General features: G+C 70.2%; 99 protein-coding genes, 1 pseudogene and 1 riboswitch (1 of these 101 running past the window's edge). Of the genes and pseudogenes, 48 read left to right on the top strand and 52 right to left on the bottom strand.

The window, feature by feature from the left end; translation table 11 throughout:
- Positions 1–209: pseudogene (locus E9232_RS32200) on the bottom strand (NAD(P) transhydrogenase subunit alpha part 2); the annotation flags it as partial.
- 14 nt (positions 210–223) lie between these two features.
- The gene (locus E9232_RS32195; protein ID WP_309801317.1) at positions 224–1,390 is read right to left on the bottom strand and encodes a Re/Si-specific NAD(P)(+) transhydrogenase subunit alpha; all 1,167 of its coding nucleotides are present in this window, start codon (positions 1,388–1,390) and stop codon (positions 224–226) included.
- A 218-nt stretch (positions 1,391–1,608) separates the two neighbouring features.
- Here E9232_RS32195 and E9232_RS32190 point away from each other — a divergent pair, with 218 nt between their 5' ends.
- From E9232_RS32190 to E9232_RS32170, 5 genes are all read left to right on the top strand, one after another.
- Positions 1,609–2,055, top strand: coding sequence for a hypothetical protein (locus E9232_RS32190; RefSeq protein WP_309801316.1), 447 nt, complete (start codon positions 1,609–1,611; stop codon positions 2,053–2,055).
- Positions 2,056–2,281: 226 nt separating this feature from the next.
- Positions 2,282–2,749, top strand: a complete 468-nt coding sequence (locus tag E9232_RS32185) for a hypothetical protein (RefSeq protein ID WP_309801314.1) — start codon at positions 2,282–2,284, stop codon at positions 2,747–2,749.
- A 98-nt stretch (positions 2,750–2,847) separates the two neighbouring features.
- Positions 2,848–4,914, top strand: coding sequence for a DUF4139 domain-containing protein (locus E9232_RS32180; RefSeq protein WP_309801313.1), 2,067 nt, complete (start codon positions 2,848–2,850; stop codon positions 4,912–4,914).
- 140 nt (positions 4,915–5,054) lie between these two features.
- Positions 5,055–5,297, top strand: a complete 243-nt coding sequence (locus E9232_RS32175; protein ID WP_309801310.1) for a hypothetical protein — start codon at positions 5,055–5,057, stop codon at positions 5,295–5,297.
- A 12-nt stretch (positions 5,298–5,309) separates the two neighbouring features.
- Positions 5,310–6,038: a helix-turn-helix transcriptional regulator gene (locus E9232_RS32170; RefSeq protein ID WP_309801308.1), complete on the top strand. Its 729-nt coding sequence runs from the start codon at positions 5,310–5,312 to the stop codon at positions 6,036–6,038.
- A gap of 128 nt (positions 6,039–6,166) precedes the next feature.
- On the opposite strand, the gene E9232_RS32165 is transcribed toward E9232_RS32170, so the two are convergent.
- Together E9232_RS32165 and E9232_RS32160 are read right to left on the bottom strand one after the other, a co-directional pair.
- The gene (locus E9232_RS32165; protein WP_309801306.1) at positions 6,167–7,150 is read right to left on the bottom strand and encodes an agmatinase family protein; all 984 of its coding nucleotides are present in this window, start codon (positions 7,148–7,150) and stop codon (positions 6,167–6,169) included.
- A gap of 29 nt (positions 7,151–7,179) precedes the next feature.
- Positions 7,180–8,292, bottom strand: coding sequence for a branched-chain amino acid ABC transporter substrate-binding protein (locus E9232_RS32160; protein WP_309801305.1), 1,113 nt, complete (start codon positions 8,290–8,292; stop codon positions 7,180–7,182).
- 143 nt (positions 8,293–8,435) lie between these two features.
- Between E9232_RS32160 and E9232_RS32155 the strand changes: the two genes are divergently transcribed.
- A complete protein-coding gene (locus E9232_RS32155) occupies positions 8,436–9,347 on the top strand; it encodes a LysR substrate-binding domain-containing protein (protein WP_309801304.1) in 912 nt (303 codons plus the stop codon).
- A 15-nt stretch (positions 9,348–9,362) separates the two neighbouring features.
- On the opposite strand, the gene chrA (E9232_RS32150) is transcribed toward E9232_RS32155, so the two are convergent.
- Positions 9,363–10,565: a chromate efflux transporter gene (chrA, locus tag E9232_RS32150; RefSeq protein ID WP_309801303.1), complete on the bottom strand. Its 1,203-nt coding sequence runs from the start codon at positions 10,563–10,565 to the stop codon at positions 9,363–9,365.
- Between the two features lie 212 nt (positions 10,566–10,777).
- On the opposite strand from chrA (E9232_RS32150), the gene E9232_RS32145 reads away from it, so the two are divergent.
- Positions 10,778–11,353 (top strand): manganese efflux pump MntP, encoded by a 576-nt coding sequence (locus E9232_RS32145; protein WP_374710688.1) that lies wholly within the window; start codon positions 10,778–10,780, stop codon positions 11,351–11,353.
- Positions 11,354–11,388: 35 nt separating this feature from the next.
- On the opposite strand, the gene mddA is transcribed toward E9232_RS32145, so the two are convergent.
- The gene (gene mddA / locus E9232_RS32140; protein WP_309801302.1) at positions 11,389–12,147 is read right to left on the bottom strand and encodes a methanethiol S-methyltransferase; all 759 of its coding nucleotides are present in this window, start codon (positions 12,145–12,147) and stop codon (positions 11,389–11,391) included.
- Between the two features lie 220 nt (positions 12,148–12,367).
- On the opposite strand from mddA, the gene E9232_RS32135 reads away from it, so the two are divergent.
- Positions 12,368–13,021, top strand: a complete 654-nt coding sequence (locus E9232_RS32135; protein WP_309801300.1) for a TetR/AcrR family transcriptional regulator — start codon at positions 12,368–12,370, stop codon at positions 13,019–13,021.
- 99 nt (positions 13,022–13,120) lie between these two features.
- Here E9232_RS32135 and E9232_RS32130 read toward each other — a convergent pair whose 3' ends face one another.
- Positions 13,121–13,867 (bottom strand): helix-turn-helix transcriptional regulator, encoded by a 747-nt coding sequence (locus E9232_RS32130; protein ID WP_309801298.1) that lies wholly within the window; start codon positions 13,865–13,867, stop codon positions 13,121–13,123.
- 105 nt (positions 13,868–13,972) lie between these two features.
- Positions 13,973–17,467, bottom strand: a complete 3,495-nt coding sequence (locus E9232_RS32125) for an indolepyruvate ferredoxin oxidoreductase family protein (protein WP_309801297.1) — start codon at positions 17,465–17,467, stop codon at positions 13,973–13,975.
- Between the two features lie 281 nt (positions 17,468–17,748).
- Between E9232_RS32125 and E9232_RS32120 the strand changes: the two genes are divergently transcribed.
- Together E9232_RS32120 and E9232_RS32115 are read left to right on the top strand one after the other, a co-directional pair.
- Positions 17,749–19,101, top strand: a complete 1,353-nt coding sequence (locus E9232_RS32120) for an ABC1 kinase family protein (RefSeq protein ID WP_309801295.1) — start codon at positions 17,749–17,751, stop codon at positions 19,099–19,101.
- 5 nt (positions 19,102–19,106) lie between these two features.
- A complete protein-coding gene (locus E9232_RS32115) occupies positions 19,107–19,424 on the top strand; it encodes a hypothetical protein (protein WP_309801292.1) in 318 nt (105 codons plus the stop codon).
- Positions 19,425–19,604: 180 nt separating this feature from the next.
- Here E9232_RS32115 and E9232_RS32110 read toward each other — a convergent pair whose 3' ends face one another.
- A complete protein-coding gene (locus E9232_RS32110) occupies positions 19,605–21,341 on the bottom strand; it encodes an aromatic amino acid ammonia-lyase (RefSeq protein WP_309801290.1) in 1,737 nt (578 codons plus the stop codon).
- Positions 21,342–21,643: 302 nt separating this feature from the next.
- Here E9232_RS32110 and E9232_RS32105 point away from each other — a divergent pair, with 302 nt between their 5' ends.
- Both E9232_RS32105 and E9232_RS32100 read left to right on the top strand, forming a co-directional pair.
- Positions 21,644–22,471 (top strand): universal stress protein, encoded by an 828-nt coding sequence (locus tag E9232_RS32105; protein WP_309801288.1) that lies wholly within the window; start codon positions 21,644–21,646, stop codon positions 22,469–22,471.
- A 513-nt stretch (positions 22,472–22,984) separates the two neighbouring features.
- Complete coding sequence (locus E9232_RS32100) at positions 22,985–24,496, top strand: aminoacyl--tRNA ligase-related protein (protein ID WP_309801285.1); 1,512 nt, start codon at positions 22,985–22,987, stop codon at positions 24,494–24,496.
- On the opposite strand, the gene E9232_RS32095 is transcribed toward E9232_RS32100, so the two are convergent.
- Positions 24,490–25,455 carry an arginase family protein gene (locus E9232_RS32095; RefSeq protein ID WP_309801283.1) on the bottom strand — a complete coding sequence of 322 codons (966 nt, stop codon included), beginning with the start codon at positions 25,453–25,455 and terminating at the stop codon, positions 24,490–24,492. The genes E9232_RS32100 and E9232_RS32095 overlap by 7 nt on opposite strands.
- A gap of 199 nt (positions 25,456–25,654) precedes the next feature.
- Here E9232_RS32095 and E9232_RS32090 point away from each other — a divergent pair, with 199 nt between their 5' ends.
- Positions 25,655–26,650, top strand: a complete 996-nt coding sequence (locus E9232_RS32090) for an aldo/keto reductase (RefSeq protein ID WP_309801282.1) — start codon at positions 25,655–25,657, stop codon at positions 26,648–26,650.
- 2 nt (positions 26,651–26,652) lie between these two features.
- On the opposite strand, the gene E9232_RS32085 is transcribed toward E9232_RS32090, so the two are convergent.
- The 3 genes from E9232_RS32085 to E9232_RS32075 form a co-directional block, all read right to left on the bottom strand.
- On the bottom strand, positions 26,653–27,921 hold the full coding sequence (locus tag E9232_RS32085) for an NAD(P)/FAD-dependent oxidoreductase (RefSeq protein WP_309801280.1): 1,269 nt from the start codon (positions 27,919–27,921) through the stop codon (positions 26,653–26,655).
- A gap of 92 nt (positions 27,922–28,013) precedes the next feature.
- A complete protein-coding gene (locus E9232_RS32080) occupies positions 28,014–28,646 on the bottom strand; it encodes a LysE family translocator (protein WP_309801278.1) in 633 nt (210 codons plus the stop codon).
- A gap of 129 nt (positions 28,647–28,775) precedes the next feature.
- The gene (locus E9232_RS32075) at positions 28,776–29,396 is read right to left on the bottom strand and encodes an FMN-binding negative transcriptional regulator (protein WP_309801277.1); all 621 of its coding nucleotides are present in this window, start codon (positions 29,394–29,396) and stop codon (positions 28,776–28,778) included.
- Between the two features lie 337 nt (positions 29,397–29,733).
- Between E9232_RS32075 and purB the strand changes: the two genes are divergently transcribed.
- Together purB and E9232_RS32065 are read left to right on the top strand one after the other, a co-directional pair.
- Positions 29,734–31,032, top strand: coding sequence for an adenylosuccinate lyase (gene purB, locus E9232_RS32070; protein ID WP_309801275.1), 1,299 nt, complete (start codon positions 29,734–29,736; stop codon positions 31,030–31,032).
- Positions 31,033–31,059: 27 nt separating this feature from the next.
- The gene (locus E9232_RS32065; RefSeq protein ID WP_309801273.1) at positions 31,060–32,211 is read left to right on the top strand and encodes a trans-sulfuration enzyme family protein; all 1,152 of its coding nucleotides are present in this window, start codon (positions 31,060–31,062) and stop codon (positions 32,209–32,211) included.
- Positions 32,212–32,221: 10 nt separating this feature from the next.
- Here the strand turns inward: E9232_RS32065 and E9232_RS32060 are convergent, their stop codons facing one another.
- Entirely contained in the window at positions 32,222–32,749 is a 528-nt protein-coding gene (locus E9232_RS32060) for a DUF6428 family protein (RefSeq protein ID WP_309801271.1), read from the bottom strand.
- A gap of 47 nt (positions 32,750–32,796) precedes the next feature.
- Between E9232_RS32060 and E9232_RS32055 the strand changes: the two genes are divergently transcribed.
- The 8 genes from E9232_RS32055 to E9232_RS32020 all read left to right on the top strand — a co-directional run bounded on the left by E9232_RS32055 (position 32,797) and on the right by E9232_RS32020 (position 40,593).
- A complete protein-coding gene (locus E9232_RS32055) occupies positions 32,797–33,156 on the top strand; it encodes an ArsR/SmtB family transcription factor (protein ID WP_309801269.1) in 360 nt (119 codons plus the stop codon).
- On the top strand, positions 33,149–33,607 hold the full coding sequence (arsC, locus tag E9232_RS32050; RefSeq protein WP_441722907.1) for an arsenate reductase (glutaredoxin): 459 nt from the start codon (positions 33,149–33,151) through the stop codon (positions 33,605–33,607). The genes E9232_RS32055 and arsC overlap by 8 nt, the downstream gene beginning before the upstream one ends.
- An 8-nt stretch (positions 33,608–33,615) precedes the next feature.
- Positions 33,616–34,716: an ACR3 family arsenite efflux transporter gene (gene arsB / locus E9232_RS32045; RefSeq protein ID WP_309801267.1), complete on the top strand. Its 1,101-nt coding sequence runs from the start codon at positions 33,616–33,618 to the stop codon at positions 34,714–34,716.
- Entirely contained in the window at positions 34,713–35,945 is a 1,233-nt protein-coding gene (arsK, locus tag E9232_RS32040) for an arsenite efflux MFS transporter ArsK (RefSeq protein WP_309801265.1), read from the top strand. Before arsB ends, arsK begins: the two co-directional genes overlap by 4 nt.
- A gap of 313 nt (positions 35,946–36,258) precedes the next feature.
- Entirely contained in the window at positions 36,259–37,320 is a 1,062-nt protein-coding gene (locus E9232_RS32035) for a LacI family DNA-binding transcriptional regulator (RefSeq protein WP_309801264.1), read from the top strand.
- A gap of 80 nt (positions 37,321–37,400) precedes the next feature.
- Complete coding sequence (locus tag E9232_RS32030) at positions 37,401–38,786, top strand: ABC transporter substrate-binding protein (RefSeq protein WP_309801262.1); 1,386 nt, start codon at positions 37,401–37,403, stop codon at positions 38,784–38,786.
- 95 nt (positions 38,787–38,881) lie between these two features.
- The gene (locus E9232_RS32025) at positions 38,882–39,760 is read left to right on the top strand and encodes a carbohydrate ABC transporter permease (protein WP_309801259.1); all 879 of its coding nucleotides are present in this window, start codon (positions 38,882–38,884) and stop codon (positions 39,758–39,760) included.
- Positions 39,757–40,593 carry a carbohydrate ABC transporter permease gene (locus tag E9232_RS32020; protein ID WP_309801257.1) on the top strand — a complete coding sequence of 279 codons (837 nt, stop codon included), beginning with the start codon at positions 39,757–39,759 and terminating at the stop codon, positions 40,591–40,593. Before E9232_RS32025 ends, E9232_RS32020 begins: the two co-directional genes overlap by 4 nt.
- 75 nt (positions 40,594–40,668) lie before the next feature.
- Here E9232_RS32020 and E9232_RS32015 read toward each other — a convergent pair whose 3' ends face one another.
- Positions 40,669–41,367: a carbonic anhydrase gene (locus E9232_RS32015; protein ID WP_309801255.1), complete on the bottom strand. Its 699-nt coding sequence runs from the start codon at positions 41,365–41,367 to the stop codon at positions 40,669–40,671.
- Positions 41,368–41,603: 236 nt separating this feature from the next.
- Complete coding sequence (locus tag E9232_RS32010; protein ID WP_309801253.1) at positions 41,604–41,933, bottom strand: DUF1476 domain-containing protein; 330 nt, start codon at positions 41,931–41,933, stop codon at positions 41,604–41,606.
- Positions 41,934–42,149: 216 nt separating this feature from the next.
- On the opposite strand from E9232_RS32010, the gene purC reads away from it, so the two are divergent.
- Together purC and purS are read left to right on the top strand one after the other, a co-directional pair.
- Positions 42,150–42,917 carry a phosphoribosylaminoimidazolesuccinocarboxamide synthase gene (purC, locus tag E9232_RS32005; RefSeq protein WP_309801251.1) on the top strand — a complete coding sequence of 256 codons (768 nt, stop codon included), beginning with the start codon at positions 42,150–42,152 and terminating at the stop codon, positions 42,915–42,917.
- 14 nt (positions 42,918–42,931) lie between these two features.
- On the top strand, positions 42,932–43,174 hold the full coding sequence (gene purS / locus E9232_RS32000) for a phosphoribosylformylglycinamidine synthase subunit PurS (RefSeq protein WP_309801249.1): 243 nt from the start codon (positions 42,932–42,934) through the stop codon (positions 43,172–43,174).
- A 126-nt stretch (positions 43,175–43,300) separates the two neighbouring features.
- On the opposite strand, the gene E9232_RS31995 is transcribed toward purS, so the two are convergent.
- On the bottom strand, positions 43,301–44,011 hold the full coding sequence (locus tag E9232_RS31995; protein ID WP_309801247.1) for a tellurite resistance TerB family protein: 711 nt from the start codon (positions 44,009–44,011) through the stop codon (positions 43,301–43,303).
- Between the two features lie 75 nt (positions 44,012–44,086).
- Positions 44,087–45,019 (bottom strand): transcriptional regulator GcvA, encoded by a 933-nt coding sequence (gene gcvA / locus E9232_RS31990; RefSeq protein WP_309801245.1) that lies wholly within the window; start codon positions 45,017–45,019, stop codon positions 44,087–44,089.
- A gap of 131 nt (positions 45,020–45,150) precedes the next feature.
- Here gcvA (E9232_RS31990) and E9232_RS31985 point away from each other — a divergent pair, with 131 nt between their 5' ends.
- Positions 45,151–45,372, top strand: a complete 222-nt coding sequence (locus tag E9232_RS31985; protein ID WP_309801243.1) for a DUF1127 domain-containing protein — start codon at positions 45,151–45,153, stop codon at positions 45,370–45,372.
- 11 nt (positions 45,373–45,383) lie between these two features.
- Here E9232_RS31985 and E9232_RS31980 read toward each other — a convergent pair whose 3' ends face one another.
- The 3 genes from E9232_RS31980 to gcvA (E9232_RS31970) all read right to left on the bottom strand — a co-directional run bounded on the left by E9232_RS31980 (position 45,384) and on the right by gcvA (E9232_RS31970) (position 48,156).
- Positions 45,384–46,658, bottom strand: coding sequence for an RNA polymerase sigma factor (locus E9232_RS31980; RefSeq protein ID WP_309801242.1), 1,275 nt, complete (start codon positions 46,656–46,658; stop codon positions 45,384–45,386).
- Between the two features lie 31 nt (positions 46,659–46,689).
- Entirely contained in the window at positions 46,690–47,052 is a 363-nt protein-coding gene (locus E9232_RS31975; RefSeq protein WP_309801240.1) for a YciI family protein, read from the bottom strand.
- A gap of 168 nt (positions 47,053–47,220) precedes the next feature.
- On the bottom strand, positions 47,221–48,156 hold the full coding sequence (gene gcvA / locus E9232_RS31970) for a transcriptional regulator GcvA (RefSeq protein ID WP_309801238.1): 936 nt from the start codon (positions 48,154–48,156) through the stop codon (positions 47,221–47,223).
- A gap of 142 nt (positions 48,157–48,298) precedes the next feature.
- On the opposite strand from gcvA (E9232_RS31970), the gene E9232_RS31965 reads away from it, so the two are divergent.
- The 6 genes from E9232_RS31965 to grxD all read left to right on the top strand — a co-directional run bounded on the left by E9232_RS31965 (position 48,299) and on the right by grxD (position 52,455).
- Complete coding sequence (locus tag E9232_RS31965; protein ID WP_309801236.1) at positions 48,299–48,517, top strand: hypothetical protein; 219 nt, start codon at positions 48,299–48,301, stop codon at positions 48,515–48,517.
- Between the two features lie 164 nt (positions 48,518–48,681).
- A complete protein-coding gene (locus tag E9232_RS31960) occupies positions 48,682–48,897 on the top strand; it encodes a DUF1127 domain-containing protein (protein ID WP_309801234.1) in 216 nt (71 codons plus the stop codon).
- A gap of 55 nt (positions 48,898–48,952) precedes the next feature.
- Positions 48,953–49,633, top strand: a complete 681-nt coding sequence (purQ, locus tag E9232_RS31955; protein ID WP_309801232.1) for a phosphoribosylformylglycinamidine synthase subunit PurQ — start codon at positions 48,953–48,955, stop codon at positions 49,631–49,633.
- The gene (gene purL / locus E9232_RS31950) at positions 49,630–51,852 is read left to right on the top strand and encodes a phosphoribosylformylglycinamidine synthase subunit PurL (protein ID WP_309801229.1); all 2,223 of its coding nucleotides are present in this window, start codon (positions 49,630–49,632) and stop codon (positions 51,850–51,852) included. Before purQ ends, purL begins: the two co-directional genes overlap by 4 nt.
- A gap of 1 nt (position 51,853) precedes the next feature.
- Complete coding sequence (locus tag E9232_RS31945; protein ID WP_309801227.1) at positions 51,854–52,090, top strand: BolA family protein; 237 nt, start codon at positions 51,854–51,856, stop codon at positions 52,088–52,090.
- A 26-nt stretch (positions 52,091–52,116) separates the two neighbouring features.
- Positions 52,117–52,455, top strand: a complete 339-nt coding sequence (gene grxD / locus E9232_RS31940; protein ID WP_309801226.1) for a Grx4 family monothiol glutaredoxin — start codon at positions 52,117–52,119, stop codon at positions 52,453–52,455.
- Positions 52,456–52,527: 72 nt separating this feature from the next.
- On the opposite strand, the gene E9232_RS31935 is transcribed toward grxD, so the two are convergent.
- The 3 genes from E9232_RS31935 to E9232_RS31925 all read right to left on the bottom strand — a co-directional run bounded on the left by E9232_RS31935 (position 52,528) and on the right by E9232_RS31925 (position 57,263).
- Positions 52,528–55,803, bottom strand: coding sequence for a calcium-binding protein (locus tag E9232_RS31935; protein ID WP_309801224.1), 3,276 nt, complete (start codon positions 55,801–55,803; stop codon positions 52,528–52,530).
- Positions 55,804–55,867: 64 nt separating this feature from the next.
- On the bottom strand, positions 55,868–56,041 hold the full coding sequence (locus E9232_RS31930; RefSeq protein WP_309801220.1) for a hypothetical protein: 174 nt from the start codon (positions 56,039–56,041) through the stop codon (positions 55,868–55,870).
- Between the two features lie 49 nt (positions 56,042–56,090).
- On the bottom strand, positions 56,091–57,263 hold the full coding sequence (locus E9232_RS31925) for a calcium-binding protein (RefSeq protein ID WP_309801217.1): 1,173 nt from the start codon (positions 57,261–57,263) through the stop codon (positions 56,091–56,093).
- A 242-nt stretch (positions 57,264–57,505) separates the two neighbouring features.
- Between E9232_RS31925 and E9232_RS31920 the strand changes: the two genes are divergently transcribed.
- The 3 genes from E9232_RS31920 (at position 57,506) to E9232_RS31910 (ending at position 61,915) form a co-directional block, all read left to right on the top strand.
- The gene (locus tag E9232_RS31920) at positions 57,506–58,666 is read left to right on the top strand and encodes a helix-turn-helix transcriptional regulator (RefSeq protein ID WP_309801215.1); all 1,161 of its coding nucleotides are present in this window, start codon (positions 57,506–57,508) and stop codon (positions 58,664–58,666) included.
- Between the two features lie 165 nt (positions 58,667–58,831).
- Positions 58,832–60,115 (top strand): CynX/NimT family MFS transporter, encoded by a 1,284-nt coding sequence (locus E9232_RS31915; protein WP_309801214.1) that lies wholly within the window; start codon positions 58,832–58,834, stop codon positions 60,113–60,115.
- Between the two features lie 144 nt (positions 60,116–60,259).
- On the top strand, positions 60,260–61,915 hold the full coding sequence (locus E9232_RS31910; RefSeq protein ID WP_309801212.1) for an L-lactate permease: 1,656 nt from the start codon (positions 60,260–60,262) through the stop codon (positions 61,913–61,915).
- A 72-nt stretch (positions 61,916–61,987) separates the two neighbouring features.
- Here E9232_RS31910 and rpsD read toward each other — a convergent pair whose 3' ends face one another.
- The 4 genes from rpsD to E9232_RS31890 form a co-directional block, all read right to left on the bottom strand.
- Positions 61,988–62,602 (bottom strand): 30S ribosomal protein S4, encoded by a 615-nt coding sequence (rpsD, locus tag E9232_RS31905; RefSeq protein WP_309801210.1) that lies wholly within the window; start codon positions 62,600–62,602, stop codon positions 61,988–61,990.
- 157 nt (positions 62,603–62,759) lie between these two features.
- Complete coding sequence (locus E9232_RS31900) at positions 62,760–63,524, bottom strand: ABC transporter ATP-binding protein (RefSeq protein WP_309801209.1); 765 nt, start codon at positions 63,522–63,524, stop codon at positions 62,760–62,762.
- Positions 63,521–64,561, bottom strand: coding sequence for a FecCD family ABC transporter permease (locus E9232_RS31895; protein WP_445351996.1), 1,041 nt, complete (start codon positions 64,559–64,561; stop codon positions 63,521–63,523). Before E9232_RS31895 ends, E9232_RS31900 begins: the two co-directional genes overlap by 4 nt.
- A gap of 7 nt (positions 64,562–64,568) precedes the next feature.
- Positions 64,569–65,612: an ABC transporter substrate-binding protein gene (locus tag E9232_RS31890; protein WP_309801207.1), complete on the bottom strand. Its 1,044-nt coding sequence runs from the start codon at positions 65,610–65,612 to the stop codon at positions 64,569–64,571.
- A 33-nt stretch (positions 65,613–65,645) separates the two neighbouring features.
- Positions 65,646–65,878, bottom strand: a riboswitch (cobalamin riboswitch).
- 168 nt (positions 65,879–66,046) lie between these two features.
- On the opposite strand from E9232_RS31890, the gene E9232_RS31885 reads away from it, so the two are divergent.
- Genes E9232_RS31885 through E9232_RS31875 form a run of 3 tightly spaced genes read left to right on the top strand, consistent with a single transcriptional unit; the run spans position 66,047 to position 67,583 of the window.
- Positions 66,047–66,670, top strand: coding sequence for a PadR family transcriptional regulator (locus E9232_RS31885; protein WP_309801205.1), 624 nt, complete (start codon positions 66,047–66,049; stop codon positions 66,668–66,670).
- Between the two features lie 10 nt (positions 66,671–66,680).
- Positions 66,681–67,163: a Fur family transcriptional regulator gene (locus tag E9232_RS31880; RefSeq protein ID WP_309801201.1), complete on the top strand. Its 483-nt coding sequence runs from the start codon at positions 66,681–66,683 to the stop codon at positions 67,161–67,163.
- 48 nt (positions 67,164–67,211) lie between these two features.
- Positions 67,212–67,583 (top strand): hypothetical protein, encoded by a 372-nt coding sequence (locus tag E9232_RS31875; RefSeq protein WP_309801199.1) that lies wholly within the window; start codon positions 67,212–67,214, stop codon positions 67,581–67,583.
- A gap of 8 nt (positions 67,584–67,591) precedes the next feature.
- Here the strand turns inward: E9232_RS31875 and chrA (E9232_RS31870) are convergent, their stop codons facing one another.
- From chrA (E9232_RS31870) to recA, 8 genes are all read right to left on the bottom strand, one after another.
- Positions 67,592–68,989, bottom strand: a complete 1,398-nt coding sequence (gene chrA / locus E9232_RS31870) for a chromate efflux transporter (protein ID WP_309801197.1) — start codon at positions 68,987–68,989, stop codon at positions 67,592–67,594.
- Positions 68,990–68,998: 9 nt separating this feature from the next.
- Complete coding sequence (locus tag E9232_RS31865) at positions 68,999–69,871, bottom strand: chromate resistance protein ChrB domain-containing protein (protein ID WP_309801195.1); 873 nt, start codon at positions 69,869–69,871, stop codon at positions 68,999–69,001.
- A gap of 76 nt (positions 69,872–69,947) precedes the next feature.
- Positions 69,948–70,724 (bottom strand): RNA methyltransferase, encoded by a 777-nt coding sequence (locus tag E9232_RS31860; protein WP_309801194.1) that lies wholly within the window; start codon positions 70,722–70,724, stop codon positions 69,948–69,950.
- Complete coding sequence (gene cimA / locus E9232_RS31855) at positions 70,724–72,316, bottom strand: citramalate synthase (RefSeq protein ID WP_309801193.1); 1,593 nt, start codon at positions 72,314–72,316, stop codon at positions 70,724–70,726. The genes E9232_RS31860 and cimA overlap by 1 nt, the downstream gene beginning before the upstream one ends.
- 4 nt (positions 72,317–72,320) lie before the next feature.
- Positions 72,321–73,706, bottom strand: coding sequence for a cysteine--tRNA ligase (cysS, locus tag E9232_RS31850; protein WP_309801192.1), 1,386 nt, complete (start codon positions 73,704–73,706; stop codon positions 72,321–72,323).
- Between the two features lie 109 nt (positions 73,707–73,815).
- On the bottom strand, positions 73,816–74,649 hold the full coding sequence (locus tag E9232_RS31845; protein ID WP_309801190.1) for an NYN domain-containing protein: 834 nt from the start codon (positions 74,647–74,649) through the stop codon (positions 73,816–73,818).
- Positions 74,650–74,719: 70 nt separating this feature from the next.
- A complete protein-coding gene (gltX, locus tag E9232_RS31840) occupies positions 74,720–76,099 on the bottom strand; it encodes a glutamate--tRNA ligase (protein WP_309801187.1) in 1,380 nt (459 codons plus the stop codon).
- A gap of 83 nt (positions 76,100–76,182) precedes the next feature.
- Positions 76,183–77,259 (bottom strand): recombinase RecA, encoded by a 1,077-nt coding sequence (gene recA, locus E9232_RS31835; RefSeq protein WP_441722951.1) that lies wholly within the window; start codon positions 77,257–77,259, stop codon positions 76,183–76,185.
- 168 nt (positions 77,260–77,427) lie between these two features.
- Between recA and E9232_RS31830 the strand changes: the two genes are divergently transcribed.
- A complete protein-coding gene (locus E9232_RS31830; protein ID WP_309801184.1) occupies positions 77,428–78,288 on the top strand; it encodes an AraC family transcriptional regulator in 861 nt (286 codons plus the stop codon).
- A 55-nt stretch (positions 78,289–78,343) separates the two neighbouring features.
- Here E9232_RS31830 and E9232_RS31825 read toward each other — a convergent pair whose 3' ends face one another.
- The 4 genes from E9232_RS31825 to E9232_RS31810 all read right to left on the bottom strand — a co-directional run bounded on the left by E9232_RS31825 (position 78,344) and on the right by E9232_RS31810 (position 82,231).
- Positions 78,344–79,003, bottom strand: a complete 660-nt coding sequence (locus tag E9232_RS31825) for a hypothetical protein (protein WP_309801182.1) — start codon at positions 79,001–79,003, stop codon at positions 78,344–78,346.
- 214 nt (positions 79,004–79,217) lie between these two features.
- Positions 79,218–79,637, bottom strand: coding sequence for an RNA polymerase-binding protein DksA (dksA, locus tag E9232_RS31820; protein WP_309801322.1), 420 nt, complete (start codon positions 79,635–79,637; stop codon positions 79,218–79,220).
- A 597-nt stretch (positions 79,638–80,234) separates the two neighbouring features.
- A complete protein-coding gene (locus E9232_RS31815; RefSeq protein ID WP_309801180.1) occupies positions 80,235–81,317 on the bottom strand; it encodes an aldo/keto reductase in 1,083 nt (360 codons plus the stop codon).
- 77 nt (positions 81,318–81,394) lie between these two features.
- Positions 81,395–82,231, bottom strand: coding sequence for an SDR family NAD(P)-dependent oxidoreductase (locus E9232_RS31810; protein ID WP_309801177.1), 837 nt, complete (start codon positions 82,229–82,231; stop codon positions 81,395–81,397).
- 154 nt (positions 82,232–82,385) lie between these two features.
- Here E9232_RS31810 and E9232_RS31805 point away from each other — a divergent pair, with 154 nt between their 5' ends.
- Positions 82,386–83,285 carry an AraC family transcriptional regulator gene (locus E9232_RS31805; protein ID WP_309801174.1) on the top strand — a complete coding sequence of 300 codons (900 nt, stop codon included), beginning with the start codon at positions 82,386–82,388 and terminating at the stop codon, positions 83,283–83,285.
- A gap of 24 nt (positions 83,286–83,309) precedes the next feature.
- Here E9232_RS31805 and E9232_RS31800 read toward each other — a convergent pair whose 3' ends face one another.
- The 5 genes from E9232_RS31800 to E9232_RS31780 form a co-directional block, all read right to left on the bottom strand.
- On the bottom strand, positions 83,310–84,755 hold the full coding sequence (locus E9232_RS31800) for a CehA/McbA family metallohydrolase (RefSeq protein ID WP_309801172.1): 1,446 nt from the start codon (positions 84,753–84,755) through the stop codon (positions 83,310–83,312).
- Positions 84,752–85,864, bottom strand: coding sequence for an ABC transporter ATP-binding protein (locus tag E9232_RS31795; RefSeq protein ID WP_309801171.1), 1,113 nt, complete (start codon positions 85,862–85,864; stop codon positions 84,752–84,754). The genes E9232_RS31800 and E9232_RS31795 overlap by 4 nt, the downstream gene beginning before the upstream one ends.
- 16 nt (positions 85,865–85,880) lie before the next feature.
- Positions 85,881–86,705 (bottom strand): carbohydrate ABC transporter permease, encoded by an 825-nt coding sequence (locus E9232_RS31790; RefSeq protein WP_309801169.1) that lies wholly within the window; start codon positions 86,703–86,705, stop codon positions 85,881–85,883.
- Between the two features lies 1 nt (position 86,706).
- Positions 86,707–87,621, bottom strand: a complete 915-nt coding sequence (locus E9232_RS31785) for a carbohydrate ABC transporter permease (protein ID WP_309801167.1) — start codon at positions 87,619–87,621, stop codon at positions 86,707–86,709.
- A 139-nt stretch (positions 87,622–87,760) separates the two neighbouring features.
- A complete protein-coding gene (locus E9232_RS31780; protein ID WP_309801166.1) occupies positions 87,761–89,119 on the bottom strand; it encodes an extracellular solute-binding protein in 1,359 nt (452 codons plus the stop codon).
- A 274-nt stretch (positions 89,120–89,393) separates the two neighbouring features.
- Here E9232_RS31780 and E9232_RS31775 point away from each other — a divergent pair, with 274 nt between their 5' ends.
- Complete coding sequence (locus E9232_RS31775; protein ID WP_309801164.1) at positions 89,394–90,443, top strand: LacI family DNA-binding transcriptional regulator; 1,050 nt, start codon at positions 89,394–89,396, stop codon at positions 90,441–90,443.
- A 26-nt stretch (positions 90,444–90,469) separates the two neighbouring features.
- Positions 90,470–92,425 carry a DUF5054 domain-containing protein gene (locus E9232_RS31770; RefSeq protein ID WP_309801162.1) on the top strand — a complete coding sequence of 652 codons (1,956 nt, stop codon included), beginning with the start codon at positions 90,470–90,472 and terminating at the stop codon, positions 92,423–92,425.
- A 1-nt stretch (position 92,426) separates the two neighbouring features.
- Here the strand turns inward: E9232_RS31770 and E9232_RS31765 are convergent, their stop codons facing one another.
- Positions 92,427–93,884 (bottom strand): MFS transporter, encoded by a 1,458-nt coding sequence (locus E9232_RS31765; protein WP_309801159.1) that lies wholly within the window; start codon positions 93,882–93,884, stop codon positions 92,427–92,429.
- A 138-nt stretch (positions 93,885–94,022) separates the two neighbouring features.
- On the opposite strand from E9232_RS31765, the gene E9232_RS31760 reads away from it, so the two are divergent.
- The 3 genes from E9232_RS31760 to E9232_RS31750 all read left to right on the top strand — a co-directional run bounded on the left by E9232_RS31760 (position 94,023) and on the right by E9232_RS31750 (position 97,774).
- A complete protein-coding gene (locus E9232_RS31760) occupies positions 94,023–94,985 on the top strand; it encodes a LysR family transcriptional regulator (protein ID WP_309801157.1) in 963 nt (320 codons plus the stop codon).
- On the top strand, positions 94,982–96,001 hold the full coding sequence (locus E9232_RS31755) for a DUF4424 domain-containing protein (protein WP_309801154.1): 1,020 nt from the start codon (positions 94,982–94,984) through the stop codon (positions 95,999–96,001). Before E9232_RS31760 ends, E9232_RS31755 begins: the two co-directional genes overlap by 4 nt.
- A gap of 63 nt (positions 96,002–96,064) precedes the next feature.
- Positions 96,065–97,774, top strand: a complete 1,710-nt coding sequence (locus E9232_RS31750; protein WP_309801150.1) for a DUF1176 domain-containing protein — start codon at positions 96,065–96,067, stop codon at positions 97,772–97,774.
- Positions 97,775–97,796: 22 nt separating this feature from the next.
- Here the strand turns inward: E9232_RS31750 and E9232_RS31745 are convergent, their stop codons facing one another.
- From E9232_RS31745 to E9232_RS31730, 4 genes are read right to left on the bottom strand one after another with little or no spacing between them, the layout of a single operon-like run.
- A complete protein-coding gene (locus E9232_RS31745) occupies positions 97,797–98,225 on the bottom strand; it encodes a periplasmic heavy metal sensor (RefSeq protein ID WP_309801148.1) in 429 nt (142 codons plus the stop codon).
- On the bottom strand, positions 98,222–98,635 hold the full coding sequence (locus tag E9232_RS31740; protein ID WP_309801145.1) for a hypothetical protein: 414 nt from the start codon (positions 98,633–98,635) through the stop codon (positions 98,222–98,224). The genes E9232_RS31745 and E9232_RS31740 overlap by 4 nt, the downstream gene beginning before the upstream one ends.
- Before the next feature lies 1 nt (position 98,636).
- Positions 98,637–99,197, bottom strand: coding sequence for an RNA polymerase sigma factor (locus E9232_RS31735; protein WP_309801143.1), 561 nt, complete (start codon positions 99,195–99,197; stop codon positions 98,637–98,639).
- 3 nt (positions 99,198–99,200) lie between these two features.
- Positions 99,201–99,614, bottom strand: a complete 414-nt coding sequence (locus E9232_RS31730; RefSeq protein WP_309801142.1) for an EF-hand domain-containing protein — start codon at positions 99,612–99,614, stop codon at positions 99,201–99,203.
- A gap of 226 nt (positions 99,615–99,840) precedes the next feature.
- Here E9232_RS31730 and ygfZ point away from each other — a divergent pair, with 226 nt between their 5' ends.
- Together ygfZ and E9232_RS31720 are read left to right on the top strand one after the other, a co-directional pair.
- The gene (gene ygfZ / locus E9232_RS31725; protein WP_309801139.1) at positions 99,841–100,722 is read left to right on the top strand and encodes a CAF17-like 4Fe-4S cluster assembly/insertion protein YgfZ; all 882 of its coding nucleotides are present in this window, start codon (positions 99,841–99,843) and stop codon (positions 100,720–100,722) included.
- Positions 100,723–100,810: 88 nt separating this feature from the next.
- Complete coding sequence (locus tag E9232_RS31720; RefSeq protein WP_309801137.1) at positions 100,811–101,641, top strand: c-type cytochrome; 831 nt, start codon at positions 100,811–100,813, stop codon at positions 101,639–101,641.
- Between the two features lie 3 nt (positions 101,642–101,644).
- Here E9232_RS31720 and E9232_RS31715 read toward each other — a convergent pair whose 3' ends face one another.
- Entirely contained in the window at positions 101,645–101,839 is a 195-nt protein-coding gene (locus E9232_RS31715; RefSeq protein ID WP_309801135.1) for a hypothetical protein, read from the bottom strand.
- Positions 101,836–101,967: a hypothetical protein gene (locus E9232_RS31710; protein ID WP_309801134.1), complete on the bottom strand. Its 132-nt coding sequence runs from the start codon at positions 101,965–101,967 to the stop codon at positions 101,836–101,838. Before E9232_RS31710 ends, E9232_RS31715 begins: the two co-directional genes overlap by 4 nt.
- 357 nt (positions 101,968–102,324) lie before the next feature.
- Here E9232_RS31710 and E9232_RS31705 point away from each other — a divergent pair, with 357 nt between their 5' ends.
- Positions 102,325–103,067 carry the 5' portion of a dipeptidase gene (locus E9232_RS31705; RefSeq protein WP_309801131.1) on the top strand. Its footprint extends 643 nt past the window's final position, so the window shows 743 of its 1,386 coding nt (coding positions 1–743); the start codon lies at positions 102,325–102,327; its stop codon lies off the right edge, out of view.

The following is a 103,067-nucleotide window of genomic DNA, read 5'->3' as shown; positions in this document are numbered from 1 at the left end:
GCCGGCGTCACCCGCCACACCACGTAGTAGCCGACGAAGCACGCCAGCGCGAACACCGTCAGACCGGTCAGGAAGAACCCTTGGCCCTCCGCCGGAACGCTGGCCGCCGCCGCATGCGCCTGTGCCGCCAGGGCCTGCGCCTGGTCCGACAGCGCCCGTGCCGCCGTCGCCAAGCCTTCCGCGCCTTGCGCGATCCCGTCCGCCGCCATGATCCCGCTCTCCCTTACGCCGCCTGCTCGGCGCTGCCGCCGAAGCCCGGATGCACCACCCGGCCCCCCGAGGTCAGCCGCGTCGCCGTCACGATCGCATCCGTCCCGTCCACCTTCAGCCCCTTGCTCTCCTTGTCGACCAAGGGCGTCAGGAACGCCACCAGGTTGCGGGCGTACAGCGCCGACGCATCCGTCGCGATCCGCCCCGGCACGTTCCGGTGCCCGACGATGGTCACGCCCTGGTCCTCGACGACCTCGCCCGGCCGGGTCAGGGCGCAGTTGCCGCCCCGCTCCGCCGCCAGGTCCACGATCACCGAGCCCGGCTTCATCGACCGCACCATCGCCTCGTCCACCAGGACCGGCGCCTTGCGCCCCGGGATCAGCGCGGTGCAGATCACGATGTCCTGCTTCTTCACCGTCTCCGCGATCAGCGCCGCCTGCTTCGCCCGGTATTCCGCCGACATCTCCTTGGCGTAGCCGCCCGCCGTCTCGGCCGCCTTGAACTCCTCGTCCTCCACCGCCACGAAGCTGGCGCCGAGCGACTGCACCTGTTCCTTCGCCGCCGGACGCACATCGGTCGCCGACACCACCGCCCCCAGCCGACGCGCCGTCGCGATCGCCTGCAGGCCGGCCACGCCCGCGCCCATCACCAGCACCCGCGCCGGCGGCACCGTGCCCGCCGCCGTCATCATCATCGGGAACGCACGCCCGAACACCGACGCCGCCTCCAGCACCGCCCGATACCCCGCCAGGTTCGCCTGGCTCGACAGCACGTCCATCGACTGCGCCCGCGTGATCCGCGGCACCAGCTCCAAGGCAAAGCTCTCGATCCCGCCCGCGGCATAGGCCGCCAGGCTCTCGGCGTCGTCATAGGGCTCCAGGATGCCGATCAGCGTCGCGCCCCGCGGGATCAGCGACAGCTCGTCCAGCTCGCCCTCCCCCGCCCGCAACGGACGCCGCACCTTCAGCACCACATCCGCGCCCGCCAGCGCCGCCGCCGCGTCCGGCACCACCTCGGCCCCCGCCGACCGGTACGCCTCGTCCGTCACCGCACTGCCCAGCCCCGCGCCCGACTCCACCACCACCGTAGCGCCCAGGCCCACCAGCTTCTTCACGCTGTCCGCCGTCGCCGCCACACGGCGCTCCCCATCCCGCCGCTCCCGCAACACACCTATCCGCATGGATCGTTCTCCCTTCGCGTTCCCGGCGATGGATCCGCAAGTTTTTCCCCGCGGCGACGCAACGAGCGACCATGCAACAGGCCGTGCCCACTGGCAACGATCCTTCCACCTGAAACAGAGGAACCGAAAGCGGGGATTGCCCATTGGGTCATCACACGCCGTCTCGCTTTGAGTGATCGGGGTTGGACGTCGCGCAGAAACGGTCTGGAGGACTCTCCGTGTCGACCTTCTTGCGTACCCTCGCCCTCACCGCCATCGCCGTCGGCGCCATCGCCTGCGTGCCCCAGGATGGCGGCTACAACGGCAACTCCGGTTACGGCAATGGCGGTGGCTATCAAACCAGCCAGCGCGATCGCAACGCCAATTCCTGCCGCCGCGCCAACAACGGCGAATGCGACGAAGGCCGCTATGGCGGCTCGAACCGATGCGACGACGGCACTGACACCAATGACTGCCAGCGCTATGCCGGTCGCAATCAGGATCAAGACCGCGGCAACAGCTGCCGCCGGGCCTTCAACGGGGTCTGCGACGAAGGCCAGTACGGCGGCACCAACAAATGCGACGACGGCACCGACACCGCCGATTGTCGCGGTGGACAGCAGGGTGGCTACAGCCGCCGCAACAACAATGATGACCAGCCGTTCGGCGGCCTGTTCGGCAATTAGCCGGATCCTGTCTCCACCCGCCGCCGGCCACGCCGGCCGCAGAGTTGGTCCAGCGACGGCAGGGGGCGGTATCGGCGAGCCGCCGGCCGCCGCCTCCGCGAGAGGTGCTGTCCGCGATCCTTCCATCTGAAACAACGGAACCCGGACGGGGGGTTGTGCCTTGAGTCCGCACCGCCGCCCTGCAAAGGATCGCGGCCGGACAGAAACGCCTTCGAGGAACCACCCCTTGTCCACCTTCCTGCGCACCCTCGTCCTCACCGCCGCCGCAGTCGGCGCCATCGCCTGCGTGCCGCAGGACGGGTATTACGGCAATGGCGGCGGCTACGCCGACAGCGGCTATTACGATGGCAGCAACTATCGCGACGGCGGCTACACCCGGATCGACGACCGCTATCGCGGCGACCGCAACGACCGCAGCAACAGCTGCCGCCGCGCCTATAACGGGGTCTGCGACGAGGGCCGCTACGGCGGCACCAACAAATGCGACGACGGCACCGACACCGCCGATTGCCGCGGCTATTCCAGCCGGGACCGCGACCACGGCCCGAACAGCTGCCGCCGCGCCTATAACGGCGTCTGCGACGAAGGCCGCTACGGCGGCACCAACCGCTGCACCGACGGCACCGACACGGCCGATTGCAGCCGCGGCGGGGGCCGGCGCAACAACAACAACAATGGCTGGCCGTTCGACTGAACCGGCACCTTTCCGCCACGCTTGGCGACAGATGGCCGCGGCTTCGCCACGATCGCCCCCCATGGTCGGGCCACGTGACCGACCATGAGGGGACTTGCATGACACCGATCCGCCTTGCCCTGCCTGCGGCTGCCGCGGCCGTGGCGATGCTGGCCGTTCCCGCCTTCGCCGCCGATTCGCTGGCGCTGAAGCGCGTGCTGCTGTCGACCGGCGGCGTCGGCTATTTCGAATACGAGGCCAAGGTCAGCGGCAACGAGACGCTGGACCTCGCCGTGCCGCTCGACCAGGTCGACGACGTGATGAAAAGCATCGTCGTCTATGACGACAAGGGCGGGGTCGGCGAGATCAGCCTGCCCGGGCGCGAGCCGCTGGCCGCCGCCTTCCGCGAGATGCCGTTCGGCCCCGAGGCGCTGTCCTCACCGGCCGACCTGCTGAACGCGCTGCGCGGCGCCGAGGTCAAGGTCGAGGGTGCCCGCGCCGTCGACGGCCGCATCCTGTCGGTGGTGGAGGAGAAGTCGGCGACCAAGGACGGCGCCGAGATCACCCGCCACCGGGTCAGCCTGATGACCGCGGGCGGCGTGCGCCAGTTCATCCTGGAGGAGGCCGACGGGCTGCAATTCGCCGACCCGGCGCTGCAGGCCAAGCTGGATGCCGCCCTGGCCGCCCTGGCCCGGGATTCGGCCAAGGACCGGCGCACCTTCGCCATCCGCTCGACCGGCAGCGGCGACCGCACGCTGCGCGTCGGCTATGTCGTCGGCGCGCCCTTGTGGAAGACCAGCTACCGCCTGACCCTGGCCGCCGACCCGAAGGCGGACAAGGCCGCCCTGCAGGGCTGGGCGGTGCTGGAGAACATGAGCGGCACCGATTGGGAGGGCGTCGACCTGACCGTGGTGTCCGGCAACCCCGTCACCTTCCGCCAGGCGCTGTACCAGAGCTACTACGTCTCCCGCCCCGACGTGCCGGTCGAGGTGCTGGGCCGGGTGCTGCCGCCAGTCGACGAGCGGGCCCGCGACCTCGACAGCAAATCCCTCGGCAACGGCGCCGCTGAGATCGCGCCCGCGCCGCCGCCCGCGCCGATGATGATGATGCAGCGGGCGACGGCCACGCCGGTCGGTGGTGCGGATGGATATGCGGACCAGGTCGTGGACGCGCCCCGGCAATACGCCCAGCTGACCGCGGCCGAGTCGGGCGAGAGCGCGACCCAGGTCACCTTCCACCTGCCCGAGCCGGTGACCGTTGCCGCCGGCCATTCGCTGCTGGTGCCGATCGTCAACCGCGAGATCCCGGCCAACCGGGTCGACCTGTACCTGCCGGACACCGAGCCGAAGCATCCGCTGGCTTCGGTCGACCTCAAGAACGACGGCGAGACCGGCCTGCCCCCGGGCGTGCTGACGCTGTACGAACGCGGCGCGCAGGGCGTGGTCACCTATGTCGGCGACGCCCGGCTGGGCGCGCTGCCGACCGGCGAGAACCGGCTGGTCAGCTTCGCCGTCGACCAGAAGGTGATGGTCGATCGCGAGGACAAGCGCGACGACACGCTGGCCCGGGCCCGCATCGTCGACGGCGTGCTGGAGATCACCACCACCCAGCGCAGCACCACCACCTACGCCGTCACCGGCGCCGCCGGCGAGGACCGCACGGTGCTGCTGGAGACGCCGCGCTTCGAGGGCTGGACCCTGACCGAGCCGGACAAGGGCAAGGTCGAGATCGTCGGCGGCCAGTACCGCATCCGCCGCACCGTGGCGGCCGGCAAGACCGAGACGGTGACGGTGACGCAGGAACAGCCCTCGGCCCAGACCATCGACCTGAGCGCCGATGCCGACGACCAGATCGGCTATTGGGCCTCGGCCACCACGGTTCCGGACAAGGTGCGCAAGGCGCTGTCGGGCCTGGCCGGGCAGCTGGCCACCATCCACGACCACGAGGCCGAGGCGGAGCGGCTGGAGCAGCGCCAGTCCGAGATCGGCGAGGAGCAGGCGCGGCTGCGCGACAACCTCGGCGCCGTGCCGAAGGACAGCGACCTGTTCCAGCGCTACATCGGCAAGCTGAACGACAGCGAGAGCGAGCTGGAGAAGACCGGCGCCGACCTGGCCAAGGCACGCAAGGCGATCGACGACTCCCGGGCCACCTTCCGCCAGGCGGTGCGCAAGCTCAGCGTGTCGTGATCCAGGTCTGATGCAGGATGGGGCGTCGCCGCCCCATCCCTTTTTTGGTGAATCCCTCCTGACACCATGTTGTCAGGAGGGGTAGCGTATTGTTCTGCCATCGACGCTGCGCAGCGTGGGTCGGCAGAGGAGTGGAAGCGATGGCATTCGTGACCGAATTGGTGTTCTTTCGCGCCCGGCCCGGCATGGCGGTCGAGACCGTGAGCGCGGATGCCGCGCCGGACTCCTGCGTCAGCATCGCGGGTGGGTTCGGCGACATCATCCGCTGGCGCGACCGGGCCGGCGCCCGGATCGCCGCCGGGGCGGCCAACGTGTGGCCCTGCGACCGCCAAGCGGTGATCGAAGACCCGCCGGCCTGCCCCCCGCTCTGCCGCTCCGCCTGACCGTCCCCGCCGATGCGCCGCGCCGACCGCCTGATCCAGATCCTGCTGCTGATGCGGGGCCGCGCCCTGGTCACGGCGCTGCAGCTGGCCGAGGCGCTGGAGGTGTCGGAGCGCACGATCTACCGCGACATGGCCGACCTCTTGGCCAGCGGCACGCCGATCGACGGCGAGGCCGGCGTCGGCTACCGGCTGCGCCGTGGCTTCACTCCGCCGGCGGTGCAGTTCACCGCCGAGGAGCTGCTGGCGCTGAGCCTGGGCGCCCGCATGGTCGGGGCCTGGACCGACCCGGCCCTGGCCCGCGCCGCCGCCTCGGCCGCCCGCAAGATCTCCGGCGTGCTGCCGGAGGCCAGCGCCGCCTCGCTCGACGAGGCGCCGATGCACGCGCCCAGCCAGCGGCCCTATCCGGTGGAGCTGCTGGAGCCGTTCCGCACCGCGATCGCCGAGCGCTGGAAGATGCGGCTGCACTACAGCGCGCCCGACGCGACCAGCGAGCGGATCATCCATCCGCTGGGCCTGTTCTTCTGGGGCAATCGCTGGACCGCCACCGGCTGGTGTGAGCTGCGCCAGGACTTCCGCAGCTTCCGCCTCGACCGGATCGAGACGATGGAGCAGCTGGAGGAGCGGTTCCAGCCGGTCTCCGGCCGCACCCTGGCCGACTATCTCAGCCGGGTGCGCGACGAGCGGATGCACCAGGAAACCACGGCGGAACCGAAGCTGCGGAGCCCCCGTTCCGGTGCTTAGAGGCCGCCGGCGACGGCGGCCGCCGAACCACCGGAGATGGCCCCGTGAGATACATCCTGCTCTGGCTGCTCGGGATCCCGATCCCCCTGCTCATCGTCATCTGGCTGCTGTTTCACTGAACCAGAGCGTCAGCCGGGCCGGCCGGCCAGCCCGAACAGGACGTTGAGCACCAGGGCGGCGCCGGTGCGGCCGGTGATGTCGTCATGGTCGAAGGGCGGCGCGATCTCGACCAGGTCGAAGCCGACCGTCTTCGGATGGCTGCCGATCCGGCGCAGCGCATCCTGCACGTCGCGCGCGTCCAGCCCGCCGGGGTTGGGCGCCGCGGTGCCGGGCGCCTGGCTCTGGTCGATGCAGTCGATGTCGACCGAGACGTAGAGCGCGTCGACCCCATCGGTCGCCAGGGCCAGCGCCTGCTCCACCACCTCGGCCATGCCGCGGCGCCGGACCTCGAGCGCCGGGATCACCGTCACCCCCTGCTCCGCCGCATAGCCGGCGAGCTGGGGCGAGTTGGCGAATTCCGCCATGCCGATCTGCACCAGGTTGCGCCCGGACAGGGCGCCGTCCAGCAGTTCCAGCGACTTGCGGAACGGCACGCCGCTGGATTCGGCGCCGAGATGCGCCTTGCGCAGATCGTGATGGGCGTCGAAATGGATCACGCCCAGCCGCTTGCCGGCCCCCAGCCCCTGCACCACGCCGCGGATGATCGGGAAGGAGATCGAATGGTCGCCGCCGATCGACACCGGCACGATGCCGCGGCCGACCAGCGCCGCGATCGCCGTGGTGATCCGGTCGTGGCTGCCCGGCAGGTCGGTGACGACGGTGGCGACGTCGCCGACATCGGCGGCGCGGAACCCGGTCATCGCCCGGCCGTCGCCGCTGCTGTAGGTGGTGTAGTACATCATCGACCGGCGCACGGCGTCCGGCCCGTGGCGCGAGCCGGTGCGGACCACCGAGGCGCCGTCGAACGGGATGCCCAGCAGCGCCGCCTGCAGCCCGTCCCAGCGCCCGTCCCACTCCAGCCAGCTGCCGGCGCGGTGCTCGGCCGGGTCGCCCTTCATGGTGTTGACCACGAGGCCGGGCGGCATCAGGCCGGGATCGATCGGTGCGGACATGGACAAGCTCCGGTTTCGGGAAGGGCCGGTCAGTTCAGCTCGGCATAGGTGCCGTCGCGCCACGCGTACATGACGTAGGACGGGTCGATGACGTCGCCCTTGACGTCGAAGCGGATGGTGCCGATCACGGTGTCGAACGGCCTGCCGCTGCGCAGCCCCTTGACGATCGCGGCCGGGTCGGCGCCGCCCGCGGCCTCCGCCGCCTGGGCCAGCACCTGGAAGGCGGCATAGCTGTAGAGGGCGAAACCATCCGGGCTCTTGCCCCGTGCCTTCAGCGCCTCGACGACAGCCTTGCCGGCGGGGTTGCTGCGCGGGTCGGGCGGATGGGTCATCAGCGTGCCGGCGGCGGCATCGCCGGCGATCGCCCAGAAGTCGTCGGCCAGGATGCCGTCGCTGGCGACAAAGACGGCAGTCAGCCCCTGCTCGCGCGCCTGCCGGATCAGCAGCCCGGCCTCGGTCTGGTAGCCGCCGTAATACACCGCCTCGACGCCCGCGTTCTTCAGCTTGCTGACGACGGCGGAAAAGTCGCGCTCGCCCTGGTTGATGCTCTCCGACACCACGGCCTGCAGCCCGGCGGCGGCCATCGCCTTCTGCGTCTCCTCGGCCACGCCGGTGCCGAAGGCGGAGCGGTCATGGACGATCGCGACTTTCTTGAAATGCGCCGCGAGGTAGCGGCCGGAGACCGCGCCCTGGGCGTCGTCGCGGCCGCAGACCCGGAAGATTTCCTGCCAGCCCTTGGCCGCCGCGTCGTCGGTCAGCGCTGGGTTGGTCGAGGCCGGGGTGATCATCGGGATGCCGCTGTCGTGATAGACCGCGGCGGCCGGGATCGAGGATGACGAGCAGAAATGCCCGACCACCGCCGCCACGTCGCGGCCGGCAAGGTCGTTGGCGACGCTGACCGCCTGGCGCGGATCGCACTGGTCGTCGCCGAGTTCGAGCGTGACATGGCGGCCGAGGATGCCGCCCTTGGCGTTGAGGTCCGCCACCGCCAGCTCGGCGCCGCTGGCCATCTGTTCGCCGAACGAGGCCTCAGGCCCGGTGAAGGGCCCCGCCGCGCCCAGCCGCAGCTCCGCCGCCGACAGGCTGGCCCCGGTCGACAGGGTGGCCGCCAGGACGATCCCGGCGGCTGCCATCTTTCGCATCGCGCATCCCATGATTTCGCCCCGCTGCTGATCCGGCCGTCTTGCTGCGTCCGGTGATTGCGGCAACGGTATCGTGACCGGGACTTGACATGAAATGATCAAATATCAGGAAATGGATGAACTGATGTCATGAAGGGCGCGCCATGCAGCGGCTTCCCCTCGGCCCGCTGCGGACCTTCGACCTGGCCGCGCGGCATGAGAGCTTCGCCCGGGCGGCGCAGGCCCTGCATCTGACCGACAGCGCGGTCAGCCACCAGATGCGCAGGCTTGAGGCGGCGGTCGGCTTCGCGCTGTTCGAACGCCGCGGCCGGCGCGTCGTCCTGACCAATGCCGGGCGGGAATTCCACCGCACGGTGCATGACAGCCTGGAGACCATGGCGGCCGCGGCGGCGGAGCTGGCGTCCCGCGCCGGCGAGGCGGCCGGCCCGCTGGCGATCGGCGCGCCGCCGATGTTCGCCAGCAAATGGCTGGCGCCGCGCCTGGCGGAGTTCGCGCGCAGCCATCCGGCGATCGAATGCACCGTCCGGGTCGTCGACAACGACGCCGTCGCAGCGGCGGAGGCCGATATCGGCATCGCCTTCGGCAGCGGCCCCTGGCCGGGGCGATGGTCACGGGTCCTGGCCGAGGTCGCGCTGTCGCCGGCCTGCAGCCCACGGCTGTTCGGCGACCGCGGCGGCGTCATCCCCGACCCGGCGGCGCTGGGCGAGGTGCCGCTGCTGCACCAGGACGACGGCACCGAATGGCGGCGCTGGTTCGCCGCCGCCGGAGTGAAGCCGCCCGCGGCCGGCCGGCAGATGCACTTCTCCGATATCAGCGTCGCCATCGACGTGGCGCTGCATGGCGGCGGCATGGTGCTGGCCAGCGACGTGCTGTCGTCCCAGCATGTCCGCGACGGCACCCTGGTCCGCCCCTTCCCGACCCGGATCGCGGCCGACGGGCAATGGTGCGTGCTGTGCGACCCGCGCCGGATCGACCTGCCGGCGATCCGGGTGTTCCTGGCCTGGCTGACCGCCCAGTTCGAGGCCCCCGAGCCGCGGCCCCGGCCGCGCGGCTGAGCCGGTCGGCCGACCTCAGAACCGCGCCAGCCCCTCCGCCGCCACGGCGCCCAGCAGCACCACCAGCCAGGGCGGCACCGCCCACAGCGCCAGGGCCAGGAAGGCGACCAGCGCCAGGGCGAAATCCGCCGGCGCCAGGACCGCGCTGGTCCACACCGGGGTGTAGAGCGCGGCGAGCAGCAGGCCGACCACCGCGGCATTGACGCCACGCAGCGCCGATTGCACCGCGCCGCGCCGGCGCAGCCCTTCCCAGAACGGCAGGACGCCGACCACCAGCAGGAAGGACGGCAGGAAGATCGCGCCCAGGCACAGCAGCCCGCCGCGCCACCCGCCCGGCCCGATCCCGGCCGCGGCGCCGAGATAGGCGGCGAAGGTGAACAGCGGTCCCGGCACCGCCTGGGCCGCGCCGTAGCCGGCTAGGAAGCGATCCGGCGCCACCCAGCCGGGCGGCACCAGCTCGGCCTGCAGCAGCGGCAGCACGACATGGCCGCCGCCGAACACCAGCGACCCGGTGCGGTAGAAGCTGTCGAACAACAGCAGCGACGGGCTGCCGGTCGCGGCGGCGAGCAGCGGCAGGCCGGCCAGCAGCAGGACGAACAGCACCAGGCAGGCGACCGCGACGGGCCGCCCGACGTCGCCGGCCAGCGGCACCCCGGCCGTGCCGGTCGCGCCGGCCGGCAGCAGCCACCAGCCGACCAGCCCGCCGACCAGGATGGCGCCGACCTGGCCGAAGGCGGTCGGCACCAGCAGCGCCAGCAGCGCCGCCCCGACCGCGACGCTGGCCCGCCCGCGGTCCGGGCACAGGCTTCGCGCCATGCCCCAGACCGCCTGGGCGACGACGGCGACCGCGACCACCTTCAGCCCGTGCAGCCAGGCGCCGCCCACGCCCACCCAACCCGTGCCATAGGCGAACAGGATCATGGCCGCGGCCGATGGCAGGGTGAAGCCGAGCCAGGCGCACAGCGCACCGGCCAGCCCCGCGCGGTGCAGGCCGATGGCCATGCCGGCCTGGCTGGAAGCCGGGCCGGGCAGGAACTGGCAGAGGGCGACGAGATCGGCATAGGCCGCCTCGTCCAGCCAGCGCCGCCGCACCACGACGGCGTCGCGGAAGTAGCCGAGATGGGCGATCGGGCCGCCGAAGGAGGTCAGGCCGAGCCGGAGAAAGACCAGCAGGACTTCGAGCGGCGATCCGCGCGGTCGGGTGACGGCGTCGGCCATGGGGACCTTTCCTTCCGGCTGGATCCGCCTTCTGCCATGGCCCCACGGCATCCGCAAGCGCGGCGCAGACGCACCACCGAGGCACAGGATTCAGCCTCGGCTGCACTCTGCAGCACGATCGAAATATCCGTTACGAACCAAAGACTTGCGCCGTTGACCCATCGACTCCGGGGCCCTATGCAGAGCCCCTTGCCCGCTTCTGGAACACCGCCGTGCCCCTTGCCACCACCCTCGGCCTCGCCGTCAGCCTGTCGATGGACGCCTTCGCCGCCGCGATCGGCAAGGGCGCCGCGGCACGCAGCATCCCGGTCCGCGCCCAGGCCGCCGAGGCCGTGCGGGTCGGCGCCGTGCTGGGCGGGTTCGAACTGGTCATGCCGCTGCTGGGCTGGGCGCTGGGCATCGCCTTCGCTGAGGCGGTGGCGGCGGTCGACCATTGGGTCGCCTTCGTCCTGCTCGGCCTGGTCGGCGGCCGCATGGCCTGGCATGGGCTGCGGCCGGGGACGGGCCCGGCGCCGGACCGGCGGTCGAGCCTGGCGGCGCTGGCCGTCGCCGGCATCGCCACCAGCATCGACGCGACCGCGGTCGGGGTCAGCCTGGCCTTTGTCCGGATCGACATCTGGACCGCCAGCCTGACCATCGGCGCCGTCACCTTCGTGATGTGCCTGCTGGGCTTCGGGCTGGGCCGCGGCGCCGGCGCCCGGCTGGGACGGCTGGCCGAGATCCTGGGCGGCTGCGGCCTGGTCCTGGTCGGCGCCCGGATCCTGGTCGAGCACCTCGGCGGGGCCTGAAACGACGATGACGCCGTCATGGCCGGCTGTCCCAGTCAGAGGGGAGTGCGGTCGCGCGCGCCGGCCTTGCGGCCCGGCCACGGCAGCAGCATGCCGACCTGCTGGCGATAGCGGCGGTACTGGTCGCCGAACAGCCCGATCAGGTCGCGCTCTTCCAGCTGGATCGCGATCAGGATGTAGCCCGTGGTCGCCACCGAGAACAGCAGGTGGCCGACCGTCATCGCCGGCGTGGCCCAGAAGGCGAGCAGGAAGCCGAGATAGAGCGGGTGGCGGACATGCCGGTAGAGGAACGGCGTGTGGAACCGCGGGGCCGGCAGGTCCCGGCCCAGCAGGCGCGCGAACACCTGGGTCAGCCCGAACAGCTCGAAATGGCTGATCAGGAAGGTGCTGAGCACCAGCAGGGCCCAGCCGAGCCAGAAGATGCCGTGAAGCACCGCCACGGCGATCGGATCCTGCACCGTCCAGACCGGATCGGGCAGCGGCCGCCACTGCCAGTACAGCAGCAGCAGGACGAGGCTGGCGAGGAGCACGTAGGTGCTGCGCTCGATCGACTTGGGCACGAACCGCGTCCACCAGAGCTTGAAGCCCTGCCGCGCCATGACGCTGTGCTGCACGGCGAACAGCCCGAGCAGCAGGGTGTCCACCACCAGGCTCTCGAGCAGTGGCCCCCCTGCCCCGGTGTCGATCGACTTCGGCACCACCTGGTTGCCGACGAACCCGATCGCGTAGAGCAGGGTGCCGAGAAAGATCGCGTAGGCGACGATGCCGTAGAGAAGCGCGGCTATGCCGGCCATGGCTGTCCTCCTGTGGTTGAAATGTCCCATGGCCCGACCGGGCCCTGGGCTCGATAATTCGGTCGACCGACCGAAATTCGCACAAAACGTCTCGGTTGAAGCGAGGCATCAGTTTGATCGATCGACCGACCGACTTTAGGATGCGGGTTCATCGTTTCGGCCAGGGAGAGCAGATCATGGGCCATCCGACGCGTCCCCTTGCCGGCTCCGGCCGCCCCGCATGACGCGTGGATCCGGTGATGACGCCGTGGCCTCGAAGCCGGGAAAGCGCGACACGCGCCAGGAGCTGCTGGCGGCGGCGGAGACCTGCCTGCGCCGCGACGGCCATGCCGCCCTGTCGACCCGGACCGTGGCCGAGACCGCGGGCGTGCCGCTCAGCCAGATCCACTATCATTTCAAATCCAAGCAAGGCCTGGTGCTGGCGCTGCTCGACCACCTGAACGAGCGCCTGCTGGAGCGCCAGTCGGCGACGTTCGCCGAGCCGATGCCCCTGTGGCGCCGGTGGGAGCGGGCCTGCGACTTTCTCGATGAGGATCTGTCGTCCGGTTATGTGCGCATCCTGCAGGACATGATGGCGGCCGGCTGGTCGGACCCGGAGATTGCCGAAGCCGTGCGCCGCAGCCTGCGCGGCTGGTACGCCCTCCTGAATGCGCTGGCCAGGGAGGCTGGCGAAAGCCTCGGCGGCCTCGGGCCGTTTTCGCCGGCCGAGGTCGCCTGCCTCGTCGGCGCGGCCTTTCTCGGCAGCGAGGCGAAGCTGCTGCTGGGCTTCGAGAGCGAGGCCATGCCCATCCGGCAGGCCTTGCGCCGCTTCGGCGGATTGCTCCGGCAGATCGAGGAAACGCCGCGCCCGCAGGCGGCGGCCCCAGCCCGTTGATGACATGCGTCCAGGATCTCAGGCCGGCCGCGACCCGGGCAACCCCTCAAAACAGGGGACCTTGACAGGTTTCCTGGAGCGTGAACCTCGCAGGCGCCGTCAGGTGTCGAGCAGGCCGAGGACCATGGCGGTGGCGACCGCCTCGGTGCGGCTGGACGCCCGCAGCTTGCGCATCGCCGATTCGACATATTCGTTGATGGTGTAGGTCGACAGGTCGAGCTCGCGAGCGATGCCCTTGCTCGACACGCCGCGGGCCACTCGGGCCAGACATTCGCGCTCGCGCCGGGTCAGCGGCGACGGCCCCCGCGCCAACCGCACGGCGGTGCGCCTCGCCGCCGCGCCGGCAATGCGCCGCTCGATGCCCATGGCCCGGCGCAGATGCGGCGCGATCGCGCGCAGGGCCCGGACCTGCGCCTCGTCCCAGGCGGGCCGGGACCGCGGCCGCCACATCGACAGCGTGTCGGTGCGGTCGCTGCCGGCGGGATCCATCCAGAAGAGGCCGGCATGCATGTCCCGGGGCGCCAGCATGTCGCTGTAGAACTCGGACCGCATGTAGGCCGCTTCCGGCACCAGCATGAAATTGGTGAAGATCGAACCATCAGGCGCCGGCATCATCGGGCGGATCGGATCGCGCTGCTGGTAATGCGCGCGATACTGCGGGATGCAGGCCTCGTCGATGCCGATGATGACCAGGTCGTGCATCGGCACGAAGGATCGGGCCAGCAACCCGGTGCGGGCGTCGAACAGCCCCAGCAGCCGGTCGAGCACCCGGGTCCAATCCTCGTCGCCGATGGCGGCGTCGTAGGTCTGGCCGATCAGGCCGGCGAGCTGGTGGTCATCGGGCATGGGAATGGTCCGGTCACACGAGCCGGCGGAGTCTCCGGCCCACCAGCAGCATAGTCGGATTCATGTCCTTTCCTTGGCGGGCACGGACAGCCGGTCCGCCCCGGCCTACTCCGCCGCCAGCTTCGGCGCCGCCGGGGTGCGCAGCGAGGCCAGCAGTTCCGCCTCGCGCGCCTTGGCCTTGGCAAGGGCCTCGTCCTTGATGTGGCCATAGCCGCGGATCTGCTCCGGCACCCGGGCGAGGGCGACGCAGACCGCATGGGTGTCCGGGCCGAGCCGGGCCAGCAGCTCCTCGACCACCGCCTCGTAATCGGCGATCAGCTGCCGCTCGCCCTTGCGCTCGGCGGTGCGGCCGAACGGGTCGAGGGCGGTGCCGCGCAGCCGCTTCATCCGCGCCAGCAGCCTGAAGGCCTTCAGCATCCAGGGGCCGAAGGTGCGCTTCTTGAGGTGCCCGGTCTCCGGGTCCTTCTCGGAGAAGGACGGCGGCGCCAGGTGGAACTGCAGCTTGTAGTCGCCCTCGAACTGGGCCTCGAGCTGCTTCAGGAAGGTGCCGTCGGTGTAGAGCCGGGCGACCTCGTACTCGTCCTTGTAGGCCAGCAGCTTGTAGTAGTTGCGCGCCACCGCGTCGGTCAGATCCTCGCGGCCGAACTTGGCCTCGGCCGCCCGCACCTTGCCGACCAGCGTGGTGAAGCGTGCGGCATAGGCGGCGTCCTGGTAGGCGGTCAGCTGCTCGACCCGGCGGGCCAGCACCTCGTCCAGCGTCCGCGACAGCTTGCGCACCGCGTCCGGCGCCGGCGCCACCAGGCGCTCGACCCGGGCAAGGTCGTGGGCGGCGCGGCGGCCCCACAGGAACGCGGCCTTGTTCATCGGAACGGCGGTGCCGTTCAGCTCGATCGCCTTCTCCAGCGCCTCGTGCGACACCGGCACCAGCCCCTTCTGCCAGGCGTAGCCGAGCATGAACAGGTTGGTGGCGATGCTGTCGCCGAGCAGCGCCGTGGCGATCCGGGTGGCGTCGACGGTGTCGAGCAGAGCGGGGTCGCCGCCGTTCTTGGCCACGGTGTCGAGCATCGCCTTGCCGGGGATGACGAAGTCCGGGTTCTGGGTGAAGGCGCCGGTGATGGCCTCGTTGCTGTTCACCACCTGGCGGGTCAGGCCGGGATGGATCTTCGACTGCGCCTCGCCCGAGGCCGCGACCACCAGGTCGCAGCCCAGCATCAGCCGGGCGCCGCCGGCGGCGATGCGCACGGCGTGGATGTCCTCCGGCGTCCGGGCGACGCGGACATGGCTGACCACCGCCCCGCCCTTCTGGGCCAGGCCGGCCTGGTCGAGCACCGAGACGCCCTTGCCTTCGAGATGCGCGGCCATGCCGAGCAGCGCGCCGATGGTGATGACGCCGGTGCCGCCGATGCCGGTGATCATGATGCCGTAGGGCTGGTCGAGCGACGGCAGGTCAGGCTCCGGCAGCACCGGGAACAGGTCGGCCGCGCCCTGGGCGGCCGGCTTCGGCTTGCGCGGGCTTCCGCCCAGCACCGAGACGAAGGATGGGCAGAAGCCGTTGACGCAGGAGAAGTCCTTGTTGCAGCTGGACTGGTCGATCGCGCGCTTGCGGCCGAATTCGGTCTCGACCGGCACCACCGACAGGCAGTTCGACACCTTCGAGCAGTCGCCGCAGCCCTCGCACACCGCCTCGTTGATGAAGACCCGCCGGGCCGGGTCCTCCATCAGGCCGCGCTTGCGGCGACGGCGCTTCTCGGCGGCGCAGGTCTGGTCGTAGATCATCACCGAGACGCCGGGCGTGTCGCGCAGCCGCTGCTGGACGTGGTCCAGCTCGTCGCGATGCTCGACCGGCACGCCGTGGGGCAGCAGCTTGCTCGGCATCCCGGCCCCGCCGTAGATCTCGGGCCGGTCGGTGACCACCACCATGGTCTTGACGCCCTCGGCCGCCAGCTGGGCCGCGATCATCGGCACGCTGATGGTGCCGTCGACCGGCTGGCCGCCGGTCATGGCCACGGCGTCGTTGAACAGGATCTTGTAAGTGACGTTGACCCCGGCCGCGAGTGCGGCGCGGATCGCCAGGCTGCCGGAGTGGAAATAGGTGCCGTCGCCGAGATTGACGAAGACGTGCTTGGTCTCGGTGAAGCGCGCCTGGCCGATCCAGGCAGCGCCCTCGCCGCCCATCTGGCTGAAGGTCTCGGCCTTCCGGTCCGGCATCCAGGTCGCCATGTAGTGACAGCCGATGCCGGCCAGCGCCCGGCTGCCCTCGGGCACCCGGGTCGAGGTGTTGTGCGGGCAGCCGGAGCAGAAATACGGCACCCGGTCGACCGCGGCCTTGACGATCTTCTTCTGGCCCTCGCGCTCCTCGAGATAGCGCACCCGCTCGGCCAGGCCGGTGTGGTTGAGGTACTTCAAGAGCCGCTTGCCGATGACCACGGCGATCTGGGCCGGGGTCAGCTCGCCGGTCGAGGGCAGGATCCAGTCGCGGCCCTCGTCGAACTTGCCGACGATCACCGGCCGCTTGTCCGCCCGCCAGTTGTACAGCTGTTCCTTCAGCTGGTTCTCGATCAGCGCCCGCTTCTCCTCGACCACGATCAGCTCGTCGAGGCCTTCGGCGAAGGCGCGCACGCCGCTGGGCTCCAGCGGCCAGGGCATGCCGACCTTGTAGATGCAGATGCCGAGCTCCGCCGCCAGCGCCCGGTCGATGCCGAGGTCGTCCAGCGCCTGGCGCACATCGAGATAGGATTTGCCGGTGGTGACGATGCCGAAGCGGTGGCGGCCGCTGTCATAGACCAGGTGGTCGAGCTTGTTGGCGCGGGCGAAGGCGAGTGCTGCGTACAGCTTGTCGCGCATCAGCCGCTCCTCCTGCACCATCGGAGGGTCGGGCCAGCGGATGTTCAGCCCGCCCGCAGGCATGGCGAAATCTTCGGGCAGCACGATGCCGACGCGGTTCGGATCGACATGGACCGAGGCCGAGCTGTCGACGTTCTCGGCGATGGTTTTGAAGCCGACCCACAGGCCGGAATAGCGGCTCATCGCCCAGCCGTAGAGGCCGTAGTCCAGGATCTCCTGGACGTTCGATGGGTTCAGCACCGGCATCATATGGGCGATGAAGGCGTGCTCGGACTGGTGCGGCACGGTGGAGGACTTGCAGGCATGGTCGTCGCCGGCCAGGGCCAGGACGCCGCCGTATTTCGAGGTGCCGGCGAAGTTGGCGTGCTTCAGCACGTCGCCGGTGCGGTCGACCCCGGGGCCCTTGCCGTACCAGATGCCGAACACGCCGTCATGCTTGGCGCCGGGCCACAGCCCGACCTGCTGGCTGCCCCAGACCGCAGTGGCGCCGAGGTCCTCGTTGACCCCGGGCTGGAATTCGATGTGCTGCTTCTGCAGGAACTTGCGCGCCGACCACAGCGCCTGGTCGTAGCCGCCGAGCGGCGAACCGCGGTAGCCGGAGATGAAGCAGGCGGTGTCCAGCCCCGCCGCAGCATCGCGCTGACGCTGCATCAGGGGCAGGCGGACCAGCGCCTGGATGCCGGTGAGATAGATGCGGCCGGAGTCGAGGGCGTACTTGTCCTCGAGGCTCACGGGTGCAAGGGCCACTGCCGTCATCGACGCCTCCCGAAGGCGGCCGGTTTCAGTCCGGCTGCTGCAAAAAGGTAATCTTCTTTCGCGTTCTGGACAATCGGCCGGGAGGCCGCGGCGACAGAAAGCAACGGCAAACCGGACAGCCTTACTGTCCTTGATGGAAGATTACGGGCTTTCCGGAAATCGGGATGGAAACGAACCCGCCGGTCACCGCGCGAGGGCCGCGACATCGCCCGGGGGTGACGGATGGCAGGGCAAGCCCTAGATAGGTCGGGCGCCCCCGCTCGCGACATCCGGTTTGGATCATGGCTGACGAAGAAAACAGTTTCGGTGGACGGCTGCGCCGCTACGCCCGGGTCTCGGGCGCGATGGGCGGCCTCGCGGCCCGGGTGGCGGGGGAGCGCTATCTCGGCCTGAAGGTCGACCGCGACGCCCATGCCAGCGAGTTGCGAGTCGCGCTGGGCGGGCTGAAGGGCCCGCTGATGAAGGTGGCGCAGATGCTGGCCACCATCCCCGAGGCGGTGCCGAAGGAATATGCGCAGGAGCTGCAGCAGCTGCAGGCTGATGCCCCGTCGATGGGCTGGCCCTTCGTCAAGCGGCGGATGGCGAGCGAGCTGGGGCTGGACTGGCAGGGCCGGTTCAAGAGCTTCGAGCACGAGGCGGCGGCCGCGGCGTCGCTGGGCCAGGTGCACAAGGCGGTGGGCCATGACGGAAGGCGGCTGGCCTGCAAGCTGCAGTACCCCGACATGCAGTCGGCGGTCGAGGCCGACCTCAAGCAGCTGAAGCTGATCCTCGGCATCTTCGAACGTTACGACAAGACGGTGTCGACCAAGCAGATCCACGCCGAGATCTCGGAGCGGCTGCGCGAGGAGCTGGACTATTCGCTCGAGGCCAAGCATTCCAGGCTCTACGCCGACATGCTGGCGAACGAGCCCAACGTCCATGTGCCCGAGGTGGTGCCGGAGCTGTCGACCAAGCGGCTGCTGACCACCACCTGGCAGGACGGCAAGAAGATCCTGACCTTCGTCCAAGGCAGCGAGGAGCAGCGGGCCCAGCTGGCGTTGAACATGTTCCGCGCCTGGTACGTGCCGCTGTATTTCTACGGCGTGATCCATGGCGACCCGCATCTCGGCAACTACTCGGTGCGGGACGACGATTCGATCAACCTGATGGATTTCGGCTGCATCAGGGTGTTCCCGCCCAGCTTCGTCGGCGGCGTGATCGAACTGTACCGGGCCCTGGAGACCAATGACCGCGATCGCGCGGTGGCGGCCTACAAGACCTGGGGCTTCAAGAACATGACCAACGAGCTGGCCGACGTGCTGAACGTCTGGGCCGGCTTCCTGTACGGCCCGATCCTGGAGAACAAGGTGCGGCTGATCGGCGAGGCCAAGAACGGCGTCTATGGCCGCGAGACCGCCGAGCAGGTGCACAAGGAGCTGCGCCGCGTCGGCGGGATCGAGGTGCCGCGCGAATTCGTGTTCATGGACCGCGCCGCGCTGGGCCTGGGCTCGGTGTTCATCCACCTCAAGGCCAAGGTGAACTGGCACACCCTGTTCAACGACCTGATCGCCGATTTCGACCTGGCGTCGCTGACCAGGCGGCAGAGCGACATCCTGAAGAAGCACGATATCCCGCTACCGGTGGCCGGCGCCTGACGCCCATGGCTCCAAGCGATCCGGACGAGTGGGCCGCCCTGCGGCGGGAATGGGCCGAGGGCGGTCGCGTCGTGCTCCAGGACGATGCGAATGGCAGCGACCACAGCATCGTCCATCACTGGATCATGCGGCTGATCGATGGCGAGATCGTCGATGACGACCGGGACGGCATCCTGTCGCTGGTCTATCACAGCCTGAACTTCGACATCCCCTTCGCCGCCACCAAGGGCGTGCGGGACGAGTTGCTGCAGGTGGTCCGGATGAAGATCAAGGACCCCGCCTGGCGGCGATTCCCCCAGGAGCCCGGGGCAAAGGAAGGCTGAGTCCCGGCGGATAGGGGGCGTTGCTCACCCGTCTGCGAGAATTCCCCACATCGTCATTGCGAGCGCAGCGAAGCAATCCATCGGGCCGCTCGTGCTGACCCGTGGATTGCTTCGTCGGCTTCGCCTCCTCGCAATGACGGATGAGAGGCGGGCGCCTTCTCAGGCCGTCCGCACCCCGCCTCAGTTTACCGACGGCCCTGCCTTGGGGGTCGGCTGGCCCTGCGGTGGCGTCGGCCCGCCCGGGTAGAATTTCGCGGCGGGATTGGCCTGCATGAAGTCATAGACCACCGCGCCGAGCGGGCGCTTCTGCCGCTCGGATGGCGCCTGCTGCCACGGCACGACCTCGCGCAGCGCCGCCAGCGCCGCGGTCGGCACCGCTCCGAAGTTGCGCCCGGGGGCCTGGACCTTGCGCACATCCGTCCAGAAGCTCCCCGTCAGCAGGTCCTGGGCCAGGAGCTGGAAGGACAGGTCGACGGCGTCGCGGGCCCGCTGGGTCTTGAGGCGGGTTTCCGCCTGCAGGTCCTCGACCGTGGCGACGATGGCCTGTCCGGCCGGCGTGACCGGCGTGCCCATGCCCGACAGCTCCAGCCAGAGATCGGTCGGCAGGTAACCGTCCAGCCTAGGCGCGTTCCTGCGCATGTCGGCGCTGAGGATGTCGGCCGGCTTGACCACCGTGAAGAAGGGGTTGCGGAAGCGCTCGATGCGCTGGGCGACCGCCACGTCCATATTGGTCAGGGCGATGGTGAAGGCTTCGACCTGATTGGCGAGGGGATAGGGATCCCAATTGGCGTTGGAGAAGATGTAGCCCGACTGGCCGTGGCTGAGCGGGCCGCCCTTGACGTAGTACTTCATGAATTGCGGCGTGCTCAGCTCCCATGAGCTTTCCGGCGTCAGGCCGGGCAGCACGGCCGGGTTGTGATCGGACGCGTTGATCGACAGCAGCGTGGAATCGCGCAGCTCGGCCCAGGCCTGCCAGGCCGAGCCCTGACGCTGGCTGGAGGCGCGCATGCTTTCGGGATCCTGGATGATGCGGGCCGGGTCCTCGTCGAAGAGATAGCTGCCCCGGATCATGTCCATGACCCGCGCAGCGTCCCAGGTCAGCCAGGGATAGGGACGCATCGCCTGAACCTGCGAGGAGATCGGCGTGACGCTGGAATTCATGCCGAGCAGGTCGATGGCATGGGCGAGGTCCGTCCATTCCAGCAGCCTGCGCGCATCGGCCACCAGCAGCACGGCCTGGGCCTGGGCATAGGCGTTGGTGCTGATCAGGGCGGCTTCATCGGCGGCGAAGGGCTCCAGCGGCCTCAGGCCGGCCTTGGCAAGAGCGTCGGCCGCCGGCATGCGCACGCCGCGGTAATAGGCATCGCCTTCGCCGACCATGGCCCCCGCGATGTTGCCCATGGTGGGCAGGTCGCCCTCGCCCAGCGTGCCGCGCGACTGCACAACCGGGGTGACGCGCGCATTGAGCATGTCGACCAGGATGTGGGTCAGCTGCGGGCTGGCCGCCTCATAGGACATGGTATTGGCACGGATCGCCATGATGGCGCGGATCAGCGCCTCCTCCTGCAGCTCCGGGCCGAAGCCGCTGGCGACCCCGTTCCTGAAACGCGCCAACTGCTGCTCCTTCAGCAGCTTGGTGTTCTCGGGCGTGGTCGGGTCGCCCGAAAAGATCACCGTTTCGCGCTGGTCGCCGGCCCCCCGGTTGAACCAGTAGATCGTCACGTTCTCGGCCGCGCCCTGCAGCAGCAGCCCGTAGGCATCGGCCGAGCGTTGCAGGGCTTCATCGCTGAGCTTCACCTTCGCACCGTCGCGGGCGATGGCGATCACCTGCTCGATCGTGAGGTCATTGCCTGTCAGCGTGATCGTCGTGTCCGCGGCGGTTTCGACGATCGCCTGATAGGTCCCCGGCGCTTCCAAGGCGCGGAGGGATCGGGGCGCCATCGAGACGGCGAGCAACGTCAACGCAAGCAACAGAAATTTCGTGCAGACGGAGGCAAACCGGTCCGTCATGAGCTTCTCCCGCTGTCGGCTGAAATCTATGGGAACGATTTCACTATATAGAAAAAAAGTTTCCTGAAAAGGCGTCCGAGACCGACTCTTGCCGGCACAGCCGCAGCCCGACGAAGCCGCACGGCAGCCATGCCGGGCACTGAAACGGTGGATCGGGGGTTTCTTCAGGTGAACAATGGGTCCCAGACCGTTGAGCCCCAGGAGGTTCCATGTCCATCCAGCACCTGCTCGTCCCCCTCAGCGGCCATGCCGGCGACCGTGCCGCCCTCGATGCCGCCCTGGGCCTCGCCAAGCGCTTCGACGCGTCGGTCGAGGTGCTGGCGCTGCGCCCCGATCCGCAGCGCGTCCTGGCCTACACCGGGGCCGAGATGGCAGTGGCGACCAGCATGCTGCTGGAAGGGGCGGAGAAGGCGTCGAACGAGGTGGCCGCCCGCAACCGCGCCGTGTACGAGGCCGCCATCGCGGCGGCCGGGTCCGGCCCCGAGGTCGAGTTCCGCGAGGAGACCGGCAGCGAGACCGCCGTGGTCGGCCGCCGCGGCTCGGTCTCGGACCTGATCGTGACCCCAGGCCCGAGCCTGGACCCGACCGCCACCCGGGCGGTGCTGGAGGCCGCTTTGTTCGAGACCGGCCGGGCCGTGCTGATCGTGCCGGGCCCGGCGCCCGCCGACTTCGCCGACCGCATCCTGGTGGCCTGGGACGGCGGCAAGGAATCGGCCCGCAGCGTGGCCGCCGCCCTGCCCTTCCTGGAGGCGGCGACGGCGGTCAGCGTCTACACCCGCGACGAGGGCGAAGACCGCTGCACCGCGGCCGACCTGGTCAAGTATCTGAGCCGCCACGGCGCGCCGTCGAACCGGGTGACCGACGACGACCCCAAGCAGTCGGTCGACGCCGCCATCCCGGCCGCCGCCCAGCGCGCCAATGCCGGGCTGATCGTGATGGGCGGCTACAGCCACAGCCGCTTCCGCGAGATGATCCTGGGCGGGGTGACCGAACACATGCTGTTCCACGCCCCCTGCCCGGTGCTGATGGCTCACTGAGCGGTCCTTCCCCAGCGCCTTCCTCCTTCGTCATTGCGAGAGGCGAAGCCGACGAAGCAATCCATGGCGCCGCCTGGCATGGATTGCTTCGCTGCGCTCGCAATGACGGGGAGGTGGGAGAGGCCAGTCTCCCTTTCCTCCTTGGGCCCCGCTTCCCTTGGCCGTGGCGGGACAAAGCCCCTTTCCACTCGCAGGCTCCTTCGTTTAGTCTCGCACCGCCGTCAGCCATGACGGCATCGACGAACGAGGATTCCCGGTGACCATCGCTGGCACCCAGCAGCACGACACCCCCACCGCCTTCGGCGGCGGCCGGGTCGTGCCTGCCCTCGTTCCCTCCATCGGGCGACCGTTCCCGACGCGCTGACCGCGTCCGGACCGTCCAGCTAGGCTTTCGTCTTCAGTCTCGCACGCTCCCGGGCCCGGTCCGCGCCGCGGTCCCGTGCGTCGTTGCGTCCGGACCGTCCGTCCTCGCGCCTTCCCGCCAAGGCCCCCTCCCTCGACAGGACATCTCCGATGACGAAAACGATGAAGACCGCCGTCACCCCCACACGCGCCGAGGACTATGCCGGCTGGTACCAGGCCGTGGTGCGGGCCGCCGATCTGGCCGAGCCCGCGCCCGTGCGCGGCTGCATGACGATCAAGCCCTGGGGCTACGGCATCTGGGAGCGGATCCAGGCGATCCTCGACCGCCGCTTCAAGGAAACCGGGCACCGCAACTGCTACTTCCCCCTGTTCATCCCGCTGCAGTACATGCAGCGCGAGGCCGAGCATGTCGAAGGCTTCGCCGCCGAGGTGGCGCTGGTCACGCATCACCGCCTGGCCAATGTCGACGGCCGGCTGCAGGTCGACGCCCCCCTCGACGAACCCCTGGTGGTCCGCCCCACCTCGGAGACCATCGTCGGCGAGGCGTTCTCGCGCTGGATCCAGTCCCACCGCGATCTGCCCGTGCTGATCAACCAATGGGCCAATGTGGTGCGCTGGGAGAAGCGGCCCCGCATCTTCCTGAGAACCTCGGAGTTTCTGTGGCAGGAGGGTCATACCGCCCATGCCACCGAAGCCGAGGCGCTGGAGGAGACCGAGCGCATGCTGGGCATCTACCGCGAGGTGGCGGAACAGGCGCTGGCCCTGCCCGTGATCGCCGGGCGCAAGACCCGGCGGGAGAAGTTCCCCGGCGCCGTCACCACCCTGTGCATCGAGGCGATGATGCAGGACGGCCGCGCGCTGCAATCCGGCACCTCCCATTTCCTCGGCCAGAACTTCGCCCGCGCCGCCGGCATCCGGTTCACCGATGTCGACGGTACGGTGAAATTGCCCCACACCACCTCCTGGGGCGCATCGACCCGGCTGATCGGCGCGCTGATCATGACCCACAGCGACGATGACGGGCTGCGGCTGCCCCCCGCCGTGGCACCCGACCAGGTGGCGATCCTGCCGGTGCTGCGCGGCACACCCGAGGATGCCGCCGTCCTGGCCCGCTGCGACGAGATCGCCGCGCGACTGCGACGCGAGTCCTGGAGCGGCGAGCCCATCCGGGTAACGATCGACCGGCGCCCCGGCAGCGGCTCCGCCAAGCGCTGGGACTGGGTGCGCAAGGGCGTGCCCGTGATCGTCGAACTCGGCGCCCGCGATCTGGCTGGCGGCACGGTCATCACTTGGCGCCGCGACCGGTTGCAGGACCGCAAGACGGAGGTCGGGCTGGGGGCATTCATCGCCGCCCTGCCCGGCCTGCTGTCCGAAATCCAGGCCACGCTGGCCGCCGAGGCCCGGACCTGGCGCGACGCCCGGCTGCGCGACGCCGCGACCCTGGACGAGGCCCGCGCCCTGCTCGGCGATGGCGGCGCCGATGGCTACCGCAGCGGCGCCGGCTTCGTGCGGCTGCCCTGGAGCGGATCGGAGGACGAGGAGGCCGCGCTGGCCGATATCGGGGTGACGGTACGCTGCCTGGTCCCGGCCGATCGCCCCGCCCCCTGCGCCGCCACCGGGGTGCAGACCACCGACCGCGCGATCCTGGCCCGCGCCTACTGACCGTCCCGACGGGCTGACGCCAGCGGCGCCAGCCCGTCCGCCAGCATTCCGACCAGGCCCCGGGCGTAAGCGCCGTCCGGGTCCAGGTCGGGGTCGTAGATGGTGACGTTGAGGCCGAGGCAGCGCGGCGAGGCCAGGAAGCCGCGCAGCAGCGTCGCCAGGCCGGCGTAGTCGAGACCCGGGCTGCCGGGCGAATCCACCGCCGGCATCACCGCCTGGTCGAGGATGTCGACGTCGAGATGGACCCAGAACGGGATCTCCGGCGTCCGGTCCAGCACCGCGAAGCTGCGCCGCAGCCCCTCCGCCAGGCCCATCTCCAGCAGCTCGAACATGTCGATCCGGGTGATGGCGGTGTCGGCGATGTCCTCCCAGCCCCAGTCCGGCTCGCGCCCTTCGCGCTCGCCGATCTGGATCGCCCGCCCCGCCGGCACCAGCGGATCGGGCGCGCCGGGCCAGCGCAGCATCAGCGGGTCGCCCAGGCCGATCGCCAGCGCCAGATCCATGCCGGCGGCGGAATGCAGGGCGAAGTCCGGCTCGTAATTGCCGGGATGGCGGAAGTCGCTGTGGCCGTCGAGATGCACCAGCGCCAGATCGCTGTGCCGCCGGGCCCCCGCCAGGGCGCCGATCAGGATCGAGCAGTCGCCGCCGACCACCACTGGGAACAGCCGGTCGCGCAGCGCCGCATCGACCGCATCGGCGAGCTGCTGGTTGAAGCGGCGGATCGCCGGGCCGTTGCGCAGCACGGTGCCGGGCTGCGGATCGGTGCTGTAGTCCGGCCGCCCCAGGTCGACCACCCGGCTCGGCCGCAGCCGGGTTTCCAGCCCGGCCTCGGTCAGCGCCTGCGGCGCCCGCCAGGTGCCGGGCTCATGCCCCTGATGCAGCGGCCGCAGGCCCAGATTCGACGGCGCCCGGATCAGCGCGGTGCCGGCGATGCCGCCGGCGAACACCGGGTCCCCCATGGCCATCTCCTCCCCTTTGCAGTCCGGCCCAGTATGCGCGAAACTGCGAGGCCGCCAAGGCCACCGTCCGGGCGCGGAAACCGACACCGGTCCGGCCAGCTGTGAAGGAACTTCCAAGGTGATGGGCCGGCGCGCCGCCTACTGCGCCGCCGCGACCTCGCCATATCCGCGGTCTCCGCACGACATCGAGGACATCGCCATGCGTCTCCCCTTCCACCACGCACAGGGCTTCGGCGGCGCGCCGCTGGGCAACATGTTCCGCGCCATCCCCGAGGCCGAGGCGGTCGCCGCGGTCCAGGACGCGTGGGACGCCGGCATCCGCTACTTCGACACCGCCCCGTTCTACGGCGCCGGCCTGTCCGAGATCCGCATGGGCGCGGCACTGAAGGACAAGCCGCGCGGCGACTACGTGCTCAGCACCAAGGTCGGCCGCCTGATCCTCGACGAGATCGAGACCGGCACCCGCGACCAGGGTGAGAAGGGCGGGCTGTTCGAGGCCGGCCTGCCGAACAAATGGGTCTACGACTATTCCGCCGACGGCACGCTGCGGTCGATCGAGGACAGCCTGAAGCGCATGGGCACCGACCGCATCGACCTGGTCTGGATCCATGACGTGGCCGAGGATTTCCACGGCGCGCAGTGGCGCGAGGTGCTGGACCAGGCGCTGGACGGTGCCGGCAAGGCACTGACCCGGCTGCGCGAGGAGGGCGTGATCAAGGGCTGGGGCCTCGGCGTCAACAAGGTCGAGCCCTGCGAGGTCGCGCTGGACCGCGCCGACCCCGACGGCTTCCTGCTGGCGGGGCGCTACACCCTGCTGGACCACCGCACGGCGCTGGCCGGGCTGATGCCGAAGGCCGAGAAGCGCGGCGCCGGCATCGTGGTCGGCGGGCCGTACAATTCCGGCATCCTGGCCGGCGGCGCGCATTACGAGTACCAGGCGGCGACGCCGGAGATGCAGGCCCGGGTCGACGGGCTGAAGGCGGTGGCGGCCGAGTTCGGCATCGACCTGCGCGCCGCGGCGCTGCAGTTCCCGCTGGCGCATCCCGCCGTCGCCGCGATCATCCCCGGCGCCAGCCGGCCGGGCCGCAGCGCCGAGAATCTGGCGCTGGCGGCGGCGCCGATCCCCGCCGCCTTCTGGCAGGCGCTGCGCGACCGCGGCCTGATCGCGCCGGACGCGCCGACGCCGCGGGGCTGAGGCTATTCCTCCTTGTGGCGCCCGGTGATCAGCCGGGCGCTGCGCTGGCCGGTGGTGTAGATCCACAGCCAGCTCAGCGCCACGGTCAGGCGGTTGCGCAGGCCGATCAGGAAGTAGATGTGGGCAAAGCCCCAGATCCACCACGCCAGCCAGCCGCGCAGCTTGATCCAGCCGAAATCGATCACCGCGGCGCGCTTGCCGATGGTGGCCAGGCTGCCGGCATGCTTGTAGCGGAACGGCCGCGCCTCCGCCTTGCCCTCCAGCCGGGCCCGAATGGTGTCGGCGACGTGCTGGCCCTGCTGCTTGGCGGCCGGGGCGATGCCGGGCAGCGGCTTGCCGTCCCAGGCGTCGAGCCGGGCGGTGTCGCCGACCACGAAGATCTCGGGGTGGCCCGGCACGGTCAGGTCGGGCGCCACCATGACCCGGCCGGCGCGGTCCGCCTCCGCCCCCAGCCAGGCGGCGGCGGGCGAGGCCTGGACGCCGGCGGCCCAGATCACGGTCTTGGCCGGGATCCGGTCGGTGCCCAGCATCACGCCGTCGGCGTCGCAGGCGGTGACGGCGTGGTCGGTGCGGATCTCCGCCCCCAGCCGCTCCAGCGCCTGCCGGGCGTAGTTCGAGAGGTCCTCGGGGAAGGCGGACAGCACGCGCGGCCCGGCCTCGACCAGCAGGATGCGGGCTTCTTTCGGGTTCAGGGCGCGGAAATCCTGGGCCATGGTGTGGTGCGCCAGCTCGGCGATCGTGCCCGCCAGCTCCACCCCGGTCGGCCCGGCGCCGACGATGACGAAGGTCAGCAGCGCCTGTCGCACCGCCGGGTCGGGCTCGACCTCCGCCCGTTCGAAGGACATCAGCACCCGCCGCCGGATGTCGGTGGCGTCGTCGATGTCCTTCAGCCCGGGGGCGAAGGGCTCCCAGTCGTCATGGCCGAAATAGGCGTGCCGGGCGCCGGTGGCGACCAGCAGCGTGTCGTAGGGCACTGGCGGCTCGCCCTTCAACTGCACCGCCTTGCCGGCGACGTCGACCCCGGTGACCTCACCCAGGATGGTCCGCACCTCCGGCCGCCCCGCCACCAGGTGGCGGATCGGCCAGGCGATCTCGGACGGCGACAGCGACGCGGTGGCAACCTGGTACAGCAGCGGCTGGAACAGGTGGTGGTTGCGCCGGTCGATCAGGGTGATGTCGACCGGTGCGCCCTTGAGGCGCAGCACCGCCTGCAGCCCGCCGAAGCCGGCGCCGATGACGACCACGCGATGACGCGCTTCGGGTTCGGTCATGATGATCCCTCGCCGGTTGCATGGCTTTACCGTGTGGTATCGCGGTGCAGCATGCAAGGGCGGCAGCGTCGCGCCCCGGCCGGCGTCCGCCGCTAGCGACGGTCGGCGATGGCGAGGCGGCAGGCGAGGCCGAAGAACACCGTCGCCAGTAGAACTTGCGGCAGGCGCTGCCAGCGGCCGCCGCGGGCCAGGCGGCGGCCCAGCCGGCTGGCCGTCAGGATCACCACCCCGTTGACCCCCAGCCCGATCAGGTTCAGCACCGTCGCCAGCACCAGGATCTGCACCGTCACCGGCCCGGCATCGGGCTGGATGAACTGCGGGAACAGCGCCAGCACGAACAGCGCCATCTTCGGGTTCAGCAGGTTGGTGATCAGCCCCTGGCGGAAGATCCGGCCGACCGGGTGGCGGGTGAGCGTCGCGGTCGGCGCCAGCAGCGTGCCCTCGCTGCGCAGCGTCTTCCAGGCGAGGTACAGCAGATAGGCGGCGCCGGCCCAGCGGACGATGTCGTAGGCGACCGGGACGACCAGGAACAGCTGCGACAGACCCAGCGCCGCGGCCAGGGCGTGGCAGTAGGTGCCGGCCTGGATGCCGGCGAGCGAGGCGAAGCCGGCGGCACGGCCCTGGCTGACGCTGCGCGAGGCGATCAGCAGCATGTCGGGACCCGGCGTCGCGGTCAAAGCGAGGCAGGCGGCGGCGAACAGGGTCAGGGTGGCGAAGTCCGGCATGAGGCGATCTCCATGGTCAGGCCGGACCTGGACCCTATCGATCGCCCGGGCGGGCCGCCACGCCGGCGCGCGCAAGGTCGCCCTGCGCCGGCCCGGGGTGGTGCCGGCCGGCCGGATGCGGGATCGTGGCTACCCTTGCGGCACCAGCGCCGCGACCTCGTCCCGCCCCTCGCCGCCCAGCCCCTCGGCCACGCCGGCGCGGTCGGCCGCCGGGCGGTTCTGGCTCATCTTCCACTTGCCCTCGAGGCGCGCGATCGGCAAAGCGAAGCCGACGATGCCCCTGAGCTGGCCGCGCACGAAATCCGCCGGCGCGTCGGCCACGGCCCAGGGTGCCGCCCGTCCGCCCTCGTGCCGCTGCGTCAGCCGCGTCACCAGCTCCAGCAGCCGGTCGGCATCGTCGAACATCTCCAGCGGGCCGCTGGCATGGATGGCGACGTAGTTCCAGGTCGGCACCACCTTGCCGGTCTGGCGCTTGGTCTCGTACCAGGACGGTGTGATGTAGGCGTCCTGGCCTTGGAAGATCGCCAGCGCCTGAGTGCCGGCGACGCCGCCGGCGGCATGCGGGTTGGCCTTGGCGAGATGGCCGTAGAGCGTGCCGTTGAGCCCGGCCCCGGCATCCAGCAGCATCGGGACATGGCTGGCGACGAGACCGTCGGCCCCGAGGCTGACCAGCGTGGCCAGGCCGGCCTCGCGGATGGCGGCGTGCAGGGTCTCGATCCGGTCTTCCCGGAAGGCGGGCGGAACATACATGGCGGTGTCCGGGGCAGCGAAGTGGATGCTGGTACAGATGGCGGCCAATCGGACCGGCCGCCAGGGCCAATCCGTGCGGATCGGCCGATCCAATTCCCGCGGCGGCGCACCGGCGGCATGCAGTTTCGGCAAGGCCCTGCGCTTCCGCCATGCCGCAGCATGCTGCTATACCGGCCCAGAACATCAGGACGGGTTTCCCTCAACCTGTCATGCCCGGGCTCGACCCGGGCATCCAGAGGCTGTCGACATCTTCTGGATTGCCGGGTCAAGCCCGGCAATGACATGGAAAGGGAGGCCGGTCCCGACCGCCCTCCTCTGCCCTGTACGGACCCACGCCATGATCCCGCGCTACAGCCGCCCCGAGATGACCCGGATCTGGGAGCCCGAGAACCGCTACCGGATCTGGCTGGACATCGAGGTCGCGGCGCTGGAGGCGATGTCCCAGCTGGGCATCGTGCCCGAGAGCGCGGTCAAGGCAGTGCGCGAGCGCGGCAATTTCGACGTCGCCCGGATCGACGAGATCGAGCGCGAGACCCGGCACGACGTCATCGCCTTCCTGACCAACCTGGCCGAGTATGTCGGGCCCGAGGCGCGCTTCGTGCACCAGGGCATGACCTCGTCGGACGTGCTGGACACCACGTTGTCGATCCAGCTGTCCCAGGCGATCGACCTGCTGCTGGCCGATGTCGACGGCCTGCTGGCCGCGCTGCAGCGCCGGGCGGAGGAGCACAGGCACACCCTGACCGTCGGCCGCAGCCACGGCATCCATGCCGAGCCGACCACCTTCGGCTTGAAGCTGGCCGGCCACTGGGCCGCCTTCCGCCGCAACCGCGACCGGCTGGTGGCGGCGCGGCGCGAGATCGCGACCTGCGCCATTTCCGGCCCGGTCGGCACCTTCGCCTCGGTCGACCCCTTCGTCGAACGCTATGTCGCCGACAAGCTGGGGCTGCAGGTCGAGCCGGTGTCAACCCAGGTGATCCCGCGCGACCGCCACGCCATGGTGTTCGCCACCTTCGGCGTCGTCGCCTCCTCGATCGAGCACCTGGCCATCGAGATCCGGCACTTGCAGCGGACGGAAGTGCGCGAGGCGGAGGAGTTCTTCCATCCCGGCCAGAAGGGCTCGTCGGCGATGCCGCACAAGCGCAACCCGGTCTTGACCGAGAACCTGACCGGCATCGCCCGGCTGGTGCGCGGCGCCGTGGTGCCGGCGCTGGAGAATGTCGCGCTGTGGCATGAGCGCGACATCAGCCATTCCTCGGTCGAGCGGGTGCAGGGGCCGGACGCCACCATCGCGCTGGACTTCGCCCTGTCGCGCCTGACCGGCGTGGTCGACAAGCTGCTGGTCTACCCCGAGCGGATGCAGGCCAACCTCGACTCGCTCGGCGGCCTGGTGTTCTCGCAGCGCGTGCTGCTGGCCCTGACCCAGGCGGGTGTCAGCCGCGAGGACGCCTACGCCATGGTCCAGCGCAACGCCATGAAGGTGTGGCACGAGGGCGGCAGCTTCCTGGACCGGCTGGCGGCCGACCCGGAGGTGGCCAAGGCGATCCCGCGCGAGCAGCTGGCGCACGCCTTCACCTATGATTTCTACACCAAGCACGTCGACGACATCTTCACCCGCGTCTTCGCCGCGGCCTGACACCACCAGCCCGGGGGGCGCGCGACCATGGACAAGAGCAAGCTCTCACAGGCCAGCATCGCGGCCCAGGCGCTGGGCTGGGTCGACCCGATCACCAAGGCGGTGACCCCGGCGATCCACCCCTCCTCCACCTATATCCGCGACCCGGACAACCAGTACACCTCCGGCCGGATCTACGCCCGGGACAACAACCCGAGCTTCGACCAGGTCGAGGCGGTGCTGGCGGCGCTGGAGGGCGCGGCCGGCGCAGCGGTCTTCGCCTCCGGCATGGCGGCGGCGACGGCGGTGTTCCTGTCGCTGTCCCCGGGCGACCATGTGGTGGCGCCGACGGTGATGTACTGGTCGCTGCGCAACTGGCTGCTGACCGAGGCGACCCGCTGGGGCCTGAAGGTCGAGCTGGTCGAGACCAGCGACATCGCCGCCGTCCGCGCCGCGCTGCGGCCGGGCGAGACCAAACTGGTGTGGCTGGAAACCCCGTCCAACCCGATGTGGACCGTGACCGACATCGCCGCGGTGGCCGAGGCCGCGCATGCCGCCGGCGCCCGGGTGGCGGTCGATTCCACCGTGGCGACGCCGGTGCTGACCCGGCCGCTGGCGCTGGGCGCCGACCTGGTGATGCATTCCGCGACCAAGTACCTGAACGGCCATTCCGACGTGATCGCCGGCGCCCTGGCCACCGCCCGCGACGACGAGCAGTGGCAGCGGATCAAGCGCATCCGGGCCCAGCTCGGCGGCATCCTGGGGCCGTTCGAATCCTGGCTGCTGCTGCGCGGCATGCGCACCCTGGTGCCGCGGGTGCGCCAGGCCTCGGCCAGCGCCATGGCCATCGCCGAGCACTTCCACGGCCATCCGCTGGTCTCCGCCGTGCTGTATCCCGGCCTGCCCTCGGCCGACGGCCATGCCATCGCCGCGCGCCAGATGCAGGGCGGCTTCGGCGGCATGCTGTCGATCCGGGTCAAGGCCGGCGCCGCCGCGGCGATCGGCACGGCCGCCCGGGTCGAACTGTGGAAGCGCGCCACGTCGCTGGGCGGGGTCGAAAGCCTGATCGAGCACCGCTCCAGCATCGAGGGCCCGACCAGCCCGGTGCCGGACGACCTGCTGCGCCTGTCCGCCGGCATCGAGGACCCGTCCGAGCTGATCGCCGATTTGGAGCAGGCGCTGAAGGCAGCGACCGCGTAAGGCTTCAACCTCAGGATCCGGCCGTCGATCCGCAGCATGAGGCCGATGCGGCCGCTTGGGTTGCGCGATGCCGGGGCTTGCAGATCGCGGCACGGGCCACGAGACGGAGCACGACGCTCTCGTCGTCGGCCAGCAGCGCTTCCGCATCGAACACCTGCATCGGGGCTTCCGGCGGGCCGACCTCGAAGGTCAGCCGGGCATCGGGATCGAGCGCGATCCGGCGCGCGACCTGGTCCAGGATCGCCCGGAACTTGGCGACCGGCATGAAGGCCCGCCCGTCGTCCGACGCCCGGTCCTCCACCTGCAGGATCGTTTCGCGCCATTGGTCGGGGTTGCCGCCGCAATCGAGCGTGACGAAGGATCCCGCCTTGACCTCGGTCACGTGGTAGCCCGGCCGGATCCGCCGTCCGCCATATTCGATCACGAGGGCCTTGCCGGCGTGCGGCGCGAGGGCGTCGAGAACCGCACCGAGAGAGCCGTCGCCGTGGAAATCGGCGCCGTGAAAATCGGTGGCCGAGAGGCTTGCCTGCTCGCTCATTGTCGCCTACCTTTCATCTCAACATCTCTTGAGAGATTGAGACAAAGATGGATGAACCGCAAGCCCTCGATGCTTTCGCGGCCCTCTCGCAGGAGACCCGGCTGCGGATCATCCGCCTTCTGGTGACGGCCGGACCGGCCGGGCTGCCGGCCGGTGCGATCGGCGAGGAGATGGGCGCGACCTCGTCGCGGATGTCGTTCCACCTGAGCCATCTGGAGCAGGCGGGGCTGGTCCAGTCCCGCCGCGAGGGCCGCTCGATCGTCTACACCGCCGCCTATCCGGCCCTGTCCGGCCTGATCCAGTTCCTGATGCGCGACTGCTGCCAGGGGCGCCCGGAGGTGTGCACCCCCGCCGTGGCCGCGATGTCCGCCTGCTGCGCCCCCGGGGAGGAACCCGCCCATGCCTGATCGTACCCACCAGCCCGGGCCCGCCATGGACATCGTCATCTACCACAACCCGGATTGCGGCACCTCGCGCAACACCCTCGCGCTGATCCGCAATGCCGGGATCGAGCCGCATGTCGTGGAGTATCTGAAGACGCCGCCGTCGCGGCCGCTGCTGCGCCAGTTGATCGAACGGATGGGGGTCTCCGTCCGTGACGTCCTGCGCGAAAAGGGCACCCCCTATGCCGAGTTGGGCCTCGCCGATCCCAACCTGACGGACGACCAGATCCTCGACGCCATGATGGCGCATCCGATCCTGATCAACCGGCCGATCGTGGTCAGCCCCAAGGGCGTGAGGCTCTGCCGGCCATCCGAAGCGGTGATCGACCTGCTGCCGCCGCAGCAGGGGGAATTCGTCAAGGAAGACGGCGAACGCGTGGTGGACGGGCACGGCCGCCGGGTCGCGACGACATAGGCGGATCCATGTCCATCTTCGAACGCTATCTCACCCTCTGGGTCGCCCTGTGCATCGTCGCCGGCATCGCCCTCGGCCATGCCGTGCCGGGGGCCTTCCAGGCGGTCGGCGCCGCGGAGGTCGCCAGGGTCAACCTGCCGGTCGCCGTGCTGATCTGGCTGATGGTCATCCCCATGCTGCTGAAGATCGATTTCGCCGCGCTCGGCGAGGTCGGTCGGCACTGGCGCGGCATCGGCGTGACCCTGTTCATCAACTGGGCGGTGAAGCCGTTCTCGATGGCGGCGCTCGGCTGGCTCTTCGTCGGCTGGCTATTCCGGTCCTGGCTGCCGGCCGACCAGATCGACAGCTACATCGCCGGCCTGATCATCCTGGCGGCCGCGCCCTGCACGGCCATGGTCTTCGTCTGGTCCAACCTGACCAGGGGCGAGCCGCATTTCACGCTGAGCCAGGTGGCGCTCAACGACGCGATCATGGTGGTGGCCTTCGCCCCGATCGTCGGCCTGCTGCTCGGCCTGTCCGCGATCACCGTGCCGTGGGACACGCTCGTGCTGTCGGTCGTGCTCTACATCGTCATTCCGGTGATGCTGGCGCAGGGCCTGCGCCGCTGGGTGCTGGCCACGGGAGGAGAGTCGGCGCTGGGGCGGTTGCTGCAGGTCCTGGGGCCGGTCTCGCTGGTGGCGCTGCTCGCGACTCTGGTGCTGCTGTTCGGCTTCCAGGGCGAGCAGATCATCGCGCAGCCGCTGGTCATCGTGCTGCTGGCCGTGCCGATCCTGATCCAGGTCTACTTCAACGCCGGGCTGGCCTACCTGCTGAACCGCGTCGCCGGGGAGCAGCATTGCGTCGCCGGCCCTTCGGCCCTGATCGGCGCGTCCAATTTCTTCGAACTGGCCGTCGCCGCCGCCATCAGCCTGTTCGGCTTCCACTCCGGCGCCGCGCTCGCCACCGTGGTCGGCGTGCTGATCGAGGTCCCGGTGATGCTGTCCGTCGTCTCGATCGTGAACCGGTCCAAGGGCTGGTACGAGCGAGGCAATGCCGCGAGCCGGATGCCCGTGCCGACGAACCCAGACCCGTCATGCGACCCGCATCCGGCTCAAGGCGATCCGAGGTGAAGCCCTGGCTGGTGGTCTCGGCGCTCGGGCTGACGCAGATCATCGGCTACGGCACGCTCTACTACAGCTTCAGCATCCTGGCGCCGGCGATGTCCAGGGACTTCGCCTGGTCGGCCGAATGGACCTTCGGCGCACTTTCCGCCGCGCTGCTGATCGGCGGCCTTGCCGCGCCGTGGGTCGGCCGCCGGATCGACCGGCACGGCGCCGGGCGCGTGATGAGCGTCGGGTCGGTCCTCGCCGCGGCCGCGCTGGTCGCCTGCGCGCTGGCGCCGGGCCGGATCGCGTTCGTCTTCGGCCTGATCGCCATCGAGGTCGCGTCGACCTTCGTCCAGTACAGCGCAGCCTTCGCGCTGCTGGTCCAGCTCCGGCCGCAGGCCGCGCAGCGCAGCATCACCCATCTGACGCTGATCGCCGGCTTCGCCTCGACCCTGTTCTGGCCGATCACCGCCGCCCTTCACGCCCATCTGACGTGGCAGCAGGTCTATCTGGTCTTCGCGGTCCTGAACCTGGCCATCTGCCTGCCGGCCCATGCCTGGCTTTCACGCGCCATGCGACGGCCGCGAGGGCCCGGACCGGCCACGGCGGTCGCGACGCCCGCTACCCCGGTCGAAGGCCGCCTTCATCCGAGCAGACGGCCGATCGCCTTCGCGCTGATGGTGACCGGCTTTGCGCTCGAGAGCTTCGTCAACGCCGCGATCCTGGTCCATATGCTGCCGCTCCTGGCTGCCTTGGGCCTGGGTGCGGCCAGCGTCCTGGTCGGGACGCTGTTCGGCCCGGCGCAGGTGCTGAGCCGCTTGACCAACATGGTCTTCGGCGGCGGGCTGCCCCAGGTCACGCTCGCGGTGATCTCGGCCACGCTGATGCCGGCCGCGGCCCTGCTTCTGCTCGGCACCGCCCCCTGGCTCATCGGCGCCCTGGCCTTCGCCGTCGTGTTCGGCCTCGGCTCCGGCCTGAACAGCATCGTCCAGGGCACGCTGCCGCTGGAGCTGTTCGGCAGCGACGGGTATGGCGAACGCCTCGGCCGGGTGACCTCCGTACGGCTTGTCGTTTCCTCGGCCGCCCCGTTCGCGTTCGCCTTCCTGATGCACACCGTCGGGACCGGCTGGGCGCTCCTCGTCACAGCCATCTTCGGCAGCGTTGCCGTGCTGGCCTTCCTGGGGATTGTCCAGCTGTCGCATCGACGGGGCCATGGCGACCCCGAGCCCCTGGCCATGGGCGCGCAGGACTGACGGACGCATCGCCCCTCGCCACCTCGTCCTCGATGCATGGATGTTGCCTCTTCGGGGCTGTTCATGTTACCGGTCACATAAATAAGAAGGACAAATCGTCTCGGCCATGGGGAGAGCCGCCGTCTTGCTTGCCATCGACCGCATCCGCCCGACCGCACGCCGCGCCCAGGCCTGACCGATGCCGCGCCGCATGGCCCGACACGGGGATCCGCGACCCCAACCCAACATTCGCCGCGCCGCTGCAAGACTTTGCCGCCGGACGCCATGCCGCGCGCGTCGCCGGATCGCCGGCGCGCCGAGCGAGAACCGCATCATGCCCAAACGTTCCCTGCGCCCGACCATGCGCGATGTCGCGCGCCTCGCCGGGGTCTCGCCGATGACCGTGTCGCGGGTCCAGGCCGGCAGCGCGCTGGTGGCGCCGGAGACGCGGGACCGCATCAACGCCGCGATCGCCGCGCTGGGCTATGTCGAGGACAAGGTCGCCGCCAGCCTGTCGTCGCGCCGCACCGGCTTCATCGCCACCATCGTGCCGACCCTGACCAATTCGACCTTCGCCGACACCGCGCACGGCCTGACCGAGGCACTGCGCCGGAGCGGCTACCAGCTGCTGATCGGCTACACCCGCTACCGCATGAGCGACGAAGAATCCCTGATCCGGACGATGCTGGAGCGCCGGCCCGAGGCGATCGTGCTGGCGGGGATGAGCCACACCGAGGCGGCCGGCACGATGCTGCGCGGCGCCGGCATCCCCGTGGTCGAGATCTGGGATTGCGGCGAGGCCGACCCGATCGGCTATGCCGTCGGCTTCTCGAACATCGAAAGCGGACGGGCCGCGGCGCGGCACCTGATCGCGCTGGGCCACCGCCGCATCGGCGCGATCGGCCCGACCATCGGCGACGACGCCCATGATTTCCGCGGCGAGGCCCGGCTGACCGGCTTCACCGAAGTGCTGCGCGAGGCCGGGCTGTCGACCGACCGCATCGTCCAACGCGGCGACGTGCCCCTGTCCTTCGCCGGCGGCGCTGCGGCCATGGCCCATCTGCTCGACACCGCCGGGCCGCTCGACGCCGTGTTCGCGATCTCCGACCTCGCCGCCTTCGGCGCGCTGATGGAATGCCAGCGGCGCGGCATCGCGGTGCCCGGCTCCCTGTCGGTCCTGGGCTTCGGCGATTTCGAGATCGGCGACCAATGCGTGCCGGCGCTGTCGACCATCGGCATCGACGCCGAGGACATCGGCCGCCGCGTTGGCGAGCTGCTGCTGCGGCTGCTGCCCGGCGACGCCGGCGACCATGGCCCGACGCCGACCGCGGTCACCGATGTCGGCTTCAAGATCGTGGAGCGGGGCTCGACCGCGCCAAGGCCCGTTTCGACCTAGCGCCCGGGCCACCGGGCGCCACCAGCAAGACGGCACAAGCCGCCCCGTCATCCGCAACATCAGCTCTGGGAGAGAAGCCCATGCCCAAAATCGGTCTCCGCCCCCTCGCGGCGGGATGCGCCCTGGCCCTCGGCCTTGCGCTCACCATGCCCGCCCAGGCAGAGGAAACGCTCACCGTCTGGGTCACCAAGGGGTTCTACAAGGGCGAGGACGACGCCCTGCTGGCCCTGGTCGACCGGTTCCAGCAGGCGACCGGGGTCAAGGTCGAGCTGTCGCTGTATTCGACCGAGGACTGCATCGTGAAGTCGGTCGCCGCGGTCGAGGCCGGCACGCCGCCCGATGTCGGCTACTGCACCACCTATGACTTCCGCACCACCGGCCAATGGGCCTTCGAGGGCCGGCTGGAGGATGTGTCCGACGTCATCGCGCCGATCAAGGACGGGTTCCAGCCCGACGCGCTGGCCACCACCTTCCTGATGAACGGCAAGACCGGGCAGAAGGCCTACTACGCCTTCCCGATCGAACGCCAGACCATGCACATCTTCTACTGGAAGGACATGCTGCAGGACGCCGGCTTCACCGAGGCCGACATTCCGACCACCTGGGACGCCTATTGGGACTTCTGGTGCGACAAGGTCCAGGGCGGGCTGCGCGCCAAGGGCAAGCGGATCTACGGCATCGGCAACCCGATGAGCGTCGCCGCCTCGGACACCTTCTTCAGCTTCCTGACCTTCGCCAACGCCTACAACGTCAAGATCGTCGACGACAGCGGCAAGATCGTGCTCGACCAGCCGGAGAACCGGGCGGCGATGATCGCGGCGCTGAAGAGCTACACCTCGATCTTCACCCGCGGCTGCACCCCGCCATCGTCGATCAACTGGCTCGACACCGACAACAACGTCAACTTCCACAACCGCAACACGGTGCTGACCCACAACGCCACGATCTCGATCGCCGGCAAGCACCTGGACGATTCGACCAACCCGACGCTGACCGAGGAGCAGCGGGCCCAAGCCAAGAAGAACTACGAGGAGAACATCCGCACCGCCTACTTCCCGAAGAAGCCGGACGGCAGCACCCTGCCGAACCTGGCGGCGACCAAGACCGCGGTGATCTTCGCCGACGCCAAGAACAAGCCTCGGGCCAAGGAGTTCATGACCTTCATGCTGAAGGACGAGAACCTGACCCCGTTCGTCGAGGGCTCGCTCGGGCGCTGGTATCCGGCGACCAAATCCGGCGCCGCCCGGCCGTTCTGGACCGACGGCAAGGACCCGCACCGCGCCGTGGTGTCGAAGCAGTTCACCGACGGCACCATCCCCTTCCCCTTCGTCTACAACTACCACTTCACCACGGTGAATGCGGAGAACGTCTGGGCCAAGGCGATGAGCCGGGTGGTCCAGGACAAGGTCTCGCCCGACCAGGCGGTCGATGAGATGATCGCCCGGATCAAGGAGATCGCCGGCTGAGCCCATTCTAGAACAGGCTCATTGAGAAAGCCGCGGCCCGCCCCGACCGGAACGGGCGGGCCGCATCGACTTTCCTTTCGACGGGACCACTGCCGATGACAGCGACCACGATCGACGCGATCCCGACCGCCCGCAGCAGCCACCGGCGGACCTGGGCGGCCTGGGGCATGATCCTGCTGGCCCCCTATGTCGCCGTGCTGCTGGTGCTGGTGGCCTATCCGGTCGGCTACGGCCTGTATCTCGGCGCCAACCCGGCCAGCTACCGGCGGCTGTTCGCCGACCCGATCTTCCTGACCGCCGTGGTCAACACGCTCCTGTTCCTGATGATCGCGGTCAATGTGAAGATGGTGATCGCGCTCGGCCTGTCCGGCTTCTTCGCCGTGCCGCGCCGCTGGATCCGGCTGCTGCTGGTGCTGTTCATCCTGCCCTGGGCGGTGCCGTCGATCCCGACCATCCTGTCGTTCCGGGTCATGCTCAACCCCGAGAACGGCATGATCAACCAGCAGCTGTTCCGGCTGTTCGGCATCTTCGAAGGCCCGCCCTGGCTGACCGACCCCTGGCTGGCCTTCTTCTGCGCCATCGTCGTCCACATCTGGAAGTCGCTGCCGTTCTGGACCCTGATCCTGCTGACCGGCCGGCTGGCGATCGCCCGCGACCTGTACGAGGCTGCGGCGGTCGACGGCGCCTCGCGCTGGCAGCGCTTCCGCTTCGTCACCTGGCCGTCGGTGGCCGCGCTCTACGTCACCTCGACCTTCCTGTCGATGATCTGGACCCTGGGCGACTTCAACAGCGTCTACCTCCTGACCGGCGGCGGCCCGGCCGACAGCACCCAGGTGCTGGCCACGCTGGGCATCCGCTACCTCCGCAACAACAGCCTCGACCTCGGCGTCGCCTCGATCATCGTCGCCATGCCGCTGGTCCTGCCGATGGTGTTCGTCATGGTCAAGCGGCTGTCGAAGGGAACCGAGTCATGAAGCGCTGGTTCGGCGAGGCGGTGCTGGTCCTGATCGCCATCCCGGTGGTGCTGTGGACCGTGGTGCCGCTGTACCATCTGTTCGTGCTGGCGATCTCGCCGCCGGATTCGGTGCTGGCCGGCGACCTGTGGCCGGCCCAGCCGACCCTGTCCAACTTCGTCACCGTGTTCCGGCAGCAGCACTACTACCTCAGCAACTTCTGGCTGCAGCTCGGCAACAGCTTCGTGATCGCGGTGACGACCGGGGTGCTGACCTTGTTCGTCGCCACCTGCGCCGCCTTCGCCATCAGCCGGCTGCGGGCGCCGGGCGGGCGCACGGTGATGAACCTGGCGCTGTCGACCTATCTGATCCCGGCCGCCTTCCTGGCCGTGCCGATGTACAAGACGATGGGGTCCTACGGCCTGCTGAACACCCAGCTGGCGCTGATCCTGGCGATGGTCGCCCTGTCCTCGCCCTACGCCATCTGGGTGCTGAAGCAGGCCTCGGACAAGCTGCCGCGCGAGCTGGACGAGGCCGCGGTGATGGACGGCGCCACGCCGATGCAGATCTTCCGCATGGTCTACCTGCCACTGATGCGCCCGTCGCTGGTGGCGATCGGCATCTACGCCCTGCTCTTGGCCTGGAACGAGTACCTCTACGCCTTCCTGCTGCTGTCGAGCGAGAAGGCGGCGCCGCTGTCGGTCGGGCTCGGCCTGTTCCTGTCGGCCGATGATTCGCCGTGGAACCTGCTGATGGCGACCGGGCTGATCTACGCGATCCCGCCGGCCGTGATCTACTACCTGTTCCGCAACACCATGACGAGCGGCCTGACGGCGGGGGCGGTGAAGGGCTGAGCCCCTCCCCGCTGCCGGGCGTAGGTTGGGTTCGCAAGGGCGAACCCAACCCACGAAACCCCGCCCGTTCAGCGCTCAGACCAGCGCCACCTGGCCGGTCGCTAGATCGTAGATCCCGCCGACGACCTTCACCTTGCCCTCCTTGACCAGCCCGGCGACGACCGGATCGCGGGTGACCAGGAGCCTGACGTTGCGGCGAACGTTCTCGGTGATGGCGTCGGCGAGGAGATCCGCCCCGCCCTTCGCCTTCGCCGCCTCCACCGCCGGCTTGATCGAATTGACCAGCCCCGGCAGATGACCCGGCAGCTTGACGCCGTCCTTCAGCACCTTGATCGCCGCGTCGACCGCACCGCAATTGGAGTGCCCCAGCACCATGATCAGGGGCGCGCCCAGGAACTGCGCCCCGTATTCGAGGCTGGCGAGCCCGTCGTCGTTCAGGAAATTGCCGGCGACCCGGACCACGAACAGATCACCAGGCCCCTGGTCGAAGGCCAGTTCCGGCGAGACCCGGGAATCGGAACAGCTGAGGATGGACGCGAGGGGATACTGGGCCTGCGTCCGCGCGGCTCGGCCGGCCGAGAAATCCTTCTGCTCCGGCGTGTTGGCGACGTAGCGGGCGTTGCCGTCCATCAGCTTCGTCAGCGCCTCGTCCCCGGAGATGGCGTTCGGCGGCGCGGCGGTGGGCGCGGCGGCCGCCCGGGCCCCGGATCTCGACAAGGCCGCCGCGGCGGACAGCAGCATCGCCGCGCCCGCCAGGACGCCACGGCGTGACATCGCCGGCACCGATGGCTCCGCTCCGGCGGAGCAACACTGATCGCACATGAAATTTCCCTTCAGAAATTGTCGAACTCAAAAAAGCAGGCTGACTCCGCTGGGATTCGGCCTGGAGGACAGTTTTCTGATATGTCGCAGAAATTAAAAGCCGAGATTTTGCATGGATATTTCGCTCTCCCGCACAACGCAGAAGGGCGGCCGAAGCCGCCCTTTCCGCTCGCCGGAGGACCGGCCGCTTACTTCGGCGTCGCCTCGGTCATGATCTGCTGCCGCGCCACGGCCAGCAGCGCATCCATCTTCTTGCGCAGCCGGTGGTCCGACAGGTCGACGTCGTGGATCTTGAGGTCGGCATAGACCTTGTCGTGCACGTCCTCGTCGGTCTGCTTCTCGAAGTCGGACATGATGACCTCCTTCGCATAGGCATCGACGGCATCGCCGGTCAGGCCCAACAGCTCGGCCGCCCACAGGCCGAGCAGCTTGTTGCGCCGGTTCTGGATCCGGAACAGAAGCTCCTGGTCGTGCTGGAACTCCGCCTCGAAAGCCTGCCCCCGCGATTCGATCGTCATCCTGTCGCTTCCTTCCACCTGCCCGCCGCCGCGGGCGCAATTCGCATCATGCCGAGGATATAGCGTCTCTCGCCGCTGCGGTCACGCCCCGAGGCAACTGGGAGCGTGCAATTGTTTAGTGGATGTGCGCTTGCTATAAGCTGCCGGACGCGGACGTCCCTCCCGGGACGTCCCGATCCTTTTTTGTTGGCTTCACCGTTCAATGGACGTTTCGATATGAGCCGCCGCAGGCGCATCTACGAAGGCAAGGCCAAGGTCCTGTACGAAGGGCCGGAGCCGGGCACCATCGTCCAGTACTTCAAGGACGATGCGACGGCGCAGAACGGGCAGAAGAAGGCGGTGATCCAGGGCAAGGGGGTGCTGAACAACCGCATCTCCGAATACCTCATGACCCGGCTGTCCGAGATCGGCGTTCCCACGCATTTCATGCGCCGGCTGAACATGCGCGAGCAGCTGATCCACGAGGTCGAGATCATCCCGCTCGAGGTCGTGGTGCGCAACATCGCCGCCGGATCGTTCTCGAAGCGCTTCAACGTGCCCGAGGGCACGCCGCTGCCGCGCTCGATCATCGAGTACTACCTGAAGTCGGACGAGCTCAACGACCCGATGGTGTCGGAAGAGCACATCACCGCCTTCGGCTGGGCCAACGCCCAGGACCTCGACGACATGGTCTCGCTGTCGCTGCGGGTGAACGACTACCTCACCGGCCTGTTCCTCGGCATCGGCCTCAAGCTCGTCGACTTCAAGCTCGAATTCGGCCGCCTCTACGACGAGAACGACGAGATGCGGATCGTGCTGGCCGACGAGATCAGCCCGGACAACTGCCGCCTGTGGGACGTGCAGACCAACGAGAAATTCGATAAGGATCGCTTCCGCCAGGATCTGGGCGGCGTCATCGAGGCCTACCAGGAGGTGGCCCGGCGCCTCGGCATCCTGCCGGAAGGAAGCGTCGTCGACATCCGCGAGACCCAGGCCCCCACTTGAAGACTGGCACCGACATGAAAGCCCGCATCCACGTCATGCTGAAGCCCGGCGTCCTGGACACCCAGGGCAAGGCGATCGGCCATTCCCTGCAGGGCCTCGGCTTCGGCGAGGTCGGCGAAGTCCGCCAGGGCAAGGTGATCGAGGTCGAGATCGCCGCCGCCGACGCCGCCCAGGCGCGGGCCCGGCTGGACGAGATGTGCAAGAAGCTGCTCGCCAACCCGGTGACCGAGAGCTACGCGATCGAACTGGTCGCCTGAGGCGGCTGCCTCTCCTGTCATGCCACGGCCTGACCGTGGCATCCAGGGGCGGCCAGAGCGGCTCTCGACGGCCCTGGATTGCCCGGCCAAGCCGGGCAATGACACCAAGTGGGTATGGCAGTGTCCTTACCCCACCGTCGACGCCTGCGCCTCGAGATGGGCCGCCAGCCCGTCCGGCAGTTTGAGCCGGGCTGCGAGGTCGTCGAGATAGGCCTTTTCGCGCGGATCGTCCGGGTCGACCGCCAGGCGCGACGCCAGCCAGATTTCCGCCGCCTGCTCCGGCGTCGCCGCCAGGGCCGCGATCGCCGCGACATCGAGCGGCTTGGCCAGTTCGTCCATCACGAACGCCTTCTGCTCGGTGTCGAGGCCGAGCTGGCCGATCCGGTCGAACAGCGCCCGCTGCTCGGTCGCGTCGATATGGCCGTCGGCCTTGGCCGCGGCGATCATCGCCCGCACCACGGCGATGCGCGCGTCGCCGCCGCCCGCCGCGCTCTGCGTCTCCAGGTCGAACGGGCTGCTCGGCGGCGGCAGCGCCAAAGGCTGCTGCACCGGCGCCTGGGCCGGCGCCGGTGCCCGCTTGGCCTGCCAGTCCTGCCACGCCTTGAAGGCCAGGCCGCCGAGCACCGCCGCGCCGCCATAGCCCAGCGCCGAGCCGCCGAACTTCCGCACCTTCTTCGAACCGAGCAGCAGGCCGATCACGCCGCCGCCGAGCGCGCCGGTCGCCAGCGTGCCGAGATTGTCCGTCCAGCCGGAGCCTTTACCACCAGCAGCGGGGCCACCGGATTTGTTCGCGCCGCCGCCCAGGAAATCCTCGAACAGCTTCTTCGGATCGATCACGCGCCTCTCCTCCCGATGGTTGCGTTGGGAGGCAAATGGCCCGGCCGGTACCTGTCGACAAGTCGCGGACAGGCCTCAATCGTCCGGGCGCGACGCCATGACCGGCTCCCGCGGCGCCAGCGCGGTTTCCGCCGCGGCGGCCAGGATCCAGTCCCGGAACGCCCGCACCATCGGCCGGCGCAGCGCCCGAGCGGGGGCCACGAAGTGGTAGCCGGCGTCGCTGGCGAGCGAGAGGTCGAACGGCCGGACCAGGCGGCCGGCGGCCAGGTCGTCGGCCGCCAGGGAGTTCACCACCAGGGCGACGCCCTGGCCGCCGATCGCGGCCTGGATCGCCATGGAGGAATCGCTCATGCGCGGCCCGCGCACCCAGTCGACATCGGCCATCCCGACGGCGCGCAGCCAGTCGCGCCAGGGCGCCAGGGACTGGTCGTGCAGCAGCGTGTGCCGGCGCAGGTCGTCGAGCGTGCGCAAGCCGGGCGAGCCGTCGCGCAGCGCCGGGCTGCAGACCGGAAAGCTGTCATCCGCGAACAGCCGGTCGACCACCAGCCCATCCCAGCCGCCCCGTCCCCACCGAATGGCGCAATCCGCCTCGCCGCCATCGAGATCGACCTGGGCCAGCGACGCGGTGACGTTGACGTCGACATCGGGATGGGCGGCGATGAACCCCGACAGGCGGGCCCCCAGCCATTTCGCGACGAAGGAGGTGGTGGTGCTGACGGTCAGGATGCCGGTCGAGCGGCCCGGCGCGATCTGGGCCGTGGCGTCGGCGATGCCGGCCAGCGCGGCGCTGACCAGCGGCAGGTAGGCGCGCCCCGCCTCGGTCAGGTCCAGGCTGTTCTCGCGGCGGTCGAACAGCCGGACGTCCAGCCAGCCCTCCAGCCGGCGCACCTGCTGGCTGACCGCGGCCTGGGTCACCGACAGCTCGGCCGCCGCCCGGGTGAAGCTGCGGTGCCGGGCCGCCGCCTCGAAAGCCCGCACGCCGTTCAGCGGCGGCAGACGCCACGCCATCCCCGACTCCCTACAGACCAAGTTTTTATTGGGCTAGGCCCAGACTATCCCGTTTGCCGCCGCGGCCGCCAGCACCGATCTTAGGGGCAAGGGTCGACCCTGATCCTTCACCCCGATCAGGACTTCAGGACATGACAAGCTTCTGCATGGACGACCGCCGCCGCACGCCGGCGGCGCGGCCGAACCTCGCTTTCGCCCTGCTCCGCCGCCTCACCGCCCTGCCCGCCCTGTGGCGCGCCCGGATCGTGGCGCGCAGCCGGATGCAGCGCCTGAACGATGCCGCGCTGAGCGACCTCGGCCTGCGCCGCGACCAGGTCGAGACCCTGCAGCGCAAGCCGTTCTGGCGCGAATGACCGGCGTGGGACTAGGGCGGCGGCGCCGCGTCGGCCGCCTCGGTGGCGCGTCGTTTCAGGAAGTCCTGCTCGCGCCGGTTTCCGGCCAGCGCCGCAGCGGCCTCGAAGGCGGCCTGCGCCTCGGCATGGCGGCCGAGCTTGTGCAGCAGGTCGCCGCGGACGCCCTGCAGCAGGTGGTAGGCCTTGAGCGCGGGCTCGCCCATCAGGCGGTCGACGATGGCCAGCCCTGCCCCCGGCCCCTCGGCCATGCCGACGGCCACCGCGCGGTTGAGCTCGACCACCGGCGAGGGCACCAGCGCCGCCATCTCGGCATAGAGCCCGGCAATGCGCGGCCAGTCGGTCTCGTCGGCCGTCCGCGCCCGGGCATGGCAGGCGATGATGGCGGCCTGCAGGGCATAGAAGCCGCCGGCCCCGCCCAGGTCGCGCGCCCGCCCCAGCGCCCGCAGGCCCCGCCGGATCTGCAGCTGGTCCCACAGCGCGCGGTTCTGGTCGAGCATCAGGATCGGGTCGCCCGCCGCATCGGTGCGCGCCGCGGTGCGCGAGGCGTTCAGCTCCATCAGCGCCAGCAGCCCTAAGGCCTCGGGCTCCTGCGGCGCGACGGCGGTCAGCACCCGGCCCATGCGCAGCGCCTCGTGGCACAGCTGGGGGCGCATCCAGTCCGCGCCGCGCGCCGCGGTGTAGCCCTCGTTGAAGATGAGGTAGACGACCTCCAGCACCGAGGACAGCCGCTGGGACAATTCCTCGCCGCGCGGCGTCTCATAGGCCAGCCCGGACTCCGACAGCGTCCGCTTGGCGCGCACGATGCGCTGGGCGATCGTCGCCTCCGGCAGCAGGAAGGCCCGGGCGATCTCGTCGGTAGTCAGGCCGCAGATCATCCGCAGCGCCAGCGCCGCCCGGGCCTCGCGCGACAGCAGCGGATGGCAGGCGGTGAAGACCAGACGCAGCATCTCGTCGCCGATGTCGTCGTCCAGGGCGGAGTCGAGATCGGGCATCGCCTGCTGCTCCTCCTCCAAATCCCGGGTGATGACATCGTGCTTGCGCGCCAGCATCTGGCGGCGGCGCAGATGGTCCAGCGCCCGGCGCTTGGCGGCCGCCATCAGCCAGGCGCCGGGCCGCTCCGGCACGCCGGTCTCGGGCCACCGCTCCAGCGCCGCCACCAGGGCGTCCTGGGTCGACTCCTCGGCCAGCGGCACGTCGCGCAGCATCCGCGCCAGGCTGGTGATCAGCCGGGGCTGCTCGATCCGCCACACGGCCAGGATCGCGCGATGGGTGTCGGCGGCCGTCATGGCCGCCGACACCGTCTGCCGGACCGTCGCGTCAAGCGCAGTCGGCCGCCTCGGCCAGGACGCGGATCTCGCAGGTCCCTTCCCAGCCCGGCATGAAGTCCTTGTGCAGCTGCAGGAACTCCACCGCCGAGGCCACCGCCTCCTCCTTGGTCCTGAACTCGAAGATGACGTAGCCGCCGATGACCTCCTTGGCCTCCACGAACGGGCCGTCGAGGACGCTGAGCTGCCCGCCCGTGAGACTGACCCGCGCGCCGGTCTCGATCGGCATCAGCTGGCCGCCATCGAGCATGCGGCCGGTCTGGAGCTCGCGGTTGGCGAGGGTGTTCATGGCCTCGATCAGCTCCGGCGTCGGCGGCTCGGTGCTGGCGGTGGTGATGATCGACATGAAGCGCATCTGGATCTCCTCCTGGGGCGAGCCGCGGACGCCATCGCCGCTGCACCGTCTCGCTATTCAAGTCGACGAACCAGCCTCACCTGGATCGACAGGCCTTGCGAAAAAAAATCGCGCCCAGGAGAAAAAAGACGATGCCCAGGGATCGAAGCCCGATCGACGCTCCGGTCCCTACGCCGCCGGCAGCTCCATCGGCTGCTGTGGCTGCGCCTCGGCCTCGGCGGCCGCGGCGAACAGCCAGTCGCGGAACGCCCGCACCAGCGGCCGGTTCAGCGCGGCCGGCGGCGCCACGAAATAGTAGGCGTAGTCGCTCTTCAGATGGTCCCGCGGCAGCGACAGCTCGAACGGCCGCACCAGCCGGCCGGCGCGCAGGTCGTCCATCACCAGCACCCGCTGCGCCAGCGCCACCCCGTGCCCTTCGATCGCCATCTGGATCAGCAGCGCCGAATCTTGCGTCCGGGGCCCGCGGACCCAGCCGAGATCCTCCATCCCCGCCGCCCGCAGCCACTGCTTCCACTGCACCAGCGTCTCGTCGTGCAGCAGGCGGAAGCGGCGCAAATCGTCCAGCGCCGACAGGCCGGCCGCCGCCAGGTCCGGGCTGCACACCGGGAAGGTGTCCTCGGAGAACAGCTTTTCCGCCACCACCCCGTCCCAGGCGCCGCTGCCGAAGCGGATGGCGCAGTCGACCGTGTCGCGGCTGAAGTCGATCAGCCGGGATTCGGCGTCGAGGTTGACGTCGATCTCGGGCTGCTGCTCGTTGAAGGACGGGATCCGCGTCACCAGCCATTTGCGGATGAAGGACGGGATCGCCGAGACGGTCAGGATGCCGGAATGCGGCGGCGGCCGGATCCGCGCCGTGGCCTCGGCGATGGCGTCGAAGGCGTCGCGCAGCACCGGCAGGTAGCCGCGGCCGGTCTCGGTCAGCTCCAGCCCGCCTTCGGTGCGGTCGAATAGCTTGGCCCCCAGCCAGTCCTCCAGCCGGCGCACCTGCTGGCTGACCGCGGCCTGGGTGACCGCCAGCTCCTCGGCCGCGCGGGTGAAGCTCTCGTGCCGTGCCGAGGCCTCGAAGGCGCGGATACCGTTCAGCGGCGGCAGGCGTCGGCGCATCGTTTCCCCCTGTCGAAACCCGGTCGATAGATTCTCTTGTCCCGGCCACGAGAATATCCTGTTTGTGGTTTGTTCTCCAGAATCCGATCTTGGGAGTGTTCCCGACGCCCCTGAATTCGTCCCCGCCGGAAAGGGAAATGCCATGACCACCGCCACCGCCTCCCGCCCTGTCATCCAGCATCGCGCTGCTGGGCTGCCGAACGGCCGTGTCGGGCTGTGGACCCTGCTCAAGGCCTCCCTGACCGGCCGCAGCACCCGCCGCCTGCCGCTCGGCTCGCTGGACGACCACATGTTGCGCGACGTCGGCGTCGACCGGCCGAATGCCTCGACCGACCCGCGCGACCTGATCCTCCGCCTCTGATCCGCTCCGCCCCCCTGCGGTGCCTCGGGCCGGATCCGTCACCGCGGATCCGGCCATTTTCCCATCCGAAGGCCGGGAATCACGGGGTGTATCCGCCATCACATCCAAGCGAGCCCCGGCGGCGGTAAGGTCCGGTTCAGTCACCGACACAGAAGGACGCGACCATGACCATGATTGTTGCCGACCGCACCCCGCGGACCAGTTCGACCGAACGCCAGCGCGGCGGCCTCGGCCGACTCCTGTCCACCCTGACCCTGTGGTCAGTCCGGGACCGCACCCGGCGCCGGCTGCAGACGCTGGACAGCCATCTGCTGAACGACATCGGCCTGTCCCGCGACGACGTGCAGGCAGAAGGCGAGAAGCCGTTCTGGCGCGCATGACAGGACAGACCCAAGCACCCTTGCCAAGGCCCGGCCGGACCGCTAAATCCCGGCCATGCAAGCCGCCGTCATCGTCTTCCCGGGATCGAACGCCGACCGAGACCTCGCCGTGGCACTCTCCCACGCGACCGGACGGCCGACCCACATGGTCTGGCACCGCGACACCGAGCTGCCGCCGACCGACCTGATCGCCATCCCGGGAGGGTTCTCCTACGGGGACTACCTCCGCTCCGGCGCCATGGCGGCACAGTCGCCGATCATGGGCGCGATCCGCGCGGCCGTGGCCAAGGGCGTGCCCACCGTGGGCATCTGCAACGGCTTCCAGATCCTGACCGAGGCGGGGCTGCTGCCAGGCGCGCTGATGCGCAACGCCGGCCTGACCTTCGTGTCGCGCACCGTGTCGATGCGGGTCGAGACCTCGAACAGCCCGTTCACCCGCGGCTACAATGCCGGGCAGACGGTGCGGATTCCGATCCAGCATCATGACGGCTGCTATTTCGCCGACCCGGACACGCTGAAGCGGTTGGAGGACGAGGACCGCGTCGCCTTCCGCTACATCGCGGACCAGGACGGCCGCGGCAACCCGAACGGCAGCCTGAACGACATCGCCGGCATCCTGTCCGAGAACCGGCGGGTGCTCGGCATGATGCCCCATCCCGAGCGTGCATCGGAGCCGGAACACGGCAACACCGACGGCCGCGCCCTGTTCGAAGGCCTGGTGCAGATCCTGTCATGACCACCGCTCAGCTTCCCCCCGAGCCCGAGGTCACGCAGGCGCTGGCGGCCGAATTCGGCCTGACCGCCGACGAATTCGCCCTGACCCAGACCATCATGGGCCGGATGCCGACGCTGACCGAGCTGGGCATCTTCTCGGTGATGTGGTCGGAGCACTGCTCCTACAAATCCTCGCGCCGCTGGCTCAAGCAGCTGCCGACCACCGCGCCCTGGGTGATCTGCGGCCCCGGCGAGAATGCCGGCGTGATCGACATCGGCGACGGCCAGGCCGCCATCTTCAAGATGGAAAGCCACAACCACCCGAGCTTCATCGAGCCCTATCAGGGTGCTGCGACCGGCGTCGGCGGCATCCTGCGCGACGTCTTCACCATGGGCGCGCGGCCGGTGGCCAACATGAACGCGCTGCGCTTCGGCAGCCCGGACCATCCGAAGACCCGGCACCTCGTCGCCGGCGTCGTGTCCGGCATCGGCGGCTACGGCAACTGCGTCGGCGTGCCGACGGTGGGCGGCGAGACCAATTTCCACGCCTCCTACAACGGCAACATCCTGGTCAACGCCATGACCGTGGGCGTGGCCAACACCGACAAGATCTTCTATTCGGCGGCTGGCGGCATCGGCAACCCGGTGGTCTATGTCGGCTCCAAGACCGGGCGCGACGGTATCCACGGCGCCACCATGGCCTCGGCCGAATTCGACGACGCCTCGGACGAGAAGCGCCCGACCGTGCAGGTCGGCGACCCCTTCACCGAGAAGCTGCTGATCGAGGCCTGCCTGGAGCTGATGGCGACCGACGCCATCGTCGCGATCCAGGACATGGGCGCGGCCGGCCTGACCTCCTCCTCGGTCGAGATGGCGAGCAAGGGCGGCTGCGGCATCGAGCTGGATCTCGACCATGTGCCGCAGCGCGAGACCAACATGGTCCCGTACGAGATCATGCTGTCGGAGAGCCAGGAGCGGATGCTGATGGTCCTCAAGCCCGGCCGCGAGGCCGAGGCCGAGGCGATCTTCCGCAAATGGGAGCTGGATTTCGCCGTGATCGGCCGGGTCACCGACACCGGCCGCATGGTGCTGAAGATGTATGGCCGCACCTGGGCCGACATGCCGGTGGCGGAGCTGGTCGACGCCTCTCCGAACTACGCCCGGCCGTGGGAACCGACGCCGCCGCAGCCGGAGATCGCCGCCGCGGCCCTGCCGCTGCCGGAGGCGCCAGAGGCGGTGCTGGAGCGGATGCTGGCCTGCCCCGACCTGGCTTCCAAGCGCTGGATCTGGGAGCAGTATGACAGCCGGGTCGGCGCCGACACCGTCGCCCTGTCCGGCGAGGCCGATGCCGCGCTGGTGCGGGTGCACGGCACCGGCAAGCTCTTGGCCATCACCACCGACTGCACCCCGCGCTACTGCCTGGCCGACCCCGAGCGGGGCGGCGCCCAGGCCGTGGCCGAAGCCTGGCGGAATCTCACCGCCACAGGGGCTACGCCGCTGGCGATCACCGACAACATGAACTTCGGCAACCCCCAGAAGCCGCGGATCATGGGTCAGTTCGTCGGCTGCATCCAGGGCATGATCGCCGCCTGCCAGGCACTTGATTTCCCAGTCGTTTCCGGCAATGTCTCGCTCTACAACGAAACCTCCGGCGAAGGCATCCTGCCGACTCCGGCGATCGGCGGCGTCGGCCTGATCCAGGCCGGCGGGCGCCACGTCAAGGCCGGGTTCAAGGCCGCCGGCGAAGCCATTGTCCTGATTGGCGAAACCCAGGGACATGTCGGCACCTCGCTCTATGCCCGCGAGATCCATGGCCGCGAGGACGGCGCACCGCCGCCGGTCGACCTGGCGGCCGAACGCCGCAACGGGGACCTGGTGCGGGCCCTGATCCAGGACGGCACCGTCACCGCCTGCCACGACCTGGCCGATGGCGGCCTCTACGTCGCCGTCGCCGAGATGGCGATGACCGGCCGGATCGGCGCCACGGTCGAGCTGCCGGCCGAGGCCGGGCTGCTGTTCGGCGAGGACCAGGGCCGCTACCTCGTGACCGCCACCGACGGCGAGGCGCTGCTGGCCCGCGCCCGGGCGGCGGGCGTCCCGGCGCAAATCATCGGCGGCACCGGCGGCGACGTGTTGAAGCGCGGTGACGGCGTTGCCATATCGGTTGACAGGCTGCGCCGCGTCAACGAGGCGTGGCTGCCCGGATACATGACCAATACCGTTCCGGCTGGAGAAGCGTGAGATGGCAATGGAACCGGCGGAGATCGTCCGCCTGATCAAGGATGGCCTGCCCGGCGCCGAGGTGCGGATCGAGGATCTGCGCGGCGACGGCGACCATTATGCCGCCTACGTCACCAGCGCCGCCTTCACCGGCAAAAGCCGCGTGCAGCAGCATCAGATGGTCTATCAGGCCCTCGGCGGCCGGATGGGCAACGAGCTGCACGCCCTGATGCTGCACACCACCGCCGCCGAAGCCTGACCCCTCCCCGACGAGAGCGAGTTCCCATGGACAATCCCGTCTTCGAGCGCATCCGCAACGACATCGCCAGCAACGACGTCGTCGTCTACATGAAGGGCACGCCCGTGTTCCCGCAGTGCGGTTTCTCCGCCGCGGTGGTGCAGGTGCTGACCCATATCGGCGTGCCGTTCAAGGGCATCGACATCCTGACCGACCCCGGCCTGCGCCAGGGCGTCAAGGAATACTCGAACTGGCCGACCATCCCGCAGGTCTACGTCAAGGGCGAGTTCGTCGGCGGCTGCGACATCGTGCGCGAGATGTTCCAGTCCGGCGAGCTGCAGGACCTGCTCGAGGCCAAGGGCGTCGCGGTCGCCGCCCAGGGCTGACGCCCGGCGCTACGGCTATCGATCCAGCCAGGCAGATGCCCGCCCCTTCCGGGGCGGGCATTGTCGTTTCGGCTACAGCACGAAGTCGCTGCCATCCAGCTGTTTGATGAAGAGCACATCGATCCGGAAGTCGGCGACCTTGTCGCCGTCAATGTCACCCATGACATAGCCGGTCGTCTTTTCTGCGTCGGGGACGTCTTTGAAATAGCCCAGCTCGCCACCGCTGCCGGAAAATCCAATAAGCGAAGAGAGATAACCGATCCAGGTGAAGGCTTGGTTGCCGGCCACGTGGCTGTTGGCATCGATCGCCGACAGGTCGATTTTGTCGCCATCGGCACCCGTGAAATCCCAAATGGAGTTGGGATTGGTGAAGGGGGCAGGGCCGAGGGAGTTGAAGACGAAGCGGTCGGCGCCGATGCCCCCTGTGAGAAGGTCCCCACCCAGGCCGCCGATTAAGATGTCGTTGCCGGCGCCGCCATTGAGGCTGTCGTTGCCAGCGCTTCCGGCCAGGCTGTCATTGAAGGCCGAACCGATGACCTGTTCGATCGAGACGAAATGGTCGCCGGTCGCACCGCCGCCCGATCCGGTGCCGGTCGCGAGGTCGATGGTCACGCCGGTGGTGCTGCCGGCATAGCTGGCGGTGTCGGTGCCGGCGCCGCCATCGAGCGTATCGGCCCCGGACCCGCCATTGAGGGTGTCGTTGCCATCGCCGCCATAGAGGCTGGCTGCGGCGGCGCCTCCGGTCAGGGTGTCGGCGTAGCCTGACCCGATGACGGCTTCGAACCCGGTGATGTGATCGCCGGTCGCGTCGCCGCCCGATCCCGTGCCGGCCGCGAGGTTGATGGTCACGCCGGTGGTGCTGCCGGCATAGCTGACGGTGTCGATGCCGGCGCCGCCATTGAGCGTATCGGCCCCGGCCCCGCCATTGATGATGTCGTTGCCGGCCCCGCCGTCGATGGTGTCGTTGCCGGCATTGCCGGTCAGCACATTGGCGTTGCCATCACCGAGCAGCCCGTCATTGCCGAGACCGCCGATCAGGTTTTCGATCCCGGTCAACCTGTCGCCCTGGGCCTCGAACCCCACACCCAGCCCGGTGGCCAGGCTGACACTCACCCCACCGGTGCTGCCGGCATAGCTGGCGGTGTCGCTGCCGGCACCGCCATTGAGAACGTCCGCTCCGGCCCCACCCGTGAGGATGTCGTTGCCATCGCCGCCATTGAGGCTGTCTGCGGCAGCGCTTCCGGCCAGGCTGTCGGCGAAGGCCGAGCCGATGACGACTTCGATCGCGGCGATGTGGTCGCCGGACGCGTCGCCGCCCGACCCCGTGCCGGCCGCGAGGTCGACGGACACGCCGGCGGTGCTGCCGGCATAGTTGACGGTGTCGATTCCGGTGCCGCCGTCCAGCCAGTCAGCCCCGGCACCGCCCAGGATCGTGTCGTTGCCGTCGCCGCCATAGAGGTTGTCATTGCCCGCCGCCCCGAGGATGGCGTCGTTGCCGGCGTCGCCATAGAGGGTCTCGGCGTCGGCCGACCCGACCAGGAGATCGTTGCCGTCGCCGCCGGAGCCATAATCGCTGCCGCCGCCGTCGGTATCGATCCGGTCGTCCCCGACGCCCCCATATATGGTGTCGGTGCCGAGGCCGCCGCGGAGGATGTCGTTGCCGTCCTCGCCATAGAGGCCGTCGTTGCCGTCGCCGCCGGTCAGCGTGTCCGTGCCGTCGCCGCCATGGAGGTTGTCGTTGCCGCCCACCCCATTCAGGGCATCGGTGCCGGCATAGCCGTAGATCGTGTCGGCCCCTGCGGCACCGGTGATGGTGTCGTTGCCCGACCCGGCAAAGTAGGTCATCAGCTCCATGTTGATCGCCCGGCTGCCGTCGCTGCCGGCGGCGCCGTTCAGGGTGAAGCTGACCCCGGCCGTGGTGGTGCTGTGGTCGACATACAGCGTGTCGGTGCCGATGCCGCCATCGACAAGGTCGACCCCGATGCCGGTGCTGATGTAGTCGTCGCCGTCGCCGCCCAGGATCGTGTCGTTGCCGTCGCCGCCATAGAGGTTGTCATTGCCCCCCACCCCGAGGATGACGTCGTTGCCGGCGTCGCCATAGAGGGTCTCGGCGTCGGCCGACCCGACCAGGGTGTCATTGCCGTCGCCGCCGGAGCCATAATCGCTGCCGCCGCCGTCGGTATCGATCCGGTCGTCCCCGACGCCCCCATACATGGTGTCGGTGCCGAGGCCGCCGCGGAGGGTGTCGTTGTCGTTCTCGCCATAGAGGCTGTCGTTGCCGTCGCCGCCGGTCAGTGTGTCGGTGCCGTCGCCGCCATGGAGGTTGTCGTTGCCGCCCGCCCCGTTCAGGGCGTCGGTGCCGGCATAGCCGTAGATCGTGTCGGCCCCTGCGGCGCCGGTGATGGTGTCGTTGCCCGACCCGGCAAAGTAGGTCATCAACTCCATGTTGATCGCCCGGCTGCCGTCGCTGCCGGCGGCGCCGTTCAGGGTGAAGCTGACCCCGGCCGTGGTGGTGCTGTGGTCGGCATACAGCGTGTCGGTGCCGATGCCGCCATCGACAAGGTCGACCCCGATGCCGGTGCTGATGTAGTCGTCGCCGTCGCCGCCCAGGATCGTGTCGTTGCCGTCGCCGCCATAGAGGTTGTCATTGCCCGCCACCCCGAGGATGACGTCGTTGCCGGCGTCGCCATAGAGGGTCTCGGCGTCGGCCGACCCGACCAGGGTGTCGTTGCCGTCGCCGCCGGAGCCGTAGTCGTTGCCCCCACCCCCCGTCTCGATCCGGTCGTCCCCGACGCCCCCATACATGGTGTCGGTGCCGAGGCCGCCGCGGAGGATGTCGTTGCCGTCCTCGCCATAGAGGCCGTCGTTGCCGTCCCCGCCGGTCAGCGTGTCCGTGCCGTCGCCGCCATGGAGGTTGTCGTTGCCGCCCACCCCATTCAGGGCGTCGGTGCCGGCATAGCCGTAGATCGTGTCGGCCCCTGCGGCACCGGTGATGGTGTCGTTGCCCCACCCGGCAAAGTAGGTCATCAACTCCATGTTGATCGCCCGGCTGCCGTCGCTGCCGGCGGCGCCGTTCAGAGTGAAGCTGACCCCGGCCGTGGTGGTGCTGTGGTCGACATACAGCGTGTCGGTGCCGATGCCGCCATCGACAAGGTCGACCCCGATGCCGGTGCTGATATAGTCGTCGCCGTCGCCGCCATAGAGCGTGTCGTTGCCGTCGCGGCCGTAAAGCGTGTCGTTGCCGATCCCGCCGTTCAGCACATCATTGCCGGCCATGCCGTCGATGGTGTCGTCGCTGGTGGTGCCGTTCAGGGTGTCCTCGCCGGCGGTGCCGGGTATGTAAGCCATGAGGAAGCCTCTCCTGTTCAATCGCAGATTCCATCCAACCTGCGGCAAAACAAGGTGCGCGACATCAGCCGAACGGATGATGCGCGCTGTCCGGATAGCGCGCATTTTTGCGGATTCCTCTTGGCCGGGACTCTCGGCGGAAGAGCGGATGGATCGGGCGGACGCAATCCTCGGTGCGGTGCAGCAGATCTGCGACGACGCGGTGTGCCCGCCCCCGGCCAAGCGCGATCGCGGCCATCGCCCCCACCGCCAACGCCCTGTGTGGGATGTTCCAGTCCGACAGGCCGCTACAGCACGAAATCCGCGGCCACCAATGCGATGGTGCCGGTGGCGCGGATCTGGAAGTCGGCGACGGCGTCGCCGTTGACGTCTCCGTAGATCGAGCTGACGCCGCCGGCGCTGACCGCCCGCAGCTCGCCGGCATGGTGGGTGAAGGCCGCGGCGGCGATGAAGGTGAAGACCTGGTTGCCCGCCACTGTGGTCCTGGCATCGATCGAGACCAGGTCGATGCGGTCGCCCTGGGCATGGCTGAAATCGCTGATCTGGTCGGAGCCGCCGCCGACCGGGCTCTGGCCTACGCTGCCATAGGTGAAGCGATCGGCCCCGGCCCCGCCGGCCAGGGCATCCCGGCCGCCGAGCCCGATCAGCACATCGTTGCCGGCGTTGCCGACCAGCACGTTGTCGGTCGAAGACCCGATCAGCCCGTCATTGCCGCTGCCGCCATAGACGCCTTCGATCGCGCTGAGCGTGTCGCCCTGGGCGATGCCGCCGATCCCGGTCTCGGCCGCGAGATTGACCCCCACCCCGGCCGTCGCCTCGGAATACATTGCGGTGTCGAAGCCGCCGCCGCCGTCGAGCCGATCGGCCCCGGCGCCCCCGCGCAGGGTGTCGTTGCCGTCGAAGCCGACGATCCAGTCGTTGCCCGCCCCGCCGTCGATGCCGTCGCCACCGGCACCACCATAGACCAGGTCGTTGCCGGCCTCGCCGCGGATGACATCCACCCCTTCGCCGCCCCACACCACATCGTCGCCGGCGCCGGCCTCCACCCGATCGTCGCCCAGGGCGCCGAAGATCCGGTTGGCCACGGCGTTTCCGATCAGGTGGTCGTCGCCCGGCCCGCCCAGGGCGTCGATCCCGGCGCCGATCTGGATGGTGTCGTGGCCGATCCAGCCGGCGATCCGCTGGTTCGCCGTGCCGGTGTAGATGTCGTTGGCGTCGGTCAACGACGCGGCCGTCCCGGGAAGGGTGGTGACGAAGACGTCGAACTGCGCGGGAAAACTGTCCACATGGAGATAGACGGTGCCGGTGAAACCCGCCGTGTAGGACAGCGGCGCAGCCCGCTGCGTGCCGTCCAGGGCGGCCAGCACGGTGCCGGCCGCATTGCAGACCTCCAGCCTCGGCTCACCGCCGTGGAGCGTATCGGTGTCGCCATAGATCTGGTAGTTGACGCCCGCGGTCACGGACAGCCGGATTCAGGCCCCGGTGTCGAAATCCTCGATCTCGCCGGATAGGGCGCCCGCGGTGCGGGTCAGGTCCCAGTCCAGGTCGAGGGTGGTGCTCGGAACGGTCGCCATGACTCTTCCCCCTGCTGGCAGTGGCTTCGGTCGCCGCGGCCGAACGGATGACGCGGGCTGTCCGGAAAGCGCGCATTTTGCTAGGTTTGTTCGGAACGGGCGCAATCGGCTCTTGCGGCGGGGCGCGGATGGATCGGGCGGACGCAATCCTTGGAGCGGTGCAGCGGATCTACGACGCCGCGGTGTCTCCCGACGCCTGGCCCGGCGCGATCGCGGCCATCGCCGCCGCCGCCAACGCCCCGCGCGGGTCGCTGCTGGTCGAGAACCGGCCGCAGCAGCGGGCCGAGCTGATGGTCGGCTGGCAGTGGGATCCCGCCCATCTCGCCCGCATGTCGGCGCCCGGCGCCCGCCGGATGGCCCCCTGGGCAGCGGGGCTGCCGCTCGGCCAGGTGGTGCGCAGCCTGGCCCTGAAGACCGAGCACGACTTCGTGCGGTCGGAGTTCTACAACGAGGTGGTGCGGCCGAACGGCGACTTCTACGGCGCGGTGGCGCTGGTCGAGCGGACGCCGGCCCACAGCAGCTACGTCGCCGTCCGCCGCGTGCTGGGGGCGGAGGATTTCGCCGATGGCGACGTCGCGGCGCTGCAGGCGATGGTGCCCCATCTCGCCCGCGCCCTCGACCTGCGCCAACGCCTCGACAGCGCCGATCTCCGCGCCGCCTATGCCGGCGCCGCGCTCGACCATGTCGATCTCGGCGTGATCCTGGTCGATGCCGCGGCGCGGCCGATCCGCCTCAACCAGCGGGCTGAGTCGATCATCGCCCAGGCCGACGGCCTGTTCTCCGGGCCGACCGGCCTGATGGCGGCGCTGCCGGACCAGACCCGCCGCCTGCATCACGCCATCGCCACGGCCGCCGCGGCCGGCGCCGCCACGGCCGGGATCGACGCCGCGGCCCGCGCCGCCGGCGCCGGCATCCGGCTGCGCCTCTCGCGCCCGTCCGGCGCCCAGCCGCTGATCCTGACCGTGATCCCGATCCGCGAGGTTGCGGCGGAGCGGCGCCTCGGCCCGGTGCCGCGGGTGACGGTCTTCGTCGTCGACCCCGACCGGACCGATGGCCCCGCCCCCGCCGTCTTGCGGCAGTTGTTCGACCTGACCGCGGCGGAGGCCGCGGTCGCGGTCGAGATCAGCCGGGGCGATGGGCTGCCCGCCGTGGCCGAACGCCTGGCGATCGCGGGCAGCACGGCCCGGACCCATCTCGCCCGCATCTTCGAGAAGACCGGCACCGCCCGGCAGGCGGAACTGGTGCGCCTGCTGCTGCAATGCGGCCTGCCGTCGATGCGCGACGACTGAGCGGCCGCACCCCGCCGGGGGCCCGCGGTCATGCCGGGACAAGGACCCTGGCATGACGAGGTGGACGGCGCGGCCAGCTTCCACTTCGGTCCAGAATGGCGTTCAAGCGCACCGCTTCCCGTCCCGCGGGAGGCGGCAATCATTCGCGCGATCAGGAGGCCCGCCTTGTCGATAGCCGAGCAGCATCGGAACGCCCCCGGCGCGGCCCCCCACGACCTGTCCGATGATCTGCTGATCGACGCCGAGATCGACGACCTGCCGGCGCCCACCCGCCTGAAGGCCGGGCTGCTGCTGGTGGTCAGCCTGGTGCTGATCGCGATCAACCTGCGCCCGGCGCTGTCCAGCCTGGGGCCGGTGCTGAAGGAGATCATCGCCGACACCGGCCTGTCCGCCGGCGGCGCCAGCCTGCTGACCACCGTCCCGGTCGTCTGCCTCGGCCTGTTCGGCATGCTGGCGCCGCGGATCGCCCGGCGCCTGGGCACCGAGCGGGCGGTGCTGGCGCTGCTGCTGGTGCTGGCCCTGGGCACCGCGCTGCGCGGCCTGGGCACCCCCGCCGCGCTGCTGGTTGGCGCCATCCTGGCCGGCGCCGGCATCGGCGTCACCAACGTGCTGCTGCCGGGCATCGTCAAGCGCGACTTCCCGGACAAGGCGGCGCTGATGACCGGCGTCTACACCATGGCGCTGTGCGCCGGCGCCGCCGTGGCCGCCGGCGCCACTTTGCCGATCGCCCGGGCCGCCGGCGGATCCTGGGCCGTGGCCCTGGCCTTCTGGACCATTCCGGCGGTGATCGCCGCGGCGGTGTGGCTGACCCAGATCCCGCCCCGCCAGGGCCAGGCCGGCCACGCCGGCGTCACCGTGCGCGGCCTGTGGACCGACCCGCTGGCGTGGCAGGTGACGCTGTTCATGGGGCTGCAATCCTCGCTGGCCTACAGCGTCTTCGGCTGGCTGGCCCCGATCCTGCGCGACCGCGGCGTCGAGGGCGTCGCCGCCGGCATCATGGTGTCGGTCTCGATCATGGTGCAGGTCGCCGCCGCCCTGGTGGCGCCGTCGCTGGCGACGCGCGGCCGCGACCAGCGGCTGGCGGCGCTGCTGTGCATGGTGTTCTCGGTCGCCGGCTTCTGGGGCTGCATCTTCGCGCCGCTGGGCACGGTCTGGCTCTGGGTCGTGGTGCTGGGCATCGGCCAGGGCGCCGCCTTCGCCGTGGCGCTGACCCTGGTGGTGCTGCGCAGCCGCGACGCCCATGTCGCGGCCCATCTGTCGTCGATGTCCCAGGGCGTCGGCTACACCCTGGCCTCGGGCGGGCCGCTGTTGATCGGCCTACTGCACGACTGGACCGGCGGCTGGACCGCGCCGGGCCTGCTGGTGCTGGGCATCGGCCTCGTCGCCGGCGCCGCCGGCATCGGCGCCGGCCGGGCCCGCCAGGTCGCCGCGATCGTCACGCCGCGCTGATTCGACGGCCGGCGGCGTTCGAACCAGAACCCAGTCCTAGGAAGAAAGGCAGCCATCCGGCCCAAAGTCAGGGATGATTTGACAACACATCCGCATCGCCCGCAGCCTTTCCGCAACAAAAGGTCGGACAAGGGGGAGAGGGCGATGTGGTCGCAGGTCTATAATCCCTTCGGCAGCATGGCGGCGTCGACGCTGGTGGCCGCCATTCCCATCGTCGTCCTGCTCGGCAGCATCGGGCTGTTCCGGGTCAAGGCGCACCTGGCCGCGGTGCTCGGCCTCATCGCCTCCCTCGCCGTCGCCATCATCGGCTTCGGCATGCCGGCGCAGATGGCAGGGATGGCCGCCGTCTACGGCGCCGCCTACGGGCTGTTGCCGATCGGGTGGATCATTCTCAACGTGATCTTCCTGTATCAGCTGACCAAGGAGAAGGGCGAGTTCGAGGTCCTCAAGGACTCGATCGCCGGCATCACCCGCGACCGCCGGCTGCAGCTGGTGCTGGTGGCCTTCTCCTTCGGCGCCTTCTTCGAGGGCGCGGCCGGCTTCGGCACCCCCGTCGCGGTGACCGGGGCGATGCTGATCGGCCTGGGCTTCGCGCCGCTCGCCGCCTCCGGCCTGTCGCTGATCGCCAACACCGCGCCGGTGGCCTTCGGCGCGCTGGGCACGCCGCTGATCGCGCTGGCCGCGGTCACCGGCCTCGACCTGCTACAGCTCAGCGCCATGGTCGGGCGGCAGCTGCCGGTGTTCTCGATCATCGTGCCGTTCTGGCTGATCTGGGCCTTCGCCGGCTTCCGCGGCATGCTCGGCGTCTGGCCGGCGCTGCTGGTCGCCGGCGTGGCCTTCGCCGTGCCGCAGTTCCTGGTCTCGAACTACCACGGGCCCTGGCTGGTCGACGTCGTCGCCTCGATCGTGTCGATGGGCCTCTTGGCCCTGTTCCTGAAGGCCTGGCATCCGCGGCAGCTGTGGCTGGGCACCGGCCCGGGCGGCGGCGCGGCCGAGGCGGAGGCACAACAGGCCCATGGCAGCCCCTCGGGCGGCGCGGTGGTGCGCGCCTGGCTGCCCTGGGTGATCCTCAGCGTCTGCGTCTTCCTGTGGGGGCTCCCGCAGGTCAAGGCGGCGCTGGACGGCCTGTCGATGGTCGCCCTGCCGGTCGCCGGGCTGAACGAGCTGGTGCAGAAGGTGCCGCCGGTGGTGGCGGCCCCGACGGCGGAGAAGGCGGTCTACCTGCTGAACTGGCTGTCGGCCACCGGGTCCGGCATCTTCGTCGCCGCGGTGATCGCCGGCTTCGTCATGGGCTATTCCCCGCTCGGCCTCATCCGCATGTACGGGCGCACCCTGTGGGTGGTGCGCTTCTCGCTGATGACCATCGCCTGCATGCTGGCGCTGGGCTTCGTCACCCGCTACTCCGGCACCGACACCACGCTGGGCCTCGCCTTCGCCGCCACCGGGGTGCTGTACCCGGTGTTCGGCACGCTGCTGGGCTGGCTGGGCGTCGCCCTGACCGGGTCCGACACCTCGTCCAACGTGCTGTTCGGCGGGCTGCAGAAGGTGACGTCGCAGCAGCTGGGCCTCAACCCGGTGCTGATGGCGGCGGCCAACAGCTCCGGCGGCGTCATGGGCAAGATGATCGACATGCAGAGCATCGTCGTCGCCTCGACCGCCACCCGCTGGTACGGGCATGAGAGCGACATCCTGCGCTACGTCTTCTTCCACTCCATCGCGCTGGCGCTGCTGGTCGGCCTGCTGGTGCTGGGCCAGGCCTATCTGTGGCCGCTGACCCTGATGGTCCCCGGCAGCGGCTGACCGCCCGCCGCATGCACAAACAAAAAGGGGCGCCCGCAGGCGCCCCTTTTCCCGTCGGTCAGCCGGCTGAAATCAGCGGCTGTAGAACTCGACCACCAGGTTCGGTTCCATCTGGACCGGATACGGCACGTCGGCCAGGGCCGGGCTGCGGATCAGCTTGCCCTTCATGGAGCCGTGATCGACCTCGAGGTAGTCGGGCACGTCACGCTCGGATGAGGACACGGCGCCGAGCACGACCGGCAGCTCGCGCGACTTCTCCTTGACCTCGATGACGTCGCCTTCCTTGACCTGGTAGGACGGAATGTTGACGCGCTTGCCGTTGACCAGGATGTGGCCGTGGTTGACGATCTGGCGCGCCGCGAACACGGTCGGCACGAACTTCAGGCGGTAGACCACGGTGTCGAGGCGGCGCTCGAGCAGGCCGATCAGGTTCTCGCCGGTGTCGCCCTTGCGGCGCACGGCCTCGTCGAACAGGCGGCGGAACTGCTTCTCGCCGATGTTGCCGTAGTAGCCCTTCAGCTTCTGCTTGGACATCAGCTGCGTGCCGAAATCGGTCGGCTTCTTGCGCCGCTGGCCATGCTGGCCCGGGCCGTATTCGCGGTTGTTCAGGGGGCTCTTCGGACGGCCCCAGAGGTTGACGCCAAGGCGGCGGTCGATCTTGTGCTTCGAATTCTGGCGCTTGCTCACGCGCGCATTCCTTCTCTCGATATTGTCCCGGTAGGCCCTGCCGACGGCAAGGCGGGGCGCCGGCTCACGCACCGGACCCACGTTCCCAGGAATGGAAGCGGTGAAAAAGCCCATTCCGGACCGATTGTCAAGCCTGGAGGCGCGTGCCGGGCCACCGCTAGCCCGGGAGGTAGTGAATATGGGGCCGGCCGTGATGCGGCGAAACCTCGACATGGGCGCGCACGCCGAACACGTCGCGGATCGTCGCCTCGGTCAGGATCTCCTCCGGCGCGCCGGCGCAGACCACCCGCCCGTCCCGCAGCAGCGCCACCGCGTCGCAGAACATCGCCGCCAGGTTGAGGTCGTGCAGCGCCACGATGCTGGTAGCCGGCAGCCGCCCGACCAGCGCCAGGATCTCGAGCTGGTGCTGCACGTCGAGATGGTTGGTCGGCTCGTCCAGCAAGAGCTCGGTCGGGGTCTGCGCCAGGGCCCGGGCGATCTGCGCCCGCTGGCGTTCACCGCCCGACAGGGTCTGCCACAGCTGGCCGCGCTTGCCGGCCATGCCCATGCGCAGCAGCGCGTCCTCCACCGCCGCGTCGTCCTGTGCGGTCCAGGGCGACAGCGGGCCGCGATGCGGGGTGCGGCCAAGGCGGACGACGTCGAGCACGGTGACCTGGGCGTCGGTCGCCGCCTGCTGCTCGACCAGGGCGACGCGGCGGGCGATGGCGGCGCGCGGCAGGCCGGCGATGTCGGCCCCGCCCAGCGTGACCACGCCGCTGGCCACCCGGCGCAGGCGGCAGATCAGGCGCAGCAGGGTCGACTTGCCGGCGCCGTTCGGCCCCAGCAGCCCCAGCATCCGGCCGGGCTCCGCCGCGAGGGTGACGCCATCGACGATCATCCGGCCGCCGGCGGCCCAGCGCACGTCATGGGTGGCGATGGTCATGCCGTCCGCCTCGCCCGGTAGAGGATGATGGCGAAGGCCGGGGCGCCGAACAGGGCGGTGACCACGCCGATCGGCAGGATCTGCTGCGGGATGATGATGCGCGAGACGATGTCGGCCAGCACCATGAAGATGGCGCCGATCATCGCCGAGGCCGGCAGCAGCCTGATATGGCCGGGCCCGACCAGGAAGCGCGCCGCATGCGGGATGACCAGCCCGACGAAGCCGATCGACCCGACGATGCTGACCATGGTCGCGGTCATCGCCGCGGTGGCCCCGAACAGCACCAGACGCACCCGGGTCACGGCGATGCCGAGCGACGCCGCGGCATCGGCCCCGAAGGTGAAGGCGTCGAGCGCCCGGGCGTGCAGGATGCAGATGGCGAAGCCGGCCAGGGCGACCGGCGCCGCGACATGGGCGTCCGGCCAGCGCACGCCGCCGAGGCTGCCGAGCAGCCAGAACATCACGCCGCGCGCCTGTTCGGCGTTGGCCGAGGTGGTGACGATATAGGAGGTCAGGGCGTTGAACAGCTGCGACCCGGCGACCCCCGCCAGGATGATGCGGTCGGTGCCGCCCCCGGCCCCGGCCGCCAGCAGCGACACCAGGGCGAAGGCCAGCACCGCGCCGATGAAGGCGCCGCCGGAGAGCGAGATGGCACCGCCGCCGAATCCCGCGATCATCACCGCGACGGCGCCGGTCGACGCCCCGGCGGAGATGCCGAGGACATAGGGTTCCGCCAGCGGGTTGCGCAGCAGCGCCTGCAGGATGGCGCCCGACAGCGCCAGCGCCGCGCCGCTGCAGGCCGCCACCACGGCGCGGCTGAGCCGGTAGTCCCAGATTACGCCTTCCTGGATCGGGCTGAGCGCGAAGCCCATGCCCAGCAGCCGGTTGCCCAGCGCCTGGAAGGTGGTGGCCAGCGGAATCGCCATCTCGCCGATCGACACGGCGACGCCGATGGCCGCGACCAGCACGGCCACGGCGAGGACCGTGGCCAGGGCCCGCAGGCCCCAGCCACCGCCGAGGATCGGCCCCCGGATCACGCCCGGATCACTTCGCCAGCCCGAAGGCCTTGATGCCGTTCGCCAGCGCCTCGATGCCGTCGACCGCGCGGATCGACGCCTCCATCGCCTGGACGTCTATCAGGACGAAGTGCCTGTCGCGCACCGCCGGCAGCTTGCTGACCACCGGGTCGGTCGCCAGGAAGTTCAGCTTCACCGCCGGGTCGTCGGCGGCATAGCGGCGGCGGCTCATCTCCGCGATCACGATGATGGCGGGGTCCGAGGCGGCGACCTGCTCCCAGCTCACCGACGGCCATTCCTCTTCCGTCTTGATGATGTTGCGGGCGCCGAGCGTCTGCATGATGTAGGCGGGCACGCCGTTCTTGCCGGCCATGAAGGCATCGCCCTGGACCTCCTTGCTGGAGAACCAGAACACCACCGGCACGTTGCTGCCCTTGACGCCCGCGACCTCGGCAATGGCGGCGGCCTCGCGCTGCTTCAGCCGGGCGACCAGCGCGTCGCCGCGGTCGCCGACATCGAAGATCGCCGCCAGGTCGTGGACCTCCCGATAGACCAGATCCATGCTGAACAGCTGCTTGCGCACGCCGTCGCCGCCACCGCCGTTGTCCTTCTCGACGCAGTCGGCCGGCGCGACGTAGGTGGGGATGCCCAGCTCGGCGAACTGCTCGCGCGTGCCCACCGAGCCGTTGGGGCCGACATGCCATTCATACTGGGCGGTCACCAGGTCGGGCTCCTGCCCCACCACGGATTCGAAGCTGGGGTCGTTGTCGGCCAGGCGCTTGATCTTGTCGTTGGCCGCCTCGTAGCCCTTCAGCACCGGGCCGAACCACACGGCGGTGCCGACGATGCGGTCGGCGAGGCCGAGCGACAGCAGGATCTCGGTGCTGCTCTGCCCGATCGACACCGCCCGCTGCGGCGCCTTGGCAAAGGTGACGTCGACGCCGCAGTTGCGGATGGTCAACGGATAGTGCGTCGGTTCGGCCGAGGCGGCGGGCGCCAGGCCGAACAGGGCGGCGGCGACGGCCGCGGCCGGGATGAGCGAACGAAAGGTACGGTGGGGGACGGCCGTCATGATGCCTCCTGCCCGGGCCACCCCGCCCGGGAAACGGATTGCGCTGCGACGGCAGGTCTCCTGGCTCGCGGATCTTGGCTTCGCGTCTGCCTTCCCACCGGATCCGGCTTCGGACCCAGCAGTGGCATGGCGCCTCGTCGGAGAGGCGTCACGAGGACGTTCGGCGATCCGCTGACAGTTGCGGGGGCAGCCACGGACTCCGCGCGGATGCGCGTCACCGTGTTCCCTTTTGATCCCGTGCGGGAACCGTCGGGGCGATGTGTATCGCCCCCGTCGCGGCGCGGTCAATGGACGCTGGACGCCAAGGCTGCCCGGCCCCTGCGGTTCTTGCAGGCAGGGTCCGAAGACACATCTTTAGATATATCTTGAAACCCATCTCAAAGAGACCTATCTTCCGATATATCGAATTCTAAAGGAGAGTTTCGATGTTTGGAATGAGAGGCCATCGTGGCCAGCGCGGCGAATGCGGCGACGGGATGTGGGCCGGGGGCCGTGGCCGCCGGATGTTCGGCCATCACGGCGGCGGCGAAGGCGGCGGCCGCGGCTTCGGCGGCGGCGACATGATGCGCGCCGGCCGGATGCTGGCGCATGGCGACCTGCGCCTGGTGGCGCTGACTCTGATCGCGGAGCAGCCGCGCCACGGCTACGAGATCATCAAGCTGATCGAGGAGAAGACCGCCGGCTGGTACAGCCCGAGCCCCGGCGTGGTGTACCCGACGCTGACCTATCTCGAGGAGGCCGGCTACGTCACGGTCGAGACCGAGGGCACCAAGAAGCTGTACACCATCACCCCCGAAGGCCGGGCCTATATCGAGGAGAACCGGTCGATCGTCGATGCCATCCTCGGCCGCCTGTTCGCCATCGGCGAGAAGATGGCCCGGGTGAACCGGGCGTTCGGCGGCGACCGCGAGCGGTCCAGCCGGCTGCCGGCGCTGGTCCATGCGGCGCTGGACAATTTGCGCGAGGTCGCCGGGCACAAGATCGACGGCGATGCCGAGGCCGAGACCCAGATCGTCGAGATCCTGGCCCGCGCCGCGGCCGAGATCCGGCGCGGCTGAGGGCGGCGGCATGAGCCCCGCCCCTGCCCTTCCCATAGCGACCCTATCGGCCCCGGCCGAGGCTCGGCTGCGCGATGCCGGGCTGCGGCCGACCCGGCCGCGCCGCATCCTGCTGGCGGTGCTGGCCGAGGCCGAGCGCGCGCTCGACGCCCAGGAGATCCTGGGCCGGGCGCGACGGCTGGATCCGCGGATCAGCCTGGCCACGGTCTACCGCTTCCTGGCGGCGCTGCGCCGGGTCGGCATCGCCGGCTGGTGGAGCGAGCCGGCCGGGCGCCTGGCCTATGGGCCGGTCGCCGTCGCGGCCCCGCCGGAGCGGCTGACCCTGGGCGACGTCCAGCTGCGCGCGGCGCTGGCCGACGTGCTGCGGCAGTTCGGCTACCGCCTGATCCGCGCCCGCGTCGATCTGGCGGTCGAGCGGCTGCATCCCGAGGCACCGCTGGCCGAAGCATGGCCGCAGACGGCCCGGGTCCCCAGTCTGCTCGACCGGTTCTAGGCCCGGCACGGCCGCCGGGCGGCATCGCATCGGACAGGGAGTCGCCGCATGGCGGACGGCCTGCTTCTTCTCGCGGCGCTGCTGCTGATCGTCACCGCCGCCGTGCATTCGGTAGCGGGCGAAAGGCGGCTGATCGGCCCGCTGCTGACCCGCCGCGACGGCATCCTGGCCAACCGCCTGGCCCGGTTCGTGCTGCGCTTCGCCTGGCACATCACCAGCATCGCCTGGGCGGTCATCGCCGTGATCCTGCTGGCGCTGGTGCTGGCCCCGGTGGCGGTGCGCTGGTGGGCGGCGGCCGCGACCGGCGCAGCCTTCACCGCCATCGGGGCGTTCACCGCCATCTCCAGCCGCGGCCGCCATCTCGGCTGGCCGTTCCTGACCGGGATCGGCCTCACCGCCCTGGCCTCGCTGCTGGCCTGAATTCCTCCTCACGCCGTCAGCCACAAGAGCGCGGCCCCGGCGGCTGCGCTGCCGATCAGCGTCGGGATCATGCCGACCCTGAAGTGCAGCATGGCAACCATCGAGGCCCCGGCCAGGCAGGCGGCCCGCCAGTCCAGAGACGAGAGGACGGGCAGGTCGGGGCCGACGCCGAGTACCTCGACCGTCACCACCGCGCGGAACATCACATGCAGCGCGAACCAAAGGGCCAGGTTGAGGATGACCCCGACCACGGCAGCGGTGATGGCCGACAACGCCGCAGAGACGGCGCGGTTGCCGCGCAGCGTCTCGACATAGGGCGCACCGAGGAAGATCCACATGAAGCATGGGGCGAAGGTGACCCATGTGGTGAGAAGGGCGCCGAGGCCGCCGGCGACGATCGGGTTCAACCCGCCGGGGTCTCGGAACGCCGCGAGAAAGCCGACGAACTGGAGCACCATGATGAGGGGCCCCGGCGTCGTCTCGGCCAGGCCGAGACCGTCGGCCATCTCCCCCGGCCCGAGCCAGCCGAACGTGTCGACGGCCGCCTGGGCGACATAGGCCAGCACGGCATAGGCGCCGCCGAAAGTGATCACGGCCATCGTGCTGAAGAAGCCGCCGATCTGGGTCCACACGCTGGCTGAGCCTGTGAACGCCCACACCAGCACGACCGGCCCCAACCAGAGGGGCAGCCAGATCGCCAGCACCCGAACGGCGCGGGACCAGGACGGCTCGGCATGGGTCAGTTCGCCGCGCTCGAACATCGCGTCGACCACACCGACAAAGGCTGGCCCCGCTGCACCGGCCTTGTGACCGGCGCCGGTGAAGGATGCCGGCGCATGCCTGCTGCCGATCCAGCCGATGATGCCGGCCGCGAGCACGATGATCGGAAAGGGTATCCTTAGCGCATAGATGCCGACGAAGGCCGCCGCTGCGATGGCGATCATCGCGCGATTTTTGAGCGCCCGGCGGCCGATGCGGATCACAGCCTCTATGACCACGGCCAGGACCGCGGCCTTCACGCCGAAGAAGATCGCGTCGACCACAGGCACCTGCCGGAAGCAGGCATAGAGGATGCTGAGGCCGAGCATCACGAACGCGCCCGGCAGCACGAACAGGATGCCGGCCACCAGCCCGCCCGCCGTCCGGTGCAGCAGCCAGCCGATGTAGATCGCCAGCTGCTGCGCCTCCGGTCCCGGCAGCAGCATGCAATAGTTCAGCGCATGCAGGAACCGCTGCTCGCCGATCCAGCGCCGCTCATCCACCAGCATCCGGTGCATCAGCGCGATCTGGCCGGCCGGCCCCCCGAAGCTGAGAAGACCGATCCTGGCCCAGACCTTCAGCGCCTCGCCGAAACTGGGCCGGGCGGCCTCCGAGGATCCGGAGGCCGCTGTCGAAATCGTGGACATGATCCGCCCTCACGCCGGCTTGGTGGTGGAGGGCCAGTTGTGGGTTTCCTCGGTCGCGTCCCTGCACCAGCGATACAAGGCATCGTAGAGCACCATGCTGGCGTCCAGCTGCTCCAGATCGTCGCGGAACATCCGCGACAGGCCGAGGGCGGCCGCCAGGAAGCCGGCGGCCTGGGGCACGAGGTCGAGCCGGGCGGTGTCGGCCGCCCGCACGATCACGGCCAGGCGATCCAGGGCCTCGGCCCGCAGCCCGAACTCCCCGACCATCGTGTCGAAGGTGCAGGTTTCGCCGCGATGACTCCAGAACACACCATCGATGTCGAAGGGCGTCGCGCCGAACCGGTCCGCCACCAGGGGCACCTCGGCGGGCGCCACGAACAGGAAGACGGCATCCGGATCGACGAAGCGGCGGATCAGCCAGGGGCAGGCGATGCGATCGACCTTCGGCCGGGCGCGCGTCACCCAGACCGTCCGGCCCGAGGCATCGCGCGGCGGCAGCTTGTCGACGGAGACCAGAAGCCCGCCGGCATCGCGCCAGGCCTCGAAACCGCCTTCCAGCGACTCCGCCTCGGCGCCCTCATGGCGCAGCCAGGCCGCGACCCCCTGGCTGAGCTTCTGGCCGCGCTGGCAGACGACCACGACGTGCCGATGGGCGAACCCGGAGGCCCACGCCGGGACCGCCTTGAAATCGCGGCGGATGGCGGTGGGCAGAAGCCGCGTGTCGGCGTCGTAGTCCTCGTCCGTGCGCACGTCGACGATCATCGGCGCCTTCGGCATGCCGATGAGGCGGGAAAGCTGAGAAACGGTGATTTCAGTGTTCGATGGCATGAGCGTCCGTCCCGTGTCGGGAGCATGGACGCGATATTCAGGCTGTCGCCTCACGGGGCAATCGCGAATAACCCCTTGCCATCAGGATACGCAGAAGGCCGCGCCTGTGCAACGTCAGACGGGGCGCGCCCTACTCCCCGCCCGATTCCTTCCGCAGGCCGGACAAGGCGACGATGATGCCGTGCAGCGTCCGCACCTCTTGGGTCGACAGCTGGGCCCGCTGCAGGAAGGCGCGGATGTTGCGCTGCATGCTCGGCCGCTTTTCCGGCACCCGGAAGAAGCCGCGGGCGTCGAGCGCCTGTTCGAGATGCTCGAACATGTTGACCAGTTGGTCCTTGGTCGCGGGCGGGGTGTCGTCCTCATAGGACAGCTGCCGTTCCGGCGTCGCGTCGCCGGCGGTGAACCATTCGTAGGACACCAGCAACACGGCCTGGGCCAGGTTCAGCGAGGAGAAGGCCGGGTTCAGCGGCACGTTGACCACAGCGTCGGCCAGGGCGACGTCGTCATTGGTCATGCCGGCCCGCTCCGGCCCGAACAGAATGCCGCAATTCGTGCCCACGGCGTGATGCGCCCGCATCTCCTCCGCCGCCCGGCGCGGCGTCACCACCGGCTTCAGCTGGTCGCGCAGCCGCGCCGTGGTGGCGTAGACGGCGGTGAGGCCGGCGATCGCATCCTCGGTCCGCTCGAACACCCGGACCTGGTCCAGCACGGCGTCGGCGCCGGAGGCGGTCGGCACCGCCCTGGGGTTCGGCCAACCGTCGCGCGGCCGCACCAGGCGCAGGTCGGTCAGGCCGCAATTCAGCATCGCCCGCGCCGCGGTGCCGATGTTCTCGCCCATCTGCGGCTCGATCAGGATGATCGCCGGGCCGCCGGTGCGCGGCGTCTGGGTCTGGTCGGTGCCGGCCATCAGATCGGGGCGGCGCCGGAGCGCAGCAGCTTGGTGGTGAAGCTGTCGCCCAGCGCCTCGAAGGACGCGTCGATGATGTTGGTCGAGACCCCGATGGTCGACCAGCGGCTGCCGTCCGAATCCTCGGTCTCGATCATCACCCGCGGCATGGCCCCGGTGCCGTCGTTGGAGCGGAGGATGCGGACCTTGAAGTCGACCAGGCGCAGCGGCTTCAGCGCGGGATAGGCCGGCTCCAGCGCCTTGCGCATGGCGTTGTCGAGCGCGTTGACCGGGCCGTTGCCGAAGGAGACCTCGTGCAGGGTCCTGTCGCCGACCCGGACCAGCACCGTGGCCTCGGATTCCTGGACGATCTCGCCGCGGGCGTTGAAGCGCCGCTCATCGACCACGGTGAAGCGCTCCATGGTGAAGAAGGACGGCACCTGGCCCAGCATGCGCCGGGCCAGCAGCTCGAAGCTGGCGGCGGCGGTGTCGTAGGAATAGCCCTCGAACTCGCGCTGCTTCACCAGGTCGACCAGCCGCTCGACATTGCGGTCCTTGGGGTCGATGGGAACGCCGATCTCGGCGAAGCGCGCCAGGATGTTCGACCGCCCGGCCTGGTCGGAGACCACGAGGTGCCGGCGGTTGCCCACCCGCTCCGGCGCCATGTGCTCGTAGGAGCGCGGATCCTTGGCGATGGCCGACGCGTGCAGCCCGCCCTTATGGGCGAAGGCGCGGCCGCCGACATAGGGCGCGCTGGTCTGCGGCGCGCGGTCCAGCCGCTCGTCGAACCAGTGGCTGAGCTCGGTCAGCGAGGCCAGCCCGGCCTCGGTCACCCCGGTCTCGAAGCCCATCTTCAGGGCCAGGGTCGGGATCAGGGTGATCAGGTTGGCGTTGCCGCAGCGCTCGCCCAGGCCGTTCAGCGTGCCCTGGACCTGGCGCACCCCCGCCCGCACCGCCGCCAGGGTGTTGGCCACGGCGTTGCCGGTGTCGTCATGGGTGTGGATGCCCAGCCGGTCGCCCGGGATGTGGCGGGCCACGGCGGTGACGATCTCGCTCACCTCATGCGGCAGGGTGCCGCCATTGGTGTCGCACAGCACCACCCAGCGCGCGCCGGCCTCGAACGCCGCCTTGGCGCAGGCCAGGGCGTAGTCCGGGTTGGCCTTGTAGCCGTCGAAGAAATGCTCGCAGTCGAAGCCGAGCTCGCGGCCGCGCCCGACCACCTCGGCGACGCTGTCGCGGATCAGCTCGATGTTCTCCTCGCGCGGGATGCCCAGTGCGATGTCGACATGGAAATCCCAGGTCTTGCCGACGATCGAGATCGCCGGCACGCCGCTGTTCAAGAGCGCCGACAGGCCAGGGTCGTTGGCGGCGCTGCGCCCCGGCCGCCGGGTCATGCCGAAGGCGGTGAACAGGGCGTGGTTCATCTTCGGCGGCGCCGCGAACAGCGCGTCGTCGGTCGGGTTCGCGCCCGGCCAGCCGCCCTCGACATAGTCGATGCCCAGCGCGTCCAGCCGCCGGGCGATGGCGATCTTGTCGGCGACCGAGAAGTCCACGCCCTGGGTCTGCGCCCCGTCGCGCAGCGTGGTGTCGAACAGGTAGAGCCGCTCGCTCATCGCCTCACCATTCCCGGCGCCACAAGGTGCGGTCCGGCTTGTCTTCGAGCGCGACGCCGGCCGCGACCAGCTGGTCGCGGATGCGGTCGGCCTCGGCGAAGTTCTTGGCCGCCCGCGCCGCCCGCCGGTCGGCGATCAGCGTCTCGATCTCGGCATCGGTCAGGCCCGCCCCGGCCTTGGGCTGCCAGCGGAACCAGTCCTCCGGGTCCTGCTCCAGCAGGCCCAGCAGCGCGCCGCCGGCCAGGATCTCGCCCTTCAGCCGGGCCTGCAGCACCGGATCGGTGGTCTTGTTCAGCGCCCCCGCCAGATCGTGCAGCGCGGCCAGGGCCTGCGAGGTGTTGAGGTCGTCCTCCAGCGCGCTGCGCACCAGGTGCGGCGCATCCTTCGGCTCGATCGCCGCCACCGCCCCGGCGCCGCGCAGGGCGCCGTACAGTCGGTCCAGCGCCGCCCGCGCCTGCCGCACGCCCTCCTTGGTGAAGTCGAAGGGCTGGCGGTAATGGCCGGATAGCAGGGTGTAGCGCAGCGCCTCGCCGGGGAACTCTTCCAGCAGCTCGCGCGGCGTGTAGAAGTTGCCGAGCGATTTCGACATCTTCTCGCCTTCGGCCATCAGGAAGCCGTTGTGCAGCCAGTAGCGCGCCATGGCTGGGGTGCCGTGGGCGCAGCGGCTCTGCGCGATCTCGTTCTCATGGTGCGGGAACACCAGGTCGATGCCGCCGGCATGGATGTCGAAGATGTCGCCGAGATGGGCGGCCGCCATGGCCGAGCACTCGATATGCCAGCCCGGCCGGCCGCGGCCCCAGGGGCTGTCCCACCCCGGCTGGTCGTCGGCCGATGGCTTCCACAGCACGAAATCGGCCGGATCCCGCTTGTAGGGCGCGACATCCACCCGGGCGCCGTCGATCTGCTCGTCGCGGTTGCGGCGCGACAGCTGGCCGTAATCCGGCATCGACGGCACGTTGAACAGCACGTGGCCCTCGGCGGCGTAGGCATTGCCCTTGGCAACCAGGGTGCCGATCATGTCGACCATCTGAGGGATATGCTCGGTGGCGCGCGGCTGGATGTCCGGCACCCGGGCGCCCAGGGCGGCCATGTCCTCGGCGAAGACCTCGCCGGTGCGCTGGGTCAGCGCGCCGATGGTCTCGCCGTTGGCCTTCGCCCGCTCGATGATCTTGTCGTCGATGTCGGTGATGTTGCGGACGTACGTCACCCGCGGATACTGCGACCGCAGCAGCCGGTACAGCACGTCGAACACCACGATCGGCCGGGCGTTGCCGATATGGGCGTAGTCATAGACCGTGGGGCCGCAGACATACATGCGCACATGGCTCGGGTCGATCGGGACGAAGGCTTCCTTCGTCCGGCTGAGCGTGTTGTGCAGGGTGAGCGCCACGGGTCGGAATCCTACTGGTCTGGCTTGCGGTCCGGCCGGTCGGTCGGGACCGCGACGATTACCAGATCAGGCCCGTGGCGTCCAAGGTTCCGGCCGCAAGGCAGCCCGGTCAGCGACGCTTGCCGAACCAGCCCTTGCGCTGCGGCACCACCGGCGCGCCGGCCATCAGCGGCGGCCCGGCGGGGCCGGCCTCCGGCTCGTCGAACTGGGCGGTCAGCGACGGGCGGTGGGCGCGGGCCTGGGCGGGCTGGCGCGGCGCCTCGGTCGCCATAGCCGGGCCGAGGCGGCCGGGCTTCGCGACGGCGGGCGGGCCGACGCGCAGCCGCGGCGCCGGCTCGGCCAAGCGCGGAGTCGGTGCAGGCTCCGGGCGCAGAGCCGGGGCTGGTTCGGGCCGGCGGGTGGCCGCGGCCGGGCGGGGAGCCATCGGGAGCGTGGCCGAGAGCCGGGCCGGTATTGCGGCGGGAATCGGGCGGCCGAGGAGCGCGCAATCGACGAAGCGGTCGCATTCCGCCTGGAACAGCGGGTCGGTGCGGCGGGCCGGACCGATGCCGATCACCTGCCGGCCGTGGCGGCGCAGGCTGCGCACCAGCGGCAGCAGCGCGGCGCTGCCGGTCACCAGCACGACGGTGCCGACATCGCCGTCGATCAGCGCGACCTCCAGGGCGTCGACCACCAGGCGTAGCGCGGCGGCGTCGCGGCCCGGCTCGGTCTCGGTGGTCTGGACCTGGTCGAAGCCGTGGCGGTGGGCGACGCTGCGCAGATCCGGCAAGGCCGCCCAATCGGCATAGGCGATGCGCCGGGCCGGGCGGCAGACGGTGTCGAGCGCGCCGAGGATACGGGCAAGGCCCTCCGGCTCGTCAGCGGCGAGCGAGGCGACATCGAGGAAGACCGCGGCCACCGGCAGCGCCGGGGTCTCTTGGGCAGGCGAAGTCTCGTCGGTCATGATCGCTTCTTAACCCGGCCGGCGGGGTGCCGCCAAGGGGGGCCGGGTTAAGATTTGGTATGCCGGGACGTCATGCCGCGCGGCCGGCCAGCCGCGCCGCCACCCGCTCCCGCCCGATCAGCGGCAGCAGGCCGCGCAGTTCGGGGCCGTGGTCGAGCCCGGTCAGCGCCAGGCGCAAGGTCAGGAACAGCGGCTTGCCCTTGATCCCGGTGCGGTCGCGCACCGCCGCGGTCCATTCGCCCCAGGTGGCGTCGCCCCAGGGCTCCGGCGGCAGCACCGCGGCCGCGGCCTCGAGCAGCGCGGCGTCGGCGACGACCGGCCCGACCGGCCCGGTCACCACCCGCCACCAGCCGGCGGCATCGTCCAGGCGCTGCAGGTTCGGGCGCAGAACCGCCCAGGCCGCCTCGTCCACCGCGCCGAGACCGAGGGCGGCGAGCCGGTCGCGCACCGCCGCATAGGGCGTCTCGTGCAGGATGCGGCTGTTGAGGCGCTGCAGCTCGGCCGGGTCGAAGCGCGGGGTGGTGCGGGAGAATTTGGCGAAGTCGAATTCCGCCGCCAGCTGGCCGAGCGACAGCCGCGGCTCGATCGGGTCGGAGGTGCCGAGCTTGGCCAGCAGGCTGGCCACCGCCATCGGCTCGATGCCCTCGCCGCGCAGGCTGCGCAGCGACAGGCTGCCGAGGCGCTTGGACAGGCCGTGGCCCTCGGCGTCGGCGATCAGCGAGGTGTGGGCATAGCTGGGCGGAACGGCGCCCAGCGCCTCGGCCAACTGGATGTGCATCGCGGTGTTGGCGACATGGTCCTCGCCGCGCACCACCAGGGTAATGCCCATCTCGGCGTCGTCGACCACCGAGCCGATGTGGTAGAGCGCCCGTCCATCCTCGCGCACCAGCACGGGGTCGGAGATGTCGCGGCCCTCGAAATGGACCCGGCCGCGGACCTTGTCCTGCCATTCGACCGGCCCATCCGCCATCCGGAAGCGCCAATGCGGCCGGTGGCCCTCGGCCTCCAGCCGGGCGCGGTCGGCGTCGGTCAGGGCCAAAGCGGCGCGGTCGTAGAGCGGCGGCAGGCCGCGGGCCAGCAGGCTCTTGCGCTTGAGCTCCAGCTCCTCCGCCGTCTCGTAGCAGGGGTAGAGCCGGCCGGACTGCTTGAGCCGGTCGAGCGCCGCCTGATAGCGGCCGGTGCGGTCGGACTGGCGCGAGAAGCCGTCCCAGCCGAGGCCGAGCCAGAGCAGGTCCTGCTCGATCGCCGCGGCGAATTCGGCGCTGCCCCGTTCGGTGTCGGTGTCGTCGAGCCGCAGCAGGAAGCGGCCGCCCGAGGCGCGGGCGGCGAGCCAGCAGACCAGGGCGGTGCGGACATTGCCGACATGCAGCAGGCCGGTCGGGCTGGGGGCGAAGCGGGTGACGATCGGGGTCGGGTCGGTCGCAGGCAGAGCAATCATGGGCTGGGACATAGCACGATCCGCGCGGCAACGGAAAAGGCCCGGAAACCCGGGCCTTCTCTGTCGCAAATCCGTCGGGAGCAGCCCGGCGCGGATCACTCCTCGGCGGCGTCGCCCTCGTCGGGGCCGCCCGTCGCCATCATCTTGTCGGAGACCAGCCCGGCATTGCCGCGGATCTTGGCCTCGACCGTCTTCGCCACCTCGGGATTGTCGCGCAGGAAGACCTTGGCGTTCTCGCGGCCCTGGCCGATGCGCTGGCCGTCATGGGAGAACCAGGCGCCCGACTTCTCGACCACCCCGGCCTGGACGCCGAGGTCGAGCAGTTCGCCGGTCTTCGAGATGCCTTCGCCGTACATGATGTCGAATTCGACGACGCGGAACGGCGGCGCCATCTTGTTCTTCACCACCTTGACCCGGGTCTGGTTGCCGGTGACGGTCTCGCGGTCCTTGATCGCGCCGATGCGGCGGATGTCGAGCCGGACCGAGGAGTAGAACTTCAGCGCGTTGCCGCCGGTCGTCGTCTCCGGGTTGCCGAACATCACGCCGATCTTCAGCCGGATCTGGTTGATGAAGACGACCAGGGTGTTGGAGCGCGAGATCGAGCCGGTGAGCTTGCGCATCGCCTGGCTCATCAGCCGCGCCTGCAGGCCGGGCTGGCTGTCGCCCATCTCGCCCTCGAGCTCGGCCCGCGGCACCAGCGCGGCGACCGAGTCGATCACGATCACGTCGATCGCGCCGGAGCGGACCAGCGTGTCGGTGATCTCCAGCGCCTGTTCGCCGGCATCGGGCTGCGAGATCAGCAGCTCGTCGATGTTGACGCCCAGCTTGCGGGCATAGCCGGGGTCCAGCGCATGTTCCGCGTCGACATAGGCGCAGGTGCCGCCGGCCTTCTGCGCCTCGGCCACGACATGCAGCGCCAGAGTGGTCTTGCCCGAGCTTTCCGGGCCGTAGATCTCGATGATCCGGCCCTTCGGCAGCCCGCCGATGCCGAGCGCGATGTCGAGGCCCAGCGAGCCGCTCGAGATCACCTCGGCCTCGACCTGGGGCCGTGCCCCGAGCTTCATCACCGACCCCTTGCCGAAGGCGCGTTCGATCTGGGTCAGGGCGGCTTCAAGCGCCTTGGTCTTGTCCATCGGGGCTCTTTCCACAACACGGAGAGTCGGGATCGACATCACCTGTCCCTTTCCAGTTGCATGGCGCCGCGGCCACGTCAATGCAGTCCTTGTACACGTTTTGTTCACGCCGAGCAATACGCCTTGTACAGCCCCCTTCCGCAACCGGAACTTCGCAAGCAGGATCAAGGCGTACCGGGCTAGCACTGGGACCGGGAGAACGAATCGATGCCGAAGGACGCCACGCTCGACCGCCACCTTGCCCGCATCCAGCGGGTGATCGACCACATCGCCGACCATCTCGACGACCCGATCGATCTCGACCGGCTGGCGGCGGTCGCCTGCTTCTCGCCTTACCATTTCCACCGGGCCTACCGGTACCTGCTGGGCGAGACGGTGGCCGATACGGTGCGGCGGCTGCGGCTGCATCGCGCGGCGGGCACCCTGCTGGAAGCCGAGACGGCGATGGCGACGGTCGCCCGCCGCGCCGGCTACGGCAGCACCGCCGCCTTCAGCCGCGCCTTCGCCGGCGCCTATGGCCGGCCGCCGGGCGCCTATCGCAACACGCGCCGGTCGTTCCCCTTCGCCCCAACCGAAGGAGATACCATCATGCCCGACGTGACCTGCCGCACCCTGGCGCCGATCCGAGTCGCCGCCGTGCGGCACACCGGCCCCTATCTGGAGATCGGCCGCAGCTTCGACACCCTGGTGGCCTGGGCCCGCGCCCGCCAGCTGCTGGGGCAGGCCACCCGCAGCCTGGGCCTCTACCACGACGACCCGGGGGCGGTCGCCGCCGCCGACCTGCGCGCCGATGCCTGCCTGGAGGTGCCCGAGGGCATCGCGGCGGAGGACGGCGTCGCCATCCTGACCGTCGCCGGCGGCCCCTATGCCGTGCTGCGGCACACCGGCCCCTATGCCGAGCTGGAGCGGTCCTACGCCTGGCTGTACCGGACCTGGCTGCCGACCAGCGGCGCCGAGCCGGCGGAAGCGCCGATCTTCGAGGAGTACCTAAACGACCCGCGCACGACTCCGGCCGCGGAGCTCGTTACCGACATCCACCTGCCGATCCGGTCGATGCCGGAGGGCTGAGGCTGGAAAAAATGCGGCCCGGGACGCCGGATGGCGCCCTGGGCCGGAACGGGCCTCAGTACAGGTCGAGCAGCCGGTCGGTGGCGAGCGGCAGGGTGTCGTTCGGCTTGCAGGTCACCGCCTGCTGCCAGGTGCCAGCCGCGGTGGAGGCGAAGGAGCCGACCGGTCGCGGGCCAGCGGATTCCTCCGGGACCGAGACCGGGTTGGGGCCGGTGGGGACGCCGATCGTCGCGAAGGCCGGCACCCGCTGCGGCGGCGCGCCCGCGGCCACCGGGACGGCGGCGTAGGGAATGTAGGTGTTGTCGTCCGCCGCGTTGTCGGCAGGCCCGCTGGCCCGGCGCGTGGCACGGCGGTCGCGGTGGCCGGAGACCGGCGCCATTGCCACGACCCCGCCGGGGAACCGCGAAGCAGCGGTGGCCGGGACCACATAGGGCGCGTTCCGCGCCGCCGGAGTCGCGGCGCCCGGCGCGGAGACGGGCATCGCGGCCCCGGGCGTCAGGCCGACCGGCTGGCCGGGGGCCGACGCTTCGGCCGGATAGCATTTCGGTACCGCCAGGCACTGGAAGGTCGCGCCCTTCCGGCCATCGATCACGTCCTCGGCCTTGAACACGGCCAGGCGGTTGATCTTGGCGCATTGCGAATTGGCGTAGATGGCGGCCTGATCCGCACTGTTGATGAAACCCGCATAGTCGACGCGGGTCTCCTTCGGACTCACCGGATCGATCCCGCAGGCCGAGACAGCGAGAAGAGCGGCGATAAGCGCTGCGCCACGATACATCGAAAACCCTCGATCTGAATGCCCCGCCGGCACCTTAGCACGAGCCGGGGCCGAGGCGGAGGTGCGAACGCGCGTTTCGACCGCGAAGACCGGAAACGGCCCTCCGGAGACGGCGAAGACGAGAACGGCGCCTTTCGGCGCCGTGTGCGGATCAATCGTCGCGGTGGGTACGCTCCAGCCGCTCGTGGCGCTCCTGCGCCTCGAGGCTCAAGGTCGCCGTCGGGCGCGCCTCCAGCCGCTTGACGCCGATCGGCTCGCCCGTCTCCTCGCAGAAGCCGTAGCTGCCGTCCTCGATCCGGCGCATCGCCGAATCGATCTTGGACAGGAGCTTGCGCTCGCGGTCGCGGGTCCTGAGCTCAAGCGAGCGGTCGGTCTCGGCGGAGGCCCGATCGGTCAGATCCGGCTCCTGGATGCCGCCATCCTGCAGGCTGCTCAGGGTCGCGTTGGATTCGGCGAGGAGCTCGGCCCGCCACTTCAGAAGCTTTCGCCGGAAGTACTCCAGCATCATCGGATTCATGAAGTCTTCGTCATCCGACGGATGATAATCCGGAGGCAGAAGCATCGCTGTCATCGCAAACAACCACTCACTGTCTGACGTGCCGGCCTTCTCCGGGCCTGGGCGGCGCGGAGTATAGGGAGACGCTAGGTCGGAAACAATCGAAACGATGCGCGGATCGAATTCTATAACCCGCTGATTTTCCACGACTTTGAACGACCACACAAAATCCGTTGCCCCCGGATGCCGCTTCGCTCCGCCGCATCGGGGCGCCGCGGCGGCCTGCGGTCGGAATTCGGACCGATGGTCGCATTGCGGCATGCGGCGCCCTGATACCGCCGAACGGGGCAGGAACGCAAGGGGATCAGAGTGTGGCGGAAATCCGATCCGCCATGCGCGGCGCGAAAGGCGCCGGCGAAGGCGTCGGTTTCCGCATGGGAAGAGGCGTGGTTTCAGCGCCCGATCGAGGATCGGCGCGGATCACAGACGCCTGCCGTAGAGGCCGTTCGCCGAGATGTGCGCTCGGTGGAACGGCGGCTGCCGGCAGCTCCGGCCTACTTCTCCGGCAGCCGGATCGACCGGCCGAAGAAGATCACCACGGCGCAGCCGATCCCATCGAGATCCAGGGAATTCCGGTATTGGGCCGCCCGGCAAGCCCGGGCGCAGGCCCCGTCAGTAACGGGTCGCGGTCCGGGTCAGCAGCGGATAGGCCGTGGTCTGCAGGCCGTCGACCTTCGCCCCGGCAAAGGCCAGATTCGGCGCCAGCAGCCGGTTGATGTCGGCCGGGAACGCCAGGCTGGGCTTCGAGGCCTCGTCCAGCGCCGCGACCTGGGCGTCGGTCAGCGTGATGTCGAGGGCCGCGATGTTGGCCTGCAGCTGGTCGATCCGCCGCGCGCCGATCAGAGTCGAGGCCACGCCCGGCCGTCCCTGCACCCAGGCCAGCGCCACCGCCGCCGGGCTGGCCTCCTGCTCCGCGGCCACGGCCTTGACCGCATCGATGATGAGATGGTCGCGCTCGGCCGGCATGCCGACCAGGGCCGCCCGGTCGGAGGTCACGGTGCCGGCGTTCTCGCGGCTGTACTTGCCCGACAGCCAGCCGCCCTTCAGGGGGCTCCACGGCATCACGCCCAGGCCCAGCTCCTGCGCCATCGGCGTCAGCTCGCCTTCGACCGTGCGCTGCAGCAGGGAGTATTCGATCTGCAGCGCGATCAGCGGCGCCCAGCCGCGGAACTGGGCGATGGCCTGGGCCTGGGCCACCTTCCAGGCCGGCACGTCGGAGATGCCGAGATAGCGGACCTTGCCGGCCGCCACCAGGTCGTCCATCGCCCGCAGCGTCTCCTCGATCGGCGCCGTGCGATCCCAGTTGTGCAGCCAGTAGAGGTCGATGTAGTCGGTCTGCAGCCGGCGCAGCGACTGGTCGCACTGCTCCATGATCGCCTTGCGCCCGGCCCCGCCGCCATTGGGGTCGCCGAGATAGAGGTTGCCGAAGAACTTGGTGGCGATGACGGCGCGGTCGCGCCGGCCTTTCCGCTGGGCAAAGAAGTCGCCGATGATCTTCTCGGAATGGCCAAGGGTGTAGATGTTGGCGGTGTCGATGAAGTTGCCGCCGCGTTCGAGGTATTCCGTCAGGATCGCCTCGGCCTCGGCCGGGCTCGACCCCCAGCCCCATTCCTCGCCGAAGGTCATGGTGCCCAGGCAGAACGGGCTGACGCGCAGGCCGGAGCGGCCGAGGCTGACATAGGAATTGAGTGACATGACGGGTCTCTTCGATCGCTGAGGGGGGACCGGCGGCCCCGAGCGGGCCGCGCGGATGCGTGGGGATGGATCGGCCGCTAGGTGGCGTAGTCGGTGCCGACGGACAGCGACCGCCAGCGGTCGAGTTCGGTGCGCAGGCTGGCCAGCTTGGCCTCGGCCGCGGCGACGGCGATCGACCCGGCGGCGAAGCGCAGCGGCGGCTCGGCCTCGCCCGACAGCAGCACAAGCGCGTCGGCCAGCTTCTCGGGATCGCCCGGCTGCTGCCCGTCGCGCTGTTCGAAGGACGTGTGGAGCCGGGCCCGCCGGTCGTCGTAATCGGCCACGGTCCTGTCGCCGAAGCGGAGCGAGTCGCCGGAGAGGAAGTCGGTGCGGAACGCGCCCGGCTCGACGATGGTCAAGAACAGCCCGAACGGGGCGATTTCCTTCGCCAGGGATTCCGAGTAGCCTTCGAGGGCGAATTTGCTGGCGCAGTACAGCGAGGCCAGCTCCCCTCCGGCGAAGCCGCCGATCGACGAGATGTTGAAGATCCGCCCCCGGCGCGCGGACCGCATCGCCGGCAGCGCCGCCCAGCTGACGTTGAACACCCCGAACAGGTTGGGGGCGAACTGGGCCCGGACGTCCTGCATGGACACCTCTTCGAAGAAGCCGAGATGGCCGTATCCGGCATTGTTCACCAGCACGTCGATGCCGCCGAAGCGCGACACCGCGGCAGCGACCGCATCCTCCGCCTGGTCCAGGCTGGTGACGTCGAGTTCGACCGCCAGCAGCCGGTCGCCGTCCGGTCCCAGACTGTCGCTGACCGCGGCCCGGTTGCGGCCCGAGGCCACGACGCGGTCGCCGGCCCGCAGGGCGGCCTTCGCGATCTGGACGCCGAGCCCGCGGCCGGCGCCCGTGACAAACCATGTTTTCGGCATCGCCGACTCCATCGCTACGGAGCCTTCATGGGATCATGCGGCGACCCGGCGGCGGTAGATCGATGCGCCCGCATTCTTGTACGATCCTGCCAACCATGAGCGTATCATGCGGTTGCGGCTTGTGCTTTGCGCGGCGTGCTGGCGGAATGGCGCCATGGAACCGCTCGCCGAACTGCGCTCGCTGATCACCCGCCACGCCGTCCCCGGCAGCATGGCCACGCCCCTTCCCGGCGTCCGGGTGATGGCGTCGCCCGTCACCACCGAGCCGGTCCTGCACGTCTCGGAACCGGCCTTCGGCGTGATCGTCCAGGGCGCGAAGCGGACGGTGCTGGGCGGCAGGGTGTTCGAATACGGCGCGGGCCAGCACATGGTGGTGTCGCTCGACCTGCCGCTGACCGGCCATGTCACTCGGGCCAGCGCCGAAGAGCCGTTCCTGGCCTTCGGCATGGCGCTGCATCCGGCCACCATCGCCGCCCTGCTGCTCGAGATGGATGGCGACGACCGCTTCGCCGCCGAATCTCCCGCCATGGCCGTCAGCCACGCCCCGCCCGAACTGCTCGAGGCCTGTGTGCGACTGCTGCGCCTGCTGGACCGCCCGCAGGATGCCGCCATGCTGCGCCCGATGATCGAACGCGAGATCCTGTGGCGGCTGCTGACCGGCGGGCATGGCGCCATGCTGCGCCAGATCGGCCTGGCCGACAGCCGCCTGTCGCAGGTCGGCCGGACCATCCGCTGGATCCGCACCCATTATGCCGAGATCTTCCGGATCGAGGATCTGGCCCGGGTGGCGGGGATGAGCACCACGTCGCTGCACCGACATTTCCGCGGCGTGACCACCATGAGCCCGCTGCAGTTCCAGAAGCAGATCCGGCTGCAGGAGGCCCGCGCCCGGCTGCTGGCGGCGGCCGAGGACGTCGCCAGCGTGGGCTTCAGCGTCGGCTATGACAGCCCGTCGCAGTTCAGCCGCGAATACCGCCGCCTGTTCGGCGCCCCGCCGGGCCGGGACGCGGCCCGGCTGCGGCAGATCCCGGCGCTGGAGCGCAGCGTGACCTGAGGGCGAAACCATCCGAGGCTGGCGTCAGCCCGGCCTGGTCCCGCGGTCGACATAGACCGGATTGCTCAGCGCCCGGCGCAGCGGCTGGGTGGCGATGTCCTGGCGGGTGACGCCGGCGGGCAGGCTACGCCCCTGCAGCGCCTGCAGGAATTCGGCCTCGAGCCGGTCGCGGCTGGCCTCGGCGACGATCTCGGCACGCAGGAAGCGGTCCGGCGACGGCAGGGTCAGGCGGGCGGTCCAGCGGTCCTCCGGGATCTCCTGCTCGGCGACGATGCCGCCGGCGTCGACCCAGACCAGCCGGTCGCCGGCCGCGCCGCGGATCTCCGCCTCCACCATCCACTCGCCCTCGCCGGGATGGGACCCGCCCATCGGCACGCCGTCGGCGGTGATGCTGAGATGCGGCCCGTCCGGCCCTTCGGTGACATAGCCGCGGCCAGCCCGCACAGCCCGCAGCACAGCAGCCTCCGACAGCTCCGGCAGCCACAGCGCCGTGGTCGGCCGGCCGAGCCCGAGCGGCCCGGGCGGCGCCAGCGCGGCCGGCTGGTGCCAGTCGCTGCCGCCGATCAGCGAGATGCGCCACCCGGCCCGCAGCCGCTCGTCATAGCGCGCCAGCGAGATCCAGTTGCCGGTGAACCAGTGCGACTGCCAGACCTCCATGCAGTCCAGCATCGGCAGCTCGTGCCGCCACGGAATCGGCGGCTTGTCGTGGTTGATCGACAGCAGCCCACCGGCGCGGTGGACCATGGCCGCCAGCCGGTGCGCATCGGCCGGCGCCGTCATCCGGAAGTCGATCCAGGAATCGGCGCCGAACACGTTGGCGTGGCCCGCGGCCGTGGTGACCTCCTCGCCACGGATGAAGACGAGGTCCTTGCTGCTTCTCGGCGCGAAATAGCGGCGCTGGGTGATGGTGTTGTGATCGGTCACCGCCAGGAAGCGCAGGCCCGCCCGCCGCGCCGCCTCATGCAGCACCTCCGGCGCGCCCTTGGCGTCGCTGTGATGGGTGTGGCAGTGCAGGTCGCCGCGATACCAGCCGGGGATGGGGTCGTCGACCTCCGCCGCCGGTTCGGGCGACCACAGCGGCCGCGCTGCGTCGTCGAGCTGGATCGACAGCGCCACCTCGGCACCGCCGGACGGCACCCGGTACAGGCCGAGCAGGATGGTCCAGGCGCCGGGCGGGATCGGGCCTGGGACATAGCCGGGGGTGGCGTCGTCGGTGGCGACGAAGAAGCTGTCGCGGGCGCCGCCGCTCCAGCCGCGGAAGCCGGCCGGGCTGGGGAAGCCGGTGGCCCGCGGATCCATCAGGCCGAGGTCGATGATGCAGTCGCCGGCCTTGGCATAGGCCATGGCGACGTCGATCCGGGTGGTGCCCGCCGGGATCTCGACCGGCACCGGCAGATAGGGCCCGGCCGCCGCATCCGCCGCCGTCACCCGGACGGTCAGCGCCTGGTCGTGCCGGCCGGCGAAGCTCACCGCGCCCCCTCCTCTACCCCCGGGATCCGCCGGCCCTCGGCGTCGAACATCACCGCATCCTCGGGCCGGAAACCGAGCCGCACGTCGCGGCCGAGCTGGATCGGGTCGTCGCCGAAGATCCGGGCGGTGACGCGGCGGTCGCCCGACATCAGCATGGTCACCAGGCTTTCCGGCCCCATGCCCTCATTGGCGAACAGCCCGCCCGACAGGCGCCAGCCCGGCTCGTCGCCCGCGATGCGCAGATGCTCCGGCCGGATGCCGAGGGTGACGCGGCCGTTGCGGTCGATCGCCCGGGCCAGCGCGTCCCACAGCGGCAGCGGCGGCGCCTGCAGCCCCTCCGCCACCAGGATCGCGGCGCCGTCGCGCAGGGTGGCCTCGGCTGGCACCAGGTTCATCGGCGGGTTGCCGACGAAGCCGGCGACGAAGGTGGTGGCCGGGCGGCGATACACCTCCAGCGGCGGGGCGTACTGCACCACCTCCCCCGCCTCCATCACCGCGATCCGGGTGGCCAGCGCCATGGCCTCGGCCTGGTCGTGGGTGACGTAGACCGCGGTCATGCCGATGTCGCGCTGCAGGTGGTTCAGGAAGGCTCGCGCTTCCAGCCGCAGCTTGGCGTCGAGGTTGGAGAGCGGTTCGTCGAACAGGTAGACCTGGGACGGGTGGACCAAAGCGCGGGCCAGCGAGGCGCGCTGCTGCTGGCCGCCGGAGATCTGCGACGGCAGCCGGTCGAGCAGATGGCCGATCTGCAGGATGTCGGCCACCTCCTGGGTCCGGCCGCGCCGCGCTTCCACCGGGGCGCCGCGCACCTTCAGGGGATAGCCGATGTTCTGGCCCAGCGACATGTGGGGGTACAGCGCGTAGTCCTGGAACACCATCGACAGGTTGCGGTCCTTCGGCGGCTTGTGGGTGACGTCGGCGCCGCCGATCAGGATGCGGCCGGCGGTCGGCTGTTCCAGCCCCGCCACCATGCGCAGCGTCGTGGTCTTGCCGCAGCCGGACGGCCCGAGCAGGCAGACGAAGTCGCCGTCGCCGATGTCGAGGCTGATGTCGCGCACGACCGTGAGGGTGCCGAAGGCCTTCTGCACGCCCTCGAAGCTGACCGAAGCCATCAGAACTCCCGCACTGTCATGATTTGATGCCGCCGAAGAACCGGAACCCGAACTTCCAGCTGACGAAGAGGTAGAGGGCCACCACCGGCGCCGAATAGACTACGGCATAGGCGGCCAGCAGGGTGACGATCGGGGTGCCAGCCTCGGAGTAGTAGGAATAGATCGCGAGCGAGGCCGGCATCCGGGATTCGCTGCGCAGCAGGACGAAGGGGATCAGGAAGCTGCCCCAGATCTGCACGAAGGCCCACACCGCCACCACCACCACGCCGGGGCGGATCACCGGCAGGGCGACGTCGAAGAAGGCGCGCAGCGGCGAGGCGCCGGCCACCAGGGCCGATTCCTCATAGGTGCGCGGCAGCCCGTCGATGAAGTCGCGCAGGATGAACATCGCGGTCGGCAGCAGGCCGCCGGCGAAGACCAGGATGACGGCGATGTGGGTGTCGATCAGGCCGATGGCGCTGACGATCAGGAAGATCGGCACCATCGCGGCGGAGCCCGAGACCACGGAGGAGAACAGCAGCAGCAGATAGGTGATCGGGCCCTTGCCCGGGATCGGCGCCCGCGACATGGCATAGGCCGCCAGCGTCGCTGCGGCCGTCACCAGGGCGACGCCGCCGACGCTCTGGATCAGGCTGTTCAGCAGGGCCCGCATGGCGAAGCCGTTGTCGAAGGCCTTGGTGAAGTTGGCCAGGGTGAACGGATCGGGCACCGCCAGGCCGAGCTCCGCCCGGGCGTTGAACGGCGCCAGCACGAACCAGAGAAGCGGCAGGGCGAAGACCAGGCCGATCAGCGCGGCCACGCCGGAGAACAGGATGCGGATCACCAGCTTGCGCAGCGGCATCTCAATGCTCCCGCACCGCCCGGCGCCGCCGCGCCAGGCCGAGATAGACCAGGGCGAAGGCCAGGTTGATCAGCATGATGACGACGCCGACCGCGGCGCCGCGGCCGAATTCGAAATGCTTGAAGGCCAGCTGGTAGGTGTAGATCGACAGGATCTCGGTGCGGAAGGACGGGCCGCCGGCGGTCAGCAGGAAGGGCGTGAACACGTTGAAGGTCCACATCGTCACCAGGATCAGGTCGGTGACGACATGCCCGCGGATCAGCGGCAGGGCGATGTCGCGCAGCTTCTGCCAGGACGAGGCGCCGACCACGTTGGCGGTCTCGAAATAGCTCGGCGGGATCGACTGCAGGGCCGAGGAGAACAGCATCATCGAGAAGGCGGTGCCGCGCCAGGTGTTGAACGCCACGATCGCCAGGAACGGCATGTCCAGCAGCCAGTCGGCGCCGGGCAGGCCGAGCGTGTGCAGCACGCCGTTGAGGGTGCCGGCGTCGCGGTCGAGATAGGCGAACCAGGCGAAGCCGATCACCACCTCGGGCAGGATCCAGGCCGCCACCACCGCCGCCTGGACCGCGGCCTTCAGGGCCGGCGGGATGTTCTGCAGCAGCCAGGCCAGCAAGAGGCCCAGCACCGCCTGGCCGACCAGGGCGGACAGCAGCACGAACTGGATGGTCAGGATCAGCGAGGCGCCGAATTCGCCGGGGGCGAAGAACGAGCTGCTGTCGAACAGCGAGGTGTAGTTCTGCAGCCCGACGAAATCGGGGTGCAGCGCGGTGCGGCCCAGCAGCGTCCGGTTGGTGAAGCTGACCGCGATGATCCAGAAGAACGGGACCACCACGAACAGCCCGACCAGCACCCCGGCCGGCACCATGAACGCCGCCCCGGTGCGGGCGGTCAGCAGGGTGGCGCGCTTCATCATGGAGTCTCCCCGCCCGTCGCAGGAGGGGTTGGCGGCGTAGGTTGGGTTCGCGTCGGCGAACCCAACACCCATCCCCCCGAACCGGCGCCGATGTTGGGTTCGCGTCCGCGAACCCAACCTACGAAGCGGGGCCTCACCCTCAGCTCTTGCTGACGGTGTTGGCGTCGCCGACGATCTTCTTCACCGCCACGCCGTAGCGGGCCATCGCTTCCTCCGGCGTGGCGTTGCCGGAGACCACGGCTTCGGTCATGCGCTGCGCCTCGGCCGAGACCTTGTCGTAGTTCGGGTCGTTCGGCCGCGCCGTGGTGATCGGCATCAGCGCCTTGGCGGTCTGCTGCAGGAAGGCGGAGTTCGGCACCGGCACGTCGTCGCGGATGCGGATCCGCTCCTCGAAGCCCTGATAGGCTGTCAGCGCCTTCTGGCTGTTCATGAAGGACAGCAGCGCCCAGGCCTGCTTCGGATTGGCGGTGTTCGGGTTCAGCACGAAGCCGGTGCCGCCGGAGATGGTGACGAAGTCGCGCCCGTCCAGCCCGCGGCCGGCGCCCTCGGCCGGGATCTTGGCCCAGCCCATGGTGTGGTCGCGATCGGCCACGGCAAACTCGCTGCCGGGTGCGGTGACCGAGCGGTAGAACCAGTCGCCCTCGACCAGCATCGCGGTCTTGCCGTCGCGGAAATTGGCGAAGCTGCGGTTGCGGCCATCGGCCAGCAGCTGCGCCCGCTGGTCGCCCAGCTGCTCGTCGACATAGATCGTCTTGTACAGCTTCAGCGCCGCCAGGATCGCCGGGCTGGCGGTGATCCATTTGCCGTCCTTGTCCTGCAGCGCTTCGCCGGCGCCGAGCAGCAGCGGGTAGTAGCCCTGCATCGTCGTGGCCTCGCCCATCGAGACCCCGGCGTTGATCTGCAGCGGGAAACTGTCGGGAGCGGCCTTCTTCAGGGCGCGGGCGGTCGCCAGCAACTCGTCCCAGCTGGCCGGCTGCCAGCCATCGGCCTTCAGCCCGGCCTTCGCGAACAGGTCGCGGCGGTAGAAGATGACGCGGACATCGGTGCCCTCGGCCAGGCCGAAGCGCTTGCCCTGGTAGGACATCAGCGCCTGGGCGCCGGCCGAGATGTGCGGCCAGCCGTCCCAGCTGTCGACCTCCGATCCGGCGATCTCGTCGAGCGGCTTGAGCAGCCCGCCCTCGACGAAGCTGGGGATCAGGAAGCCGTCGAAGCTGGAAATGTCGGCGCCGGCCCCGGTCGAGAAGTCGAGCGCCAGCTGCTGGGTCAGCTGCTCATCGGTGCCGCCGAACTGCTTCAGCGTGACGGTGTCGCCGGCTCCGGCGGAGGTCTTGGCGTATTCGGGAATCACCCAGCCCTTGATCCAGCGGGCCAGTTCGGCGTTCACGCCGCCATCGATGCAGCGGCAGACGATCGACAGGTCGGCGGCCCGGGCCGGCGCACCCCAGGACAGGGTGGCGGCGAGGCCGATGGCGAGCAGTCCCAGGCGATGTGCGGTCATGCGCTCTCTCCTCCCATGGCGGGCGCGTCCTTCGGTTCGGGACGCGGCCTTGGGCAAAAGTGAACACGCTTTCAATCCGTCGTCAACAGCGCTGCCACCACTCTTGGACGAGACGAGAATTCCCCATATTCGGCCCCTCGAGATTACCCACACTGCCCTCACATTGCCCAATCTGAGGGAAATTCGGCCGGGGCATACGGCCCGGCTTGACAGTCCGGCGGCCTCCGCCCCAGTCTTCGATGAAAGCGATTTCAATCGATCGGCAGAGGACCAGGTGGGAAGCGCGGACGGGACCCGGAAGGGGCAATCCATCGCCGAGATCGTGGCCGACCGGGCGCAGGTGTCGCGCGCCGCGGTGTCGCGCGCCTTCAATCCGAAGGCGCCACTGCGGGCCGACAAGCGGGCCCTGGTGCTGCAGATCGCCGAGGAGCTGAGCTACGTCCCCAACATGGCCGGCCGCGCCCTGGCCACCCAGCGGTCGCATCTGGTCGGCGTGATCGTGCCGCATGTCTGCAGCCCCTGGGAAGGCATTGAGATCGACGCGCTGACCACGGCGCTGCAGGCCCGCGGCTTCGCCACCCTGCTGTTCAAGACCCAGATCGACCGCAGCCTGGATCCCAAGCTGCTGTCCTACATGCGGGCCTATAATCCCGACAGTGTGGTGGTGTTCACCGAGAACGTGCCGCCGGACCAGTTGCACCGCGCCTTCGATCAGGCGGTGCCGGTCTATGTCGACTATCCCGACGAGGCCACCGACCCCGGCCCGCCGCCGGAATCGGCGATGAATCGCTTCGACTGCCTGCGGGTGCTGCAGCGCGACGGCATCGAGCAGGCGGTGGCGCTGCTGTCCGGCTTCGGCCGCAGGCGCATCGCCTATCTCGCCGGCCATCCCAAGGCCCAGGCCAATGTGGCGCGGCTGCGCACGCTGCAGCAGGTGCTGGCGGCGCGCGGCCTGCCGCCGGCCGCGGTGATCGAGGGCGATTTCAGCTACCAGCGCGGCTACGACGCCACGCTGGAGCTGTTCCGGGCCGGCCCCGGCGCCGAGGCGATCTTCGCCGCCAACGACGTCAGCGCCTTCGGCGCGCTCGACGCCCTGCGCCACAGCCTGGGCCTGCGCGTGCCCGACGCGGTCAGCGTCGTCGGCTTCGACGACATCGACCAGGCGGCGTGGCGCAGCTACGACCTGACCACCATCAAGATCGACGTCGAGGAGCGGGTCGCCGCCCTGGTGCGGCTGATCCTGCAGCGGCTGCAGCACCGCACCGCACCGCCCCTGACCGAGACGATCCGCACCAAGCTGGTCGTGCGCGGCACAGTGGGTTGACCCATTACGCCATCATGGACAGGACGATGACCGGCAGGACGATCCACCTCGTCTTCAAGACGCATCTCGACATCGGCTTCACTCATCTGGCCGAGACGGTGCGGCGCGAGTACCACGACGTCTTCATCCCCCGGGCGATCGACACCGGCGAGCACTTCTTCGCCGAGGACCCGGCCCAGCGCATGTTCGTGTGGACCACCGGCGCCTGGCTGATCTGGGACCATCTCGAGACCCAGCCGCGCGACAAGGTGCGGCGGCTGGAGCAGGCGATCGAGCGCGGCCTGATCCGCTGGCACGGCCTGCCCTTCACTACCCACACCGAGCTGATGTCCCCGGCCCTGTTCCGGGCCGGGCTGTCCTATTCCCAGGCGCTGGACCGCCGCTTCGGCACCACCACCATCGCCGCCAAGATGACCGATGTGCCGGGCCATCCGCTGGGCATCGTGCCGCTGCTGGCCGAGGCCGGCATCCGCTTCCTGCACATCGGCGTCAATTCGGCCTCGACCCTGCCCGAGGTGCCGCCCCTGTTCCGCTGGCGCGCGCCGTCGGGCGAGGAGGTGCTGGTGGCCTATCAGAGCAGCTACGGCGCCACCTTCTTCCCCGAGGGCATGGATGAGGGGCTGAGCTTCGCCCACACCATGGACAATGTCGGGCCGCAGAATATCGCCGCAGCCACCGAGTGCCACCGCGACCTGCGGGTGGCCCAGCCCGGCGACCTGATCCGGGCCTCGACCCTGGACGACTTCGCCGCGGCGATCTGGCCGCAGCGCGAGCGCTTCCCGCTGGTCGACCGCGAGATCGGCGACAGCTGGATCCATGGCAGCGCCACCGATCCGGAGAAGACCGCCCGCTTCCTGGCGCTGCAGCGGGTCTATGACCGCTTCGCCGGGGAAGACCTGACCGACAGCCGGCTGGATTTCGGGCGCCGGCTGGCGATGGTCGCCGAACACACCTGCGGCGTCGACATCAAGACCTTCCTGCGCGACGAGGCGGCCTGGGACCGGCCGGAGTTCGAGGCCGCCCGCCGCAGCGACCCGCGTTTCCGCTTCACCGAACGCTCCTGGGCCGAGCAGCGCGCCTATCTCGACGCCGCGATCGCGCCGCTGTCATCGGTCGACCGGCAGGTTGCAGATAAGGCCTTGGCCGAGCTGCAGCCGAACCAGCCGGCCGCCGGCGATACCCCATCGTCGACGGCCACCATCGACGCCCCGGTCGGCGACTGGCGCGTCGGCATCGATGCGGGCAGCGGGACAGTGACGACCGTGAGCACGCCGGACGGCCGCACGCTGGCCGGGATCGGCGGCAGCCTGATCGCCTATGCCTATGAGAGCTACGACGCAGCCGACGTCGCCGCCCATATGCAGGGCTACCTGACCAACTGGACCGAATGGGCGGTGCTCGACCACAACAAGCCGGGGCTGGACCGGGCAAAGACCGCGCGCTCCGCCATCTGGCGGCCGCGCCTCGCCGGGCTGGCGCAGGACGGGGACGCCCTGACCCTGTTGCTGGACCTGCCCGAGGAGGCGCATGCCGCGTTCGGCGCCCCGCGCCGGGCCGAACTGCGGCTGGCCCCGGCGGAGGACGAGCTCGAACTCGCTTTGGTGCTGCGCGACAAGCCGGCGAACCGGATGCCGGAGGCGAGCTTCCTGAGCTTCACCCCGGCCGGGGCCGAGAGCTGGGCGTTCCGCAAGATGGGCCTGTGGCAGCCGGCCGAGCGCATCACCCCCAAGGGCGGCGGCCAGCTGCAGGCAGTGTCCGGCATCCTGGCCCGGGGCGCCGACGGCGCCGCGATCGGGTTCGAATCGCTCGACGCGCCGCTGGCGGCCCCGGCCGCGTCGCCCTTCATGCCCTTCGCCCCCGGCCTGCCCGACTTCTCCGGCGGCGTGCGGATCAACCTGCATAACAACAAATGGGGCACCAACTTCCCGATGTGGTGCGAAGGGACCTTCCAGTTCCGCTTCCGGCTGCGCCTGGCGCGGTAGGTCACGATGCGTCTTCGGAGAGCGCCGGCCGGGTTGCCAGAGCGCGGCTGCCCACCGCGAGGACGAGCGCGACGACGATCGCGATCGCCGCGACGGCGAAGGTGACCCGCAGGCCGGCGGTCACGGCCTCGGGGCGCGCCGTGGTCATGTCGACCGTCGCGGCGGCCAGTGCGAACACAGCGCCCATGACGGAGGCGCCGGTGATCAGCCCGAGATTCCGCGACAGGCTGAGCAGGCCGGCGACGACGCCCCGCCGGTCCGCGGGGATGTCGGTCATCACGGCGGTGTTGTTGGCCGCCTGGAACAGCTGGTAGCCCGGCGTCAGGATGGCGATGGCCGCGATGTAGCCCGCGACGCCGAAGCTCTGCGGCAGCACGGTCAAGGCAGCGGCACCCGCGGCCATTTCGACCAGCCCGGTGACGACCATGGTGGACGCGCCGAACCGGTCGACGATCCGGCCGGCGACGACGCCGCTGAGAGCGGAGATGGCCGGGCCGACCGACAGCACGAGCCCGACCAGCGCGGTTTCGAGCCCAAGGCCGCGCGAGAGGTAGAACGGCCCGACCACCAGCGTCGCCATCATCACAGTCGCGACCAGGACGTTCATGACCAGGCTGGAGCTCAAGCCCGCGTCGCGGAACATCACCAACCGGACCAGGGGCGATGCCGCTTTCGCCTGCGCCAGCACGAACAGGCCGGCGCCCAGCACCGCGGCTGCAAGCAGGACCAGGTTGAGCCGGTCGAAATGGCCGTGCCCGGTCGTCATCGCCAGGGCATAGGCTGCGAGCGTCAGGGCGAGCAGCAGCGTGCCCAGCATGTCGAAGCCGGGCCGGTCGGCCCTCGCCGCCCGCCGGTCGCGCGGCAGGGTGCGCCAGGCCAGAAGGAGGTTCAGGATTCCCAAGGGCACATTGACCAGGAAGATCGTCTGCCAACCGAAGCCGGACATCAGGACGCCGCCCAGCGAAGGCCCCAGGGTGGTGCCGATCGCGGACATGGTGCCGAGCAGCCCCATGGCGCTGCCGGTCCTCTCCTGCGGCACCGTCTCGCGCACCAAGGCCACGATCAGGGCCATCATGATCGCCGCCCCCAGCCCCTGCACCGCCCGGGCGGCGACCAGCAGCCAGAGCGTGGGGGCGACGCCGCACAGCAGCGAGGCCGCCGTGAACAGGCCGATGCCGCCCAGCAGCAGCCGGCGGCGGCCGATGATGTCGCCGAGCCGCCCGACGCTGACGATCAGGGCGGTGATGGCGAGGAGATAGGCGAGGACAACCCATTGGACGTCCTGGAAGGAGGCGCCGAACGCATGCGCCAGCGTCGGCAGTCCGGCATTGGCGATGCTGGTGTCGAGCGAGGGCATCAGCATGGAGAGCGAAAGCCCGGCCAGGGCCCAGCGGACCGAGGGTGCCGACGTCGCGTCGCCGGATGCCCCGGCCGGGTGTTCGGTGATCGGTTTCAACATCAACGTCCTCTCTGGCGGCCCCGGGGACGGAGCTGCCGGAGAGGTAGTGGGTCGGCCGACATGGCGGAACGCGCACCAGTTGCACTTCATTCGTGCACCGAACGCCATGTCATGGGCCAAGCGTGCTAGGGTGGACGCATGTCGACCCCCGATCTCAACCTGCTCGTCACCCTGGATGCCCTGCTGGCGGAGGGCAGTGTGGCGCGCGCGGCCCGGCGGCTGCGGCTGAGCCCGTCGGCGATGAGCCGGGCGCTGGCGCGGCTGCGGGAGACCACGGGCGACCCGCTGCTGGTCCGGGCCGGGCGCGGCCTCGTGCCGACGCCGCGGGCGATCGAGCTGCACGAGCGGGTTGGCCCGATCGTGCGGGAGGCTGAAGCCCTGCTGCGCCCGGCCGAGACGCTGGACCTGACGCGGCTGGTGCGGACCTTCACGCTCCGGAACATGGATGGCTTCGTCGAGAATTTCGGGCCGGCCCTGATCGCGCGGCTGGGCGAACAGGCGCCGGGCGCGCGGCTGCGGTTCGTGGCGAAGCCGGACAAGGACAGCACGCCGCTGCGCGACGGCAGCGTCGATCTGGAAACCGGCGTCGTCGGCAAGACCACGGGGCCGGAGGTGCGCGCCCAGGCGCTGTTTCGCGACCGGTTCGTCGGGGTCGTGCGGATCGGGCATCCGCTGTGCCGGGGCGAGATCACGTCGGCGCGCTATGCCGCCGGCCGGCACATCCTGGTCTCGCGGCGCCGGCTCGACCGCGGGCGGATCGACGACGCCCTCGAGCCGCTGGGGCTGACGCGAGAGATCGCGACGGTCGTCGGCGGCTTTTCGGAAGCCCTGGCCCTGGCGCGGGCCTCGGACCTGATCGCCAGCGTTCCTGAACGCTATACCGGCAACCTGCGGGCCGGGCTGCACAGCTTTCCGCTGCCGGTCGCCCCGCCCGACATCACGATCTCGCTGCTGTGGCATCCGCGGCTGGACGCCGACCCGGCGCATCGCTGGCTGCGTGGGTGCGTGCGGGAGGTTTGCGGCGCGGCAACGCCTGCCATAGAAAAGCCCGATGTCCCGCGTGAATTGCCGCAAGAAACGACTGCCGGGAGCCGATCGTGAAAGCCCAGTCCGCCATCCTCTCGATCGGCCTCGCCGCCGGCCTGTTCGCCGCCGCCGGCACCCCCGCCCGGGCCAATGATTCATCGGCCGAGATCGCGGTCGGCGGCCTGGTGCTGACCAAGTCCGACGACATCGAGATGCGGTCCGAGGACCTGTTCGTCTCGGCCAAGGAGATCCGGGTCACCTACCACTTCTTCAACAGATCGGCGCGGGACAAGACGGTCACAGTCGCCTTCCCCACGCCGGACGTGACCCTCGACTTCATCGACGGGCTGAACAGCATTCCGCATGAGGGCAGCGAGAACTTCCTCGACTTCTCGACCAAGGTCGACGGCAAGGCGGTCCCCACCCAGATCGAGGCCAAGGCCTTCGGCAACGGCGTCGACCAGACCGCGCTGCTGAAGCAGCTGGGCGTGCCGCTGTATCCGGACCCGACCTATGAAGGTCTCGACGGCCTGCCGAAGGAGAAATGGGACGAGCTGGAGAAGCTCGGCCTCGCCATGGTCAACGAATACGACGCCGGCAAGGGCTGGGAGCGGCATCTGGCGCCGTCCTGGACGCTGAAGACCACCTTCCACTTCCAGCAGACCTTCCCCGCCGGGCGCGAGGTGGTGATCGAGCACCGCTACAAGCCCGCCACCGGCAGCGGCGTCGGCACCGCCCTGGCCTATCCCAGCAGCGAGCCCGACAGCGAATACGTTCAGTACCTGCGCAAATACTGCGTCGAGAAGAGCTTCCTCGCCGCGATGGAGCGGGCCCGGGTGGCGGCCAAGGCCGACAACCCGCCATTCGGCGACCAGCGCATCTCCTACATCCTGAAGACCGGCGCCAACTGGGCCGGGCCGATCAAGGATTTCCGGCTGGTGGTCGACAAGGGATCGCCCGACTACCTCGTCACCTTCTGCGCCGACGGGCTGAAGAAGATCTCGCCGACCCAGTTCGAGATGCGCAAGACCAACTTCACCCCGACCGCCGATCTCGACGTGCTGATCCTGACGCCGCGGAACGACAACTGACGCAGGGCTGATCCACCGGCCCGACCGCCGCCCTTCCCCGCCCGCCGACAGCGGAAGACCCCCATGCGCCATCTCGTCCCGATCGCCCTGGCCGCGGCCTGTGCGGCCGCCCTGCCCGCCTGGGCCGCAGCCCAGCCCTCCGCGCCGCTGTACAAGGAGTTCAAGGACTGGCAGATCGCCTGCGACAATGGCGGCCGCTGCGAGGCCAAGGGCTTCCCGAAAGAGGACGACGCCGACCACCTGTCCGTGGTGCGGGTGACGCGCGAGCCGGGACCGCAGGGCGCGATCGAGATCACCCTGGAGGCCGAGGGCCGCTTCGCCGCCAACGGCCTTGCCCTGCAGGGTGGGGGCCGGCTGCCGGCCGAGCGCTGGACGGATGCGTCGTCTGGCGACACCGACCATCGGCTGGTGCTCCGCGACCAGGACGGCGCCGCGACGGTGCTGGCCGCGCTGCGGGGCGCGCAGGGCCTGAGGCTGGGCAATGCGGGAACCGTGTCGCTCGACGGCGTGACGGCCGCCCTGCTGGCGATGGACGACGCCCAGGGCCGGGTCGGCACCACCACCGCGCTGGTCCGCCCCGGCGACGCGCCGGCCACCACGGTTCCGGCCGCCCCTGCCCTGCCGGTGCTGAACGCCCCGGCCCCCGCCCCCGCGGCCCTGTCCGCCGAGGCGGTCCAGACGCTGGCGGCCGCCACCCGCGCATCGCAGCGGGCCGCGCTGTCGGCCGGCGAGTGCTTCGCCGAGGACAAGCGCGACGACGCCATCGCGCTGACCGCCACCGAGGCCCTGGTGCAGCTGCAATGCATCCAAGGGGCCTACCAGTCCAGCTATCTGTTCTTCCGGGTGCCGGTGCGGGATCCCAAGGCCGCCCGTCAGCTGGTCCTGCCGCTGCCGGTGGGCGAACCGTCCAGCAGCTTCATCGACACCGACTACGATCCCGCCAAGGGCGAGCTGACGTCATCCGGCCGCGGCCGGGGTCCCGGCGACTGCGGCGAATCGGCCGTCTGGGTGTTCGACGGCAAGGACTTCCAGCTCAGATCCTTCGCCATGCAGGACAGCTGCCGCGGCTTCCCGGGCGACTGGCCGGTGCTGTGGCGGGTGGCGGAACCGAAGGCGGCAGCGGCAGCGGCCGCGCCCGCCGCCGCACCGGCCGGCGCCAGGCCGTCCTTCGACTGCAGCAAGGCCAAGGCGGCGGCCGAGGTGGCGATCTGCGGCAGCGCCGAACTGTCCCAGGCCGATGCCGAGATCGCGAGGCTGTACAGCCGGCTGCGCGGCGGGTTGGACGACAAGGCCGCGGCGGCGCTGAAGCTGGACCAGCAGACCTTCGTCATGCTGCGCGACGACAGCTTCGGGGACACGGTCGAGGCCGATCGCCTCGACGATCTCGGAACCCGGCTACGGCAGCGCATCGCCTTCCTGCGCAAGGTGAAGACCGGGACGCCGACCGGCCTGGCCGGGGCCTGGGGCAACGGCTTCGGCACAATCGAGATCAAGCCGGATGCGAAGAACCGGCTGTCCGTCTCCATCGAGACCGTCGAGCAGCTGGCCGCCCGCTGGGTGTGCGACGTCAGCGGCAGCGGTACCGAATCCAGCGGCCGGCTTGCCCTTAAGGTCGATGAGGGCTGGGGGCTGACGCTGTCGCGCGACGCCGCGGTCCTGACGGTGGACGAGTTGCGGCCGGGCGGCGGCGATCCCTCCGTCTCGCCGCCCTATTGCGGCGCGAACGGGTCGGTCGCCGGCGCCTACCTGCCGCTGACCGGGATGCCGCGCTGAGGCCGGTGCGGCGCGGGCCCGATCACATCGGCCCCAGCGCGCCGCGGCGTTCGATCAGCTGGCGGCGCTGCTGCGCCGACAGCTTCGGCACCACCTGCAGCAGCGTGGCCTGGCTGTCCTCGCGCAGGTCATTGGACTTGTCGCGCAGGGCGGCGAAGGCGGCGGCCGCCCGGTTCGGATCATAGGGGTCGGCGGCCAGCGCCTCCTTGGCCGCATCGCGCAGCCGCCCGAGCTGCTCCCAATTGGCCTTGCCCTCTTCGCGGCGCTGGTCGATCAGCCGGCCGAGATCGGTGCGGTCGGGTTCGGGCAGCGTCGCCACGATCTCGCCCAGCGCCCCGCGGCCGGACCGCCACTCATGGATCCGCCACCACCAGCTGCCCATCACGCCGAGCAGCAGCAGGTTGAGGGCCAGCGAGGCGACCAGAGCCCAGCGCCAGGAACGTGTGGTCACGGCGACACCCCCAGCGACGACACGTCATCCGCCATGGCGAAGCCGAAGGTCGACCAGTCGTCATCGCTGGCCTGCACCGGCGTCGGCGCCATGGCGCCGAGCCAGACGCCGACCACCAACGCGGCGGCGAAGGCCACCGCCGGGCGCCAGGACAGGATCTCGCTGATCCAGCGTCGCGGCCGGGGCGCGGCGTCGAGGATGCGGCCCAGCAGCGCCGCCGAGGGAGGGGCCACCCTGAGGTCGTTGAGGGCGGTCGCCACCGCCCGGGCATCCGCCATGGCCGATCGCGCGGGCGCCGACTGCGCCAGCAGGGCTTCCGCCCCGTCCTGGTCGGGGCCGGGCCAGCGATCGATCACCGGCCCGTGCCGGTCGAGCAGATCGAGAAACCGATCGAGCGTCATCTCGGCCATGTCAAAGATCTCCCATCAGATCGGCCCGTTCCGCCGCCAACGCCTGGCGGAGGGCGCGCCGGCCGCGCGACAACAGCGATTCCACCGCCTCGACCCCGACGCCGAGCGTCTCGCCGATCTCGCGGTTGCCCAGCCCTTCATAGTGGCTGAGCACGATGGCCGCGCGCTGTCGCTCGGGCAACAGAGCGAGGGCGTCGGCGACCCGGCGCGAGACCCGGCTGCGCTGCAACCTGGCTTCGGCGCCGAGCGCGGGGTCGAGAGGCTCCGGCACCGCGTCGAGCGCCACCGAAGGCTGGCGCCGCAGCCGGTCGATCGACCGGTTGTAGGCGACGCGGGTGAGCCAGGTGGACACCGTCGCGCTGCCGTCGGGGCGCCAGCGCCCGGCTTCCTTCCACAGCGCCAGGAACGCGTCCTGGGCCACATCCTCGGCGTCGGCGCGGCCGCCCAGCATGCGCTGGGCGAAGGCGAGCAGACGCCCGAGATGCCGGTCGACCAGGCGGCGGCAGGCGGCGGCGTCACCCGCCGCCACCGCCGCCACCAGGGCATCGTCGCTCTCGGCCACGCGTCAGTTGCTGTGGTTCTTGAGGTCATCGATTGACAAAGCACCCGTCTTGCCGGTGTCGCGCCGGTCGAAGCGGGCCAGAGCCGGCGCCTCGAATTCGGCAGCAGTCACCTTCCCATCCTTGTCGGCATCGAGCTTGTCGAAGCGCTGTTCGAGGCGGGGGCGGATCTTTGCAATCATCGCGTCGACATACTGATCCTTCGTCAACACCCCGTCACCTGCCGTGTCGAGCGCCTTGAACCGCGCCTCAGCCCAGGCCAGGACTTCGGTCCGTTCGACCTTACCGTCCTTGTTGGTGTCGAGCTGGCGGAACCAGCCGCCGCGCCACCCGCCCTGCGGCGCATCCTGGGTCGCCGCCATCGCGGTTCCGGCGACGAGGGCGATCAGCGCGGAACCGACAATCCACTTCGTCTTCATGATGCTCTCAGCGTTGCGCATCGTCTTGCGATGCCGTTGTGCCCCCTTCACGCCGCAATCCGCGGGTTCCGTCGCGACACGACGGACATTCCGGGATTCCCGCAGAAGGCGACTGAACGCACCTCGTATAGAACAAAAAGCGAACATTGTCGATCAGGAAGCTTGCATGCGGGCGCGTCCTGCCCCACCTCTTCCGGCAGATGCCGAACCGCAACCGGGCGAAGCCATGGCCGAATTCACTCTTCTCGACCGCGATGTCCTGCGCCTGACCGGCGAGGACCGTGCCGCCTTCCTGCAGGGGCTGGTCTCCAACGACATGCGCAAGGTCGCAGCCGACCGCGCCGTGTTCGCCGCCCTGCTGACGGCGCAGGGCAAGTACCTGCACGACTTCCACGTGGTCGCAGTCGATGACGCCTGGCTGATCGATTGCGAGGGCGGGCGCGGCGCCGACCTGTTCCGGCGGCTGCGGATGTACCGGCTGCGGTCGAAGGTCGACCTGGCCCTGGCCACCGAGGACTGGGCCGTGGCCGCGATCCCGGGCGAGGCCGGCCGCGCAGCGCTGGACCTGCCGGCCGAGGCCGGCGCCGCCCGGCCGCTGGCCGACGGCGTCGTCCATGTCGATGCCCGGCTGGCGGCGCTCGGCGCCCGGGCCCTGCTGCCGCGGGCGACGGCGCAGGCGACCCTGGCTGGCCTCGGCCTGACCGAGACCGGGCCCGAGGCCTGGGACCGGCTGCGCCTGACCCTGGGCGTGCCCGACGGCAGCCGCGACCTGGAGCTGGAGAAGACGGTGCTGCTGGAGGCGAACTACGATTCGCTCAACGCCATCGCCTGGGACAAGGGCTGCTACATGGGCCAGGAGCTGACCGCCCGGACCAAGTATCGCGGCCTGCTGAAGAAGCGTCTGGCACCGGTGCTGCTGGACGGCCCGGCCCCGGCATCGGGCACGCCGATCCTGCGCGACGGCCGCGAGGTCGGCGAGATGCGGTCGAGCCGCGACGGGCTGGGCCTGGCGCTGCTGCGGCTCGAGGCGCTGGAGGGCGGGGCCACGCCGCTGCTGGCCGGCGACACCACCATCCGCCCGGCCGATCCGGCCTGGAAGGCCGCCTGACGCCATCGAGTCCTGGCGACTCACCGGCAGGCATGATTTCCTGTTGCAGCGCGTGGACCAACCACGGCGCTGAAAACAGGGGGAAGACATGCGCTCGCTGGTGTTCGCCGGGCTGGCTGCCTGGAGCCTGATGCTGTCTGCGACGGCGGCCGTCGCCGATGATCCCGGCCTCGACCTCACCATCGGCGGCACGAGCCGACACTTCAGCCGCGCCGAGCTGCTGGCCCGGCCCGACGCCAAGACCATCGAGGTCGGCAAGGACGTCTCGTACAACGGCGCCATGACGTACCGCGCCGTGCCGCTGGCGGCACTGCTGGACGGGCTGGCGCTGCCGGCCGACAGCGTGATCGAGGCGGTGGCGTCCGACGGCTTCGCCGCCCAGCTGCCGATCGACCTCTTGGCCAACACCGACACGAAAACTGCGGTGGCCTGGGTGGCGGTGGAACCGGCAGAGAAGCCGTGGCCGTCCCTGCCCGACAAGACGTACAGCGCCGGCCCGTTCTACCTGGTGTGGACCGGCGACCAGGTCGGGATGATCCGGGCCGAGCAATGGCCGTACCAGATGGCCAGGCTGACGACCCAGCCCTCCCCGGCCGCGCGCTGGCCGCAGCTGGCGGTCGACGCGGCGCTGCCGGCGACCGACCCGATCCGCACCGGCCAGGCGCTGTTCGTCACCCAATGCCTGACCTGCCATAAGCTGAACGGCGCCGGATCCGCCGAGGTCGGGCCCGACCTGAACCAGCCGCTGAGCCCGACCGAATACCTGATGCCGGCGGCGCTGCACGCCCTGATCCGCGACCCGGGATCGGTGCGGACCTGGCCCGACCGCCGGATGCCGGACTTCCCGCCGGACCAGCTGAGCGACCGCGAGATCGACCTGGTCATCGGCTACCTCAGCCACATGGCCGGGCGGCGCTAGGCCCTACGCCCGGCTCCATCCCGACGGGGCGGTGTCGGCCGCGACGCTGCGCAGGATGCCGAGGGCGGACATGCGCTGCTGGGCACCAGCGGCATGGCCGCCGCCATCGACCGCGATCAGGAGCGAGATGAGGATGACGGCTTGGCGGGTGGCGGCCCTCGTCGCCTCGCTCCCACGGGCCTGGCGAAAGCCGGTCATGACGGCATGGTCAGGAGGAGGATGGCGGCCGACGCCACCGTCCCTCCCGTCACCAGGGCGAAACCCGGACCGGCGCGCCACAGCAGCACCGCGATCAGACTGGTCGCCACCGCTAAAATCGAAGCCACGTGCTCATCCCTCCACAAACCGACAACCGTCCCCACCCTTCGCTCCCCCCGATCCGCGAGCATCCGGCAAAGGACTCCTGGCCCGACGGGCCATGTCCGGTCGCAAACCGGCCCCAGCCTCGCCACGGTGGGGCCAAGCTCCGGCAATGCCGAAACCGCATCCGGGCGACAGATCCCCAAGATCACGGTTCGGGCCGGTGCCCGGCAATCCCCCAAAACACGGGATCTTGACAGGTCCGACGAAACCGAGACGGCCAGTGTTTCCGCGACCCGCGCCCCGCTGCGTGATGGCAGGTGAACCGGGCCCGGCTTCCCTGCTAGGGTCGATCAGCTTCCGATCCTGTGAGGACTCCCGCTGTGACCACGCTTGACCAGGTCCTGTCGACCATCGACGCCGATCTCGACGCCAGCCTCGACCGGCTGATGGCGTTCCTGCGCCTGCAGAGCATCTCCACCGACCCGGCCTACAAGGACCAGTGCCGCGCCGCCGCCGAATGGCTGGCCGCCACGCTGGGCGAGGTCGGCTTCGCCGCCGAGGTGCGGCCGACCACCGGCCATCCCATGGTGGTCGGGCATGCGACCGAGGCCGGCCCGGGCCCGGCGGTGCTGTTCTACGGCCATTACGACGTGCAGCCGGTCGACCCGCTGGACCTGTGGCACGCCCCGCCCTTCGAGCCGCGGATCGAGACCGGCGCCGACGGGGTCAAGCGAATCCGCGCCCGCGGCGCTTCGGACGACAAGGGCCAGCTGATGACCTTCGTCGAGGCCTGCCGCGCCTGGAAGACGGTGACCGGCTCGCTGCCGCTGCCGATCACCATGTTCTGCGAGGGCGAGGAGGAATCCGGCAGCCCCAGCCTGATCCCGTTCCTGGAGAAGCACCGCGAGGAGCTGTCGAAGGAACTCGCGCTGGTCTGCGACACCGGCATGTGGGACCCGAAGACCCCGGCCATCACCACCAGCCTGCGCGGCATGGTCTATGAGCAGGTGACGATCACCGCAGCCAATCGCGACCTGCATTCCGGCATCTATGGCGGGTCGGCCCGCAACCCGATCCATGTGCTGACCCGGATCCTGGCCGACCTGCGCGACGACGACGGCCG

The organism is Inquilinus ginsengisoli, from assembly GCF_031453975.1.
Classification (GTDB): domain Bacteria; phylum Pseudomonadota; class Alphaproteobacteria; order DSM-16000; family Inquilinaceae; genus Inquilinus; species Inquilinus ginsengisoli_A.
This window is presented reverse-complemented; position numbering and strand designations above follow the sequence as displayed.

What these genes read in the sequence shown, in the direction of transcription:
- E9232_RS31920 (WP_309801215.1), top strand. Translation starts at nt 57,506, where the DNA reads ATGGATCGGGCGGACGCAATCCTTGGAGCGGTGCAGCGGATCTACGAC.
- cimA (WP_309801193.1), bottom strand. Translation starts at nt 72,316, where the DNA reads ATGAGCGAGCGGCTCTACCTGTTCGACACCACGCTGCGCGACGGGGCG.
- E9232_RS32160 (WP_309801305.1), bottom strand. Translation starts at nt 8,292, where the DNA reads ATGCGAAAGATGGCAGCCGCCGGGATCGTCCTGGCGGCCACCCTGTCG.
- E9232_RS31975 (WP_309801240.1), bottom strand. Translation starts at nt 47,052, where the DNA reads ATGCGCTTCATGTCGATCATCACCACCGCCAGCACCGAGCCGCCGACG.
- E9232_RS32060 (WP_309801271.1), bottom strand. Translation starts at nt 32,749, where the DNA reads ATGAGCGAGCAGGCAAGCCTCTCGGCCACCGATTTTCACGGCGCCGAT.
- E9232_RS31815 (WP_309801180.1), bottom strand. Translation starts at nt 81,317, where the DNA reads ATGTCACTCAATTCCTATGTCAGCCTCGGCCGCTCCGGCCTGCGCGTC.
- E9232_RS32020 (WP_309801257.1), top strand. Translation starts at nt 39,757, where the DNA reads ATGAAGCGCTGGTTCGGCGAGGCGGTGCTGGTCCTGATCGCCATCCCG.
- E9232_RS32055 (WP_309801269.1), top strand. Translation starts at nt 32,797, where the DNA reads ATGGATGAACCGCAAGCCCTCGATGCTTTCGCGGCCCTCTCGCAGGAG.
- E9232_RS31980 (WP_309801242.1), bottom strand. Translation starts at nt 46,658, where the DNA reads ATGACGGCCGCCGACACCCATCGCGCGATCCTGGCCGTGTGGCGGATC.
- E9232_RS32065 (WP_309801273.1), top strand. Translation starts at nt 31,060, where the DNA reads ATGGACAAGAGCAAGCTCTCACAGGCCAGCATCGCGGCCCAGGCGCTG.
- E9232_RS31715 (WP_309801135.1), bottom strand. Translation starts at nt 101,839, where the DNA reads ATGACCGGCTTTCGCCAGGCCCGTGGGAGCGAGGCGACGAGGGCCGCC.
- E9232_RS31790 (WP_309801169.1), bottom strand. Translation starts at nt 86,705, where the DNA reads ATGCCGCTGCGCAAGCTGGTGATCCGCATCCTGTTCTCCGGCGTGGCC.
- E9232_RS32025 (WP_309801259.1), top strand. Translation starts at nt 38,882, where the DNA reads ATGACAGCGACCACGATCGACGCGATCCCGACCGCCCGCAGCAGCCAC.
- E9232_RS31965 (WP_309801236.1), top strand. Translation starts at nt 48,299, where the DNA reads ATGACCACCGCCACCGCCTCCCGCCCTGTCATCCAGCATCGCGCTGCT.
- E9232_RS31765 (WP_309801159.1), bottom strand. Translation starts at nt 93,884, where the DNA reads ATGTTGAAACCGATCACCGAACACCCGGCCGGGGCATCCGGCGACGCG.
- E9232_RS32125 (WP_309801297.1), bottom strand. Translation starts at nt 17,467, where the DNA reads ATGACGGCAGTGGCCCTTGCACCCGTGAGCCTCGAGGACAAGTACGCC.
- E9232_RS32030 (WP_309801262.1), top strand. Translation starts at nt 37,401, where the DNA reads ATGCCCAAAATCGGTCTCCGCCCCCTCGCGGCGGGATGCGCCCTGGCC.
- E9232_RS31810 (WP_309801177.1), bottom strand. Translation starts at nt 82,231, where the DNA reads ATGCCGAAAACATGGTTTGTCACGGGCGCCGGCCGCGGGCTCGGCGTC.
- E9232_RS32135 (WP_309801300.1), top strand. Translation starts at nt 12,368, where the DNA reads ATGACGCGTGGATCCGGTGATGACGCCGTGGCCTCGAAGCCGGGAAAG.
- E9232_RS31845 (WP_309801190.1), bottom strand. Translation starts at nt 74,649, where the DNA reads ATGACCGACGAGACTTCGCCTGCCCAAGAGACCCCGGCGCTGCCGGTG.
- E9232_RS31785 (WP_309801167.1), bottom strand. Translation starts at nt 87,621, where the DNA reads ATGATGAAGCGCGCCACCCTGCTGACCGCCCGCACCGGGGCGGCGTTC.
- E9232_RS32085 (WP_309801280.1), bottom strand. Translation starts at nt 27,921, where the DNA reads ATGACCGAACCCGAAGCGCGTCATCGCGTGGTCGTCATCGGCGCCGGC.
- E9232_RS31885 (WP_309801205.1), top strand. Translation starts at nt 66,047, where the DNA reads ATGAGAGGCCATCGTGGCCAGCGCGGCGAATGCGGCGACGGGATGTGG.
- E9232_RS31935 (WP_309801224.1), bottom strand. Translation starts at nt 55,803, where the DNA reads ATGGCTTACATACCCGGCACCGCCGGCGAGGACACCCTGAACGGCACC.
- grxD (WP_309801226.1), top strand. Translation starts at nt 52,117, where the DNA reads ATGGACAATCCCGTCTTCGAGCGCATCCGCAACGACATCGCCAGCAAC.
- purL (WP_309801229.1), top strand. Translation starts at nt 49,630, where the DNA reads ATGACCACCGCTCAGCTTCCCCCCGAGCCCGAGGTCACGCAGGCGCTG.
- ygfZ (WP_309801139.1), top strand. Translation starts at nt 99,841, where the DNA reads ATGGCCGAATTCACTCTTCTCGACCGCGATGTCCTGCGCCTGACCGGC.
- arsB (WP_309801267.1), top strand. Translation starts at nt 33,616, where the DNA reads ATGTCCATCTTCGAACGCTATCTCACCCTCTGGGTCGCCCTGTGCATC.
- purB (WP_309801275.1), top strand. Translation starts at nt 29,734, where the DNA reads ATGATCCCGCGCTACAGCCGCCCCGAGATGACCCGGATCTGGGAGCCC.
- gcvA (WP_309801245.1), bottom strand. Translation starts at nt 45,019, where the DNA reads ATGGCGTGGCGTCTGCCGCCGCTGAACGGCGTGCGGGCTTTCGAGGCG.
- E9232_RS31945 (WP_309801227.1), top strand. Translation starts at nt 51,854, where the DNA reads ATGGCAATGGAACCGGCGGAGATCGTCCGCCTGATCAAGGATGGCCTG.
- E9232_RS32195 (WP_309801317.1), bottom strand. Translation starts at nt 1,390, where the DNA reads ATGCGGATAGGTGTGTTGCGGGAGCGGCGGGATGGGGAGCGCCGTGTG.
- E9232_RS31910 (WP_309801212.1), top strand. Translation starts at nt 60,260, where the DNA reads ATGTGGTCGCAGGTCTATAATCCCTTCGGCAGCATGGCGGCGTCGACG.
- purQ (WP_309801232.1), top strand. Translation starts at nt 48,953, where the DNA reads ATGCAAGCCGCCGTCATCGTCTTCCCGGGATCGAACGCCGACCGAGAC.
- E9232_RS31740 (WP_309801145.1), bottom strand. Translation starts at nt 98,635, where the DNA reads ATGGCCGAGATGACGCTCGATCGGTTTCTCGATCTGCTCGACCGGCAC.
- E9232_RS31720 (WP_309801137.1), top strand. Translation starts at nt 100,811, where the DNA reads ATGCGCTCGCTGGTGTTCGCCGGGCTGGCTGCCTGGAGCCTGATGCTG.
- E9232_RS31900 (WP_309801209.1), bottom strand. Translation starts at nt 63,524, where the DNA reads ATGACCATCGCCACCCATGACGTGCGCTGGGCCGCCGGCGGCCGGATG.
- E9232_RS31860 (WP_309801194.1), bottom strand. Translation starts at nt 70,724, where the DNA reads ATGGCCGGCACCGACCAGACCCAGACGCCGCGCACCGGCGGCCCGGCG.
- E9232_RS32035 (WP_309801264.1), top strand. Translation starts at nt 36,259, where the DNA reads ATGCCCAAACGTTCCCTGCGCCCGACCATGCGCGATGTCGCGCGCCTC.
- E9232_RS32100 (WP_309801285.1), top strand. Translation starts at nt 22,985, where the DNA reads ATGACGAAAACGATGAAGACCGCCGTCACCCCCACACGCGCCGAGGAC.
- chrA (WP_309801197.1), bottom strand. Translation starts at nt 68,989, where the DNA reads ATGTCCACGATTTCGACAGCGGCCTCCGGATCCTCGGAGGCCGCCCGG.
- E9232_RS32115 (WP_309801292.1), top strand. Translation starts at nt 19,107, where the DNA reads ATGGCTCCAAGCGATCCGGACGAGTGGGCCGCCCTGCGGCGGGAATGG.
- E9232_RS32075 (WP_309801277.1), bottom strand. Translation starts at nt 29,396, where the DNA reads ATGTATGTTCCGCCCGCCTTCCGGGAAGACCGGATCGAGACCCTGCAC.
- recA (WP_441722951.1), bottom strand. Translation starts at nt 77,259, where the DNA reads ATGTCGATCCCGACTCTCCGTGTTGTGGAAAGAGCCCCGATGGACAAG.
- E9232_RS31890 (WP_309801207.1), bottom strand. Translation starts at nt 65,612, where the DNA reads ATGACGGCCGTCCCCCACCGTACCTTTCGTTCGCTCATCCCGGCCGCG.
- E9232_RS32015 (WP_309801255.1), bottom strand. Translation starts at nt 41,367, where the DNA reads ATGTCACGCCGTGGCGTCCTGGCGGGCGCGGCGATGCTGCTGTCCGCC.
- E9232_RS31780 (WP_309801166.1), bottom strand. Translation starts at nt 89,119, where the DNA reads ATGACCGCACATCGCCTGGGACTGCTCGCCATCGGCCTCGCCGCCACC.
- arsC (WP_441722907.1), top strand. Translation starts at nt 33,149, where the DNA reads ATGCCTGATCGTACCCACCAGCCCGGGCCCGCCATGGACATCGTCATC.
- E9232_RS31830 (WP_309801184.1), top strand. Translation starts at nt 77,428, where the DNA reads ATGCCGAAGGACGCCACGCTCGACCGCCACCTTGCCCGCATCCAGCGG.
- gltX (WP_309801187.1), bottom strand. Translation starts at nt 76,099, where the DNA reads ATGTCCCAGCCCATGATTGCTCTGCCTGCGACCGACCCGACCCCGATC.
- E9232_RS31795 (WP_309801171.1), bottom strand. Translation starts at nt 85,864, where the DNA reads ATGGCTTCGGTCAGCTTCGAGGGCGTGCAGAAGGCCTTCGGCACCCTC.
- E9232_RS32095 (WP_309801283.1), bottom strand. Translation starts at nt 25,455, where the DNA reads ATGGGGGACCCGGTGTTCGCCGGCGGCATCGCCGGCACCGCGCTGATC.
- E9232_RS31985 (WP_309801243.1), top strand. Translation starts at nt 45,151, where the DNA reads ATGACAAGCTTCTGCATGGACGACCGCCGCCGCACGCCGGCGGCGCGG.
- E9232_RS32090 (WP_309801282.1), top strand. Translation starts at nt 25,655, where the DNA reads ATGCGTCTCCCCTTCCACCACGCACAGGGCTTCGGCGGCGCGCCGCTG.
- E9232_RS31770 (WP_309801162.1), top strand. Translation starts at nt 90,470, where the DNA reads ATGACCGGCAGGACGATCCACCTCGTCTTCAAGACGCATCTCGACATC.
- E9232_RS32155 (WP_309801304.1), top strand. Translation starts at nt 8,436, where the DNA reads ATGCAGCGGCTTCCCCTCGGCCCGCTGCGGACCTTCGACCTGGCCGCG.
- E9232_RS32130 (WP_309801298.1), bottom strand. Translation starts at nt 13,867, where the DNA reads ATGCCCGATGACCACCAGCTCGCCGGCCTGATCGGCCAGACCTACGAC.
- E9232_RS32170 (WP_309801308.1), top strand. Translation starts at nt 5,310, where the DNA reads ATGCGCCGCGCCGACCGCCTGATCCAGATCCTGCTGCTGATGCGGGGC.
- E9232_RS32165 (WP_309801306.1), bottom strand. Translation starts at nt 7,150, where the DNA reads ATGTCCGCACCGATCGATCCCGGCCTGATGCCGCCCGGCCTCGTGGTC.
- E9232_RS31805 (WP_309801174.1), top strand. Translation starts at nt 82,386, where the DNA reads ATGGAACCGCTCGCCGAACTGCGCTCGCTGATCACCCGCCACGCCGTC.
- E9232_RS31875 (WP_309801199.1), top strand. Translation starts at nt 67,212, where the DNA reads ATGGCGGACGGCCTGCTTCTTCTCGCGGCGCTGCTGCTGATCGTCACC.
- dksA (WP_309801322.1), bottom strand. Translation starts at nt 79,637, where the DNA reads ATGACAGCGATGCTTCTGCCTCCGGATTATCATCCGTCGGATGACGAA.
- E9232_RS32080 (WP_309801278.1), bottom strand. Translation starts at nt 28,646, where the DNA reads ATGCCGGACTTCGCCACCCTGACCCTGTTCGCCGCCGCCTGCCTCGCT.
- E9232_RS31750 (WP_309801150.1), top strand. Translation starts at nt 96,065, where the DNA reads ATGCGCCATCTCGTCCCGATCGCCCTGGCCGCGGCCTGTGCGGCCGCC.
- E9232_RS32105 (WP_309801288.1), top strand. Translation starts at nt 21,644, where the DNA reads ATGTCCATCCAGCACCTGCTCGTCCCCCTCAGCGGCCATGCCGGCGAC.
- E9232_RS31730 (WP_309801142.1), bottom strand. Translation starts at nt 99,614, where the DNA reads ATGAAGACGAAGTGGATTGTCGGTTCCGCGCTGATCGCCCTCGTCGCC.
- E9232_RS32010 (WP_309801253.1), bottom strand. Translation starts at nt 41,933, where the DNA reads ATGACGATCGAATCGCGGGGGCAGGCTTTCGAGGCGGAGTTCCAGCAC.
- E9232_RS32175 (WP_309801310.1), top strand. Translation starts at nt 5,055, where the DNA reads ATGGCATTCGTGACCGAATTGGTGTTCTTTCGCGCCCGGCCCGGCATG.
- mddA (WP_309801302.1), bottom strand. Translation starts at nt 12,147, where the DNA reads ATGGCCGGCATAGCCGCGCTTCTCTACGGCATCGTCGCCTACGCGATC.
- purC (WP_309801251.1), top strand. Translation starts at nt 42,150, where the DNA reads ATGAGCCGCCGCAGGCGCATCTACGAAGGCAAGGCCAAGGTCCTGTAC.
- E9232_RS31960 (WP_309801234.1), top strand. Translation starts at nt 48,682, where the DNA reads ATGACCATGATTGTTGCCGACCGCACCCCGCGGACCAGTTCGACCGAA.
- gcvA (WP_309801238.1), bottom strand. Translation starts at nt 48,156, where the DNA reads ATGCGCCGACGCCTGCCGCCGCTGAACGGTATCCGCGCCTTCGAGGCC.
- E9232_RS32180 (WP_309801313.1), top strand. Translation starts at nt 2,848, where the DNA reads ATGACACCGATCCGCCTTGCCCTGCCTGCGGCTGCCGCGGCCGTGGCG.
- purS (WP_309801249.1), top strand. Translation starts at nt 42,932, where the DNA reads ATGAAAGCCCGCATCCACGTCATGCTGAAGCCCGGCGTCCTGGACACC.
- E9232_RS31930 (WP_309801220.1), bottom strand. Translation starts at nt 56,041, where the DNA reads ATGGCCGCGATCGCGCTTGGCCGGGGGCGGGCACACCGCGTCGTCGCA.
- E9232_RS32120 (WP_309801295.1), top strand. Translation starts at nt 17,749, where the DNA reads ATGGCTGACGAAGAAAACAGTTTCGGTGGACGGCTGCGCCGCTACGCC.
- E9232_RS31760 (WP_309801157.1), top strand. Translation starts at nt 94,023, where the DNA reads ATGTCGACCCCCGATCTCAACCTGCTCGTCACCCTGGATGCCCTGCTG.
- E9232_RS31880 (WP_309801201.1), top strand. Translation starts at nt 66,681, where the DNA reads ATGAGCCCCGCCCCTGCCCTTCCCATAGCGACCCTATCGGCCCCGGCC.
- chrA (WP_309801303.1), bottom strand. Translation starts at nt 10,565, where the DNA reads ATGGCCGACGCCGTCACCCGACCGCGCGGATCGCCGCTCGAAGTCCTG.